106 protein-coding genes (2 of these 106 running past the window's edge) are annotated in these 111,123 nt (G+C 72.2%); 50 read left to right on the forward strand and 56 right to left on the reverse strand.

Annotation, left to right across the window (positions count from 1 at the left end):
- Positions 1-388 carry the start of a Fe(3+) ABC transporter substrate-binding protein gene (locus ACLF3M_RS12900; RefSeq protein ID WP_430657338.1) on the reverse strand. The gene continues 647 nt to the left of window position 1, outside the view, so only the first 388 of its 1,035 coding nucleotides appear in the window; its start codon is at positions 386-388; its stop codon lies off the left edge, out of view.
- A gap of 158 nt (positions 389-546) precedes the next feature.
- On the opposite strand from ACLF3M_RS12900, the gene glsA reads away from it, so the two are divergent.
- Positions 547-1,521 (forward strand): glutaminase A, encoded by a 975-nt coding sequence (gene glsA, locus ACLF3M_RS12905; protein WP_430657339.1) that lies wholly within the window; start codon positions 547-549, stop codon positions 1,519-1,521.
- A gap of 34 nt (positions 1,522-1,555) precedes the next feature.
- On the opposite strand, the gene ACLF3M_RS12910 is transcribed toward glsA, so the two are convergent.
- The 5 genes from ACLF3M_RS12910 to ACLF3M_RS12930 all read right to left on the reverse strand — a co-directional run bounded on the left by ACLF3M_RS12910 (position 1,556) and on the right by ACLF3M_RS12930 (position 5,342).
- Entirely contained in the window at positions 1,556-3,124 is a 1,569-nt protein-coding gene (locus ACLF3M_RS12910) for a GMC family oxidoreductase (protein ID WP_430657340.1), read from the reverse strand.
- Between the two features lie 4 nt (positions 3,125-3,128).
- Positions 3,129-3,662 (reverse strand): gluconate 2-dehydrogenase subunit 3 family protein, encoded by a 534-nt coding sequence (locus ACLF3M_RS12915; RefSeq protein ID WP_430657341.1) that lies wholly within the window; start codon positions 3,660-3,662, stop codon positions 3,129-3,131.
- 28 nt (positions 3,663-3,690) lie between these two features.
- The gene (locus tag ACLF3M_RS12920) at positions 3,691-4,086 is read right to left on the reverse strand and encodes a VOC family protein (protein ID WP_430657342.1); all 396 of its coding nucleotides are present in this window, start codon (positions 4,084-4,086) and stop codon (positions 3,691-3,693) included.
- A 103-nt stretch (positions 4,087-4,189) separates the two neighbouring features.
- Complete coding sequence (locus ACLF3M_RS12925) at positions 4,190-4,486, reverse strand: ribbon-helix-helix domain-containing protein (RefSeq protein WP_430657343.1); 297 nt, start codon at positions 4,484-4,486, stop codon at positions 4,190-4,192.
- Positions 4,487-4,547: 61 nt separating this feature from the next.
- Complete coding sequence (locus ACLF3M_RS12930) at positions 4,548-5,342, reverse strand: HpcH/HpaI aldolase family protein (protein ID WP_430657344.1); 795 nt, start codon at positions 5,340-5,342, stop codon at positions 4,548-4,550.
- Between the two features lie 100 nt (positions 5,343-5,442).
- Between ACLF3M_RS12930 and ACLF3M_RS12935 the strand changes: the two genes are divergently transcribed.
- Genes ACLF3M_RS12935 through ACLF3M_RS12945 form a run of 3 tightly spaced genes read left to right on the forward strand, consistent with a single transcriptional unit; the run spans position 5,443 to position 8,619 of the window.
- Positions 5,443-7,494 carry a DUF4139 domain-containing protein gene (locus ACLF3M_RS12935; protein ID WP_430657345.1) on the forward strand — a complete coding sequence of 684 codons (2,052 nt, stop codon included), beginning with the start codon at positions 5,443-5,445 and terminating at the stop codon, positions 7,492-7,494.
- A 10-nt stretch (positions 7,495-7,504) separates the two neighbouring features.
- Positions 7,505-7,801 (forward strand): hypothetical protein, encoded by a 297-nt coding sequence (locus ACLF3M_RS12940; RefSeq protein WP_430657346.1) that lies wholly within the window; start codon positions 7,505-7,507, stop codon positions 7,799-7,801.
- Positions 7,798-8,619 carry a DUF2272 domain-containing protein gene (locus tag ACLF3M_RS12945; protein WP_430657347.1) on the forward strand — a complete coding sequence of 274 codons (822 nt, stop codon included), beginning with the start codon at positions 7,798-7,800 and terminating at the stop codon, positions 8,617-8,619. Before ACLF3M_RS12940 ends, ACLF3M_RS12945 begins: the two co-directional genes overlap by 4 nt.
- A gap of 7 nt (positions 8,620-8,626) precedes the next feature.
- Here ACLF3M_RS12945 and ACLF3M_RS12950 read toward each other — a convergent pair whose 3' ends face one another.
- From ACLF3M_RS12950 to ACLF3M_RS12965, 4 genes are all read right to left on the reverse strand, one after another.
- Complete coding sequence (locus ACLF3M_RS12950) at positions 8,627-9,421, reverse strand: M15 family metallopeptidase (RefSeq protein ID WP_430657348.1); 795 nt, start codon at positions 9,419-9,421, stop codon at positions 8,627-8,629.
- 4 nt (positions 9,422-9,425) lie between these two features.
- On the reverse strand, positions 9,426-9,995 hold the full coding sequence (locus ACLF3M_RS12955; protein ID WP_430657349.1) for a hypothetical protein: 570 nt from the start codon (positions 9,993-9,995) through the stop codon (positions 9,426-9,428).
- 64 nt (positions 9,996-10,059) lie between these two features.
- Positions 10,060-11,658 (reverse strand): cisplatin damage response ATP-dependent DNA ligase, encoded by a 1,599-nt coding sequence (locus ACLF3M_RS12960; protein WP_430657450.1) that lies wholly within the window; start codon positions 11,656-11,658, stop codon positions 10,060-10,062.
- A gap of 2 nt (positions 11,659-11,660) precedes the next feature.
- Positions 11,661-12,692: a ligase-associated DNA damage response exonuclease gene (locus ACLF3M_RS12965; protein ID WP_430657350.1), complete on the reverse strand. Its 1,032-nt coding sequence runs from the start codon at positions 12,690-12,692 to the stop codon at positions 11,661-11,663.
- A 170-nt stretch (positions 12,693-12,862) separates the two neighbouring features.
- Between ACLF3M_RS12965 and ACLF3M_RS12970 the strand changes: the two genes are divergently transcribed.
- From ACLF3M_RS12970 to ACLF3M_RS13000, 7 genes are all read left to right on the forward strand, one after another.
- Entirely contained in the window at positions 12,863-13,822 is a 960-nt protein-coding gene (locus ACLF3M_RS12970) for a beta-1,6-N-acetylglucosaminyltransferase (protein ID WP_430657351.1), read from the forward strand.
- A gap of 98 nt (positions 13,823-13,920) precedes the next feature.
- The gene (locus tag ACLF3M_RS12975; protein WP_430657352.1) at positions 13,921-14,592 is read left to right on the forward strand and encodes a sulfotransferase family 2 domain-containing protein; all 672 of its coding nucleotides are present in this window, start codon (positions 13,921-13,923) and stop codon (positions 14,590-14,592) included.
- Positions 14,593-14,638: 46 nt separating this feature from the next.
- Positions 14,639-15,556: a beta-1,6-N-acetylglucosaminyltransferase gene (locus tag ACLF3M_RS12980; RefSeq protein WP_430657353.1), complete on the forward strand. Its 918-nt coding sequence runs from the start codon at positions 14,639-14,641 to the stop codon at positions 15,554-15,556.
- A gap of 47 nt (positions 15,557-15,603) precedes the next feature.
- Positions 15,604-18,153: a ligase-associated DNA damage response DEXH box helicase gene (locus ACLF3M_RS12985; protein WP_430657354.1), complete on the forward strand. Its 2,550-nt coding sequence runs from the start codon at positions 15,604-15,606 to the stop codon at positions 18,151-18,153.
- Entirely contained in the window at positions 18,150-18,899 is a 750-nt protein-coding gene (pdeM, locus tag ACLF3M_RS12990; protein ID WP_430657355.1) for a ligase-associated DNA damage response endonuclease PdeM, read from the forward strand. Before ACLF3M_RS12985 ends, pdeM begins: the two co-directional genes overlap by 4 nt.
- Positions 18,900-18,948: 49 nt before the next feature.
- The gene (locus ACLF3M_RS12995) at positions 18,949-20,388 is read left to right on the forward strand and encodes a cryptochrome/photolyase family protein (protein WP_430657356.1); all 1,440 of its coding nucleotides are present in this window, start codon (positions 18,949-18,951) and stop codon (positions 20,386-20,388) included.
- Entirely contained in the window at positions 20,385-21,116 is a 732-nt protein-coding gene (locus tag ACLF3M_RS13000; RefSeq protein ID WP_430657357.1) for a metallophosphoesterase, read from the forward strand. The genes ACLF3M_RS12995 and ACLF3M_RS13000 overlap by 4 nt, the downstream gene beginning before the upstream one ends.
- Before the next feature lie 6 nt (positions 21,117-21,122).
- Here the strand turns inward: ACLF3M_RS13000 and ACLF3M_RS13005 are convergent, their stop codons facing one another.
- The 4 genes from ACLF3M_RS13005 to ACLF3M_RS13020 all read right to left on the reverse strand — a co-directional run bounded on the left by ACLF3M_RS13005 (position 21,123) and on the right by ACLF3M_RS13020 (position 24,623).
- Positions 21,123-21,611, reverse strand: coding sequence for a hypothetical protein (locus ACLF3M_RS13005; protein WP_430657358.1), 489 nt, complete (start codon positions 21,609-21,611; stop codon positions 21,123-21,125).
- A gap of 37 nt (positions 21,612-21,648) precedes the next feature.
- Positions 21,649-23,208 (reverse strand): cryptochrome/photolyase family protein, encoded by a 1,560-nt coding sequence (locus tag ACLF3M_RS13010; protein ID WP_430657359.1) that lies wholly within the window; start codon positions 23,206-23,208, stop codon positions 21,649-21,651.
- An 82-nt stretch (positions 23,209-23,290) separates the two neighbouring features.
- Positions 23,291-23,902 carry a DUF6134 family protein gene (locus ACLF3M_RS13015; protein WP_430657360.1) on the reverse strand — a complete coding sequence of 204 codons (612 nt, stop codon included), beginning with the start codon at positions 23,900-23,902 and terminating at the stop codon, positions 23,291-23,293.
- A gap of 1 nt (position 23,903) precedes the next feature.
- Complete coding sequence (locus tag ACLF3M_RS13020; protein WP_430657361.1) at positions 23,904-24,623, reverse strand: SDR family NAD(P)-dependent oxidoreductase; 720 nt, start codon at positions 24,621-24,623, stop codon at positions 23,904-23,906.
- A gap of 99 nt (positions 24,624-24,722) precedes the next feature.
- Between ACLF3M_RS13020 and ACLF3M_RS13025 the strand changes: the two genes are divergently transcribed.
- From ACLF3M_RS13025 to ACLF3M_RS13055, 7 genes are all read left to right on the forward strand, one after another.
- On the forward strand, positions 24,723-25,277 hold the full coding sequence (locus ACLF3M_RS13025) for a SixA phosphatase family protein (RefSeq protein WP_430657362.1): 555 nt from the start codon (positions 24,723-24,725) through the stop codon (positions 25,275-25,277).
- A gap of 35 nt (positions 25,278-25,312) precedes the next feature.
- Entirely contained in the window at positions 25,313-26,779 is a 1,467-nt protein-coding gene (locus ACLF3M_RS13030) for a CHAD domain-containing protein (RefSeq protein ID WP_430657363.1), read from the forward strand.
- 171 nt (positions 26,780-26,950) lie between these two features.
- A complete protein-coding gene (locus ACLF3M_RS13035; protein WP_430657364.1) occupies positions 26,951-27,445 on the forward strand; it encodes a thermonuclease family protein in 495 nt (164 codons plus the stop codon).
- Between the two features lie 149 nt (positions 27,446-27,594).
- Positions 27,595-28,902, forward strand: a complete 1,308-nt coding sequence (gene gltA, locus ACLF3M_RS13040; protein ID WP_430657365.1) for a citrate synthase — start codon at positions 27,595-27,597, stop codon at positions 28,900-28,902.
- Positions 28,903-29,249: 347 nt separating this feature from the next.
- Positions 29,250-29,876 carry a hypothetical protein gene (locus tag ACLF3M_RS13045; protein ID WP_430657366.1) on the forward strand — a complete coding sequence of 209 codons (627 nt, stop codon included), beginning with the start codon at positions 29,250-29,252 and terminating at the stop codon, positions 29,874-29,876.
- 185 nt (positions 29,877-30,061) lie between these two features.
- Positions 30,062-31,066: an ABC transporter substrate-binding protein gene (locus tag ACLF3M_RS13050; RefSeq protein WP_430657367.1), complete on the forward strand. Its 1,005-nt coding sequence runs from the start codon at positions 30,062-30,064 to the stop codon at positions 31,064-31,066.
- 101 nt (positions 31,067-31,167) lie between these two features.
- Positions 31,168-32,805: an ABC transporter permease gene (locus tag ACLF3M_RS13055; RefSeq protein WP_430657368.1), complete on the forward strand. Its 1,638-nt coding sequence runs from the start codon at positions 31,168-31,170 to the stop codon at positions 32,803-32,805.
- A gap of 48 nt (positions 32,806-32,853) precedes the next feature.
- Here ACLF3M_RS13055 and ACLF3M_RS13060 read toward each other — a convergent pair whose 3' ends face one another.
- Complete coding sequence (locus ACLF3M_RS13060) at positions 32,854-33,279, reverse strand: hypothetical protein (protein WP_430657369.1); 426 nt, start codon at positions 33,277-33,279, stop codon at positions 32,854-32,856.
- 122 nt (positions 33,280-33,401) lie between these two features.
- On the opposite strand from ACLF3M_RS13060, the gene ACLF3M_RS13065 reads away from it, so the two are divergent.
- The gene (locus ACLF3M_RS13065) at positions 33,402-34,103 is read left to right on the forward strand and encodes an aspartate/glutamate racemase family protein (RefSeq protein ID WP_430657370.1); all 702 of its coding nucleotides are present in this window, start codon (positions 33,402-33,404) and stop codon (positions 34,101-34,103) included.
- Positions 34,104-34,115: 12 nt separating this feature from the next.
- On the opposite strand, the gene ACLF3M_RS13070 is transcribed toward ACLF3M_RS13065, so the two are convergent.
- The 3 genes from ACLF3M_RS13070 to ACLF3M_RS13080 all read right to left on the reverse strand — a co-directional run bounded on the left by ACLF3M_RS13070 (position 34,116) and on the right by ACLF3M_RS13080 (position 37,010).
- Entirely contained in the window at positions 34,116-35,789 is a 1,674-nt protein-coding gene (locus tag ACLF3M_RS13070) for an amidohydrolase (protein ID WP_430657371.1), read from the reverse strand.
- A 4-nt stretch (positions 35,790-35,793) separates the two neighbouring features.
- A complete protein-coding gene (locus tag ACLF3M_RS13075; RefSeq protein WP_430657372.1) occupies positions 35,794-36,198 on the reverse strand; it encodes a hypothetical protein in 405 nt (134 codons plus the stop codon).
- A gap of 68 nt (positions 36,199-36,266) precedes the next feature.
- Positions 36,267-37,010 (reverse strand): response regulator, encoded by a 744-nt coding sequence (locus ACLF3M_RS13080; protein ID WP_430657373.1) that lies wholly within the window; start codon positions 37,008-37,010, stop codon positions 36,267-36,269.
- A gap of 133 nt (positions 37,011-37,143) precedes the next feature.
- Between ACLF3M_RS13080 and ACLF3M_RS13085 the strand changes: the two genes are divergently transcribed.
- Entirely contained in the window at positions 37,144-41,076 is a 3,933-nt protein-coding gene (locus ACLF3M_RS13085) for a PAS-domain containing protein (protein ID WP_430657374.1), read from the forward strand.
- A gap of 18 nt (positions 41,077-41,094) precedes the next feature.
- Here ACLF3M_RS13085 and ACLF3M_RS13090 read toward each other — a convergent pair whose 3' ends face one another.
- The 4 genes from ACLF3M_RS13090 to ACLF3M_RS13105 form a co-directional block, all read right to left on the reverse strand.
- Positions 41,095-41,334: a hypothetical protein gene (locus ACLF3M_RS13090; RefSeq protein ID WP_430657375.1), complete on the reverse strand. Its 240-nt coding sequence runs from the start codon at positions 41,332-41,334 to the stop codon at positions 41,095-41,097.
- Between the two features lie 172 nt (positions 41,335-41,506).
- Positions 41,507-42,580: a tartrate dehydrogenase gene (locus ACLF3M_RS13095; protein WP_430657376.1), complete on the reverse strand. Its 1,074-nt coding sequence runs from the start codon at positions 42,578-42,580 to the stop codon at positions 41,507-41,509.
- A 107-nt stretch (positions 42,581-42,687) separates the two neighbouring features.
- The gene (locus tag ACLF3M_RS13100) at positions 42,688-43,185 is read right to left on the reverse strand and encodes a thermonuclease family protein (RefSeq protein WP_430657377.1); all 498 of its coding nucleotides are present in this window, start codon (positions 43,183-43,185) and stop codon (positions 42,688-42,690) included.
- 134 nt (positions 43,186-43,319) lie between these two features.
- Positions 43,320-44,192, reverse strand: a complete 873-nt coding sequence (locus tag ACLF3M_RS13105) for a sulfite oxidase heme-binding subunit YedZ (protein ID WP_430657378.1) — start codon at positions 44,190-44,192, stop codon at positions 43,320-43,322.
- A 169-nt stretch (positions 44,193-44,361) separates the two neighbouring features.
- Here ACLF3M_RS13105 and ACLF3M_RS13110 point away from each other — a divergent pair, with 169 nt between their 5' ends.
- From ACLF3M_RS13110 to ACLF3M_RS13150, 9 genes are all read left to right on the forward strand, one after another.
- Positions 44,362-45,075, forward strand: coding sequence for an orotate phosphoribosyltransferase (locus ACLF3M_RS13110; protein WP_430657379.1), 714 nt, complete (start codon positions 44,362-44,364; stop codon positions 45,073-45,075).
- 22 nt (positions 45,076-45,097) lie between these two features.
- Complete coding sequence (locus ACLF3M_RS13115; RefSeq protein WP_430657380.1) at positions 45,098-45,352, forward strand: hypothetical protein; 255 nt, start codon at positions 45,098-45,100, stop codon at positions 45,350-45,352.
- Entirely contained in the window at positions 45,349-45,633 is a 285-nt protein-coding gene (locus ACLF3M_RS13120) for a type II toxin-antitoxin system RelE/ParE family toxin (protein ID WP_430657381.1), read from the forward strand. Before ACLF3M_RS13115 ends, ACLF3M_RS13120 begins: the two co-directional genes overlap by 4 nt.
- On the forward strand, positions 45,612-47,270 hold the full coding sequence (locus tag ACLF3M_RS13125; protein WP_430657382.1) for a peptide ABC transporter substrate-binding protein: 1,659 nt from the start codon (positions 45,612-45,614) through the stop codon (positions 47,268-47,270). The genes ACLF3M_RS13120 and ACLF3M_RS13125 overlap by 22 nt, the downstream gene beginning before the upstream one ends.
- Positions 47,270-47,662, forward strand: a complete 393-nt coding sequence (locus tag ACLF3M_RS13130; RefSeq protein ID WP_430657383.1) for a VOC family protein — start codon at positions 47,270-47,272, stop codon at positions 47,660-47,662. Before ACLF3M_RS13125 ends, ACLF3M_RS13130 begins: the two co-directional genes overlap by 1 nt.
- Positions 47,659-48,597: an ABC transporter permease gene (locus ACLF3M_RS13135; RefSeq protein WP_430657384.1), complete on the forward strand. Its 939-nt coding sequence runs from the start codon at positions 47,659-47,661 to the stop codon at positions 48,595-48,597. The genes ACLF3M_RS13130 and ACLF3M_RS13135 overlap by 4 nt, the downstream gene beginning before the upstream one ends.
- Before the next feature lie 132 nt (positions 48,598-48,729).
- On the forward strand, positions 48,730-49,551 hold the full coding sequence (locus tag ACLF3M_RS13140; RefSeq protein ID WP_430657385.1) for an ABC transporter permease: 822 nt from the start codon (positions 48,730-48,732) through the stop codon (positions 49,549-49,551).
- 30 nt (positions 49,552-49,581) lie between these two features.
- A complete protein-coding gene (locus ACLF3M_RS13145) occupies positions 49,582-50,778 on the forward strand; it encodes a hypothetical protein (RefSeq protein WP_430657386.1) in 1,197 nt (398 codons plus the stop codon).
- Between the two features lie 56 nt (positions 50,779-50,834).
- Positions 50,835-51,812 (forward strand): Bug family tripartite tricarboxylate transporter substrate binding protein, encoded by a 978-nt coding sequence (locus tag ACLF3M_RS13150; RefSeq protein ID WP_430657387.1) that lies wholly within the window; start codon positions 50,835-50,837, stop codon positions 51,810-51,812.
- A 36-nt stretch (positions 51,813-51,848) separates the two neighbouring features.
- Here the strand turns inward: ACLF3M_RS13150 and ACLF3M_RS13155 are convergent, their stop codons facing one another.
- From ACLF3M_RS13155 to ACLF3M_RS13165, 3 genes are all read right to left on the reverse strand, one after another.
- The gene (locus tag ACLF3M_RS13155) at positions 51,849-53,810 is read right to left on the reverse strand and encodes a PhoX family protein (RefSeq protein WP_430657388.1); all 1,962 of its coding nucleotides are present in this window, start codon (positions 53,808-53,810) and stop codon (positions 51,849-51,851) included.
- Between the two features lie 101 nt (positions 53,811-53,911).
- The gene (locus tag ACLF3M_RS13160) at positions 53,912-55,432 is read right to left on the reverse strand and encodes a PhoX family protein (protein ID WP_430657389.1); all 1,521 of its coding nucleotides are present in this window, start codon (positions 55,430-55,432) and stop codon (positions 53,912-53,914) included.
- Complete coding sequence (locus ACLF3M_RS13165) at positions 55,429-57,735, reverse strand: molybdopterin-dependent oxidoreductase (RefSeq protein ID WP_430657390.1); 2,307 nt, start codon at positions 57,733-57,735, stop codon at positions 55,429-55,431. Before ACLF3M_RS13165 ends, ACLF3M_RS13160 begins: the two co-directional genes overlap by 4 nt.
- 128 nt (positions 57,736-57,863) lie before the next feature.
- Here ACLF3M_RS13165 and ACLF3M_RS13170 point away from each other — a divergent pair, with 128 nt between their 5' ends.
- Genes ACLF3M_RS13170 through ACLF3M_RS13180 form a run of 3 tightly spaced genes read left to right on the forward strand, consistent with a single transcriptional unit; the run spans position 57,864 to position 61,649 of the window.
- The gene (locus ACLF3M_RS13170; protein ID WP_430657391.1) at positions 57,864-59,261 is read left to right on the forward strand and encodes an aspartate aminotransferase family protein; all 1,398 of its coding nucleotides are present in this window, start codon (positions 57,864-57,866) and stop codon (positions 59,259-59,261) included.
- Between the two features lie 58 nt (positions 59,262-59,319).
- A complete protein-coding gene (locus ACLF3M_RS13175) occupies positions 59,320-60,447 on the forward strand; it encodes a glycosyltransferase 61 family protein (protein WP_430657392.1) in 1,128 nt (375 codons plus the stop codon).
- Between the two features lie 56 nt (positions 60,448-60,503).
- Positions 60,504-61,649 carry a glycosyltransferase 61 family protein gene (locus ACLF3M_RS13180; RefSeq protein WP_430657393.1) on the forward strand — a complete coding sequence of 382 codons (1,146 nt, stop codon included), beginning with the start codon at positions 60,504-60,506 and terminating at the stop codon, positions 61,647-61,649.
- A 16-nt stretch (positions 61,650-61,665) separates the two neighbouring features.
- Here the strand turns inward: ACLF3M_RS13180 and ACLF3M_RS13185 are convergent, their stop codons facing one another.
- Positions 61,666-62,622 carry a polyprenyl synthetase family protein gene (locus ACLF3M_RS13185; protein ID WP_430657451.1) on the reverse strand — a complete coding sequence of 319 codons (957 nt, stop codon included), beginning with the start codon at positions 62,620-62,622 and terminating at the stop codon, positions 61,666-61,668.
- A 159-nt stretch (positions 62,623-62,781) separates the two neighbouring features.
- Here ACLF3M_RS13185 and ACLF3M_RS13190 point away from each other — a divergent pair, with 159 nt between their 5' ends.
- Positions 62,782-63,015 (forward strand): DUF2007 domain-containing protein, encoded by a 234-nt coding sequence (locus ACLF3M_RS13190; protein ID WP_430657394.1) that lies wholly within the window; start codon positions 62,782-62,784, stop codon positions 63,013-63,015.
- Positions 63,012-63,743, forward strand: a complete 732-nt coding sequence (locus ACLF3M_RS13195; RefSeq protein ID WP_430657395.1) for a tRNA1(Val) (adenine(37)-N6)-methyltransferase — start codon at positions 63,012-63,014, stop codon at positions 63,741-63,743. The genes ACLF3M_RS13190 and ACLF3M_RS13195 overlap by 4 nt, the downstream gene beginning before the upstream one ends.
- 4 nt (positions 63,744-63,747) lie before the next feature.
- On the opposite strand, the gene ACLF3M_RS13200 is transcribed toward ACLF3M_RS13195, so the two are convergent.
- On the reverse strand, positions 63,748-64,029 hold the full coding sequence (locus tag ACLF3M_RS13200) for a hypothetical protein (RefSeq protein ID WP_430657396.1): 282 nt from the start codon (positions 64,027-64,029) through the stop codon (positions 63,748-63,750).
- Between the two features lie 109 nt (positions 64,030-64,138).
- Positions 64,139-64,852, reverse strand: a complete 714-nt coding sequence (locus ACLF3M_RS13205; protein ID WP_430657397.1) for an SCO family protein — start codon at positions 64,850-64,852, stop codon at positions 64,139-64,141.
- A 64-nt stretch (positions 64,853-64,916) separates the two neighbouring features.
- On the opposite strand from ACLF3M_RS13205, the gene ACLF3M_RS13210 reads away from it, so the two are divergent.
- Together ACLF3M_RS13210 and ACLF3M_RS13215 are read left to right on the forward strand one after the other, a co-directional pair.
- Positions 64,917-66,356: an amidohydrolase family protein gene (locus tag ACLF3M_RS13210; RefSeq protein WP_430657398.1), complete on the forward strand. Its 1,440-nt coding sequence runs from the start codon at positions 64,917-64,919 to the stop codon at positions 66,354-66,356.
- 60 nt (positions 66,357-66,416) lie between these two features.
- A complete protein-coding gene (locus ACLF3M_RS13215; protein ID WP_430657399.1) occupies positions 66,417-66,818 on the forward strand; it encodes a cupin domain-containing protein in 402 nt (133 codons plus the stop codon).
- 55 nt (positions 66,819-66,873) lie between these two features.
- Here ACLF3M_RS13215 and ACLF3M_RS13220 read toward each other — a convergent pair whose 3' ends face one another.
- From ACLF3M_RS13220 to ACLF3M_RS13230, 3 genes are read right to left on the reverse strand one after another with little or no spacing between them, the layout of a single operon-like run.
- Complete coding sequence (locus ACLF3M_RS13220) at positions 66,874-68,787, reverse strand: hypothetical protein (RefSeq protein WP_430657452.1); 1,914 nt, start codon at positions 68,785-68,787, stop codon at positions 66,874-66,876.
- A 2-nt stretch (positions 68,788-68,789) separates the two neighbouring features.
- The gene (locus tag ACLF3M_RS13225) at positions 68,790-69,734 is read right to left on the reverse strand and encodes a mitochondrial fission ELM1 family protein (RefSeq protein ID WP_430657400.1); all 945 of its coding nucleotides are present in this window, start codon (positions 69,732-69,734) and stop codon (positions 68,790-68,792) included.
- A 58-nt stretch (positions 69,735-69,792) separates the two neighbouring features.
- Positions 69,793-71,115: a malonyl-CoA decarboxylase domain-containing protein gene (locus tag ACLF3M_RS13230; RefSeq protein WP_430657401.1), complete on the reverse strand. Its 1,323-nt coding sequence runs from the start codon at positions 71,113-71,115 to the stop codon at positions 69,793-69,795.
- Positions 71,116-71,209: 94 nt separating this feature from the next.
- Between ACLF3M_RS13230 and ACLF3M_RS13235 the strand changes: the two genes are divergently transcribed.
- Entirely contained in the window at positions 71,210-72,526 is a 1,317-nt protein-coding gene (locus ACLF3M_RS13235) for an MFS transporter (RefSeq protein WP_430657402.1), read from the forward strand.
- Positions 72,527-72,559: 33 nt separating this feature from the next.
- On the opposite strand, the gene ACLF3M_RS13240 is transcribed toward ACLF3M_RS13235, so the two are convergent.
- The 6 genes from ACLF3M_RS13240 to ACLF3M_RS13265 all read right to left on the reverse strand — a co-directional run bounded on the left by ACLF3M_RS13240 (position 72,560) and on the right by ACLF3M_RS13265 (position 79,651).
- Positions 72,560-73,471, reverse strand: a complete 912-nt coding sequence (locus ACLF3M_RS13240) for an amino acid ABC transporter substrate-binding protein (protein WP_430657403.1) — start codon at positions 73,469-73,471, stop codon at positions 72,560-72,562.
- Positions 73,468-74,787 carry a dicarboxylate/amino acid:cation symporter gene (locus tag ACLF3M_RS13245; protein WP_430657404.1) on the reverse strand — a complete coding sequence of 440 codons (1,320 nt, stop codon included), beginning with the start codon at positions 74,785-74,787 and terminating at the stop codon, positions 73,468-73,470. The genes ACLF3M_RS13240 and ACLF3M_RS13245 overlap by 4 nt, the downstream gene beginning before the upstream one ends.
- A gap of 192 nt (positions 74,788-74,979) precedes the next feature.
- A complete protein-coding gene (locus tag ACLF3M_RS13250; protein ID WP_430657405.1) occupies positions 74,980-76,191 on the reverse strand; it encodes an MFS transporter in 1,212 nt (403 codons plus the stop codon).
- A gap of 320 nt (positions 76,192-76,511) precedes the next feature.
- The gene (locus ACLF3M_RS13255; RefSeq protein WP_430657406.1) at positions 76,512-77,564 is read right to left on the reverse strand and encodes a ribonucleotide-diphosphate reductase subunit beta; all 1,053 of its coding nucleotides are present in this window, start codon (positions 77,562-77,564) and stop codon (positions 76,512-76,514) included.
- A 39-nt stretch (positions 77,565-77,603) separates the two neighbouring features.
- Positions 77,604-77,804 (reverse strand): hypothetical protein, encoded by a 201-nt coding sequence (locus ACLF3M_RS13260; RefSeq protein ID WP_430657407.1) that lies wholly within the window; start codon positions 77,802-77,804, stop codon positions 77,604-77,606.
- Positions 77,795-79,651, reverse strand: a complete 1,857-nt coding sequence (locus ACLF3M_RS13265) for a ribonucleoside-diphosphate reductase subunit alpha (RefSeq protein ID WP_430657408.1) — start codon at positions 79,649-79,651, stop codon at positions 77,795-77,797. The genes ACLF3M_RS13260 and ACLF3M_RS13265 overlap by 10 nt, the downstream gene beginning before the upstream one ends.
- Positions 79,652-80,002: 351 nt before the next feature.
- Between ACLF3M_RS13265 and ACLF3M_RS13270 the strand changes: the two genes are divergently transcribed.
- From ACLF3M_RS13270 to ACLF3M_RS13280, 3 genes are all read left to right on the forward strand, one after another.
- Positions 80,003-80,983, forward strand: a complete 981-nt coding sequence (locus ACLF3M_RS13270; RefSeq protein ID WP_430657409.1) for a Bug family tripartite tricarboxylate transporter substrate binding protein — start codon at positions 80,003-80,005, stop codon at positions 80,981-80,983.
- A gap of 111 nt (positions 80,984-81,094) precedes the next feature.
- Complete coding sequence (locus tag ACLF3M_RS13275) at positions 81,095-81,460, forward strand: hypothetical protein (RefSeq protein WP_430657410.1); 366 nt, start codon at positions 81,095-81,097, stop codon at positions 81,458-81,460.
- Positions 81,461-81,522: 62 nt separating this feature from the next.
- Positions 81,523-82,500 carry a Bug family tripartite tricarboxylate transporter substrate binding protein gene (locus tag ACLF3M_RS13280; RefSeq protein ID WP_430657411.1) on the forward strand — a complete coding sequence of 326 codons (978 nt, stop codon included), beginning with the start codon at positions 81,523-81,525 and terminating at the stop codon, positions 82,498-82,500.
- A gap of 109 nt (positions 82,501-82,609) precedes the next feature.
- Here the strand turns inward: ACLF3M_RS13280 and ACLF3M_RS13285 are convergent, their stop codons facing one another.
- From ACLF3M_RS13285 to ACLF3M_RS13320, 8 genes are all read right to left on the reverse strand, one after another.
- Positions 82,610-84,082 (reverse strand): mannitol dehydrogenase family protein, encoded by a 1,473-nt coding sequence (locus tag ACLF3M_RS13285; RefSeq protein ID WP_430657412.1) that lies wholly within the window; start codon positions 84,080-84,082, stop codon positions 82,610-82,612.
- A complete protein-coding gene (gene uxuA / locus ACLF3M_RS13290) occupies positions 84,069-85,232 on the reverse strand; it encodes a mannonate dehydratase (protein ID WP_430657413.1) in 1,164 nt (387 codons plus the stop codon). Before uxuA ends, ACLF3M_RS13285 begins: the two co-directional genes overlap by 14 nt.
- Positions 85,233-85,245: 13 nt before the next feature.
- Entirely contained in the window at positions 85,246-86,286 is a 1,041-nt protein-coding gene (locus ACLF3M_RS13295; protein WP_430657414.1) for an L-idonate 5-dehydrogenase, read from the reverse strand.
- 12 nt (positions 86,287-86,298) lie between these two features.
- Positions 86,299-87,576, reverse strand: coding sequence for a TRAP transporter large permease (locus ACLF3M_RS13300; RefSeq protein ID WP_430657415.1), 1,278 nt, complete (start codon positions 87,574-87,576; stop codon positions 86,299-86,301).
- Positions 87,576-88,046, reverse strand: a complete 471-nt coding sequence (locus tag ACLF3M_RS13305) for a TRAP transporter small permease (RefSeq protein ID WP_430657416.1) — start codon at positions 88,044-88,046, stop codon at positions 87,576-87,578. The genes ACLF3M_RS13300 and ACLF3M_RS13305 overlap by 1 nt, the downstream gene beginning before the upstream one ends.
- Before the next feature lie 52 nt (positions 88,047-88,098).
- A complete protein-coding gene (locus tag ACLF3M_RS13310) occupies positions 88,099-89,079 on the reverse strand; it encodes a TRAP transporter substrate-binding protein (protein ID WP_430657417.1) in 981 nt (326 codons plus the stop codon).
- Positions 89,076-89,840, reverse strand: a complete 765-nt coding sequence (locus ACLF3M_RS13315; RefSeq protein WP_430657418.1) for a GntR family transcriptional regulator — start codon at positions 89,838-89,840, stop codon at positions 89,076-89,078. The genes ACLF3M_RS13310 and ACLF3M_RS13315 overlap by 4 nt, the downstream gene beginning before the upstream one ends.
- Positions 89,841-89,922: 82 nt before the next feature.
- Complete coding sequence (locus tag ACLF3M_RS13320; RefSeq protein ID WP_430657419.1) at positions 89,923-91,209, reverse strand: ArgE/DapE family deacylase; 1,287 nt, start codon at positions 91,207-91,209, stop codon at positions 89,923-89,925.
- A gap of 120 nt (positions 91,210-91,329) precedes the next feature.
- Between ACLF3M_RS13320 and ACLF3M_RS13325 the strand changes: the two genes are divergently transcribed.
- The gene (locus ACLF3M_RS13325; RefSeq protein WP_430657420.1) at positions 91,330-92,361 is read left to right on the forward strand and encodes an LLM class flavin-dependent oxidoreductase; all 1,032 of its coding nucleotides are present in this window, start codon (positions 91,330-91,332) and stop codon (positions 92,359-92,361) included.
- Positions 92,362-92,494: 133 nt separating this feature from the next.
- Here the strand turns inward: ACLF3M_RS13325 and ACLF3M_RS13330 are convergent, their stop codons facing one another.
- Entirely contained in the window at positions 92,495-93,511 is a 1,017-nt protein-coding gene (locus ACLF3M_RS13330) for an amino acid ABC transporter substrate-binding protein (RefSeq protein WP_430657421.1), read from the reverse strand.
- Positions 93,512-93,585: 74 nt separating this feature from the next.
- Complete coding sequence (locus ACLF3M_RS13335; RefSeq protein WP_430657422.1) at positions 93,586-94,614, reverse strand: amino acid ABC transporter substrate-binding protein; 1,029 nt, start codon at positions 94,612-94,614, stop codon at positions 93,586-93,588.
- Positions 94,615-94,782: 168 nt separating this feature from the next.
- Here ACLF3M_RS13335 and ACLF3M_RS13340 point away from each other — a divergent pair, with 168 nt between their 5' ends.
- From ACLF3M_RS13340 to ACLF3M_RS13350, 3 genes are all read left to right on the forward strand, one after another.
- A complete protein-coding gene (locus tag ACLF3M_RS13340) occupies positions 94,783-95,844 on the forward strand; it encodes an alpha/beta hydrolase (protein WP_430657423.1) in 1,062 nt (353 codons plus the stop codon).
- Positions 95,845-95,849: 5 nt separating this feature from the next.
- Positions 95,850-96,557 (forward strand): DUF2461 domain-containing protein, encoded by a 708-nt coding sequence (locus ACLF3M_RS13345; protein ID WP_430657424.1) that lies wholly within the window; start codon positions 95,850-95,852, stop codon positions 96,555-96,557.
- Between the two features lie 72 nt (positions 96,558-96,629).
- On the forward strand, positions 96,630-97,316 hold the full coding sequence (locus ACLF3M_RS13350; RefSeq protein WP_430657425.1) for a 2OG-Fe(II) oxygenase: 687 nt from the start codon (positions 96,630-96,632) through the stop codon (positions 97,314-97,316).
- Between the two features lie 55 nt (positions 97,317-97,371).
- Here the strand turns inward: ACLF3M_RS13350 and ACLF3M_RS13355 are convergent, their stop codons facing one another.
- The 9 genes from ACLF3M_RS13355 to ACLF3M_RS13395 form a co-directional block, all read right to left on the reverse strand.
- Positions 97,372-97,722 carry an arsenate reductase gene (locus ACLF3M_RS13355; RefSeq protein ID WP_430657426.1) on the reverse strand — a complete coding sequence of 117 codons (351 nt, stop codon included), beginning with the start codon at positions 97,720-97,722 and terminating at the stop codon, positions 97,372-97,374.
- Positions 97,719-99,167, reverse strand: coding sequence for an NAD(P)-binding domain-containing protein (locus ACLF3M_RS13360; protein WP_430657427.1), 1,449 nt, complete (start codon positions 99,165-99,167; stop codon positions 97,719-97,721). The genes ACLF3M_RS13355 and ACLF3M_RS13360 overlap by 4 nt, the downstream gene beginning before the upstream one ends.
- Complete coding sequence (gene vapC, locus ACLF3M_RS13365; RefSeq protein WP_430657428.1) at positions 99,157-99,564, reverse strand: type II toxin-antitoxin system tRNA(fMet)-specific endonuclease VapC; 408 nt, start codon at positions 99,562-99,564, stop codon at positions 99,157-99,159. Before vapC ends, ACLF3M_RS13360 begins: the two co-directional genes overlap by 11 nt.
- Positions 99,564-99,785, reverse strand: coding sequence for a type II toxin-antitoxin system VapB family antitoxin (gene vapB / locus ACLF3M_RS13370; protein ID WP_430657429.1), 222 nt, complete (start codon positions 99,783-99,785; stop codon positions 99,564-99,566). Before vapB ends, vapC begins: the two co-directional genes overlap by 1 nt.
- Before the next feature lie 62 nt (positions 99,786-99,847).
- On the reverse strand, positions 99,848-100,405 hold the full coding sequence (locus tag ACLF3M_RS13375) for a DNA-3-methyladenine glycosylase I (RefSeq protein ID WP_430657430.1): 558 nt from the start codon (positions 100,403-100,405) through the stop codon (positions 99,848-99,850).
- 28 nt (positions 100,406-100,433) lie between these two features.
- A complete protein-coding gene (ybaK, locus tag ACLF3M_RS13380) occupies positions 100,434-100,907 on the reverse strand; it encodes a Cys-tRNA(Pro) deacylase (RefSeq protein WP_430657431.1) in 474 nt (157 codons plus the stop codon).
- Between the two features lie 191 nt (positions 100,908-101,098).
- Positions 101,099-101,788 (reverse strand): isochorismatase family protein, encoded by a 690-nt coding sequence (locus tag ACLF3M_RS13385; protein ID WP_430657432.1) that lies wholly within the window; start codon positions 101,786-101,788, stop codon positions 101,099-101,101.
- 101 nt (positions 101,789-101,889) lie between these two features.
- Positions 101,890-102,771 carry a helix-turn-helix transcriptional regulator gene (locus tag ACLF3M_RS13390; RefSeq protein WP_430657433.1) on the reverse strand — a complete coding sequence of 294 codons (882 nt, stop codon included), beginning with the start codon at positions 102,769-102,771 and terminating at the stop codon, positions 101,890-101,892.
- Between the two features lie 55 nt (positions 102,772-102,826).
- Positions 102,827-103,690: an MBL fold metallo-hydrolase gene (locus ACLF3M_RS13395; protein WP_430657434.1), complete on the reverse strand. Its 864-nt coding sequence runs from the start codon at positions 103,688-103,690 to the stop codon at positions 102,827-102,829.
- 82 nt (positions 103,691-103,772) lie between these two features.
- Between ACLF3M_RS13395 and ACLF3M_RS13400 the strand changes: the two genes are divergently transcribed.
- The 6 genes from ACLF3M_RS13400 to ACLF3M_RS13425 form a co-directional block, all read left to right on the forward strand.
- Complete coding sequence (locus tag ACLF3M_RS13400) at positions 103,773-104,393, forward strand: TetR/AcrR family transcriptional regulator (RefSeq protein ID WP_430657435.1); 621 nt, start codon at positions 103,773-103,775, stop codon at positions 104,391-104,393.
- Between the two features lie 64 nt (positions 104,394-104,457).
- Positions 104,458-105,579 (forward strand): acyltransferase family protein, encoded by a 1,122-nt coding sequence (locus tag ACLF3M_RS13405; RefSeq protein WP_430657436.1) that lies wholly within the window; start codon positions 104,458-104,460, stop codon positions 105,577-105,579.
- On the forward strand, positions 105,579-106,823 hold the full coding sequence (locus ACLF3M_RS13410; protein WP_430657437.1) for an Hsp70 family protein: 1,245 nt from the start codon (positions 105,579-105,581) through the stop codon (positions 106,821-106,823). Before ACLF3M_RS13405 ends, ACLF3M_RS13410 begins: the two co-directional genes overlap by 1 nt.
- 168 nt (positions 106,824-106,991) lie before the next feature.
- On the forward strand, positions 106,992-109,277 hold the full coding sequence (locus ACLF3M_RS13415) for a mechanosensitive ion channel family protein (RefSeq protein ID WP_430657438.1): 2,286 nt from the start codon (positions 106,992-106,994) through the stop codon (positions 109,275-109,277).
- A gap of 7 nt (positions 109,278-109,284) precedes the next feature.
- Positions 109,285-110,034, forward strand: coding sequence for an SH3 domain-containing protein (locus ACLF3M_RS13420; RefSeq protein WP_430657439.1), 750 nt, complete (start codon positions 109,285-109,287; stop codon positions 110,032-110,034).
- A gap of 244 nt (positions 110,035-110,278) precedes the next feature.
- A protein-coding gene (locus tag ACLF3M_RS13425) for an HWE histidine kinase domain-containing protein (protein ID WP_430657440.1) crosses the window boundary here: on the forward strand, positions 110,279-111,123 show its 5' end (the start). 1,582 nt of this gene lie beyond the right edge of the window; only the first 845 of its 2,427 coding nucleotides appear in the window; it begins with the start codon at positions 110,279-110,281; the stop codon falls past the right edge of the window.

Raw genomic sequence — 111,123 nt, forward strand, 5'->3', positions numbered from 1 at the left:
CGCGAGCGCGCTGCGATACTGCGAACCACTGCCCGTCCGCGTCGCGCAGCCCCGCCGGCACGCGCTGGTCGATCACGGCGGAGCCATGCGGCTGCGTCACGCCGGCATCCTTGGCGCGCGCGAGCCGCGCCGCGTCCACCGTGATGAGGACGTCGGCCGGGCTGTTCGCGCCCTCGGTGCGGATCCGCTCGACCAGCTGGTCGGCATCGCCCTCGATCAGGCGGACGCGGATGCCTGTCGCGCGGGTGAAGGCGTCGTAGAGCTGCCGGTCGGTATCGTAGTGCCGCGCGGAATACACCGCGACCTCGCCGCGGTTGGGCTGGGCGTGCAGGCCGGCCGGGGCGAGGAGCAGGACGGCGAGGCCGGGCAGCAGGACGCGACGCAACATGGGGAGGTCTCTCCGTGACGATGGCGCCTAATTATCGCAATTGAGAACCATTCGCAAGTCAGCCCGCACGGAGGGACATTGCCCCGGCCCCCACTCGTCCGCTACAGCGCGCCGACGGGAGAACGCACACGCGGCTCTGGAGGGAGAGCTGCGACCGAATGAATTCAGCCGATGGGGGGCACCTCGCGCGCATCGTCGCGGAGGTGCATGCACGCCTCGCCGTCGTGACCGACGGCGAGGTCGCCGACTACATTCCCGCGCTGGCGCTGATGCCGCCGGACCTGTTCGGCATCGCGGTGGCAACGATGCAGGGCGAGGTGATCGAGGCCGGCGACACGCGCCGGCCCTTCACCATCCAGTCCGTGTCCAAGCCCTTCGCCTATGCGGTCGCGCTCGAGGTGCTGGGCCGCGAGCGGGTTCGCCAGGCCGTCGGCGTGCAGCCCATGGCGGAGGCCTTCAATGCCCTGGTGCTGGAGCCCCGGCGCAACCGCCCCTACAACGCCATGGTCAATGCCGGCGCGATCGCGGTGGCGGGCCTGCTCCGCCAGCATTTCGGGCCCGCCGCCTTCGACGAACTCACGGCCAGGCTGTCCGACGCCGCCGGCCGGCCGCTGGCGGTGGACCAGGCAGTCTACGAATCCGAGGCCGCAACCGGGCACCGCAACCGCGCGCTGGCGCATCTGCTCCATGCCGCCGGCATCTTCACCGTGCCAGCGGACGAGGCGGCCGACCTCTACTTCCGCCAATGCTCACTCAGCGTGACCGCGCGCGACGTCGCGATGATGGGCGCGACGCTCGCCCATATCGGCGCCAACCCGCGGACCGGGCAGGCGGTCTTCGGCCTGGACGCGGTGCGCGACACGCTGTCCGTGATGTTCTCCTGCGGGCTCTATGACGGCGCGGGCGAGTGGATCTGCCGCGTCGGCGTGCCAGCGAAGAGCGGCGTGGGCGGCGGCCTGGTCGCGGTGGTCAACCGCCTGCTCGGCATCGGCGTGTTCAGCCCGCGCGTGGACGGCGCGGGGAATCCGGTGCGCGGCCTGCTGGCCTGCGAGCACCTGTCGGAGGATCTCGGCCTGCACCTCTTCGAAAGCTCGAACCCGGGCTCGCGCCTGCTGCCCCTGCTGGCGCGGTAGGGGCGCGCCGCATCGGCGCGCCCTGCCCGGCGGGTCACACCTCGCCGCGCGCCATCCGGCCCGCGATGTGCTCGGCCTGGCGGATCGCCAGCGCCACGATGGTCAGCGTCGGGTTGCAGGCCGCGCCGGACGTGAACTGGCTGCCGTCGGACACATAGAGGTTTGGCAGGTCATGCGCCTTGCCCCACTTGTCCACCACGCCGTCGCGCGGGTTCTCGCTCATCCGGTTGGTGCCGAGGTTGTGCGTGCTGGGATAGGGCGTGGTCTGGAAGGTGCGCGTCGCGCCCACCGCCTCGTACAGCGCCTTGCCGCGGGCATAGGCGTGGTCGCGCATCGCGATGTCGTTGGGGTGGTCGTTGAAGGTGACATGCGCGACAGGCAGGCCGTGCCGGTCCCTGGCCGTCGGATCCAGCGTGATCCGGTTGCCCTCCTGCGGCATGTCCTCGCCGACGATCCAGAGGCCCGCCATGCGGTCGTAGCCGTCCATCGCGGCGGTGAAGCCGCGGCCCCAGGCGCCGGGCTCAAGGAAGGCCGCCATGAAGGGCACACCGAGCGAGAGCGTCTCGAGCTCGTAGCCGCCCACGAAGCCGCGGCGCGGGTCGTTGTGCGATTCGTCGCGCACGATGCCGGCCATGGTGGTGCCGCGGTACATGTGCACCTTGCGCTCGAACGTCGCGTAGACGCTGCCGGTGGTGTGGCGCATGTAGTTCCGGCCGACCTGGCCGGAGCTGTTGGCCATGCCGTCCGGGAACATGCTCGACGCGCTGTTCAGGAGCAGGCGCGGGCTCTCGATCGAGTTGCCGGCCACCGCCACGACGCGCGCGCGCTGGCGATGCTGTGCGCCTTGCGCATCGGCATAGACGACGCCCGTCGCGCGGCCGCGCGCGTCATGCTCGATCCTGAGCACCATGGCATCGGCCCGGACCTCGAGCCGTCCCGTCTCCTCGCCGCGCGGGATCTCGGTGTAGAGCGTCGACCACTTCGCCCCCATCTTGCAGCCCTGGAAGCAGAAGCCGAGCTGGCGGCAGCTCGTGCGGTCGTCGCGCGGCTGGCTGTTGATCGCCATGTTGCCGGTATGGACCTCGGTGTAGCCGAGCTTCTTCGCGCCGGCGGCGAAGACCCTGAAGTTGTTGTTGCCGGGCAGCCGCGGGATGCCGTTGGTCCCGGTCACGCCCATCTTGTCCTCGGCCTTCGCGTAGTACGGGTCGAGCTCCTCCTTCGTGATCGGCCAGTCCAGCAGATTGGCGCCCGCGACCTCGCCATAGGTGGTGCGCGCCTTGAACTCATGCGCCTCGAAGCGCAGCGACGCGCCGGCCCAGTGCGTGGTGGTGCCGCCGACGGCCTTCACGATCCAGGCCGGGAGGTTCGGGAAGTCCTTCGCGACGCGCCAGGACCCGCCCGTCATGCGCATGTCCGTCCAGGCGAGCTGCGTGAAGGACGCCCATTCGTCGTTGATGAAATCGGTGAACTCGTGCCGCTTGCCGGCTTCCAGGATCACCACCTTGGCGCCGCGCTGCGCCAGCTCGTTGCCGAGCGTGCCGCCGCCCGCGCCGGAGCCGATGATGACGACGACGCTGTCGTCGTTGAGGTCGAACGTCGCCATGGGATCAGGCCTCCGGCAGCCAGTCGATGTCGTTGAATCCGCGCTCGAGATAGCCGCCGTGTTCCCAGCTCGGGCCCTCGTAGCCGAGCTTCGCCCACACGTCGGGCTGGTTGTAGAGCGCGACCACGAGGTCGCCGCGGAGCTTGCGGAAGAATGCCCCGTCCTGCTGCGCCTTCAGCACCTCGACGCGCTGGTCCTCGGTGGCGACCGCGACGTAGTCGCGGCCGTGGCGGCGGCGGGCTTCGGCGTTCAGCGCGGCGACCCCTTCCTCCAGCAGCTGCTTCAGCTGCGCATTCGCGCCGGCCTGGTCGTCATAGGGCGCGACGGCGGCGACATAGAAGCGGTCGGGGAAGCTGTCATGGGGGAAGATGTCGCGCGCCGCCTTGACGATGGTCGTCATCGTCGCGGGCTGCAGGTTACGCGTGTCCGCCACCGCCGTTCCGCCGGTGGCGGCGACCGCGATCGCCGCCGGCGCCGCGGCGCCGCCGCGCAGCAGGACGCGCCGGCGCACCGTCGTCCGCTTGTCCACTTCCCTCATCGTCTCCAACTCCTCCCTGGGTCGTCGGTCAGGCATAGCGGCCGCGACGCTGCAGCACTTCCGTGCGGTAGCCGTCGGGGTCGGTGATGAAGAAGAAGCGCGCCAGCGGCTCGCCTTTGTGCTGCATGTCGCGGATCGGGCCGGGATGGATCCCCGCCGCGGCCAGCCGCGCATGCTCGGCCTCGAGGTCCGCGACCGCGACCGCAAGGTGCCCGTAGCCGTCGCCGAGCTGATACGGCTCGGTACGGCCGTGGTTGACGGTGAGCTCGAGCTCGAAAGGCCCGTCCGGCGCGCGGAGATAGAGCAGCGTGAAGCCGTCGAAGACGAGCCTGTCCGCGACCTCGAGCCCGAGGGCGGTCCCGTAGAACGCCACCGAGCGCGCCTCGTCGAGCACGCGGATCATCGAATGGATCGGCTTCGCCATGGTCGGTTCCCGGCAGGCATCGGGGCCGTCTGGCCCGTGTCGCGAGGGACGCTAGGCGAGCGTGGAAACCACGAGGTAGTAGCCGGCTATGACGACGAGGGAATCATGCGGCCCGGGCCGTGGCATCCTCGCGAGGAACCCGCTGGGTCGCGAGCCAGGCGAGGCAGGTCACCCGTAGCAGCGAAGCGAAGTTGCCGAGATCGCCCCGCAGCGCCAGCACCTCGTCATGCAGGGTGGCGCAGAAGCGCGGGACGGTGCTGCCTTCCTCGGCCGCGATGCGTTCCAGCACCTCCCAGAAGGCGCGTTCAAGGCGGATGCTGGTGACGTGGCCGTGCAGCCGGATCGCCCGCGTTTCGCACGCGTAGCGGCTCGGATCCTGCGATGCATAGATGTGGCACATGCGTTCCTCCCCGCGCGTTCCCCGGGTCCTTGCTGCAGCCCCGGCGGCGCCCGCAGGGAAATTAGCCGCCCCGCGGGTCGAGCCCCCGCAGGAACTTCGCCCGCGCACCGGCGGCGGCCATCACGAAACCGTGGTCGCCGCCGCCGAGGACGAAGCGGGCGCCGAGCCGGATGTACTCGGCCGCCGCCGTCTCGTCGTAGACGCCGCCCATGCCCATGACCTTGCCGTGCCGCGCGCAGGCCGCGCCGACGCGCTCATAGGCCAGCCGGACCTGCGGATGCCCGACCTCGCCAGGGATGCCCATCATCGCCGTCAGGTCGGAGGTGCCGAAGAACAGGATGTCCACGCCGGGCTCGCGGGCGATCTCCTCGGCGTTCTCGACGGCCTCCGGCGTCTCGATCATGCAGATGACCAGGATCTCGCGGTTCATCTCGGCCTGCGCCTCGGCGTGCCCGACGGCCTGCAGGCGATGCGCGAAGGGCGGCGCGCCCCGGCTGCGCCGGCCGAAGGGCGGGAAGCGGTAGGCGGCGGCGACGGCGCGCGCGTCGTCCGCGGTATTCACATGCGGGACCACGATGCCCATCGCCCCGTTGTCGAGGCAGCGCGTGCCCTCGTGCAGCGCATCCCGGCAGACGCGGACGAGGGGCGTGATGCCCTGCGACAGCGCGGCGATGCAGATCTGGCTCGCCTGCTCCACGCCCATGGCGCCGTGTTCCATGTCGGTGAAGAGCCAGTCGTAGCCGGTCGCCGCGGCGATCATGCCGACCGCGCCGCCGCGGAGGTGATGCACGCCGAAGCCGAGAGCGAGCCCGCCCTCGGCCAGGCGCAGGCGAACCTTGTTGGGGGTTACCGGCATGGCAGCGTCCTCCGTGAGGGGTCAGCGCATCATGCGGCCTGGTGGTGGTCAATCGGCACGCGGCGTTGCTAGCCTCCCCTCTCAACCGGGAGTGATCGCCATGCGCCTGCGCCACCTCCTTCCCCTGCTCTGCGTCGCCCTGCCCGCGGCGGCGCAGGACCTGCCGGTGCGCGCCGTCACGCTGTCCAACGCCGGCCTCGCGCAGGTCGAGCGCGCCGGCACCCTCGCGCCCGACGCCGCCATCGCCTTCCGCGTCCCGGTCGAGGATGTGGACGACGTGCTGAAGTCGCTCCTCGTCCGCGATCCCCTCGGCACGGTGCAGGGCGTCCGCCTGCCCGCGCGCGACCTGGCCGCCGAGGCCTTTCGCGGCCTGCCGCTGCGGCCCGACGATTTCGCGAACCGCCTGTCCCTGCTGCGCGGCCTGCGCGGGCAGTCCGTCGCGGCGGGCGGCGTGACCGGCCGCCTGGTGGACGCCGACGAGGCCATGGTCAACGACGCGCCGAGGCTGCGCCTGACGCTGGTCACGGCCGAGGGCCTGCGCGGCATCACGCTGCAGGAAGCCGACACGGTCCGCCTGACCGATCCCGAACTCGCCGCGCGCGTCCAGCGCGCCGCGGAGGCGCTGGCCGCCGCCGCCAGCGCCGACACCCGCGGCGTGGAGATCCGGCTGTCCGGCGCGGCCGCGCCGCGCGACGTCTCGGTCGCCTATGTCGCCGCGGCGCCGCTGTGGAAGCCGTCCTGGCGCCTGGTCGTGCCCGCCGGCGCCGGCGAGGCACGGCTGCAGGGCTGGGCGGTGGTGGAGAACCGCACCGGCGCGGACTGGGACGGCGTGCGGCTATCGCTGGTCTCCGGCAACCCGGCGGCCTTCGCGCAGTCGCTCTATTCGCCGATCCGGGTGCAGCGGCCGACCCTGCCGGTGCGCGTGGCGGAGAACGTGCAGGTCCGCCCCGACACGGGCGCCGTGCCGCCGCCCCCGCCGGCGCCGGCGCCGGCCTTCGGCCCGGCAGCGCGCGGCGGTGTCGCATTGGCCGCGCCGGCTCCCGCCCCGGCCACGCAGGCCGCCGAGATGGCGGACCGCGCGCCGGACACCGTCGCCGCCCTGCCCGCCGCGCTCTCCGCCTCCGCCGCCGGGCGCGTCGCCTTCACCCTGCCCTCGCCGGTGACCGTGCGTGGCGGCGAGACCGCGAACCTGCCCTTCCTCGACGCGACGCTGCCGGCGGAGCGGCTGTGGTGGGTGCAGGACCTGACTGCGCGCAACCCGCTCTCGGCCGTCAGGCTGCGCAACACCACGGGCCACACCCTCCCCGACGGGCTGGCGACGGTCTACGGCGCGGCGGGCGCGGAGGCCGGGCAGTTCCTCGGCGACGCCGAGGTCCGGGCCGTGGCGCCGGAGGAGACGCGCCTGATCGCCTTCGCCCGCGACCGCGACGTGCGGCTGAGCAGCGCATCCAGCGCCGCCGAGCGCCCGGTCGGGATCGAAACCCGCCGCGGCGTCGTCGCCGTGCGCGTGCTACGGCGGGAGGAAAGCGCGCTCGCCCTCGATCCCCGCGCGGCGGCCGACCAGGGCCGCGGTGCGCGGGTGGTGGTGGACCTGCCGCGTCGCGCCAATTTCGCGCCGCGCTTCGATGTCGCGGCCGAGGGCGATTTCGGCCTCCGGACCGAGACGGTGCTGGCCGGCGGCGAGGCCACTCTGCGCTTCGCCTGGGAGAGGGAGCTGCGCAACGAGCTCGCGGTCTGGGATGCCGGCCTCGGCGATCCGCTGCTGCTGCGCTGGCGCGAATTCGACGTCGAGCAGAGCCTGCGCCGCCTGCCCGGCGGACCCGGCACGCTCGAGAACCTCCGCATCGTGCTGGACCGCCTGTCCGCCGACGCGCCAGGGCGAGAGAAGCTGGCCACGGTCGTGGAGCGCCTGGCGGCGCTGCGCGGCTGGCTCGATGCCGCGCGGAACGCGATCCGCCAGGCCAAGATCGCCGACGGCGCACTGCAGCGCGCCCGCGCCGCGGCCGAGGACCGCACCGGCGCCGAGCGCGAGGAAGCCCGCCGCCGCCTGACCGCGGCGAGCATCGTGGCCGAGCAGATGGCGGCGACCGCCGACACGGCCTGGGACGCCTGGGCCCGCGGCGTGCAGCAATTGCTGGCGGGGATGGAGTGACCGGGGGGTGATGGCCTATCGCCTGCTGCAGGCCGTCGCGTTCCTTTCCGTCGGCTGCGTCGGGCTGGTCCTCCTCGCCTCCCTCGCCGGCACGATGGCGGATGGCGATCCCGGGCTCCCCGGGCTGGCGGCATGGGCGTTCGTCCTCCTTGCCGGCATCTTGGTGCTGCGCCAGGCGGCGTCGCTGCGCGACGATGGCAGGCCCGGCGCTGCCTCGACGCTGCTCTGCCTCGTCGCCGTGCCGGGCCTGCTGGGCATCTCGGCCTTCGTGGCGCTCGGCCTGCTCTTCACGGCCGGCACGCAGTGACGCGACGTCACCCCGTGCATCCCGCCTTGCTCGCGCTGCTGCTCGCCCTCGCGGCCTGCGCCACCGCCCCGCCGCGCGCGCCCGAGGAGCCGCCGCCCGCCAACCCCCTGGCCCGAGCGGCCTGGGAGGAATGGACGGCCTGGGGACGCCTCACCGTGGACGGCTTCACCGACGCAAGCCCCGCCGACACCGCCGCGACGCCCGAGCGCTTCGACCGCCTGGTCGGCTACTGGGACGCGCTGCCCGGCGGCTGGCCCGTCGCGGCGCGCCACCGGCAATTGCGCCAGGTGATGCAGCCCGGTGCGGTCTACACCATGGCGCCGCGCTACGAGGACATCGACTACTACGGCAGCCCTGCCTGGTCGGCCGCCTTCATCTCCGCCGTCGCACGGCGGGCGGGGATCCCGGAGGGCGACCTGCCTTCCGCCTCGCGGCATGCGCGCTACGTGGACGCGGCACTGCTGCGCTGGCGCGCCGCGCCCGAGGCCGCGACCTTCCAGCCGCATGCGCCGGAGGATCATGCGCCCGCCGTCGGCGACCTGCTCTGTGCGGATCGCGCGCCGTCGCCACTGGTGCATTGGACGCAGCGCTACGCCTCGATCAACCGGCCGCGGCCGCTCCATTGCGACGTGGTGGTCGCCACGGCGCCGGGAAGGGTGGACGTCATCGGCGGCAACGTCATGGCCATGGTCACGCGCCGCCGCCTGCCTGCCGACGCGCAAGGCCGCGTGCTGCCGGCGCCGGACGGTTATCCCCCAGTCTTCCTGGTGCTCGCCGCGCGCGACGTGACGCCCGTCGCGCCCCCCACGGCGCCGTAGCGGAAGGCTAGCCGATCAGCTCCGGGCGGTACTCGAAATGCATGGTGTCGTAGTGCCACCACTTGCCGCCCCAGATGAAGCGCTCGGCCTCGAACGCCTCGACGATCTCCCCGGGGATCCGGTTGCGGTGCGCCATGGCGCCGCGCGGGCGTGACCACGCCCAGTAGTCCGAGCCCCGCGTGCCGATGTCGATCGCGGCGCCGGAGGCATGCATGCTCGGCAGCCCGGTATCCGCGACGTCGCGGCAGTTGAAGGTCCCGGCCGAGGGCACGAGGAAGGCCTTCGCCGCGTCCGGCAGCGCCTCTAGCGCCTCGATGACGCGGGCCAGGCGCAGATGGACGTCGTTGACCGTCGTGACGGAGATGGCCTGCGGGCGCGTGCGCGGCATCCAGGTGATCCGCGTCAGGGGCGGCGCGGTGCGCGGGTCCCGGCAGTCGCCGTAGAGCTTTCGGAAGAAGCTGGCGTGGCGGATGCGCCCGGGGCTGTGGTCGGGGGGCGGCGTCTCGCGCAGCGGCCCGGGCGCGTAGTCCTGACGGAGCTGGTCCGCGATGGTGGCGTCGCGCAGCATGGCCTCGAAGGGCCGCGCGGGCAGGCCTGCGCCGCTCGGCATGCGCGTCCCGTCCGCCCAGACCAGCTCGCCGCCTTCCATGCCGCGGAGATGCGCGGGATAGGCCGCGACCAGGCGGGCGAGGCGGGCGGCGTCTTCGTCGCGCGGCGCGGCAGCGGATGCGCGGATCGCCGGGGCCGCGCAGCCCGCCAGGGCCGGCAGCGCGGCGGCGATCAGCGCGCGGCGCGACGCCAAGGCCTCAGCCCGCCATCCGCCGCCTGACCAGCAGCACGCCGGCCGCGACCACCGCCAGGGTCAGCACCACGGCCACGACCAGCAGCATGTTCGCATCCACCCAGGCGATCGCGGGCACGGCCAGCGCCAGGATCACGCCGGTCGCGCAGACCGGCGCCGACCAGGCATGCACGCCGGCGACGAAGGTGCCCATCGCCAGCAGCGTCAGCAGCGCGAGCCCGACCGCGTTGTCGTTCATCACGCCGCGCGCTTCCGGCGTCAGCAGCATGTACATCGCGACCAGGAAGGCCGCCCAGTGCAGCAGCTGCGTCACCACCAGCCGCGTGCGCAGCCGCGACGCCGTGGCATAGGCCCAGCCTTCCCAGATGCAGGCGACGCAATAGGCCGGCACCAGCGCCAGCCATATCCAGACCACGGCGCTGCGGGTGCCGATGGCGGGCGGGCCGGCAAGGCTGGTGACCCCGATGCCGACCAGTGCCGCGACGACCATCGCCAGGTGCACCAGCGACAGCCCGATCCAGCGCCGCGATCCCGGCGCCGCCGGCGGTGCGGCCTGCTGCATCGTCTCGCCCATCCCGGCCTCCTCGCGACTGTTGTGGCCAAGGCTAGGCCGGGGCGCCGCCCGCCGGAAGGGCGCGCTAGGCGGCCTCGACGCCGACGATCATCCTTTCCAGCGTGTCGAGCCTGTCAGCCTCCTCCGCCGGCTTGTCGCGGCGGATGCGCGCGATGCGCGGGAAGCGCAGCGCGACGCCGGATTTGTGCCGCGTGCTGCGCTGCGCCGCGTCGAACTCGACCTCCAGCACCAGGCGCTTCTCGACCTCCCGCACCGGGCCGAAGCGCTGCGTCGTGTTGTTCCGAATCCAGCGGTCCAGCCAGAGCAATTCCTGGTCGGTGTAGCCGGAATAGGCCTTGCCGATCGGCACCAGCTCCTCGCCCCCCTGCCCGTCCGGCCGCCACAGGCCGAAGGTGTAGTCGGAGTAGTAGGAGCTGCGCTTGCCGTGGCCGCGCTGCGCGTACATCAGCACGGCATCCACGCTGAGCGGCGCGCGCTTCCACTTCCACCACAACCCCTTCACCCGCCCCGCGACATAGGGCGCGTCGGCGCGCTTGATCATCAGCCCTTCGATCGCGGCGTCCCGCGCGCCGGTGCGGATCGCCGCGAGTTCCTCCATCGAGCCGAAGGAGAGCATCGCCGACAGGTCCATCCGCGCGGGCTGCACGCGCGCGAACCACGCTTCCAGCCGCGCCCGCCGCGCATCGAAGGGCAGCGCGCGGAAGTCCTCACCCGCCTCGAACAGGATGTCGTAGAGCCTGACCGCCACGGGGTACCGCGCCATCATCCCCGGCGTGACGAGCTTGCGGTTCAGCCGCTGCTGCAGATCGGCGAAGGGGGCGACGGCACCGTCGCGCATCACCAGCAACTCGCCATCCAGCACGGCGTCGAAATCCATGGCTTCCACGATCTCGGGGAAGGCGGCCGAGATGTCCTCCGCGCCCCGCGACCACACGCGCCGCCCGCCGGACGTCGCGGCGAGCTGGACGCGGATGCCGTCCCATTTCCACTCCGCGCGATGCGTCTCCGCGGCGATCGCCGGGTAGTCCGGCTCCTCCAGCGGATGGGCCAGCATCAGCGGGCGGAAGACCGGCGCGTCGCGCGGATCCGGCCGCGGGCCATGCCCTTCCAGCCAGGCGAAGAGCGGGCGGTAGGGCGCCTCCACCCCATGCCAGACCTCCTCCACCGCATCCACCTCGACGCCGGCCCACTCCGCCAGCGCCGTCTTCGCCAGCCGCGCGGAGACGCCGACCCGCAGCCCCCCCGTGACCAGCTTGATCAGCGCGAAGCGCCCGTTCGCATCGAGCGTATCCAGCCAGCCCGCAATCATTCCGGGCAGCTCGACCTTGGGCGTGACCTCCATCGCCTCCACCACCTCCGCCAGGCCAGGCGGCGGCGCGTTCACCCCCTCCCGCACCGGCCAGATCAGCGCGACGGTCTCCGCGAAGTCGCCGACATAGTCGTGGCTGAGCGCGAGCAGCGTGGGATCCGTCCGCTCCGACACGAGGTCGCGCACCAGGGCGGGCTTCGCCGCGCGCAGCGACAGCTCGCCGGTCAGCGCGGCGAGGCCCACCCCGCGGTCGGGATCGGGCTGCGCCGCGAACCACTGGCGCAGCAGCGCGAGCTTGGCGTTGCGGCCGGGGGTGAAGACGAGCCGCTCGAGCAGCTCCGCAAAGGCCGGCAGGCTCACTCGCCCGCCTCCTCGGCCGGTGGCGCTTCGGCCTCGTCTTCCTCCCCGCGCCCGATCAGGTGCAGCGCTCGCCCGCGAATGCCGCGCAGGCCCAGCGCATGGATCAGCGCATCCTCCCGCCCATGCGTCACCCAGATCTCCGGCGCCTGGACCTGATCGGCCGTCAGCAGCAGCTCGTCCCAATCCGCGTGGTCCGAGACGATCAGCGGCAGTTCCACCCCCTTCGCCTTGGCGCGCTGCCGCACCCGCATCCAGCCCGAGGCCGCGCAGACCACGGGCTCGGCGAGCCGCCGCACCCAGGGCGTGGCCTCGGCGCCCGAGGGCGCCAGCACGATCTCCCCCGCCAGCTGCGGCGCACCGCGCTTCACCACCGCCGGCACCGGCCGCAGTTCGCCGAGCGGGACGCCGAGCTCCTCATAAAGGCCGCACAGGGTCGTCAGCCCGCCATGCAGCCAGACCGGCCGGTCCCAGCCGGCCTGGCGCAGCAGCGCGATCAGCCGCTGGCACTTGCCCAGCGCATAGACGCCGACGAGGTGCGCGCGCTCCGGGAACAGCCGCACGCTCTCCAGAAGGCGGGCGACCTCGCGCTCCGCCGGCGGGTGGTGGAAGACCGGCAGGCCGAAGGTTGCCTCGGTGACGAAGGCGTCGCAGGGCACGGGCTCGAAGGCCGCGCAGGTCGGGTCCGCCCGCCGCTTGTAGTCGCCGGAGACCACGACCCGGCTGCCCTGCCAGTCCAGCACCACCTGAGCCGAGCCCAGCACATGCCCCGCCGGGACCAGCCGGATGCCGACCCCGTTCACCGTCAGGCTCTCGCCCGGCCGCAGCGCCTGCTGGACGCGGCCCGCGCGCTCCACCCCCATCCGGGCGCGCATGATCGTCAGCGTCTCCGGCGTGGCCAGCACGGCGTCGTGGTCGGGCCGGGCGTGGTCGGAATGGCCGTGCGTGATCACCGCGCGCCCGACAGGCCGCGGCGGATCAACGAAGAAGTCACCCGGGACGCAGTACAGCCCCTTCGGGGTCGCCTGCATCCAGCTGTCGGGAGATCGGATGGCACACCTCCTGCCGCCACCGCGCCTGGCCGCCGGCCTTACGGCCTCGCCATGGTTTCATGTCGTGCCGGCGCGGGTTTGCACAACGCGGCGAAGCCGCCTAAAGAAACCGCAAGTGGTTGCGACCAGCTCGACGGGCCTCCCGTAAGATGACCTCGGACGATACTGCGGAGCCCAGGATCGCAGTCCTGGTCATAGCGCACGCCAACCCCGCCAGCTTCGCGAATCTGGTCCGCGCCCTGAGTCATCCCCGCATCCAGGTCGTTGCCCATGTGGATGTGCGCGTGGACCAGCGGGCGTTCCAGACCGACGCGACGTCCGACGTGGTCTTCGTCACGGACCGCATCGCCAATTTCTGGGCGGACTGGTCGCAGATCGAGGTCGCGCTGCGCCTGATGCGCACCGCCCGCTCGATCGGGCGCTTCGCGTCCCATGCGCTGATCTCCGGCGACACGCTGCCCCTCGTCACCACGGACGCGCTGGTCCGGACCTTGGCGGCGACGCCCACCATGACGATGCTGCAGCGGATCGGGCCGGACACGCCCTACCACAAGCGCGTCAGCGGCATCTTCCTGCCGCGCACCAACTACGGCCGCGTGCGCGACGGCGTGCACTTCCTCGACCGCTGCATCCTGCCGGAGGAATTCGACGACTACCTCGCCGCGATGCGCACGGCGAAGGCCAAGCGCGAGTTCACCTTCACGGTCTGGCGGGGACGGCAATGGATCGCGCTGTCCGACCGACACGTCACCGAGATCGAGGACCTGATGGACCGCGACCCGGCCTTCGTGGACATCTTCCGCTATTCGCTGATCCCCGACGCGCTCTTCTTCCAGACCGCGCTCAAGCTCGTGGCGCCGAAGGTGCCGCCCCGGCCCGGCTTCATGGGCTGGGACTGGCCGACCGGCCCGAGCCCGAAGACACTCACCGACCCTGCCGAGCTCGACACGATCTTGAGCACCCGCGCGCTGTTCTTCCGGAAATTCTCCGATTCGGGCCCCGCCCTGGCCGAGGCCGTGCTCGCCGGGCGGCGCGATCTCGAGGCCGCGCGGGCCGAGGGCTGGCCGGTGCCGCCGGCGAAGGCGCGGGCCGCCCCCGCGCATGCGTGATGCCGCCGCGCCGACCGTTGCTTGAAGGGCCGAGCATGCCACGTCGCTGCGCGCCGCCGCGCGGCGCGGCTGCGCCGCGGCCGAGAACCGGGTGACCCATGGCCGCCATCAGCCACCGCCTCCGCGTCGTCTACCTGCCGGTCCCGAAGAATGCCTGCACCAGCATCAAGAGCATGCTCTTCGAGGTCGAGAGCGGCCGCAGCGTGTCCTCGCTCCGCAACCGCGAGGGCAAGCCCGTGCATGTGCACGCCGTCTATCCCTCCATGCCCGACGGCGGCGTGATCCCGGACGGCATCTTCGACTACGACGTGGTCGCGGTGCTGCGCGACCCCGTGAAGCGCTTCGTCAGCGGCTACCGCAACCGCATCCAGCAGATCCGGGACATCGAACGCGCGGTCGCGCGCGACCCGCGCATCGCGGCGGCCGTGGAAGCCAAGGGCCTCGTGACGGTGCCCGACATCGACAGCTTCGCCGAGAGGCTGGCGGACTACATGGACGCCGTGCCCGTGGTGAAGCACCATTTCCTGTCGCAGATGGCCTATGTCGGGAAGGCGGTGGGACGCCTGTCGCTCGTCGTCGGAATGGACGGGCTGCACCGCATCGCCGTCCTGCTGGCCGAGCGGGCCGGCCAGGACGTCCGGATGCCGCACAAGCAGATCAGCCGCGTCGCGGGCGAGGTCGCCCCCTGCCCCGCCACGGTCGACCGCCTGCGCGCCTTCTATGCGGAGGATTATGCGCTGCTGGACCGTTTCGGCATTGCCGCGGGCTGATCCGCGCGACGCAACGCGTTGGCCGGGCGGCGCGCCGGCGCTGGCCGTGCTCGTCATCGCCCACGCCAATCCGGGCGTGTTCCGCCGCCTCGCGGAGGCGCTGCGCCATCCCGCCATCCGGCTCTTCGTGCATCTCGACGCGCGCGTGGACGAGCAGCCCTTCCGCGGCCCGGGCCAGGACCACGTCACCTTCCTCACCGACCGCCAGGCGAACCACTGGGCGTCCTTCACCCAGGTGGAGGTGGCGCTGCGCCTGTTCCGCGCCGCGCGCGCGGCCGGGCTCTTCCGTTCCTTCGCGCTGATCTCGGGCGACTCGCTGCCGCTGGTCGCGAACGAGGTGCTGCTCGCCGCGCTCGGCGCGACGCCGACGGTGATGCAGCGCAGCCTCCTGCAGCCCGGGCACCGCTTCTTCCGCCGCCTGCGCGACGTCTACATCCCGCACACGACCATCGGCCTGCTGCGCGGCCACCAGACCTTCCTGGACCGGACGCTGGAGGATCAGGACGTGGAGGAGGCGATCCGCGCCATCCGCACCCGCCCGCTGAAGCAGGCCTTCCCCTATCCCTTCTACAAGGGAAGCCAGTGGATGGCGCTGTCGGACGCCGATCTCGGCGCGATCCTCGGCTTCCTCGACGCCCATCCCGACTACGTCGAGGTCTTCCGCTACTCCCTCATGCCCGACGAGCATTTCTTCCAGACCGCGCAGATGCACCTGCAGCCCGGCTTCAGGGGGCCCGACGGCATCATGGGCGCGGACTGGTCGCGCCAGCCCCTGCCCTTTGTCTTCACAGACCCCGCCGAGCTGCCCAGGGTCACGCAGAGCGGCTGGCTGTTCTATCGCAAGTTCAGCGACGCCGGCCTGGCGATGGTGGACGCCGTGCTCGCCGCCCGGCGGGACGCGGCGGCGGTGCGGGACAGCGGCGCCGGCATCGCGCGGGAACTGCTCGAGCGGGCCGTGAAGTAGCGCGGGCGCCATTGCGCCGGGGCCGGCAGGCTTTATCTTCCGCCCCGGTGGGAACATTGCCGGAACTCTTCGCGGAATGGTTCGCCGGGCGCGGCTGGGCGCCGCGGCCGCACCAGCTCGCCCTGCTCGACGCCGCCGGCGCGGGCGACAGCGCGCTGCTGGTGGCGCCGACCGGCGGCGGCAAGACGCTGGCGGGCTTCCTGCCGAGCCTAGTGGACCTGCACTGGGCACCGCGGGAGGGGCTGCACACGATCTACGTCTCGCCGCTGAAGGCGCTGGCGGTGGACATCGCGCGCAACCTGACAGCGCCGGTCGAGGAGATGGGGCTGCCCATCCGCATCGAGACCCGCACCGGCGACACGCCCGCCAACCGCCGAGCCCGGCAGAAGGCGGCGCCGCCGCAACTACTGCTGACCACGCCGGAATCGCTCGCCCTGCTGCTGACGCTGGACGAAGCGCCAGCGATGTTCGGCGGCCTGTCGGCGATCGTCGTGGACGAGATCCACGCGATCGCCGGCACCAAGCGGGGCGACCAATTGGCGCTCGGCATGGCGCGGCTGTCGAGGCTCGCGCCCGCGGCGCGGCGCGTGGGATTGTCGGCCACCGTCGCGCATCCCGACGACCTCCGCGCGTATCTCTCGCCGACCGCGCGGCCCGGCGACGTGCGGCTCGTGCTCGGGGCCGGCGGCGCCGAGCCCGTGATCGACCTCCAGCTCCCCGACGGCCGCCTGCCCTGGGGAGGCGAGATGGGGCTCGCCTCGATGCCGGAGGTCTATCGGCGCATCCGCGAGGCCGGCGTGACCATCGTCTTCGTCAACACCCGCGCCCAGGCCGAGCTCTGCTTCCAGGCGCTGTGGAAGCTGAACGACGACAACCTCCCCATCGGCCTGCACCACGGCAGCCTGACCGTCGAGCAGCGCCGCAAGGTGGAGGCCGCGATGGCCGCGGGCAGGCTGCGCGCTGTGGTCGCGACGGCCTCGCTCGATCTCGGCATCGACTGGGGGGCGGTGGACCAGGTCGTGCAGGTCGGCGCGCCCAAGGGCATCGCGCGGCTGCTGCAGCGCATCGGCCGCGCCAACCACCGCATGGACGAGCCGTCCCGCGCCGTGCTCGTTCCCGCCAACCGGTTCGAGGTCGTGGAATGTCTCGCCGCCCGCCAGGCGATCGCGGCGCATGAGCTGGATGGCGACCCGCCGCGGCCCGGCGGGCTCGACGTGCTCTGCCAGCACATCCTGGCCTGCGCCGTCGCTGGGCCGTTCTTCCCGGACGAGCTGTTTGAGGAGGTCACGAAGGCCCAGCCCTACGCCACGCTGACGCGGCGCGACTTCGACGACGCGCTTCGCTTCGTGGAAGACGGCGGCTACGCCCTTCGCACCTATGACCGCTTCCGCCGCCTGTTCCGCGACGCCGAGGGGCGCGTGCATGTCCGCTCCAACGCCGTCGCGCGGCAGCTCCGGATGAACCTCGGCACCATCGTGGACCTGCCGATGCTGAAGGTCAGGCTGCGCGGCGGGCCGGTGCTGGGCGAGGTCGAGGAATGGTTCGTCGCCTCCCTCGTCCCCGGAGACGCCTTCATCTTCGCGGGACAGCTGCTGCGCTTCGAAGGGCTCGACGGCCTGATTGCGCTGGCCACCCGCGCCTCGGGCCAGGTGCCGCGCGTGCCGGTCTATGGCGGCAGCCGCATGCCGCTCTCGACCTCGCTCGCCGCCCGCGTGCGCGCCGTGATTGCCGACCCCGGGGCGTGGAAGCACCTGCCGCCGCCGGTGCAGGAATGGCTGCGCCTGCAGCGCCACGCCTCCGCCCTGCCGCCCGGCGACGGGCTGCTGGTCGAGACCTTCCCGCGCGGCGAGAAGTGGTTCCTCGTGGCCTATGGCTTCGAAGGCAAGCTCGCGCACCAGACGCTCGGGATGCTCGTCACCAAGCGCATGGAGCGCCTCGGCATGGCGCCGCTCGGCTATCTCGCCACCGACTACGTCCTGGCCTGCTGGTCGGCCTTCGAGCCCACCGGCGTCGAGCGGCTCTTCGAGCAGGACATCCTGGGCGAGGAGCTCGAGGAATGGATGGCGGAAAGCTCGATGCTCCGCCGCAGCTTCCGCAACATCGCGATCGTCGCGGGTCTCATCGAGAAGAACCACCCGGACCAGGAAAAGTCCCGCCGCAGCATGACCATGTCCGCCGACCTGATCTACGACGTGCTGCGCAAGCACGAACCCGACCACATCCTGCTGCGCGCCACGCGGCAGGAAGCCGCGGCCGGCCTGACCGACGTCGCGCGCATCGGGCTGATGCTGGACCGCGCGCAGCGCGGCGGGATCGTCCATCGCGCGCTCGACCGCGTCTCGCCGCTCGCCGTGCCATCGCTGATCGAGAAGGGCCGGGAATGGGTCGCCGGCGGCGCCGAGAACGCGCTGCTCGCCGAGGCCGCCGCGATGGTGGACGAGGCCACCGACGGCGCCGAGCGCTTCGGGGAGCTGCTGGCGGAGTTCACCGACGCCATCCCCGCCCGCGGCGACCGCGACCGCCCGCGGCGCCCGCGCCAGGCGCCGCACCGGCCGCGCTTCGGCATGCGGCTGAACCGCCGGGCCGACGCGTCGTGACCGCGCCGGCGCCCCTGCATATCGGCGGCGAGCGGCTGATGCTCGACCCCTGCGGCGTCGTCGCCTGGCCCGCGCAGAAGCTGGTCGCGGTCGCGGACCTGCACCTCGAGAAGGGCAGCGCGCTCGCGTCGCGCGGCCGCATGGTCCCGCCCTACGACACGAAGGAGACGCTGGAGCGGCTGTCCCGGGCGCTGCGCCGCTGGAACCCCGCGCGCCTGGTGCTGCTCGGCGACAGCTTCCACGACGCCGCGGGCTGTTCGCGCCTGGCCGCGCCGGATCACGCCGCGCTGCTCACGCTGCTGGCGGGGGTCGAGGTGACCTGGGTCCTCGGGAACCACGACCCCGTGCCGCCCGCCGGCCTGCCCGGCGCGGCGGTCGAGGAGATCCGCCTGGCGCCCTTCACCTTCCGCCACATCGGCAGACCCGGCGCAGTCGCGGAACTCTCCGGGCATTTCCATCCCAAGGCCACGGCGCCGACCCGCGGCGTCGGCGTCACGCGGCCCTGCTTCCTGTCGGACGGGCGCAAGCTGCTGCTGCCGGCCTTCGGTGCCTATACCGGCGGGCTCGACGTCGCCGATCCCGCCATCGCCGCGCTGTTTCCCCGCGGCGGCCGCGCCTTCCTGCTGGGGACCGAGCGGCTCTACAGCTTCCCCACGGGCCCGCTGCGCGGCCGCGGCGCGGTCGTGGCCGAGGAACCGGCCCGCCCGCAACTCACGGCCTTCGGCGATGAGGGCCGCGCCCGCTGACCACGCTGGCTCGGCTCGCCTATCGCCCCGGGCTTCCTACATAGGGGGAATGACCGCCCCCGCTCTGATCTGGTTCCGTCACGACCTCCGCCTGGCCGACCACCCCGCGCTGACCGCCGCCATCGCCGCCGGCGCCGTCCTGCCGGCCTTCGTGCTCGACGACGAGGCCGCCGGCGCGCATCGCCTTGGCGGCGCCTCGCGCTGGTGGCTGAAGGGGAGCCTGGCCAGCCTCTCCGCCGACCTTGCCGCCCGGGGCGCGACGCTGCTGCTCGCCCGGGGCCGCGCCGAGACGATCATCCCCGCGCTCGCCGCCGCCGTCGGCGCGAAGGACGTCCATGCCGGCCGCGCCATGGAGCCCTGGGCGCGCGAGCAGTCCCGCCGCGTGCACGAGGCGCTGACGGCGTCCGGCCGCGCGCTCCACCTGTACACCACCGTCGTCCTGCGGGAGCCGCACGGCTTCGGCTCCGGCAGCGGCAAGCCCTATGCCGTCTACACCCCGTTTGCCAAAGCGATGCTCGCCGCTGGCGAGCCCGGCGATCCCCTGCCCGCGCCGGCCGCCATCCCCGCGGTGGCGCCGCCGGCCGGGGGCGAGACGCTGGACAGCTTCGGCCTTTATCCCGTCCGCGGCGAACCCGACTGGGCCGCCGGGTTCGGCGCGAGCTGGCAGCCCGGCGAGGCCGGGGCCGCCGCCCGCCTGGCCCGCTTCGTGGCCGGCCCGCTCGGCGCCTATGCCGATGCCCGCAACATACCGGGGATCGAGGGATCCTCCGGCCTCTCGCCGCATCTGCGCTTCGGCGAGGTCTCGCCCCGCCAGGTCTGGCACGCCGCCCGCGCGGCGGCGAAGGGGGCCGGCATGGAGACCTGGCTGAAGGAGATCCTCTGGCGCGAATTCTCCTATCACCTGCTCTGGCACCGGCCGGAGATGCCGGACCGCAACCTGCGACCGGAGTTCGATGCCTTTCCCTGGTCGCCCGACCCCGCGCTGCTGCGGGCCTGGCAGCGCGGCGAGACGGGCTATCCGATCGTGGATGCCGGCATGCGCCAGCTCTGGCGGACGGGCTGGATGCACAACCGCGTGCGCATGGTCGCGGGCAGCCTGCTTGTGAAGCACCTGCTGCAGCCCTGGCGCGACGGCGCGGCCTGGTTCCACGACACGCTGGTGGATGCCGACCTCGCCTCCAACAGCGCGTCCTGGCAGTGGGTGGCGGGCTGCGGGACCGACGCCGCGCCCTATTTCCGCGTCTTCAACCCCGTGCTGCAGGGCGAGAAGTTCGATCCCGACGGCGCCTATGTCCGGCGCTGGGTGCCGGAGCTCGCAAAGCTCCCCAAGGCCTTCCTCCACAAGCCCTGGGAGGCGCCGCCCGATGTGCTGGCGGCGAGCGGCGTCACGCTCGGCCGCGACTATCCGCGCCCCGTGGTCGGTCCGGCCGAGGGCCGCGCCCGCGCCCTGGCGGCCTTCGCCGCGCTGAAACGGCCAGCGGCGGCGTGAGCGAGCATCCGTCCAACCTCTGGCGTGGCTTCGCGGGGCTCCGCGTCGTCGCCGATGTCCATGGCGAGGCCGAGCAGTTCATCGCGGCGATCGAGGGCGCGCTGGCCGAGGACATGTTCATCCTCCAGCTCGGCGACCTCACGGACCACGGGCCGGACAGCCCCGAGGTGCTGCGGCGGATGTTCACGCTGATCGACGAGGGGCGGGGCCTCTTCCTGCTCGGCAACCACGACCACAAGCTGCGCCGCGCGCTGACCGGGATGCAGCTCCGCATCCAGCCCGAGGGCCTCGGCCGCACGCTCGAGCAGCTCGAGGAGGCGCCGGACGGGCCGGCGCTGAAGGCCCGCGCGATCGAGGAGATCGCCCGCGCCCCGGCCTGGATCCGCGACGGCGGGCGCGTCTTCGTCCATGGCGGCTTCCATCCCGGCATGCTGCATGCCTCGCCGCCGCCGGACGCCGGCGCTGGCAAGGCGACGGGCCTGGTCACGCGGGCGATCTACGGCCAGGTCACGGGGCGCATGCGCAGCGACGGCTTTCCCGACCGCGTGCATGACTGGGTGGACCGCATCCCGCGCGACATGCTGGTGGTCTGCGGGCATGACCGCCGCTCCACCGACGGCCGCCCCTATGTCGCGGAGGGGCTTCTGGGCGGCCGCTGCGTGTTCCTGGACTGCGGCGCCGGCAAGGGTGGCCATCTCGCCTGGGTGGACCTGCCGAGCTGGGCCTGATCCTCCCTATCCCTCGCCGAACACCAGCCGCACCCTCTCGTTCAGCCCCAGCGGATCCCATAGCCCCGCCGGGTCCGACGACACGCCGCGTCGCGCCAGCGCGCGCCGCACGCGGCCCTGCTGCTCCGCGTTCAGCTCCGCCCAGAACCGCGTGAGCCATGGATAGTCCCGGATCAGCGCCGCCCGCCGCCGCGCGGGATCGGCGGCGGCCGGCGCCTGCGCCGCCACCGCAGGTGCCGGCGCCACCACTGCCGGCGCCGGCTCGACATCCACGGTCGGCACGTTCATCGGCTCGGTGAGCGGCTCGGCCTCCGCGGCCTTGGGCGGGCCGGGATCGGGCGGCGGTGCGGGCGCGGGCGGGGGCGGGGGCGGGGGCGCGCCGAAGACGCGGTCCAGCACATCGACCCGCCGCATCGCCGCGTCGATCTCGCCGATGGTCGAACAGCCCATGAGCGCGGGCAGCAGCAGCAACGGAAGGAAGGCGAGACGAGCCATGCCCCGCCAACGCATCGCGCCGACGCGGGATGCGCCCTCAGACCAGCCGCGCCTGGCCCGCCGGCGCCTCGCCGCGATCGAGCCCGTCGAGGAAGGCCTTCGCCGCCGCCCGCATCGCGTGCAGCTTCTTCGGATCCATCCTCGACAGCGTGCGCAGCGGCATCGCCATGCGCGGGTTGCGCGACAGCCGCTCCGCGTGGCGCGCGATGAAATCCCAGTAGAGATAGTTGAACGGACAGGCACGCGCGCCCGTGGATTGCCTCACCTCGAAGGCACAGCCTCGGCAATGGTCCGACATGCGGTTGATGTAGGCGCCGCTCGCGGCATAGGGCTTGGACGCCATCACCCCGCCATCGGCGAAGAGCGCCATGCCATGCGTGTTCGGCAGTTCCACCCATTCATAGGCGTCGGCATAGACGACGAGGTACCACTCGTTCACCGCGCGCGGATCGAGGCCGGCCAGCAGCGCGAAGTTCCCCGTCACCATCAGCCGCTGGATGTGATGCGCATAGGCGAGATCCCGCGTCTGCGCGATCGCGGCGCGCAGGCACGCCATCTCCGTCTCGCCGGACCAGTAGAACCAGGGCAGCGGACGCGTCGCCTCCAGCGCATTGGTGTCGCGATAGGCGGGCATGCGCAGCCAGTAGAGCCCGCGCACGTATTCCCGCCAGCCCAGGATCTGGCGGATGAAGCCCTCCGCAGCATTGAGCGGCGCGTCGCCGCGGCGATACGCGGCCTCCGCCGCGTCGCAGGCCGCGCGGGGGTCGAGGATGCCGACATTCAGCGCCGCGGCGATCAGGGCGTGGAACAGCGTCGCCTCGCCTTCCGCCATCGCATCCTGGAAGCGGCCGAAATCGGGTAGGCGATGCTCGATGAAGTCCTCCAGCGCGTCCTGCGCCTGCTCCGGCGTCACCGGCCAGGCGAAGCCGTCGAGCGTGCCGAAATGGCCGGCGAATTCGCGCGCGACCAGGGCCATGACGTCCTTCGTGATCGCGTCGGGCGGAAAGCGCCGCGGCGCGGGCGGGCGGATGTCGCGCGGCAGCGCCTGGCGGTTGTCGTGGTCGAAGTTCCACTGTCCGCCCGTGGGCTCGTCCGGGGCTTCCATCAGGATGCCGGTCTCGCGCCGCATCTCGCGGTAGAAGAACTCCATGCGGAGCTGCCTGCGCGTGCCGGCCCAGGCGCGGAAGCGGTCGAGCGTGCAGAGGAAGCGCGTGTCGTCGCGGATCTCGACGGGCAGGCCGGTCGCGTCCTGCCACGCCTTGATGTCCTGCAGCACGCGCCATTCGCCGGGATGCGTGGCCACGATGCGCGTCGCCTTCACCTGCTTCGCGACGCGCGCGACCTCGCCCGCGAGCGTCTGCGTGTTGGCGGGATCGTCGAGCCGCGAATAGGCGACCGTCACTCCGCGCGCGCGCAGCCTTTCCGCGAAGTGGCGCATCGCCGAGAGCACCAGCACGATCTTCTGCTGGTGATGCCGGACATAGGTGCATTCCGCGCGCACCTCCGCCATCAGCACGACGTCGCCAGGGGCGATGTCGCTGAGGGAGGACAAGGTGTCGCTGCACTGGTCGCCCAGGACGACCCGAAGTGTCGTCACGCGAGCAACCTATCCCGCGCCGTACATGCCCTCTCCTCCCACAGGGGGGAGAGGGCCGGAACGACTTGCCGGTCTCTGCACCTCAGCTCCGCTCGTAGGTTACGCTCGACCCGTCCTCGCCCGTCGTCGCGAAGAAGGTCCAGTTGCCGCGCGCGTCATAGGCAACCTCCGCGCCCTCGCCGCCGATCACCCTGATGCGCTGGCCTCCGGCCTGCGGCATCCGCTCCAGCCGCGGCTGGACCGCGCGGCCTTCCCGCACGTCGAAGAGCGGCACGTTCGCGCTCAGCAGCGTCGCCGCGCGCCACCAGGTCAGCGGCGCGGCGTTCGGCGGCAGCAACGCCTCACCCGCCGTGCCGCGCAGCCGCAGCCCGTTCAACTCGCCGACCGCCGAGCAGAACCCCGGCGTGCCGTTGCGGTCCGCCCGGCTTTCCAGCGCGACCAGGCGCTCGCCCCGCCAGGCTTCCTCGGTGTCCTGCGTGAAGCGGAACACCGTGAAGCCGGCCAGTGTCACGCGGATGCGCATCTCCGTCCGCGCGCGCAGCAGGTCGCCCTCGTCGCGGAATCGCACGCCATGCGTGCCGACCTGCGAGCCGCCCCGCATGATGCGGAAATTGATGTCGGCGGGCGCCGCCATCGCGCCGCGTCCGGCGAAAGGCAGCAGCGCCGTACCAAGGACCAGCCGACGTCCGATCATCTCATCCCTTCCCGGCGAGCGTCCCGCGCCCGCCATCCACGCCGATCACCTGGCCGGTGATCCAACCCGACGCCGGGGAGAGCAGGAAGTCCGCCAGCGCCGCCGCGTCGTCCGCCTCGCCCAACCGGGCCAGCGGATGCTGCCGCGCGATGGCCTCGGCCATCTGCGGGCTGCGCGTCAAGGGCTCGGCGATGCGCGTCCGCGTCAGGCTCGGCGCGATCGCGTTGACACGGATGGAAGGCGCGAGTTCCGCGGCGAGAGACAGCGCGAGCCCTTCCACCGCCGCCTTGGCCGCGCCGATCGCGGCGTGGTTCGGAAATCCCTTCCGCGCCGCCACGGAGGAGAACAGCACGATGCTTCCCTTCCCCGCCGCCAGCGCCTGCAGCGCCGCCTGCACCGCCATCGCCGGCGCCAGCGCGTTCAGTCGGTAGGCGTCGAGGAACTCCGCCTCGCTCAGCCGCGGCGCCGGCTTCAGCAGGATGGATCCCACGCAGAAGGCGAGCCCCGCCAGCACCGGCCCGGCCTCCGCCACCGCCGCCTTCAGCGCCGCCGTATCCAGCACGTCAGCCGCCCGCCACGGCGCGCGAAGCTCCTCCGCCAGCGCCGCCAGCCGGCCGGCGTCGCGCGCCACGAGGAAGGGCTCCTCGCCGCGTGCGGCCAGGCGCCGCGCGAGCGCGCCGCCGATCCCGCCCGTCGCCCCGATCACCACGATCCGCGCCATCTCCAATCCTCTGCGGCCGAGCACGCAGATGGCCCGGCTTGCAAAACCGGGAAGATGGGCGAGGCAGACAGCAGGCGCCCGGCGTGCTTAGGATGCCGCATGCGCCAGTTGCTGCTGCTGCGGCATGCGAAATCCTCCTGGGACGACCCGCGCCTCGCCGACCACGCCAGGCCGCTGAACGCGCGGGGGCGGCGCAACGCCGCGGCGATGGCCGACGCCATGCGCGAGCTCGGTCTCGCTCCCGATGTCGTCCTCGTCTCCTCCGCCCGTCGCACCCTGCAGACGCTCGAGGCGCTGCTGCCGATCGAGGGTTCCCCGCTGATCGAGCCGATGGACGCGCTCTACCTGGCCCCCTGGCCCTCCCTGCTCGACGTGCTGCGCGACATCAGGGAGACCGCTCGCAGCGTGCTGCTGATCGGCCACAACCCCGGCCTGCACGAACTGGCGCTGGCGCTGGCCGGCCCCGCCGCCATGGCGGGCGGCGGCCCGGTCGCCGGGCGCCTCGCCCATTCCTATCCCACCGCCGCCCTGACGGAGTTCAGCGTCGCGCTGCCCTGGCGCGCGCTGGAGCCCGGCGGCGGCCGCCTGCTGCGCTTCCTGGTCCCCGCCGACCTGCCCGCCGGCGAGGCCGATGCGGCGGAGGCGACGGCCTGAGCGACGACCCCCACCCGGCGCCTGGCACGGCTGGGTTGCTGGAGCTCGAGGCCGCCCTGCCCCCCGCCGCCGCCGACGCGCTGCTGCGGAGCGCGCCCTTCGCCGACCGCCGGGAAGGCCGGTCGCGCCGCGGCGCCGCGGTCGGCCTGACCTGGCTCGATACCGCGGACGGCGCGCTCGCCGCCCGGGGCCTCGCGCTCGAACAGCCGCGTCGCGGCCCGCGCCGCCTGCTGCGCACCCACCCCGAGCCCGGCCGGCCCTGGTGCCCGGGCACGCCCGCCGCATGCCTTGCCACCCTCGGCGCCCATGACGTGCCGGAAGCCGCCGGCGAGGCGCCGCTGCTGCCGCTGGCGGGCTTCGCGGGCAGCCTGACCCGCCTGGCGCTCGGCGACGGCGTGGAGGCCACGCTGCTGCGCGGCAAGCTCCGCGCCGTTACGCGGGAATCGCCGGCCGCCCGGCTGACCCTGCGCGGCCCGCCCGGGGCCGTGCTGGCGACGATCGAGGCGCTGGCGGAGACCGCGCCGCTGCTGCCGCCCCGGATGGCGCTGCCCGAGGAGGCGCGCGCCCTGGCGCGCGACGAGGCCGCTGTCCCTCGCCGGCAGGGCCCGCCGCATCTCGATCCCGGTCTCGACGTGGAGCAGGCGCTGCTGCTGGCGATCGGGCACCTGACGGAGGTGATGCTCTGGCAGGCCCCCATCGCCCATGCCGGGGCGCGTACCGAGGGCGTGCACCAGATGCGCGTCGCGATCCGCCGGCTGCGATCCGTTCTGCGCGTCTTCCGCCCGGCCTGCGACGGCGACGCGCTGCGCGCGCTGGACGCCGCCGCGAAGGGGGTCGCCGATGCGCTGGGGCCGGCGCGGGACTGGGATGTCTTCCTCGGCGGCCTCGGCGCCGAGACCGCCGCCGCGCTGCCGGAGGAACCCCGGCTGCTGGCCCTGCTGCGCGCCGCCCGCCGCCGGCGCGAGTCCGCCTATGCCGCGCTGCGCCCGGTGCTGGACGGCCCGCTGCTCCGCCGGGTCGCCTGGCAGGCGGCCGCGCTGGGCGAGGCCCGGCCCTGGCGCGACGGCGAGGAGGACGCCGCCGCCCTGCGTGCCGCGCCGCTGCCCGACTTCGCCGCCGGCGTGCTCGACAAGCGCTGGAAACGGGTCACCGGCCATGGCGTGGCGATCGCCGGCCTGCCCGACGAGGAGTTCCACCAGCTCCGCATCGAGGCCAAGCGCCTCCGCTACGCCGCCGAGCTTTTCGCGCCGCTCTGGCCGCGCCGGCGGACCAAGCGGTTCCTGAAGCGGCTGGGCGCGGTGCAGGACGCCTTCGGCCTGGCGAACGATGCGGTGGTGGCGCGCGCGCTGATGGCGACGCTGGCCGACGGGCAGCCCGCCCTGGCCTGGGCCGGCGGCCTGGCTGAGGGCTGGTCGCTTGCTCGCGCGCGCCGGGCGCGCCGCAAGGCCGCCTCGGCCTGGGAAGAGCTGATTGCCGAGGGAATCTTCTGGAATCAAGGTTGAAGAGGTGTTCTTTCACCTAAAGCATAAGTTGAAGAAGGGGTTGCGCGCTCGCGCCTTCGTGGGGTAATCGTCGGCCCTCATCCAGGGCTTTGCCGGTCCCTTACCTTGCAGCCTCCTCGCCGTATCTTCCGACCTGCCCCGTCGCAGCGCCGCTGGCGGACTTCCCTGCTCGTGCTGGCCGCGACGGCCCTCGTCATCCTCGTCAGCGGCATCGGCCTGCCGCCCGACCTGTTCGGTTCCGCCCCGCGGGAACAGGACTGGTCCGCGCTCGCTGCCGAGGTGCGCATTGTGGACGGCGACACCATCCGTCTCGGCGACCGCACCGTCCGCCTGGCCAGGGTGGACGCGCCGGAACGCGGCCAGGGCTGCTCCGACGCCGCGGGGCGATGGTTCGATTGCGGCGCCGCCGCGGCCGAGGCGTTGTCCCGCCTGGTCAACGGCCGCAGCGTTGTCTGCATCGTCGCCGGCCGCGACCGCTTCGGGCGGGGCCTCGGCCAATGCAGCGCCGGCGGCGTGGATCTCAATGCCGGCATGATCGGCGCGGGATGGGCGCTGGCCGAGGACGACACGGCCATGGCCGCGCTGGAGGTCGAGGCCCGGCGCGGCGCGCGCGGCCTATGGGCCGGCGGCTTCACGAGGCCGGAGGAGTGGCGCCGCCGGAACTGATCGGCGCCGCGACGCTTTCACAGCCGTCCTTCATTTTTCCGAAGCCGCCGCCCCGCCACGTTGCCAATCCCGCGGGGTGCGACCTATCTTGCACCGCACCATAACGACGCCGCGAGCATCGGCGCCTTGGCGCTTGAGGAAGCACAGCGATGAGCACCACCCCCAACGGCTCCGTCACCTTCACGCTCGACGGCACCAACCGAAGCATGAAGCTGCCGGTCCTCAAGGGCAGCGTCGGCCCCGATGTGGTGGACATCCGCAAGCTCTACAGCGACCTCGGCGTCTTCACCTATGACCCGGGCTACGGCGAGACCGCGAGCTGCGAGAGCCAGATCACCTACATCGACGGCGACGAGGGCGTGCTGCTCTACCGCGGCTACCCCATCGACCAGCTCGCCGAGAAGTCCGACTTCGTCGAGGTCTGCTACCTCCTGATGAACGGCGACCTTCCGACCGAGGCGCAACTCAAGGAGTTCCGCAAGGGCGTCACCTACCACACCATGGTGCACGAGCAGATCCGTCGCTTCTTCGACGGCTTCCGCCGCGACGCGCACCCCATGGCCGTGATGTGCGGCGTGGTCGGCGCGCTGGCGGCCTTCTATCACGACAATCTCGATATCAACGACGCCAAGCAGCGCGAGATCGCGGCCTTCCGCCTGATCGCCAAAGTCCCGACGATCGCGGCCATGGCCTACAAGTATGCGCTCGGCCAGCCTTTCGTGTATCCGCGCAACGACCTCGACTACGCCGCCAACTTCCTGCACATGCTCAATGCCGTGCCGGCCGAGCCCTACCAGGTCTCGCCCGTCCTGGCCCGCGCGATGGACCGCATCCTGGTCCTGCATGCCGACCACGAGCAGAACGCCTCGACCTCGACCGTGCGGCTTGCGGGCTCGACCGGCGCCAACCCCTTCGCCTGTATCGCCGCCGGCATCGCCGCGCTGTGGGGGCCTGCGCATGGCGGCGCGAACGAGGCCGTGCTGAAGATGCTGGGCGAGATCGGCCATGCCAGGAACATCCCGTCCTTCATCGAGAAGGTGAAGGACAAGAACTCCGGCGTGAAGCTCATGGGCTTCGGCCATCGGGTGTACAAGAACTTCGACCCTCGCGCGAAGATCATGCAGAAGACCTGCCATGAGGTCCTGGGCGAGCTCGGCATCAAGGATGAGCCGCTGCTCGACCTGGCGATGGAGCTGGAGCGGATCGCGCTGCACGACGACTACTTCGTCAGCCGCAAGCTCTACCCGAACGTGGATTTCTATTCGGGCATCATCCTGAAGGCGATGGGCATCCCGACGTCGATGTTCACCGTGATCTTCGCGGTGGCCCGGACGGTCGGCTGGGTCAGCCAGTGGAAGGAGATGATCGAGGATCCGACGCAGCGCATCGGACGCCCGCGCCAGATCTACACCGGCGCGCCCCGCCGCGATTACGTGGACCTCGTCAAGCGCGGCTGATGCCGGGGCCAGACGGCCCCTGACACCCCGTTCCGTCCCGGAAAGGCCCCGTTCGCGCGCGCGAACGGGGCCTTTTGCCGTCTCTCGGTTTCAAGATCGCGCTCCAAGGATTTGAATCGACTCCGTTCCATGAGTCGGCGTTGCGGGTTTTGAGTCGTCTCCCGCCTCCGGGATCGAGTCCCAATCTGCGCCTGAATCTCGAATCCTGTATGCGAATTGCAACCGCTGCGCGTGAAAATTGACACTACGCGTTAGAAAACGCTTGATGGTCGTTAACGTTTTTGGAAAATCTCTATCTACGGTTGTGTTTCCAGGAAGGATCAGTATCAATGCGAGATAATTGGCCGGTGCATAAACCGCTGGACGACCTCGTCCGGCGCCGGCTGCGTCAATGGCCGCAGAGCCCGCCCGGCGCGGTGCGCTCGACGCGTCAGTCCGGCACATGGCTACGGGCACGCCCGGGCGACGAGAAAATGCTGGGCCAGCCCTTCCTCAAGCTGCCGGGCTGCCAGACCTTCAAGACCATCCCGGACGGGCTCTGGCTGCATTTCTCCCCCGACCCCTATGAGCGCTGGGCCGACATCCTCTGCATCGAGGCCTGCGGCTCGGTCGCCAACATGCAGGACAAGCGCGCGCGCTTCGCGCCCTCCACCTCCTCGCTGCTGGTGGTCTGCCCGCTGCGCTGGCTGCTCGACCCCGCCGAGCCCGGCGACCCGACCCCGCGCTGGCACGCCATCGGCATGCTGCGCGCGGAACCGGCGGAGCCGCTGGTCCTGCCGATCCGCGACATGCGCGTGCTGTACGGGCTGAAGCGCCATCACTACCAGTCCGTCGCCGCCGGCCACCTGCCGCACAGCCACGAGTATTTCTGCCCGATGGACGTGCTGACCGCCGAGCGGGGGTTCGAGAACCCCGCGCTCACCGCGCTGATCGCGCGCGCCTCGGCGACCGCGAACTTCATCTTCCCGGCCTGACGCCCGGGGCCGCTCCGGGCGACCCGTCGGTGCTCCGCTGCGGCCTTCGCGGCGTGCGCCGCGGGCCGGATGCGCCGGCATGCGCCGCGACCCGGTCCGCATGAAACCGGCTCTTCACATTACCCCCCTGCCCGGAAGGCTTCGCTGCCGCTAGATCGGCAGCACGGTACAAGGGGGACACCGCGATGATGAGGCGCCGCGACCTCGCCTTCGGCATGTCGGCACTGGCCATGGCGGCGATCCGCCGGGCCGCCGCCCAGGGGACGAACGCGGAGCCCTCCGGCCCGCTTGTCCTCTACACCTCCCAGCTCGAGCCCGACGCCGCCGGCACGGTGGAGGCCTTCCGCCGCCGCCATCCCGCCGTGCAGGTCGAATGGATCCGCGGCGGCACCGGCCAGATCATGACCCGGCTGCGCGCCGAGATCGCCGCCGGCGCCCCGCGCCCCGACATCCTGCTGCTGGCCGACAGCCTGACCTTCGAGGCGCTGAAGGCCGAGGGCCGGCTGCGACCGAGCCCCGAGGTCCAGTCATCCGGCATCCCGCCCGAGCATCTCGACGCCGGCCGCGCCTACTTCGGCACCAAGCTCATCACCACGGGGATCATGCACCACCTCCGCGCGCCCTTCGCGCCGCGGCGGTGGGACGACCTGCTGCAGCCCCGCGCGCGCAACCAGGTCGCGATGCCCTCGCCCGCCGTCTCCGGCGCCGCGGCGATCCATGTCACGGCGCTGGTGCAGAACCCCGCCTTCGGCTGGTCCTATGTCGAGCGGCTCGTGCAGAACGGCGTTCAGGCGCGCGGCGGCAACGGCCCCGTCATGCAGGCCGTCGCCGGGGCGGAGCGCGCCTTCGGCATCGCGATCGACTACCTGCCCATCCGGGAATCCCGCAACGGCTCGCCCGTCCGCTTCGTCTTCCCCGAGGACGGCGTCAGCGCCATCACCGAGCCCGCCGCGATCCTGTCCACCGCGCGCAACGTCCCGGCCGCCATCGCCTTCATGAACTTCCTGCTCTCGCGCGAGGGCCAGCAGCTCGCGTCGAGCCAGGGCTTCCTGCCCGCCGACCCCGAGGCGACGGCGCCCGCCGGCTTCCCGGACCCGAGGACCGTCAGGATCATGCCCTTCGATGCCGCCCGCGCCGCGCGCGAGCAGGAGGAGATCCTCCGCCGCTTCGCGCAGCTGACGGGGGGGTGACGCGGGATGGGTGATCGCGGCGGCCCCCTCCCCATCCCTCCCCCGCAACAGCGGGGGAGGGGGTAAGAAGGATTGCCCGGGACACCGTCCTTTCCCATCGCGTGACCACTCCCCTCCTCCCCCTCCTCGCCGCCGCCTGGCTGCTCGCGCTCGGCGCGATCCCGCTTCTCCGTCTCCTCGCGGAGGCGATGGCCGGCACGGCGCTCGCTGCCGCCTTCGCCGATCCCGCGGTCTGGCGCGCGGCGTCTCATTCGCTCGCCGTCTCGCTGGCCGCCGCCGCGCTCGCGACCGTCATCGGCGCGGGCCTCGCCTGGGCCCTGCTGCTGCGCGGCCTGCCCGGACGCCGCGTGCTGCTCTTCCTCGCGGTCATGCCGGCGCTGATCCCAGCCCAGGTCATGGCGCTGGGCTGGATCCAGGCCTCCGGCCCCGCCTCGCCCCTGCTCCTAGCGCTGGATCTCGCCCCGCCCCTCGGCACGCCCAACCCCGTCTATGGTCCGGCCGGCATGACCGTCCTGCTCGCCGCCCAGGCCGCGCCGCTGGTGATGCTGGCGATCGCCGCCCTGCTCCGCCGCGTGCCCGGCGAGGTCGTGCTCGCCGCGCGGGGCCTCGGCGCGACGCCGGAAACCGCGCTGCGCCGCGCGGTCTGGCCGCTGCTGCGGCCCGGCCTGCTGGCCGGGGCGGGGCTCGCCTATGTCGCGGCGCTGGGGAATTTCGGCGTCGGCGCGCTGCTCGGCATCCCCGCGCGCTTCACCGTGCTCCCGGTGCTGATCTGGCAGCGCCTGTCCTCGGGCGGCGCGGCGTCGCTGGCGCAGGCGGCGGCGTTGGCCGTGCTGCTCGCCGCGATGGCGCTGCCCGCCCTGCTGCTGCAGGCCCGCGCGGCGCGGCGCGCCCCGGCGGCCGGCCGCATGGCCTTCGCGCCCCTGACGCTGGCGCCTACCGCGCGGGCGGCCGCGCTCCTGCTCGTGCTGCTTTACCTCGCCGCCGTGCTGCTCGTGCCCCTCGCCGCGCTCGCCGCCGCCGCGCTGGTCCCCGCCTTGGGCGTCGAGCTCTCCGCCGAGACCCTGACCTGGCGCCACTTCGCCGCCGCGCTGTCGCCGGGCGCGCATACCGGCCGCGCCTTTGGCAATTCCCTGATGCTCTCGGCCGGCGCGGCGCTGGTGCTGGCCGCGGCCGCGCTGCCGATCGCGCTCGCCATGCGCGCCCGCCTGGTGCGTGCGGCGAGCGGCGCGACCGACCTGCCATATGCGCTGCCAGGCGCCTGCACCGGCGTGGCGGCGATCCTGGTGGTGCTGTCGCTGCCCGGCGGCGGCGCGCTCTATGGCACGCTCGGGCTGATCGGGCTCGCCTATCTCACGCGCTTCCAGGCGCTGGCGCTCCGCCCGGTCGCCGCCGCCGCCGCCAGGCTCGATCCTACGCTGGACGAGGCCGCGCGCGGCATGGGCGCGGGGCCGCTTCGGCGCCTGTTCTCGGTCCACCTGCCCCCGCTCGCCCCGGCGCTGGCCGCCGGCGCGATCCTGGTGGCCATCACGGCGGTGAACGAGGTCACGGTCTCCTCCCTGCTCTACGGGCCGGGCAGCCAGACCCTCGGCGTGCTGGTCTTCGGCCTGCAGGAGAGCGGGCAATCCCCGCTCGCCGCCGCCGTCTCCTGCCTGGCGCTGCTGTTGATGGCGGCCCTGATGGCCGCCGCGACGCTCGCCGCGCGCCGCCTGCCGGCCGGCACCCTGCCCTGGCGGCCCTGATGCGATCTTTGCGTCTATACCCGGCGGCGCATGAAAGAGCCCGCGGCTCTACACTCCGGGGAACAGCCGCGGCACCGCCGCCGCCACCGCGACCAGCTGCAACCCGTTCCAGGCGATGCCGCCGAGATGCACGCGCCGCATCCGCCGCGGCGCCAGGGCGTCGCCGGCGTCGCGCACCCGGATCTCCTCGTCCATCCGCCGCAGGAACCAGGCCCGCGCCGCGACATCGGCCGCCAGCAGCGCCGCCAGCCCCGCCGCCACCGCCGGCCGCCCGGCGGCGGCGAAGGCGATCACCGCCAGCACGCAGCCCGCGATCACCGCCTTGAAATAGACGCTGAACAGCCCGCGCAGCATCCAGCCCACCACGGGATCGTCCAGCCGCTTGAGGAAGAAGGTCAGGGACGAGATGGTGAAATAGACCATCGGCAGGATCAGCAGCACGGTCGCGCCGAGCGAAATTCCCTGGGCGGTCACGCGGTCCTCCCCGGCTGGCCCGGGGCGATCACGCGCGGCGCGGCGGGTCCTGTCAACCGGAACGGGACTGTCCGGCCTCGCCCCGGGCTGGCAGGCTGCGCCCGCGTGACGGAGGAGCGGGGATGGCGGGGCGCATGCTCGGCGTGCTGGGGGGCATGGGGCCGCTGGCCTCGGCGGAGTTCATGCGGCGGCTCACGCTGCTGACGCCGGCCGCGCGCGACCAGGACCACATCCCCGCCGTGCTCTGGTCCGACCCGCGGGTCCCCGACCGCAGCGCCGCCCGCCTCGCCGGCGGCGAAGACCCGCTGCCCGCCCTGTTGCGCGGAATCCACGGCCTGCAACAGGCGGGCTGCGGCGCGATCGCCATCCCCTGCAACACCGCGCATGGATGGTTCGACGCGATGCAGGCGGCGACGCCGCTGCCCATCCTGCACATCGTGGACGCCGCGGCGGCGGAACTCGCGCGGCTCGGCGTGCCGCAGGGGCGCATCGGCGTCATGGGCACGGCCGGCACGCTGGCGATGCGGCTCTATCAGCAACGCCTCGACGCGCGCGGCTACGACTGCCTGGTGCCGACGGAGCAGGAGATGGCGTCCCTCGTCACGCCCGCCATCGCGCGGGTGAAGGCGAATGAGGTCGCGGAAGCCTACGAAGCGCTGGCCGAGGCCGCGCGGCGCCTGGCCGGGCGCGGCGCTCGTGCGGTGGTGCTGGGCTGCACCGAGATCCCCCTCGGCATCGCCGCCGGGCCCGCCTTGCCCTTCCCGGTCTGCGACACGATCGATGCCCTGGCCCGCGCGGCGATCGCCTGGGCGCGCGGCGGATGACCGATGCCGCCGTCACATCCCGTCGCGGTGCACCACCCGCCCGCCGACCAGCGTCATCACCGCCCGCGTCTCGCGGATCTTCTCGGGCTCGACGGCCAGGATGTCCTGCGACAGCACGACCAGGTCGGCCAGCTTCCCAGGCTCCACCGAGCCCATCTCCGCCTCCGCCCCCATCAGCACCGCGTTGTTCCGGGTGTAGAGCGTCAGCGCCTCGCGCGGCGTGATCCCCCATTCCGGGCCCAGGCGATACCCTGCCAGCGTGCCGCGCGTGACCATCCACCACATCGACTGGAAGGGATCGCCGGGCACCACGGGCGCGTCGGTCCCGCCGCCGACATGCACCCCGGCGTCGATGATGCGCCGGATCGGGATGGAATAGGCCGCGCGCTCGTCGCCCCACCAGCGCCGCTGGTTGTGGCCGAGCAGCACGGGATGGTTCTGCGCCGTCGCCATCACGCCGAGCGTCGCCATCCGCGCCAAGGCATCCGGCGTCGGCAGGAAGATGTGCATCACCGTCCAGCGCAGCGGGCGGATCGGGCCGAGCTCGTCATTCACCTGGCCGTAGAGCCGCGTGATGAGGTCGATGGTGTAGTCGCCGACCGCATGGGTCTGCATCTGCAGCCCCGCGCGGTGCACCAGGCGCAGCCCGTCCAGCATCTCGGCCTCACCTCCCGCCGGCAGCAGCAGGATGCCGCGGTACTCCGGGTTGGTCTGCTCGCCCGGCACGATTCGGTAGGGCTCGGTCATCCGGCCGCCCTCGACGCCGCCGTCGAGCAGCCACTTGATCCCCGCCGTGCGCAGCATCGGGTGCTGCGGCCAGCCCTGCTGCGCCGCGATGCCGCGCGCGACCTGCTCCCGGTTCGCCGCGAGCCAGAGCAGCCAGGTCCGCACCGTCATGAGGTCGGCATCGCGCAGCTCGCGGTAGATCGCGGCCTCGGCGTCGGTGATGCCGGGCTCCACCACCGCGGTGACGCCGAGGGCATTGAGCTCCCGGATCGCCTCCGTCACCAGCCGCCCCTGCTCGGGCGCGGGCGGCGGGGGCGACAGGACGCGGCGGGCGAGGACGGTCGCGCCGGCGATCAGCAGCACGCCGGTGGGCTCGCCGTCCTCGCGCTTCACGATCACGCCGCCGGCGGGCTGGGGCGTGTCGCGCGTGACGCCGGCACGCTGCAGGCCGAGGCTGTTGACGGTGACGACATGCCCGCCGCGCGGGATGAAGACCGGGTTGTCCGGCGCGACGCCGTCGAGCTCCCAGCGCGTCGGCAGCCGCCCTTCCGCCAGCAGGCTCTCATGCCAGAGCGAGGAGGCGATAACCCACTCCCCGGGCGGCGTGCGGCGCGCGCGCTCCCCGATCGCGGCCAGCATGTCGGCGATGGAGCGCGCCTGCAGCAGGGGGACCGCGAGCAGGTTCATGCCCCATTGGTGCTGGTGCACATGGGTGTCGATCAGCCCGGGGATGGCGGTGCGGCCGCCGAGGTCCACGACCTGCGTGCCGGGCCCAGCCATCGCCTCGGCCGCCGCGCCGGTCGCGACGAAGCGCCCGCCGCGGATCGCAACGGCGTCCGTGGTCGAGAAGGCCGCATCCACAGTGTGGATGCGCCCGTTGCGCAGCACCATCTCGGCGGGCTGCGCCTGCGCGAGACCGGCGGCGCAGGCGAGCGCCACGGCGAGCAGGAGCCTGCGCATGGGATCAGGCGCTGGCCAGGCCGGCGTCGCGCAGCACCAGGCGCTCGGGCAGCCCCGTGCCCTCCCGCGCCGCGGGATCCAGCACCAGCACGCCCTCGATCGTCACGCGGGAATAGGGATCAGCGATGTGCGGCAGCTCGCCCCGCACCGAGACCACGCCCGTCGGCCAGTCATGCGCCCCCCCGCAGAGCTGGCAGGGCACCAGCGCGGTCTCACCGAGCGCGAGCCAGCCCGCCGCGCCGGACGGCACCGGCGCGACCAGCCCTTCCAGCGCGACCCGCTTCCCGTCCAGCCTGCGCGCGAGCGCCGAGGGCGCCTCGCCGGTCTCGTCGTAGAGATCGCGGAGCGCGACGCGTCCCTGCGCGGCGGCTGGCTTCAGGGCGGCAGCGAGGCCGACACAGGCCAGCATCGCGGCCCGGCGGCCGCGCGGACCGATTCAGACCTCCGGGCCTATCGGCCCTGCGGTCATCGGGCCGCTCAGACCGCCTCGGGATCGAAGAGGTAGCCGACCCCGCGCACCGTCCGCAGCGCCATCGGACGCGAGGGATACCGCTCCACCTTGCGCCGCAGCCGCATGATCCGCAGGTCGATGGCGCGGTCGAAGGCCTCGGGCTCCTCGTCGCCCGAGATCCGCTCCAGCAGCCAGTCCCGGTGCAGCGCCTTGTTCGGGTTGTCGAGGAACAGCTTGATCAGCGCGAGCTCGCTTTCGGTCAGCTGGTCCTCGGACCCGTCGGCGCAGCGCAGGATGCCGCTGCGGGGATTGAGCTGGGCGGCGCCGAAGCGGACCATGTTGGCGGCCAGCGGCTCGTTCGCGACGGGCGCCGGTGCCGCGGGCTTCCCGTCCACGCCGACACGGCGCATCACGGCGCGCAGCCGGGCCAGCAGCTCGCGCGGCTCGAAGGGCTTGGTGATGTAGTCGTCGGCGCCGGATTCCAGCCCGACCACCCGGTCAACCAGCTCGTTCGCCGCCGTCAGCATGATGATGCCGACGGTCGGCGACTGGCCGCGCAGCCAGCGCGCCAGGCTGAACCCGTCCTCGCCGGGCAGGCCGATATCCACCAGCGCGGCGTCCGGCATCGCCGCCTCGACCGCTGCGCGGAAGGCCGGGCCGTCCGCCACCCCTTCCACCGCGAACCCCTGCCCCGTGAGATAGGCGCAGACAGTCTCCCGCTGGAACGGGTCGTCCTCGACGACAAGAAGGGAGGTATTGCCCCCGGTCATGACCCTCGATCCCCCATGGGGCGCATCTTTCGCAGGGAGCGGCCGGGCCGTCAAACGACCCTCGTGAAACACGCGAAACAAGGTTTCAGTCCCGTGAAACACAGCGACGTCGGGAAAGGGGCATGATGCAGGCATGCTCGCTATTTCCGACCCCGCGGGGAGCACCGCGGAATCGGCTGCCCTGCAAGCCGAGGCCCTGGCCAGCCTGCCCGGCCCCTTCGCGCTCTTCGCCGCCGATGGCCGCCTGGTCTCCGCCAATGCCGGCCTCGACGCCCTGATCCCTCCCGGCGATGCCGCCCGCGGCCCCGGCGCGACGCTGGATCGCGTGCTGGCCGCCATCGGGGCGCGCGGGGCGACCTCGAACCCGGGCGGCTGGCTCGACGCGCCGGAAGACCCGGCCTCCTGGCTGCCGCTGCCCGGCGCGGCGGAGCGGCTGCGCGACTGGCGGACGGAGGACGGGCGCTGGTTCCGCGTCGCGCTGCGCCGGATGCCGAGCGGCTTCGTCCTCTCGGCGACCGACGTCACCGACTTCAAGCGCCAGGAAAGCGACCTGGCGGAGGCGCGGGCGCGGCTGCAGACCGTGCTCGACCACATGACCGACGGCGTCCTGATGTGGGACGAGCGGCTGCGCATCACCTTCGCCAACAACGGCGCGATGCGCATCGGCGACTTCCCCGAGGGCTCCCTCTACCACGGCGCCGACGTCGTGGAGCTCATCCGCATGCGGGAACGCCGCGGTGACTACGGCCCGCCCCCGGAGACGGAGGAGGAGCTGGAGCGGCGCGTGGCGGAGCGGAAGCGGCTGCTGACCTCCGGCGCGACCTATGTGCGGCGCACCCTGGACGAGGGCTTCGTCGAGGTCACCACCATCCCCCTGCCGCAGGGCGGGGCGATCCTCACCTACCGCGACGTCACGCGCTACAAGCGGCAGGAACAGCAGCTGTCGGAGGCGCGGGCGCAGCTCCAGACCGTGCTCGACCACATGACCGACGGCGTGACCATGTGGGACAAGGACTACACCGTCCTCTTCTTCAACAAGGAGACGCTTCGCATCGGCGAGTTCCCGCCGGAGATGGCGTATCCCGGCGTGAACGTGCTCGACATCATGCGCCTGCAGGACCAGCGCGGCGAGTTCGGGCCGCCGCCCAAGGATGCGGCCGAGCTCGAGGCGCGCGTGCAGGGCCGCGCCGCGCTGCTCTCCCGCCCCGGCGGCGTGAGCTACATGCGCAAGACGCCCTCGGGCAAGTGGCTCGAGGTGAAGTCCATCCCGATCGCGACGGGCGGCTGCGTCCTGATGTACCGCGACATCACCACGCTGAAGCAGCGCGAGGAGGAGCTGCAGCGCGCGCGGGAGACGCAGCAGCTCATCCTCGATCACATGGGCGACGGCGTGCTGCTGCTGGACGACCAGCTGCGCGTGAAGCTCGCCAACCGCGCCGTGGCGCGCTTCCACGACCTGCCGGAGGAGATGGCGCGGCCCGGCACCTCCGCGATCGAGGCGATGCGCTACCGCGTGCTGCGCGGCGATTTCGGCCCGCCGCCCGCCGATCCCGCCGCGGTGGACGCGGCGGTGGAGAAGCGCATCTACATGGCCCGCTTCCCCGGCGGCCCGGCGGAGCAGCGCCGCGCCATGAACGGGAACTGGGTGGAGATCTCCTCGATCTCCACGCCCGATGGCGGCGTCCTGGTGATCTACCGCGACATCACCGGCCTGAAGCAGCGCGAGGAGGAGCTGGCGGAAGCCCGCGACGCCGCGGCCGACGCCTCGCTCGTGCTGGGCGCGACGATCGAGAGCATGGCGCAGGGCCTGGTGCTGGTCGCGCCCGACGGCACGCTGAAGCTGGTGAGCCGCCGCGCGCGCGAATTGCTGCAGATCCCCGACGACATGCCCGCAATGGGCCGCCCCTTCGCCGAGATCGTCGCCTTCCAGAAGGCCCGCGGCGACTACGACCTGTCGCCCGAGGCCGCCGAGCAGGCCCGCCGCGCCATGGAGGGCGGGGAGCTGCAGGAGCGCCGCTACGAGCGCGAGCGTGCCGACGGCACGGTGATCGAGGTGCATGCCCGCCGCATGGAGGATGGCGGCTTCGTGCGCACCTACACCGACGTGACGGAAAGGAAGCGCAGCCAGCAGGCGCTGGCCGAGGCGCGCGACGCGGCGGAGGCGGCGCGCGCCATCCTCGCCGCCGCGATGGACCACGTCCCCGTCGGGATCGTGCTGACCGGGCCCAAGGATGAGATCCAGGTCATCAACCACCGCGCCGTCGAGCTGCTCGGCCTGCCGGAGGAGCTTGCGCGCCCGGGCGAGGATGCCCGCGAGCTGCAGCGCTGGCAGATCGAGAACGACCGCTTCGCCGGCGACCCCGAGGCACTGGAGCGGGCGCAGTGGGGTGCGAAGAACTACGGCGTCCTCAACGGCGTCTTCGAGCGCAAGATGCCGGAGGGCCACACGCTCGAGATCCGCTCGGTCACGCTGCCGGACGGGCGCTCGATCAGCAGCTATGCCGACATCACCGAGCGCCGCCGGCAGGCCGAGGCACTGGCCGCCGCGCGCGACGCGGCGGAGGCGGCGAACCGCGCCAAATCCGCCTTCCTCGCCGCGATGAGCCACGAGATCCGCACGCCAATGAACGGCGTGCTCGGCATGATAGAGGTGCTGGAACGCACGCCGCCCGGCCCCGCGCAGCAGCGCTGCATCGCGGTGATGCGGGACAGCGCGGGGCAGCTCCTGCGGATCATCGACGACCTCCTCGACTTCTCGAAGATCGAGGCGGGGCGGATGGAGCTGGAAGCGCTCCCCTTCTCGCTGCGCGGCCTGGTGGAGGGCGCGGTGGACACGCTGGCCGTGCAGGCCCGCAACAAGCAGCTGCACCTCTTCGCCGATCCGGCGGGACCCGGGCCCGACATGGTCACCGGCGATCCCGTGCGCGTGCGCCAGATCCTGTTCAACCTCGTCAGCAACGCCATCAAGTTCACCGACCGCGGCTTCGTGCGCATCCAGGCCACGACGGAGGCGGTGGGCGAGGATGTCGCCGTCAGGCTCGCGGTCGAGGACAGCGGCGTCGGCATGACGGAGGAGCAGATCGCCCGGCTCTTCCAGCCCTTCGCCCAGGCCGACAGCTCCACAACGCGCCGCTTCGGCGGCACCGGGCTCGGCCTGTCGATCGTGCGCCGCCTCGCGCGGATCATGGGCGGCGACGTGACGGTGGAAAGCACGCCCGGGCGCGGCAGCCGCTTCAGCGTGACGCTGAAGCTCGGCGCCGCAGCGGCGGCGCTGCCGGGCGAGGCGGTGTCCGTGCCTGCCGCGGCCACTGGCCCGCGCGGCGATGCGCCGCGGCTGCTGGTGGTGGACGACCATCCCGTGAACCGCGAGGTGCTGGCGCGACAGCTCGAGATCCTGGGCTGCGTCGCCGACATGGCGGAGGACGGGCAGCAGGCGCTCGAGATGTGGCGGCTCGCGCGGCATCGCGTCGCACTGGTGGACCTGCATATGCCGGTGATGGACGGGCTCGACCTGGCGCGCGCGATCAGGCGCGAGGAAGCCGAGCGGCCCGGCCTGCCGCGCACCGCGATCATCGCGGTCACCGCCAACGCGCTGAAGGGCGAGGACGAGCGCTGCTACGCCGCGGGGATGGACGCCTTCCTGCCGAAGCCGCTGGCGCTCGACCAGCTCGCCCGCGCGCTCGGCCGGCATCTCCCGCAGGAGGAAGCGCCCGGCGCACCGGCGGACGAGCCCGGGCTCGCGATGCTCTGGGACCCCGAGGCGCTGCGGCAGCTCTTCGGCGACGACCAGGCCAGGCTGTCGAAGCTGCTCGGCACCTTCCGCGAAGGCGTGCAGCGCGACGGGGAGGCGGTGATGGCCGCGCTCGCCGCCGGCGACCTGCCGGGCGCGGCGGGGGCGGCACATCGGCTCAAGGGCGCGGCACGCATGGCCGGCGCGCGGCGCCTGGCGGAGCTGGTCGCGGAGATCGAGGCGGCCGCCAAGGCCGGAGAGGAAGCGGCCGCGCGCCGTGCGGCGGAGGGGCTGACGACGCTATCGGAAAGGACCTTGGCCGCGAGCACGGGCTGACGGCCCGCGGCCCCGCGCTCAGTCGCAGTCGCAGCCTTCGGTTGGCGTCTGCGCCCCGCGCACGACGTGGTGGTCGATCCATTCGGAGACCAGCCGCCGCGCCTCCTCCAGCGAGGATTCGGGATGGTGGATGCGGTAGAGCGTCGTGCAGGCCGTGAAGGCCGGCATGTCGGCGCTGCCGGTCTCGCGCAGCTCGCGATAGGCCGTGACGACGGCGCGCTCGCAGCGGCGGGCGATGTGGCTGAAGTCGCGACCCATCGGCGTCCGGTATCCCTTCCCCAATCCGGGCGCGCCAAGGAGCGAGGCCGGCGGATGCGAGCCAATTGAGAATCGTTCTCAGTTGACGGCCTGTTTATACGCCGCCATCCGCGCCGGGTTCAAGTGACGGCGCGGTCAGGCTGGCCGGGCCGCCGCCCGCGCCCTCGGGCGATCAGACCCTGCCCACGGCCTCGGCCAGCGCGCGGCCGACATCGATCGTGCCGGCATTGCCGCCCATGTCGCGGGTACGCGGGCCGCCCTCGGCCAGGTGCCTTTCGATGGCGTCCACGATGGCGTCCGCGGCTTCCCTCTCGCCGAGATGCTCCAGCATCATCGCCCCCGACCAGATCTGCCCGATCGGGTTGCAGATCCACTTGCCCGCGATGTCGGGCGCCGAGCCGTGCACCGGCTCGAACATCGAGGGATGCGCCTTCTCCGGGTTGATGTTGGCGCTCGGCGCGATGCCGATCGAGCCCGCCACCGCCGGGCCGAGGTCGGACAGGATGTCGCCGAAGAGGTTCGATCCCACGACGACGTCGAACCAGTCGGGATGCTGCACGAAATGCGCGCAGAGGATGTCGATGTGGAACTGGTCGGTCTGCACCTGAGGGTAGTGCTTCGCCATCTCGGCGAAGCGCTCGTCCCAATAGGGCATGGTGAAGGTGATGCCGTTGGACTTGGTGGCCGAGGTCAGCTTCCTCCGCGGCCGCGTCATCGCGAGGTCGAAGGCGTAGCGCAGGATGCGGTCGGTGCCTGTGCGGGTCAGAATGGATTGCTGGCTGACGAATTCGCGGTCGGTGCCGGCGAACATCCGCCCGCCGACCGAGCTGTACTCGCCCTCCGTGTTCTCGCGCACGACGTAGAAGTCGATGTCCTCCGGCGCGCGGTCCGCCAGCGGCGTCTTCGCGCCGGGCATCAGCCTGCAGGGGCGGAGGTTCACGTACTGGTCGAAGCCACGCCGGATCGGGATCAGCAGGCCCCAGAGCGAGACATGGTCCGGCACGCCGGGCCAGCCGACGGCGCCGAGGAAGATCGAATCGCTCTCCCGCAGGCGTTCGAGCCCGTCATCGGGCATCATCCTGCCGGTCTCGGCGTAGGTCTCGCAGGACCAGTCGTAGTGCGTGAGCTCGAGCTCGAAGCCGAAGCGCCGGGCGGCGGCGTCCAGCACGCGCAGCCCCTCGGGCACCGTTTCCTTGCCGATCCCGTCGCCGGGGATCACGGCGATGCGATGCCTGCGGGTTGCCATGGCGCCCTCCTCCGAAGGCGGGCGTCATGCCCGCGCGCGGGGGCGCGGGCAAGGGCGCCGACGCTGCCGCAGGCGCTTCGTGACGACGGCCGGCTGCACCGGACCCCTCAGCGGGAATGCGCGCGCCGCCAGTCCTCCGGCGTCTCGAACCGCCCGGCCCAGAGCCCGACGCCCCGCCAGCGCGCCTGCCACTCCTGCGGGATGTAGCGCCAGGAGTAGCGCGCATAGGCAACCGCCCAACCCAGTCGGACCATGGCGGCGCCGAGATCCTCGCCGGCGGCCTCGCATCGCGCGAGCGCGCGGCCGTAGCGGTCCTCGCCGGACTGGCTGCAGGTGACGACTCGCCCTTGCACCATCCCGGCCAGGGCCTGGGCGGCCAGCGCGCCGCAGGGCCAGGCGCTACCGTCGCGCTCGCAGATCTGCGCCGACTCCGGCGCGTCGATCCCGGCAAGCCGGATCCGCCGCGCCCCGATCGCCAGCGTGTCGCCGTCCACGGCGCGGGCGAAGCCGGAAAGGGACGGCTCCCTCGCCGGAGACAGGGCGTCCGGTCGCGCCAGAAGCCAGGCTGCGCCGGCGACAATCACCAGCAGGACCAGCGGCCGCACCGGATTTACCCCCCATCGCCGGACGCGATGCAGGAAAGGCAGACGCGCTCCTGGTCCCGGCCACCAGCCCCCCATGATTCCAGGCTGCCACGCCGATGGCGGCGCGGGAACCGCGGGGATGCCGCCCCTGCGGATCAGGCCGGCCGCGGCGACCTTCGCGCGAGCCGCCGCAGCCAGGGGATCATCGCCACTGAGAGCCCCGCGAGCAGCACCCATTGCGCGGGGCGGATGCCGGCGTCGAAGCCGAGATTCGCCTCGGCGATGCGCGCCGCCGGCAGGCGGGACGCGGTGGCGTACCACACGAATTCCAGCCCGACCGTGGCGGCGAAGACGGCGACCGACAGGGCCAGCAGCGCCCAGGGATCGGCCCGCCACCGGCCGGACAGCAACCGCCAGCCCATCAGCCAGAGGTAGAAGCCGGCCGCCAGCACCGCGTCGTCGGCGCGTGACTTGGACTGCAGGAAGGCGTGCAGCACCGCGAGCGCAGCCAGCACATAGACCCAGCGATGGATCTTCTTCCACTTCGGCCCGAGCCGCCGCTGCGACCCGTCGGTCGAGGTCCAGCCCAGCACCGACAGTCCCACCAGCACCCCGAAGCCGAGCGTGAGATAGACCCGCGTCGCGATCTCGCTGACCACCGCCAGCAGGTTCCAGGCGAGGTCGCCGGAGTAGATCGTGAGGTGCAGCAGGACGTAGGCCAGGGCCGCGAGCCCGACCATCCGGCGGAAGGTCAGCGCCTTCGGCCAGTCCGCGATCCAGCGCAGCGGCGTGACGAAAAGGCTCAGCAGCAGGACGTGGATGGCATGCGCGCCGGCGTCGCGCGTCGCCTCCTTCCAGGGCTCGGCGCCCATCTGGCCGGTCGCGAGCAGCCAGACCAGCACCAGCGCCGGGCAGCAGAGCCCGATCAGGACGGACAGGCGAAAGGGCGAGAATCGCCCGCCGCGGTCCAGCCAGGGCCATGGCGTGGTCGGGCGCGCGGGCGGGGCGGCGGCGGTGCGGCGGCTCATCTCCCTTCTTCGCGCGGGCGGCGCGGATGTTTCACCCATGGGGGAGGACGCCTCTCATCGCGCGACAGATGGCCCCGAGGGCGACCCCGGCAAGCCGCTCATGGACGCGCCCGCGCGGGGGCGTTACCAACGGCCATTCCGCACGCTCAACCCCGGGGACTCCGCTGCAATGGCCGTCACGCATGCCTCCGACTGGGACCGGGACGCCGCGCTGACCACCGCGCGCATCCTGCTCGAGATCAAGGCCGTGAACTTCCGCCCGGAGGAGCCCTACACCTTCACCTCGGGCTGGAAGTCGCCGGTCTATATCGACTGCCGCAAGATCATCTCCTTCCCCCGCGCGCGCAACCGCATCTGCGACCTCGGCGTCGAGAAGATCGGCCGGCATGTCGGCTATGAGACGATCGAGGCCGTGGTCGGCGGCGAGACCGCCGGCATCCCCTTCGGCGCCTGGATTGCCGACCGGATGCTCGCGCCGATGGCCTATGTCCGGAAGAAGCCGAAGGGCTTCGGCCGCAATGCGCAGATCGAGGGCGAGGTGCCGATCGGCAAGCAGACCCTGCTGGTCGAGGACCTCACGACAGACGGCGCGTCCAAGATCAAGTTCGCCCAGGCGCTCAGGGACGCGGGTGCCATCTGCGACCATACCTTCGTCGTCTTCTACTACGGCGTCTTCCCCGGCAGCTTCGAGCAGATGAAGGCGATGGGGCTCAACCTGCATCACCTCTGCACCTGGTGGGACGTGCTGGAGGTCTGCCGCGAGCGTCCCTATTTCAGCGACAGCGCGCTGTCGGCGGTGCGGAAGTTCCTCGAGGATCCCGTGGGCTGGTCCAAGGCCCATGGCGGCATCGGCAGCCTCGAGGAGGCGAAGCCGAAGGAGTAGGAGAGGCGGCGAAGGAGGCCTGATGACCACGCTCAACATCGACCTGCCGGACGGCGCGATGCGCGACCTGCGCCGTCTCGCAAAGGAGACCTCGACGACGGTCGAGGCGCTGGCCACCCACGCGATCCTTGGCCTGGTGGAACCCGACCCCGCGCTCGATGCGGCCATTGCCGAGGCCGAGGCCGAGGTTGCGGCCGGCCATGTCATCCCGGCCGAGGAGGTCTTCGCCGAACTCGACGCCATCGTAGCGGCGGCCCTGGCGCGGAAGGCACGTTGAGGCTGGTCTTCGCGCCATCGGCGCGGCGCGAGCTGGCGGACGCCTTGACCTACGTCGCGGCGGAGAACCCGGTCGCCGCGCAGAAGCTGAACAGCACCATCCAGGCGGCGATCGCCCGCATCCTCGCCTTTCCGAGCCTCGGCCCGCGGTTCGGTCGCGGCCAGCGCCGCGTCCCGGTCGGCGGCACGCCCTACCTGATCGTCTACCGCGCCACGCGCGAAACCGTGGTCATCCTCCGCGTCTGGCATGGAGCCCGCCAATGGCCGCCCGCTTCCTCCTGACGGCCTGCTCCCTCCTCGCCGCCACCCCCGCCCTCGCGCAGGCCCCCGCGCGCGAGCAGCTGACCGTCGGCATCACGCAATACCCCGCGACCTTCCACCCCAACATCGAATCCATGGCCGCCAAATCCTACGTGCTGGGTTTCGCGCGCCGGCCGCTGACGACCTACGACCCGGACTGGCAGCTCACCTGCATGGGCTGCGAGACGCTGCCCTCGCTCGACAACGGGCTCGCGCGGCTTGAGACGACGCCGGAGGGGCGCCCGGGCATCCGCGTGACCTGGCGCCTGCGCGAGGGCTGGCGCTGGGCCGACGGCACGCCCGTCTCCGCCGACGATATGCTCTTCGCCTGGCAGGCCGGGCGCGACTTCTCCACGGGCTTCGCCGGCACCGAGTTCTACCGCCAGGCCTATGAGGCCATCGTCGAGGACCCCCGCACCATCACGCTGCGCTTCGACCGCGTCACCTTCGAATATGCCTCCACCGGCGACTGGCAGCCCCTGCCCGCCCATATCGAGCGCCGCCGGTGGGAGGATGACCCGCGCGCCTATCGCAGCCGCAGCGCCTACGAGACCGAGCCGACCAACCCCGGCCTTTGGAACGGCCCTTACCGCATCGCCGCCGTGCAGCCCGGCGCCGGCGTCACGCTGGACCGCAACGCCGCCTGGAACGGCGCGGCACCCGCCTTCCGCCGCATCGCGATCCGCACCGTGGAGAACACCACCGCGCTGGAAGCGCAGCTTCTCGCGGGGCAGGTGGACATGATCGCGGGCGAGCTCGGCCTGCCGCTCGACCAGGCGAGCGCGCTTGAACGACGCGTCGGCAACCGCTTCCGCGTGGGCTATCGGCCCGGCCTGATCTACGAGCATCTCGACGTCAATCTCGATGTCGCGCCCTGGGGCGAGCTGAGCATGCGCCAGGCGCTGATCCTCTCGCTCGACCGCGCGCAGATCGTGCAGCGCCTGTTTGAAGGCCGGCAGCCCGTCGCGCATACCGGGATCAACCCGCTGGACTGGGTGAACGACCCCGCCGTGCGGCAATGGCCCTTCGACCTCGCCCGCGCCCGCGCCCTGCTGGAGGAGGCGGGCTGGCGCCCGGGCCCCGACGGCATCCGTCGCAACGCCGCCGGCGAGAGGCTTTCCATCGAGCTGATGACCACCGCCGGCAACCGCTCGCGCGAGGCGGTGCAGCAGGTCATCCAGGGCATGTGGCGCCAGGCCGGCATCGACACGCGGATAAGGAACGAGCCGCCGCGCGTGCTGTTCGGCGAGACGCTGCGCCGCCGCCGTTTCACGGCCGCGATGTATGCCTGGATCAGCGCACCGGAGAACGTGCCGCGCAGCACGCTGCATTCCGACGAGATCCCGCGCGCCGAGCGCAACTGGTCCGGCCAGAACGCGGTCGGCTTCCGCAACGCGGAGATGGACGCGCTGCTCGACGCCATCCCGGTCGAGCTCGACCGGGAGAAGCGCCGCCTGCTCTGGCACCGGCTGCAGGCGATCTATGCGGAGGAGCTGCCCTCCATCCCGCTCTGGTTCCGTTCCGACGCGCATGTATGGCCGGCCTGGCTCGACAATGTGCGCCCGACCGGCCACCTCGCGCCGAGCTCGCTCTGGGTGGAGGAGTGGCGGGTGCGCTGATGCTCGACCACGTCTCCATCGCGGTCACGGACATCCCGCGCGCGGCACGCTTCTACGACGCGGTGATGGCCGCGCTCGGCGTTCCCTGCGTCTGGCGCGAGGAGCGGGCGATCGGCTACGGGCGGCGCAACGGCGCGGCCGATGACGGCAACACCTATCTCACGATCCGCCACGGCGCCGCGCCGGCGGACGCGGCCTGTCACTGGTGCTTCCGCGCGCCGTCCCGCGCCGCGGTGCGCGCCTTCCACCAGGCAGGGCTGGAAAGCGGCGGGATCGATGACGGCGCGCCGGGCCTCAGGCCGCACTTCCACGCCGACTACTTCGCGGCCTTCCTGCGCGATCCCGACGGCAACCGGGTCGAGGCCGTCTGCCACCGCGCCGGCGAAGCATGATCCGGCTGGTCGGCGCGCGGCTGGTGCAGATCGCGGTCACCATGGCCGTGCTGTCCTTCCTGATGTTCCTGCTGATCGGGCTGATGCCGGGCGATCCGATCGACCTCGCCATCGCCGGCGATCCGAGGCTGACGGCGGCCGACGCGGCGCGGCTGCGCGCGCTGCATGGCCTCGACCAGCCGCTTCTCTCGCGCTACCTCGCCTGGGTCGCCGCGCTGCTGCAGGGCAGCTTCGGCTATTCGCGGCTCTTCGCGCAGCCGGTCGCCCAGGTCATCGCGCCGGCGCTGGCCTCGACGCTGGTGCTGCTCGGCGCGGCGCTGGTGCTGGCGGCCCTGCTCGGCATCGGCCTCGGCCTGCTGGCCGCGGCGCGGCCTCGCTACGCGCCGGCGGTGGATGCGATCGCGATCCTCGGCCAGTCCGCGCCGTCCTTCTGGCTCGGCATCCTGTTGATCATCCTGTTTGCCGTGACACTGGGCTGGCTGCCCGCGGGCGGCGCGGCGGAGGGCGGCTGGCTCGACGCGGCGCGGCACCTCGTGCTGCCCGTCGCGACGCTCGCCATCGCCAATCTCGCGGCCTATGCGCGGCACAGCGCCGCGGCGACGGCCACGGCGCTGCGCGAGCCCTGGATCACCGCCGCGCGCGCCCGCGGCAACGGCGAGGCGCGGCTGCTGCTGCGCCACGCCTTCCCCAACGCCGCCGTGCCGGTGCTGCAGGTCGCGGCGCTGGATGCCGGCGCGCTGGTCGGTGGCGCGGTCATCACCGAGACGCTCTTCGCGCGCCCCGGCATGGGCAAGCTGATCTACGACGCGGTGATGGGCAACGACACCAACCTGGCGCTCATCGCGCTGCTGCTGGTCGCGCTGGTGACGATGCTGGCAACGCTGGCGGCCGACGTTGCGCAGCGCGCGATCGATCCGCGGATGGGGGATGGATGAGGTGGTGAAGAAGCCCCCTCCCCACCCCTGCCCCGCAACAGCGCGGGAGGGAGCGTTCCCCGCAACGCGCCTGCTTCTCCCTCCTCCGCAGTTGCGGGGGAGGGCGGGGAGGGCGCCAGCGCGCCAGCCACCATGCGACTGACGCTCGGCCTCCTCATCCTCGCGACACTTGCGTTGGGCGCCCTCCTCGCGCCCTTCGCGCAGGCCTGGCTCGGCCACGACCCCTTCTCCCCCGACCTGTTCAGCCGCCACGAGGCGATGAGCGCCGCGCATCCCCTCGGCACGGACGAGCTCGGCCGCGACCTGCTGCTGCGGCTGCTCTACGGCGCGCGAGTCTCGCTCGCCGTCGGGCTTGCGACGGCGCTCGCGGCGGCGGTGCTGGGGACAGCGATCGGGCTGCTCGCGGCCTGGCGCGGTGGCGTGCCGGACGCGGCGCTGATGCGGCTGGCCGACGGCATGCTCGCGCTGCCGGCACTGCCTGTGCTGATCATCCTCGCCGCCGCGGACACCGGCCGCATCGGCCTGCCCCGGGGCGAGCCGCTGTCGGACGTGGTGCGGATCGTCGCCATCCTCACGGTCTTCGGCTGGGTCGGCGTCGCGCGCCTGGCGCGCGCCGCGGCGCTGTCGGTCCTCGCGCGCGAGTATGTCCGTGCCGCGCGGGCGCTCGGCGCCTCCGAAACCCGCGTGCTGCTGCGCCATGTCGCGCCGAACGTCGCGGCCCCCGTCGCGGTCGCGACCGCGCTCGCCGTCGCCGGCGCGATCCTGGCGGAGAGTACGCTGTCCTTCCTCGGCCTCGGCATCGCGCCGCCCATGGCGAGCTGGGGCAACATGCTGTCCAACGCGCAGGAGCTGGTGTTCAGCGCGCCGCTCGCCGCGATCTGGCCGGGGTTCGCGATCCTGTTGGCCGTCGCGGGCTGTACCCTGGTCGCGGACGGGCTGCGCGCGCATCGCTGACGCGCTACAGTCCGTGCGGGAGAAAACGCGATGAAGCGAATCGGGACCCATGAAGTCGGACGCATCCGCACGACCCACACCGGCAGCCTGCCGCGCCCGCGCGCGCTGACGCGCCTCTACGCCCGCCGCCAGCGCGGGGAGGCGGTGGACGGGGGGGAGCTGCACGCCGCTGCCCGCGCCGCCGTCCAGGCCATCGTGCCGAAGCAGTGCGAGGCCGGCATCGACATCCCGAACGACGGCGAGCAGGGCCGCGAATCCTTCGTGCTCTATCTCCGCGACCGCCTGACCGGCCTCGGCGGCAGCCGCCAGCGCGGGCTGTTCCAGGACGTCGCGCGCTATCCCGAGTTCCAGGAAGACCTCCGCGCGAGCTTCGCAGGCAAGGAGACCGCGACCGTCACCGCGCATCTCCCCTCCGCGGTCGCGGAGGTCCGCTACATCGGCCAGGCCGCGATGGCAGCGGAATGCGCTGAATTCCGCGCCGCGCTCGACGCCGCCGGCGCGACCGGCGAGGCCTTCCTGGCAGCGCCCTCGCCGGGCATCGTCGCCGCGGTGGTGCGGAACGAGCACTACGACAGCGACGACGCCTATCTCGACGCGCTCGCCGCCGCGCTGCGCCATGAATACCGCGCCATCGTCGAGGCCGGCTTCACCCTGCAGCTCGATTGCCCCGACCTGGCGCTGGAGCGCCACGGCGCCTGGCAGGACCGGCCGCTGTCGGACTTCCTGGATTTCTGCGGGCGCGTGGTCGCCGCCATCAACCGCGCGATCGAGGGCCTGCCGAAGCACCGCATCCGCCTGCATGTCTGCTGGGGCAACTACGAGGCGCCACATGACTGCGACGTGCCCTTCGAGGATATCTGGCCGGTGATCCGCGCTGCCCGCGTCGGTGCCTTCGTCCTGCCGTTCGCCAATCCGCGCCATGCGCATGAGCATCGGGTGTTCCAGCGGATGCCGCTGGCTGACGACCAGTCCCTCGTCGCCGGCGTCATCGACACCACGACCAACTACGTCGAGCACCCCGAGGTGGTCGCGGAACGGCTGGAACGAATCGCGCAGTCCATCGGTGGCGCGTCTCGCCTTCTCGCCGGCACGGATTGCGGCTTCGACACCTCCGCCGGGCGCGGGCGCGTCTCCTCCGACGTGGTCTGGGCCAAGCTGCGCAGCCTGGCGGAAGGCGCGCGGCTTGCTTCCGACAGGCTTGCAGCATCCCGGCTTTCCGGGGCCTGATCGCGATGTGCTGGCTGTGCTCTCTGCCGGGACGACAACGACACGGGAGGAAATCCATGAAGCGCCGCACGCTGCTCGCAGCCTCTGCCACGCTGGCCGCGCCGGGGATCGCGCGGGCCCAGGCACCGTCCTGGCCTGGCAACCGGCAGGTGCGCATCCTCATTACCTATCCCCCCGGCGGGACCAGCGACTTCGTCGCGCGGGTCTACGCCACGCAGCTCGCGCAGCAGACCGGCGGCAGCTTCGTCGTGGACAACCGATCGGGCGGCGGCGGCGTGGTCGGCTGGACCAACGTCGTGCGGTCGGCGAATGACGGCACGACGCTGCTGCTGACGGACAACTCGCTGGCGACCGCGCCGCCGCTCTACCCCAGTCTCGGCTTCGACATCCGCACGGATTTCACGCCGATCTCGCTGCTGGTTGACTACCCCACGGTCTTCGTCGTGCCGGCGGCAAGCCCCGCGCGGAGCCTGCGCGATTATGTCGAGATGGTGCGCGGCAAGCCCGCGGATGCGAATTTCTACGGCTCGATGGGCGCGGGATCCTCGCCGCATCTCTACACGGAATATCTCCAGGACATCGCGGGCATCCGCATGACGCACGTCCCCTATCGCGGCATGGGGCCGGCCTTCGCCGACCTGCTGGCGGGGCGCGTCGGGCTGCTGATCGCCGCACCCGCGACCGTGATGGGCGCCGTGCAGGATGGCCGCGCGCGCGCCATCGCGATCGGCACCACCGGCGGGCGCATCCCGCTGCTGCCCGACGTGCCGACCGCGAAGGAGCAGGGCTTCGATTTCGCCTATTCCTTCTGGTACGGCATGCTCGGCCCGCGCGGCATGGACGCCGGCCTGGTCGCGCGCATCAAGGAGGAATGCGACAAGGTCCTCGCCACGCCGGAGGTGCGCGACCGCTTCGTGCAACAGGGCGCAACACCGGTCGCCGGCGACGCCGCCGCGCTGCGGGCCGTGATGGACAGCGACCTCGACCGCTGGAGCGAGGTGATCCGCGCCAAGGGGATCACCATCCAGAACTGAGGCGAAGGGCGCCGCGACGCGGCGGCGCCCACCAACTCAGGTCCCGATCGTGCCGCCGTCGCGCTTGACGATGGCGATCACCGAAGGTCGCGGCGGCTCACCATCCTTGAAATCCGGCCAGCGCGTGGACGGCCGCTCGAAGGTGGATCCGTCATCCTCGCCGGGATGCTGGATGGCGAGGAACAGCGTGCGGTCGTCCGGCGTGAAGCGCGGGCCGCACACCTCTGCCCCGGTCGGCGCCTGGAAGAAGCGGCGGGTCAGCGCGCGCCCATGGCCCGAGGTGTCGGCCGCCCAGATGCCGTCGGCAACGCCTGCATTGTCGGGCGCGCCGTCCGTCGCGATCCAGATCCGGCCCTTGCTGTCGAAGGCGACGTTGTCGGGGCAGGACAGCCAGCCATTGTCGCTGGTCGCTCGGTGATAGCGCGCGCCGGCATCCTGGCCGGGCTTGCCCGCGAGCAGGAAGACGTCCCACCGCGCTTCCGTCGCGGCGTGATCCACGCGGTCCGTCCCGGCGCCGGGCGGAATCACCTCCACGATATGGCCATGGACGTTGTTGGCGCGCGGATTGGCGGGGCCGACCTGTTGCGCGGTGCGCCGGTTGTTGTTGGTCAGCATGACATAGACGCGGCCGTTCACCGGGTTCGTCTCGACATCCTCGGGCCGATCCATCGGCGTCGCGCCCAGCAGGTCGGCGGCGCGACGCGCCTCGATCACCACGTCGCCCTGGCTGCGGAAGCCGTTGGCCTCGGTCAGCGGGCCCTGGCCATGCACCAGCGGCAGCCAGTGCATGCGGCCCTGCTCCTCGAATTTGGCGACATACAGCGTACCCTCGTCCAGCAGGTCGCGGTCCGCCGCGCGGTCGTTCGGGTTCCAGGGGCGCGCGGTGACGAACTTGTAGAGATACTCGAAGCGCTCGTCGTCGCCGGAATAGAAGGCGACGCGGCCATCCGCGCTGACGGCATGCGTCGCGCCCTCATGCTTGAAGCGGCCGAGGGCGGTGCGCTTCACCGGCACGGAGTTCGGGTCGTAGGGATCGTACTCGACGATCCAGCCGAAGCGATTCGGCTCGTTCGGTTCGCGGTCCAGGTTGAAGCGGTCGAAGTAGCGGCCCCAGGCATAGGTCGCGTCGCGCACCACGCCGTAGCGGCGGTAGGAAGCGGCCTGCGTCCCGCTCTCGGCCGCGGCGCCGCCGAAGTAGTTGTTGAAGTTCTCCTCCGCCGTGATGACGGTGCCCCATGGCGTGTTGCCGCCGGCGCAATTGTTGAGCGTGCCGAGCACGCGGGTCCCCGTGGGATCGGCATTGGTCTTCAGCCGGTCATGGCCCGCGGCAGGACCGCTGACGCGCATCGGCGTGTTCATCGTGATGCGCCGGTTCATCGCGCCGTCTGGCACGGCGCGCCAGGTGTTGCCTTCCTTGCGCACCTCGACCACCGACATGCCATGCGCCTCGATCTCGACCGCCGCCTGGTCGCGCGTGGTGCGGCCGCGCGCGGCGCGGCCCTCGCCGATGCCGGCGAACATCAGGTTGGTGTTGGTGTATTCGTGATTCACGCAGAGCAGCCCGTGTTCGCTGCTGGTGCTGCCGGCCGGCAGCGGGAAATAGTCGAGGTAGTCGCAATTGTAGCCGAATTGCCGTGCCTGCGCCGCCGCGGTCTGGTTGAGCGGGTCAAAGGCCGGCGCCTCGGCCAGCACCGGATCGCCCCAGCGGATCACCATCTGCACGTCGTAGCCCTCCGCCACCCCATGCGTCTGGCTGAGGCCCTGCGGCACCTCCTGGAAGGTCAGGGTGGAGGGCCCGCCCTGGGCCGGCACGGCGAGCTGCGCCGCCGCCTCTCCGACCAGCGCCTCGCTGAGGGCCGCGGCGGCGCCGACGCCGGCAATGCCGCGCAACGCGGCGCGGCGCGTCAGGCGTGCTTCGATCAGTTCGCCGATCGGGCGGTCGGGCGCAGGATTGCTGCCGATGTCCTCGAGCTCGATCTCTTCAGGCACTGACGTCATTGCAACCGTCCCGGCGACACTATGTTCGACGGGTCCCAGCAGACAATCGCGCCGGCGCTGCGTCAACGCACACTGTGCTACAGGTGCATGTCGAAAGCACGTCAGCCCCCGACCGGCGCCCCGCCGCGCGACAGCGCGACCAGCGTCGTGCGCGGCGGCAGCGCGGCGTCGAAGGCCGGCCAGCGCGTGGCGGGGTTGGCGTAGCTCGCCCCCGGCGCCGCGCCGGGATGGCGCACCATCGCCAGCACCGTCTCGGCGCCCGGTGTCGGCACCGCGCCGCCGATCGCGGCCGCGCGCGGCGCCGCATAGGCCGGCAGCACCACGCCGCGCCCCGGCCCATCCAGGTCGCAGGCGAAGACCGCATCGGCCTGCTGCCCGACCTGCCCGCCCTGGTCCGTCCCGATCCAGGCCCGCCCGCGCGCATCCACCGCGACGGTCGCGGGGTTGCGCGGCAGCGCGCCCGGCGGCTGGTCGCGGCCGTATCGGCCGCCCTGCGCGACCTCGCCCGCGACGAACAGCACGCGCGATTCCCATTGCGCCGCCGCGGGATCGCCCTGCAGGTCGAGCACCTGGCCCGCGACGCGCGCATCGCCGCGGCAGGCCAGCAGCACGCGCGCGCTGCGCGGATCGCGCGCCAGGCCGAAGGGCGCATCCAGCCGCGACGCGCCGAGCGCCTGCGCCGCCGAAGCGGGGTCCGTCGCGGCGCCCGCGGGCAGCGCCTCCCAGCGCAGCGTCTCGCCGCCGAGGCGCGCGACCGAGAGCCTGCCGTCGTCCAGCGCGTCCGGCTCACTCGCCGGCTTCGCGCTGACGAAGCGGTAGAGGAAGCCGCCCGGCCGCCCATCCGCCATCAGCACCACCGCACGCCCTTCGCTGGCCTGCAGCGCCAGCGTGGCGACGGCGCCGATGCGCCCGAGCGCGCTTCGCTTCACCGGCACCGAGCCCGGGTCCAGCGGGTCGAACTCCACCGCCCAGCCGTAGCCCGCGGCTTCCGTCCAGCGCGGATCGAGGCCGCGCAGTCGGTCCAGCCAGACCGTCGGATCGCCCTCGCTCAGCAGCAGGCTGCCCCAGGGCGTCGCGCAGCCGCCCTGTGGCGCGAGGATGCCCTGCACCGCCGGGGCCGTCGCCGCCGGCCCCTGCCAGCGGCAGAGCGTGTCGGCATCGAGCCGCCGGCTCTGGAAGCCGCCATCCACGATGACCCAGCGCTCGCCGGTCTTCTCGAGGTTCAGGATGGACGCGCCCTGCATCGCCGCGGCGACGGCCGGCCGGTCGCGCACGCCGGGCCAGGCCATGGCGGGATCCACCGTGGGGTGCACGACCGCCAGCACCAGGCGCGGCACGCCGTCGGCGGCGGGCGGCGGTTCGACCAGGCCGGCGATGCGCGCATCCCAGCCGAACTGCGCGCCGGCGGCCTGCGGGTTGGGCTCGCGCGGGGTCCATTCCGGCGCATCGGGCAGCACGCGGTCGCCCCAGCGGATCAGCACCTCGCGCCGCAGCCCCGGCGCGATCCAGTCGTCAGGCCTGACCGGCAGCGGCGTCGGGCGCAGGTCGAGCGTCGTGATCTGCGCGCGCGCCGGCGCTGCGGCCAGCGCGGCCGCGGCCAGCACGGCGCGGCGGCGGATCACGGCGCGGCGGCGCCGGGCGGCGGCGCGTGCACGGTCACCGGCGGCGGCTCGCCCGGCCAGCGCTCGATCTCGACCAGGCAGGATTGCGCCGCCGATCCCTGGCCAAGCCGCGAGGTCCCGACATCCTGCGTCAGCACATTCGCATTGCCATGCGCGCAGGGTGCGTCGGTCGCCCCGGGCACGGTCGGGTTCCACCAGGCGCCGGTCGCCATGGCGACGACGCCGCGGCGCAGCCCGTCGGTCACGCGCAGCCCCGCGCAGACCGCGCCACGGTCGTTGAAGATGCGGACAAGGTCGCCGTCCCGCAGCCCGCGCGAAGCGGCGTCGTCGGGGTGCATCAGGACGGGCTCGCGCCCCTGGACACGGTTTGCCGCGGCGACGCGCCCGGTGTCGAGCTGGCTGTGCAGCCGCGTCGCGGGCTGGAAGGACAGCAGGTGCAGGGGGAAGCGCTTCGCCAGCTCGCCGCCCAGCCATTCGCGCGGCTCGCGCCAGGCGGGATGGCCGGCGACCTCCTCATAGCCGAAGCGGGCGATGGTCTCGGAGAAGATCTCGACCTTGCCCGAGGGCGTGTTGAGCGGGTTGGCCCGCGGGTCGGCGCGGAAATCCGCGAACTGGGTGTAGGGCACGGCGGGAGCCCGGATCTCGACATATCCCTGGTCCCAGAACTCGGCGAAATCCGGCACCTCGATGCCCTGCGCGGCGCAGGCCTGGCGCCAGCGGCCAAAGAGGTGTTGCAGCCAGGCCATCTCGTCTCGCTGTTCGGTGAAGGCGGCACGGTAGCCCAGCGCGTCGGCGATGTCGGCGAGGATGTCGGCGTCGTTGCGGGCCTGGCCGACCGGCGCGATGGCCTGGTGCATGGCGCGCACGAAGCGGTCGCGCGAGCTGCTGGCGATGTCGTTGCGCTCCAGCGTCGTCGTCGCGGGCAGCACGATGTCGGCATGGCGGGCGACGGCGGTCCACCAGGGCTCGGACACCACGATGGTCTCCGCGCGGTTCCAGGCGCGCAGCAGGCGGTTGAGATCCTGGTGGTGGTGGAAGGGATTGCCGCCGGCCCACCAGATCATCCGGATATCGGGCAGCGTCAGGTCGCGGCCGTTGTACTGCAGCATCCCGCCGGGCCGCTCGAAGAGTTCCGTCACGCGCGCGACAGGGATGTAGGCGCCGACCGGATTCCTCACCGGCACGCCGCCGACGCTCGGGACATCCTGCCGCGGCGTGCCCATGCCGTTCTGCGATCCGTAGCCGAAGCCCACACCCTGCCCCGGCTTGCCGATGGTGCCGAGCATCGCGGCAAGCGCCACCAGCGCCCACCAGGGCTGCTCGCCATGCTCGGCGCGCTGGAGTGACCAGGTCGCGGTCATCATCGTCGGCACGGACGCGGCTTCCAGCGCCAGCCGACGGATGGTCGCGGCGGGCACGTCGGTCAGCGCCTCGGCCCATTCGGGGGTCTTGGCGACGCCGTCGAACTGGCCACGGAGGTAGTCCGCGAAGGGCTCGAACCCGACGGCGCAGCGCGCGAGGAAGTCGCGATCCTCCCTGCCCGATTCCAGGATCACGAAGGCCATCGCGAGCATCATCGCAGCGTCGCTGTTCGGGCGGATCGGCACCCATTCCGCGCCGAGGAATTCCGCCGTGTCGCCGCGGAAGGGCGAGACGTTGACGAAACGCAGCCCCGCCGCGACGGCGGCCTTCATCTGCGGCACGTATTCATGCGCGCCGGCGCCGCCGCTCGTCACCAGCCCGTTCTTCAGCGGCAGCCCGCCGAAGCAGATCATCAGCTTCGCATGCGCCCGGATCGCCGCCCAATCCGTCACCGCTCCCGCCACCACGTCGTTGGTGCCGAGGACATGCGGCATCAGCGTCATGCCCGCGCCGAAGGAGTAGTTCGTCACCTGCGCCGTGAAGCCGCCGCCGAGGCCGAGGAACCGGTGCAGCTGGGTCCGCGCGTGGTGATAGCGTCCGGCGGAGGACCAGCCATAGCTGCCGCCGAAGACCGAGGGGTGCCCGTGTTCCCCGCGGATGCGCGCCGTCTCCTCGGCCACCATGCGGACCGCCTGGTCCCAAGATACCGGCACGAAAGGGTCGCCGCCGCGCGAAGACCCGCGCCGCCCGCCCTTCAGCCAGCCCTCGCGCACATAGGGCCGGTCGATCCGCGCCGCGCTGTGCACGGCGTCGGGGATGGAGGCGAGCAGCGTCCCCGGGAAGGGGTCGCGCGCGAAGGGCCGCACGGCGGTCAGGCGCCCGCCTTCCACCACGGCCTCGAAGGGGCCGAAATGCGATCCGTGCGGCTTGATCTCGGTCATCGGGGTCTCCTCGGCCGGCGCAATCTGGCCTCGGCGGGGCGGCGGGGCAACCTTCGCGCGAGCCGGATGACGCGGGCTCGCGGTCGTTCTAGCATCGCGCCGCGACCCGCCGAGGAAGAGCCAACGACATGACCCCGCCCCGCAATTCGAACGCCGCCCGCGACATCGCCAACGTCCTGCACCCCTACACCGACTTCCGCGCCCACATGAAGAACGGCCCGCTGGTCATCACCCGCGGCGAGGGCGTGAAGGTCTGGGACGACCAGGGCAAGGAATACATCGAGGCCGTGGCGGGCCTCTGGTGCGCCTCGCTCGGCTTCGACAGCAAGCGCCTGGCGGAAGCGGCCTATGAGCAGATGAAGAAGCTGCCCTTCTACCACGCCTTCACCGCCAAGTCGCATGAGCCGCTGATCGACCTGTCGGAAATGCTGATCGAGCGCGCACCGGTGCCGATGTCGAAGGTCTTCTATGCCAATAGCGGGTCGGAGGCGAACGACACCGCGATCAAGATGATCTGGTACGTCAACAACGCGCTCGGCCGGCCGAACAAGAAGAAGATCATCAGCCGCCTGAAGGCCTATCACGGCATCACGATCGCGTCGGGCTCGCTGACCGGCCTGCCGGCGAACCACCGCATGTTCGACCTGCCTGTCTCCGACCGCTTCATCCATGTCTCGACGCCGCACCACTACCACGGCGCCAATCCCGGCGAGTCCGAGGAAGCCTTCGCCGCGCGGCTCGCCGAGGAACTCGACCAGGTCATCCAGCGCGAGGGGCCCGAGACCGTCGCCGCCTTCTTCGCCGAGCCCGTGATGGGCGCGGGCGGCGTGATGGTCCCGCCCGCCACCTATTTCGAGAAGATCCAGGCGGTGCTGAAGAAGCACGACGTGATGTTCGTCGCGGACGAGGTGATCTGCGGCTTCGGGCGCACCGGCAACTACTGGGGCAGCCAGACCTATTCGATCACGCCCGACATCATCACCTGCGCCAAGGCGCTCTCGGCCTCCTTCCTGCCGATCAGCGCCATCATCATCAACGAGCGTGTCTTCGAAGGGCTCGCGGAAGGCGCGTCCACCATCGGCACCTGGGGCCACGGCTTCACCTATTCCGGCCATCCCGTACCGGCAGCCGTCGCGGTGGAGACGCTGAAGATCTACGACGAGATCGACATCACCGGCCATGTCCGCAAGACGGGCCCGCATCTGCAGAAGCGCCTGCGCGAGCGTTTCGCCGACCACCCGCTGGTCGGCGAGGTCCGCGGCGTCGGCCTGGTCGGGGCGATCGAACTCGTCGCGGACAAGAAGACGCACAAGAACTTCGACCCGTCGCTCAAGATCGGCCCGCGCCTGACCAAGCTCGGCGAGGCCGAGGGCGTGATCCTGCGCGGGCTCGCCAACGACACCGTCGCCTTCTCGCCGCCGCTGATCATGAAGACGGACGAGATCGACGAGATGGTGGAGCGCACGGGCCGCGCGCTGGACGCACTCGCGGTCCAGCTCCGGCGCGAGAGCATTGCCGTCGTCTGACCCGGCGCCGGGGCGGCCGGGCGCCCGCGCGCGGGCCCGGCTCCCCACCCTGGTCGGGTTGCGCAACGCGCTCGTCCTGCCCTCCTCCGGACGCGGCCGCGGGCCGGAGGGGTGGCTGGTGGATGGCGGCGTCTATGGCCCCCGCGGCCGGGAGATCCGCATCGCCCGCCCCGCCTTCGAGAAGGCGGCATGCAGCCAGCCGCCGGCGCTGCGCCGGGACGATCTCCGGCCCCGCCGCGGCCGCTGGCTCTTCGGTGGCTGGCTGCAGCCGATTTTCGGCCATTACCTCGTCTTCTCCATGGGCCATCTCTGGCCGCTCGCCGCGCCGGGCGCCAACTACACCGGCGTGGTGTTCCAGGGCCTGACCGGCCCCGACCTGCTGGAACGCGATCACGCGCTGCGCGCGCTGCTCGCCTGCCTCGGCATTGGCACGCGCATCCCCGCGATCGTCGCGAAGGAGCCGATGCGCTTCGCCCACCTCACCATCGGGGAGCCCATGCGGCTCGGCCGGCCCGCCGCGCCGGCCCGGGACGCGGCTTTCATGGCGCTGATGCGCGCACTCGCGGCCTCCGCGCCGGCCGATGATGGCCTCGTGCTGCGCGGCGTCTACGTCTCGCGCAGCCGGCTCTCGAACAAGGGCGGCTTCGTGCTGGAGAGCGTGCTGGAGGAGAACCTGGCCGCCGAGGGCTACGCGATCCTGCACCCCGAGCGCCTTTCCATCCCCGACCAGTTCGCGGTCTACCGCGCCGCGCGCCGCGTGATCTTCGCCGAGGGCACGGCGCTGCACCTCGCGATCGGGGCGCTCGATCCCGACATCCCGGTCGGGGTGATCGCGCGGCGCCGGCCGATGATCCCGGCGATGCGCTACTACCTCGAAGGCGCGGGCATGCGCCGGGCCGCCTGCGTGGACGCGATCCGCAGCGTCGTCACCTATGGCGACGGCGACCGCAGCGTCGGCGGCGCGCTCGCCAACGGCCTCGCCGTGCTGGACTTCGAGGCGCTGCGCGACGGGCTCGTCGCGGCGGGGCTGTGCCGCGGCACGGGCTGGCGCATCCCGACGCCAGCGGAGGTCGAGGCCGAAATCGCCCGGGCGGTCGAGGAACGCCAAAAGGTCTGGCGGAAGCAGCGCGTGGCGGAGATCGCGATCAACGACTTCTTCCCGCCCCCGACTGCCGCCCCGGGATGACGGCGCCCGCCTCGCGTTGATATAGCCCGCGGGACCGAGGGGGGCAGGCGCGTCCGATGCCGTCGCTGCGCTGGATCGAGAACGCGCTGGTGCAGCCCTGCTCCGGCACCGGGCCGCGCGGCCAGGGCTGGGTGCAGGATGGCGGCATCTACGACGCGGAAGGCCGCTACGTCCCGGAAGCCGCCCATGCCGGCGAGCGCATCCTGGCGCTCGCGCCCGCGCTGCTGCGGCGCGACGACCTGGCCCCGCGCCCCGGGCGCTTCCTGTTCGGGGGATGGGTGCACGCGCATTTCGGCCACCACCTCGTCAACTGCATGGGCCGGCTCTGGCCGCTGCCCGACCTTGCGGACGGGCTCGACGGCGTCGTCTTCCAGCTGCTGCGCGCCACGCCCGGGCGCGGCAATCCGCTCCGCAGCAGGCCCTTCCTGGCCGGCATCCTGCAGAGCCTCGGCATCGGGCCGCGCCTGAAGCCGGTCTTCGTGCAGGCGCCCGCGCGCTTCGCCGCGCTCGCCGTGCCCGATCACCTCCAGCTCGGCATGCCGGGCGCGCCGCCCGGGGACGACGCCGCCTTCCTGCGCCTGATGCGCGGCATGCGCCGCTCGCCGGCCGTCGGCGACGGCCTCTCCTGCCCCGGCCTCTATGTCTCGCGCCGGCGGCTCGAGCCGTTCCGCGGCGGCATCCTGTTCGAGGAGGTGCTGGAGGAGAACCTGGCCGCCGAGGGCTACGCCGTCATGTACCCCGAGCGCCTGACGGTGCCGCAGCAGCTCATGCTGTACGCCGGCGCGCGGCGCCTGGTCTTCGCGGAGGGCTCAGCGCTGCACCTCGCGATCGGCTGCCTGGAGGAGGACGACCGCGTCGCCGTCATCGCGCGGCGCCGCCCGCTCACCACGCCCGCGCGCCGCTACCTCGACGCGTCGGGCGTGCGGCATGTGGCCGTCGTGCAGGCGATCCGCGGCGCAGTGACCTTCACGGAGCGGGGCCGCCTGGTCACCGGCTCGACCTATCGCGGGCTGGCCGTGCCGGACCTTGCCGCCGTGCGCGACCAGCTCGTCGCGGCGGGGATGTGTCGCGGCCTGGACTGGCGCATTCCGGCGGAGGCGGAGGTCAATGCGCGCATCTCGGCGACGATCTCGGACCGCCAGGCACAATGGCCGGGCCGCGAGATCGGCTTCGTCGCCTACCGCGACGAGGCCGCGGGCTGAGCCCGCGGCGCGCGCCTCAGCGCGCCCGGCTGATGCAGAACTCCACGGTCCCCGCGAGCGCGCGCTTCTCCGCCCCGTCCGGGAAGGCGTCGAGCGCCGCCAGCGCCTTCGCGCCGTAGTCGCGCGCGCGGGCGACGGTGTCGGCGAAGGCGCGGTGCTTCTGCATCAGCGCGATCGCGGTGCCGAGGTCGGCCCCTTCCTGGTCCTTGTCCTCGATCGTGCGGCGCCAGAAGCCGCGCTCCGCCTCGTCGCCGCGGGCGAAGGCCAGCAGCACGGGCAGCGTGATCTTGCCCTCGCGGAAATCGTCGCCGACGGTCTTGCCGAGCCGCTCCTGCTCCGCCGAGTAGTCCAGCGCGTCGTCCACCAGCTGGAAGGCGACGCCGAGGTTGTGGCCATAGGCGCGCAGCGCGGCCTGGCGCGCGGCGTCGCAGCCCGCGACCACCGCGCCGACCTCGGTCGCCGCGGCGAACAGCGCGGCGGTCTTGCCCTCGATCACCTGCAGATAGGCTTCCTCGGTGGACGACGTGTCGTTCTGGATCACGAGTTGCAGGACCTCGCCCTCCGCGATCACCGCGGAAGCCTGCGACAGGATCCGCAGCACCTCGAGCGAGCCGTCCCTGACCATCAGCAGGAAGGCGCGGGCGAACAGGAAGTCGCCGACGAGGACCGAGGGCTTGTTGCCGAACAGCGCATTCGCGCTGGCCTGGCCGCGGCGCAGCGCGCTCTCGTCCACGACGTCGTCATGCAGCAGCGTCGCGGTGTGGATGAACTCGACGCAGGCGGCCAGCCCGACATGACGATCCCCGCGGTATCCCGCCATGCGCGCGGCGGCGAGCGTCAGCAGCGGCCGCAGCCGCTTGCCGCCGGCGGCGACGATATGCGCGGCGAGCTGGGGGATCAGCGCCACCTCGCTCTGCATGTTCTCGACGATCAGGCGGTTGCAGGCCTCGAGGTCGTCGCGCACCAGCGCCATCAGCGCGGCCAGCGCGTCCTCACCCGTGTCCGTCCCCTTCTGGGCTTCGCTCGACGGCACGGGCAGATCCACGCTCTCTTGACCTCGGTCTTTGCGGCGGCAACCTAGCCCCCGCCCCAAGGGGGGGCAAGCACGCGGGCGGCGCCGCCGCCCCCGCAGATGGGACGTTTGCCAGGCCTGTCCATGCGCGTCCTGCTGACCACCACCGACCCGGTCCGGCTGAGCTTCCTGGTGGCGCTGCTGCGCGACGGCGGCTGCGCGCCGGTGGTCCTCGACTCTGCGATCAGCGCGCTGGAAGGCGGGATCGGCGCCTTCCCCCGCCGCCTGGCCGTGCCGGAGGAGGAGGCCGGACAGGCGCTGCGCGTGCTGCGCGAGGCCGGCGAGACGTGGTGACGGAAGACACGCTGCTCGGCGGGCGGGTGCGGCTGCGCCAGCCCGCGCGGGGGCTGCGCGCCGGCCACGACGCCGTGCTGCTCGCGGCCGCGGTGCCGGCCAGGCCGGGCGAGCGCGTGCTGGAACTCGGCTGCGGCACCGGCGCGGCCTTCCTGTGCCTGGCTGCCCGCGTGCCCGGGGTCAGCGTGGTCGCGGTGGAGCGCGAGCCCGCTCTGGCCGCTCTCGCGCGGGAGAATGCAGCGCTGAACGGGCTCGCCGATCGCGTCGAGGTCATCGAGGGCGACGTCGCCGACCCCGCGCTGCACCGCGCACTGCCGCGCTGCGCCCACGGCTTCGCCAACCCGCCCTTCTGGGATGGAGGCACGCCGCCGCCCGAGGCGATCCGCCGCGCCGCCACGCACGGCGAGGGCACGCAGGGCGAGGCCACGCTGGCGGATTGGGCTTCCTGCCTCGCCGCGATCGCGCATCGCGGCAGCGCGACGCTGGTCCTTCCCGCCGCGCGCTTTGCCGATGGGCTCGCCGCGCTCGCCGGCGCGGGCTTCGGCAGCCCGGCGCTGCTGCCGCTCTGGCCGCGGGCTGGTGTCGCGGCGAAGCGCGTGCTGCTGGCGGCGCGGCGGGGCGGCAAGGGGCCGGGGCGGGTGCTGCCCGGCCTGACGCTGCACGAGGGCGACGGCCCCGGCACCGCGGCCGAGGCGATCCTGCGGGACGGCGCGGCCCTCCCGGTTTGAGAAGCTACCGCTCGTTCGCCTCGGGGTGGCGCAGCAGCCACAGCCGCTCATGCGCGGCGACCAGGCTCTCCATGTTCTTCCGGCGGTTCACGTCGGGCGAGACGGGGCGGCGCGTCAGCATCATCTCGAGGATGCGCAGCAGTTCCTCCGCCACCTCGTAGTCGCCCTGGTCGCAGGCGTGGTGAAAGGCAATCAGGATCTTGTCGGAGAGCCGGCGCGTGTGCCGCGGCGGTGGCGCGGACGAGCGCGAGTCACGCCCGGGCAGGTCCGCATCCTCTTCGGCCATCGATCTCGCGACTCCCCTCGGCCCCGCCGAACCGGCGGGCACGCTCCCACACGCCAAGCTTACCCGTCCGGGACGGGTTCCGGAACCCTTCACCGCAGCACGGGGCCGATCAGCCCCCGCGAAGCTGCCCGCGGACCGCCTGCGCGATCGCCTCCGGCGGGGTTTCCGGGCGGAACAGGGCCCGCACCCGGCCATCCGGCCCGACGAGGTAGATGAACGAAGAGTGATCCATGAGGTACTGGCTCATGTCCGGCCGATTCACCTTGGCGTAGTAGACGCGATAGGCGCGCGCCGCCGCCGCGACCTGCTCCGGCGTGCCGGTCAGCCCGACCAGGGCGGGGTGGAAGCGCGAGACATAGTCCGCAAGCTGCGCCGGCGTGTCGCGCTCCGGGTCCACCGAGACGAAGACCGGCGTGACGCGGGCGGCCGCCGGCCCCAGCTCGTCCATCGCGGTCGCGATGACGCCGAGCTCCGTCGGGCAGACATCGGGGCAGTAGGAATAGCCGAAGAAGAGCAGCAGGAAGCGGCCGGCGAAGCTCTGCTCCGTCACCGGCCGGCCTTCGTGGTTCACCAGGCTGAACGGCCCGCCGAGCACCATGCCCTGCGGCAGCTGCACGCCGCCCGCCGAGGGCAGCGCGCCGTCCTGGCCCGTCACGGCGGCCAGGCGCCGGGCGAAGGAATCGGCCAGCGTCTCGCCGGCGTCCCGGCCGAGCCAGGCCCAGCTCCAGATCCCGCCGAGGACCAGGATCAGCAGCAGCGAGAGGAGGCGGATGGCCTTGAGCATGGTGCGCTGCCCATAGACCCCGGTGCGGGCCGCGTCCATCGCGCGGGCCTTGACCCTGCAACCGTTTGCACCGACAAGCCGGAAACCCCGGAGGAGAACGACCATGACGGACCGCTCCGCACGCCGCGACCTGCTCGCGGGCTCGGCGCTCGCCGCGCTGGCCACCGCCCTGCCCCGCCAGGCCGCCGCGCAGCCCGCCGCGCCGGGCCGGCCGATCCTGATCCGCGGCGCGCATGTGCTCTCCATGGATGGCGCCATCGGAGACCTGCCGCGCGGCGACGTGCTGATCGAGGGCGGCGCGATCCGCGCGGTGGCGCCCGGCATCCAGGCCGAGGGCGCGCTGGTGATCGACGGCACCGGCCGCATTGCCATGCCGGGTTTCGTCAACGGCCACATCCACCTCGCGCAGACCATGCAGCGCGGCCTGTCCGCGGACCATTCCTTCGTCACCTATTTCCAGCAGATCGTGCTGCGCCATTCCAACCGCATGACGGCGGCCGATGTGCGGCTCGCCGACGAGGCCGGCGCGCTCGAGCAGATCGCCGCCGGCACCACGACGCTGCTGGACTGGTCGCGCGAGACCGTCTCGCCCGAGCATGCCGACGCCGCGATCGAGGCGCTGGACGCGTCGGGCGTGCGCGCGATCCTGGCCTACACCACGCCGCCGGTTCCGCAGGGCGGGGATGCCCAGGCCATCAATGGCCGCATGACGGCGCATGCGCGCGCGCTGCTCGGCGGGCGGCTGCCGGCCCGCGTCGCGCTCTGGACCTGCCTGCAGGGGCCGGACTTCGTGCCGCTCGAGCCCGCCATCGCCGACATGCGGCGGCTCGCGGAGCTCGGCGTGCCCATCGCGATCCACACCGGCGCCTTCCACTACGCCAACCGCAAGCCGCGGCTTCTCGCGCAGCTCGATGCCGCGGGGCTGCTGACGGACCGCCTGCAGATCGTCCACGCCAACAACCACGAGGAGGACGAGTATCGCCTCGCCGCGGCGAAGGGCGTGATGATGTGCTCGACGCCGGAGGTGGAACTCCGCATGGGCCACGGCCAGCCCGCGGCCTTCAAGGCGGCGGCGGCGGGGATGCGGGTCAGCTTCGGCACCGACATCCCCTCCATGGTGGGCGGCGGCATGATCCCGCAGCTCCGCGTCGCGCATGCGGCCGAGCTGTTCCGCGCCAACATGGCCGGCGTCGCCGCGAACGGGCAGGTGCCGCCCGCGCCGGCGGTGACGGCGAAGCGCATGATCGAGCTCGGCACGATAGAGGGCGCGAAGGGCATCGGGCTCGACCGCGTCACCGGCAGCCTGACGCCGGGCAAGCGGGCCGACGTCATCCTGCTGCGCACGGACAGCCCGGCCACTGCGCCGCTGAGCGATCCCTATGGCCTGGTGCTGCTGCAGGCCGGCGCGGGCGACATAGACACCGTCATCGTGGACGGCGTGATCCGCAAGCAGGACGGGCGGCTGGCGGCGCCGAACGCCGCCCAGGTCTTCGCGCGGCTGCAGGCGCGGGCGGAGGAGATGGCGGCGGCGGCGCGCAACTGACGCTTTTCCCGGCGCCGCGGACTCCCTAGGCTTCGGCCGCCACTCGAAGGAGGAAATCTCTTGCTCTCACGCCGCAAGCTCTTCGCGGGCTGCGCCATCTGCGCCGCCACGGGCCTGGTGGCCACGGACGCCACGGCGCAGGCGCCGGCCGCCACGCGGACCATCCTGCAGAGCATCGACATGCCCGGCACCAACCTGGTCACGCACAACGTCATGCTGGAGATGGCGCCCGGCGCGATGAACCCGCGCCACACCCATCCCGGCGTGACGCTCGCCTACATCATCGCAGGCGACCTCGAGCTCACCTTGCCGACGGGGAAGGTGCCGGCGCGTCCCGGCGAGAGCTTCCAGATCGCGCCTGACGTGCCGCACACCGAACTCGCCGGCCCGAACGGCGCGCGCGTGCTGGTCACCTTCACGATCGAGAAGGGCAAGCCGCTGGTGGTGCCGGCGCCGGGCTGACGGCGGGCAGACCCCCACCCGGCCGCTGCGCGGGCGGGTGGGGGCATTCGCCCCCTCAGAACCCGAACATGTGGTCGAGCGAGAAGGCCCCGCCTTCTCCCATCAGCCCCTGATACCCGAACAGCCGGCACGTCGTGTCGCGCACCAGGACATACCCCGTCTCCCCGGCCTTGCGCAGCGAGGCCGCGTCGAACAGCAGGTGCGGCTGCACCAGCTTCGACCCGCAGGCCGCGATCGCGATCCACGTCTCCGCGATCACCTGCCCCGCGCCGTCATGCAGCAGCAGGCTCGTTGACGATCGCTGCACCGCCGCCGCCTCTGGCCGCGAGCTCGGGTGGATCAGCACGCAGAAGCTGGTGCGCCCCGCCCGCGGCAGGCCGAGGAAGAGCCGCGTGGACAGACCCGGTGCCGGCCCGGCATAGCTTTGCGGCTCCGACTTGTAGGTGACGATGGTGTTGTAGATGTGCGAGCCGAAGCTCGACTCCGCGACATGGCCGCTGCCCACGTCCTCGTAGCGGAACAGCCCGTGCAGCCAGCCATCCGCGCCGCCGCCGTCGCGGAAGTCGTAGACGAGCTCGGCATGTCCCGCTTCCGGCACCACGCCTTCCTCCGCCAGCATCTCCGCGACGTCCAGCGCGAGCGCGTGGTCGCGCGGCAGGCAGCCCAGGAAGCGGCGCGCGAGTGGCCGCCCGTCCTCCGCAAAGACCTCGAGCGCCAAGGGCAGGTCGCGCTGGCCCGTGGACATCGGCGTCGGCAGCACGATGGAGCGGAAGCGGCCGGGATCGAGCACCGGGAAGGGTAGCAGGAAGCCGCGTCCCATGAGCTCCGCGATGCCGGGAATACCGGGATCGGGCTCGAGGTCGCTGCGCTCGACATTGACATGCGCGATGCGCCGGCGCGGGCCGTGCAGCACCTCGTAGCGCGGGCGGATCAGGTGGCGGCCGGCATGCAGCTCCAGCTGGTCGGGCCAGGCATGGGCAGGCAGTGCCTTGCCGATGTCCACGGCGCGCACGCCGAAGGCGGGGATCGCCTCGACCGGCACGACGCTGTCCTCCCGGCCCATGCGGCCGAGGCCGATGGCGCCGGCGGGAATGGGCTGGGGATGCGGGTTCTCCAGCCAGACCAGCACCTGCTCGCCCGGCTTCGGCGCGGGCAGGCCGGCATAGCGGTCGGCGGGCCAGGGATTGGCGTCATGCGTGCCCGACAGCGTCGGCCCGCCGTCGGACGCGTAGGTGTCGAGCACGTATTTCATCACGTCATGCCCGGCGCAGCCGATGGCGTGGAGGTAGAGATGGCCTTCGAATTCCGGCAGGCCGAAGCGCGCGCGGATCTCCCGGCTGTCGAGGGCGATGCCGCCGGGGCCGTCGGGCAGCGTCTCCTCCCAGGTGAGGATGGGCCTGCCGTCCATGTCGTAGAGCCGCAGCCAGAGCCGCATGGCCTTCGCGCCATAGCCCGCCCAGTAGTTCGCGCTGACCAGCCGCGTGGACACGCCGCCGGCGTCGCGGAACAGCGCGAAGTTCGCGACGTAGTTCAGGGGATCGAGCACGCGCTTCACGTTGCTGCGCATGGCTTCGGGCAGCGCGGCTTCGTCGAGCGTCGCGACCAGCGCGGTTGGCGGCATCCAGGGCTTTGCCAACGCCGTCAGGCGCCCGGCATCGAAGGCCGCGACCAGCACCGCGCCGGCCTTGGACGCCTTCAGCTCCGTCACGGGCTTCGCGACGTGCCCAAGGCGTGTCGTGCCGACCGCGCGGACGTCCTGGACATAGACGCCCTCGACGGTCATCGCATCGAGCTTGTGGAGCTGCGCCAGCGCCGTCGCGGTATCGGCGGGATCGTAGATCGCGACGGGGCCGCGTTCCGCGAGCTTCGCGAAGAGCGCCTGCATGGCTTCGGCAGCCAGCGGATGCACCAGCGCCTTGTAGAGCACGTTGCCGCCGCGCACGGCGTCGAAGGTCGCGATGTCGAGCATCTTCACAAACCCAACCTGCGCTTCACCTCGGCCGCCGCCGCCGGCGTGTCGTCCAGCGGCGTCACGGGCCAGGTCTCAAGGCGCCCGTCGAAGCGGCGCACGCGGCCGTCGCGGACCAGCATGTCGATGAATTCGCCGATGCGGCGCGATTTCCCCGGCAGGTCCAGGATGAAGACCGGCACGGAAGACGCCACCGCTTCCGACATCATGGAGACGCTGTCGCAGGTCACGACGATCGCGTCCGCGCAGGCCAGCAGCCCGAAATAGGGGTTCTCGCCCTGCATGTCCCAGATTTCGGCGCCGAGCGGCACCAGCCTGTCGGCCAGCGCGCGCTTCGCGTCCTCGCCGGTGCGGCGCGACGGCGTGACATAGAGCCCGACCTTGTCGCGCTCCATCATTCCCGCGAGCCTCTCCGCCACATCCGCGCCGACTTCGCCGTCCAGCCGGAAGCGGCCATTGGTGCCGCCGACCAGCACCGCGACCAACGGCCGCGGCAGATGCGCGAAGCGCGGCATCCATTCCGCCCGCGCGGCCGCCAGGCGTTCCGGCGTCGCGCGGTGCAGCGCGTTGCGCGTGACGATCACGTTCGGCCCGGTGATGCCGTCATGCACCGCCGCGACCACGGCGTCGAAGGCGGCGGGATCCATCTTGGGGTGCTGCACATGCACCGCCTTGACGCCGCGCCTCCGCAGCGCGGCGCAGACCGGGGCCGAGACATTGCCGCAGCTGATCGCCACGCCAGGCCAGGGCGGCGCGAGCGGCCCCTGCTCCGTCGTCACCCCCATCAGCGGCACCGGCCACAGCCGCCCCGGCAGCCAGTCCCAGGGCAGCCTGGCGCGCAGCCTGCGGGGCTCCGGCGTCAGCCCGAGCGCCTCCGCAAGGCCGACGGCCTGGGATTCCATGCCGGCATGGCCCTCGGTGAGGACCCAGGCGTTGGGGGCGGGCAAGGCGGGCTCGGGCTCCGTGGATGGCGCGCGGGGATGTGCCACGGGAGGCCCGGGATGCCTAGGGCTGCGCCCCGCCGCGACGCCGGGGCCGGGCGAGCAGCGCCTCCACCGCCGCCGACCGCGCCACCGCCCCCGTCCGCACGAAGGCCTCGTGGTTCGCCTCGATCGCCGCGGCGTCGTAGAGGTAGCTCACCATGATCCCGAAGCTCTCCCGCATGCCGCGCGGCGAGAGGTTGGCAAGGAAGTGGATCGCCTCCAGCCGCGCCCCATTGCCGAGGTGGAAGCGCGCCACCGGGTCGATCCGCCCCTCCGTCGCCGGCCGCGTGAGATAGGCAGCGGCGAGCCGCAGCAGCACCGGCCGCAGCGCCTCGGCGCGCGCCGCGTCCTCCCACCAGGGATCGTCGGGTTCCGGCAGGCCGGGCGTGTCCTGGCCTTCGGCCCAGCGCCGCAGCCCCGGCACGGGCGAGAGCGTCGCGAAGCGCGTCAGCTGCGGCAGTTCCGCCTTCAGCTCCTCCACCACCTGCTTGATGAGGAGGTTCCCGAAGGAGATGCCGCGCAGCCCCTCCTGGCAGTTGGAGATGGAGTAGAAGATCGCGGTGTCGGCCCGCCGCGCACGCGCCGCCGCGGCGCCGTCGCCCTCCTCGTCGCGCGCCAGCAGCGGCGCGATGGCGGTGGCGAGCCCCTCGACCAGCGCGACCTCGACGAAGATCAGCGGCTCCTCCGGCAGGGCGGGGTGGAAGAAGCCGAAGCAGCGGCGGTCGGGGGCCAGGCGGCGGCGCAGGTCGTCCCAGCCATGGATCTCGTGCACGGCCTCATAGGCGATCAGCTTCTCCAGCACGATCGCCGGGGTGTGCCAGTCGATCCGGCGCAGCTCGAGGAAGCCGCGGTTGAACCAGGACGCCAGGAGGTGCCGCAGGTCGCCTTCCAGCAGGCCGAGCCGCGGCGCGTCCTTCATCCCGCCCAGCACCTCGCGCCGCATCGCGACCAGCGCCGCGGTCCCGCCCGGGGCCATGTTCATCCGGCGCAGCAATTCCTGCCGCCGCGGCTCCGCGGCCTCGGCGAGGCTCGCGGCGAGCTCGGGCGTCGGGGTCGCGAGCCAGGCCTCGGCCGCCCGGCGCAGCGCGTCGGCGTCGGCGTCGAAGCCCTCGGCGAGGAAGAGGTGGAAGCCCGCCCGGTCCGCGGGCGAGAGCTCGCCCACCACCCTCAGCAACTCCCGCGCGAGGGCCGCGCCGGAGGCCTCGCCGCGTTCCGACAGCAGCGCCTCGGCCAGGCGCCGCGCGCGCTCGGCCGGCGCCGCGGCAGCGGGGCGGCCGCGGTCGCCGATCCGCGACCAGAGGCGGTCGAGCCAGGAGGCGGCGTCGGTGTCCCTCGGGGCTGCCATGGCGCGGCCATACAGCGCGCCACACGGCGGGATGCAACCCCGCGCCCTGCATCCGGGTTCTCTGACCGCGAGACGCGTCGCCGGAGGACAGGGCATGGACATGCCAGCCAACGCCACGATGTCGGAAAGCGAGCACGCGACACAACTCCGCCGCGCGATCATCGCGAGCACGATCGGCACCACGATCGAGTGGTACGATTTCTTCCTCTACAGCATCGTCACGGGCCTGGTCTTCGCCAGGCTGTTCTTCCCGAATTCCGACCCGCTGACCGGCACGCTGGAAGCCTTCGGCGTCTATGCCGTGGGCTTCGTGGCGCGGCCCGTGGGTGCCGCGATCTTCGGCCATTGGGGCGACCGGCTCGGGCGGAAATCCGCGCTGATCGCGACGCTGGTCCTGATGGGGGTGGGCACCTTCCTGGTGGCCCTGGTGCCGACCTATGCGACCATCGGCATCTGGGGCGCGGTGCTGCTGACGATCCTGCGCTTCATCCAGGGGGTCGGCGTCGGCGGGGAATGGGGCGGCTCGGTGCTGCTCGCAATGGAATGGGCGCGCACCGACAAGCATCGCGGCTTCGTCGCGGCCTGGCCGCAATTCGGCGTGCCGGCGGGACTGTTCCTGGCGAACCTCGTCGTGCTGGCCTGCAGCGCCATCGCCGGCGACGCCTTCCTCACCTGGGGCTGGCGCGTGCCCTTCCTTATCAGCATCGTGCTGGTCGCGATCGGCCTCTGGATCCGCCTCGGCATCGAGGAGACGCCGACCTTCCGCCGCGTGGTGGCGGAGAACAAGGTCTCCAAGGCGCCAGCCATCGAGGTGATCCGCCGCCAGCCCAAGGAGATCATGCTGACCGCGCTGGCCCGCATGGGCGAGCAGGCGCCCTTCTACATCTTCACAGCCTTCATCTTCGCCTATGGCACGGGCACGCTGCATGTCTCGCGGGAGACGCTGCTTGCCGCGGTGCTCTGCGCCTCGCTGCTGTCCTTCTTCTTCATTCCCTACGCCGGGCATCTCTCCGACCGGTTCGGGCGCAAGCGCATCTACATGATCGGCGCGGCGGCGGTGACGGTCTACGGCTTCGTCTACTTCGCGCTGCTGAACAGCGGATCGATCCTGCTGATCTTCGCGGCGATCATGTTCTCGCTGGTGCCGCACAACATCATGTACGGTCCGCAGGCCGCGCTGATCGCCGAGAGCTTCACGGGAAGGCTACGCTATTCCGGCGCGTCGCTGGGCTACCAGCTGTCCTCCATCATCGCGGGCGGGCCGGCGCCGCTGATCGCGACCTGGCTCTATGGCCGCACCCATTCCGGCTATGCGGTCGCGGGCTTCATCGCCTTCTGCGGCCTGGTGAGCCTGGCCGCGACGTCCTTCCTGCGGGACTACACGAACCGGAGCATCAGCGAGGAATACTGAACGGCGGGACGCCCGCGGCACGCGCCAGCCATATCAATCCGGCGCGCCGAGCATCCGGAAGAACTCCGCGAGCTGCGGGCCGATCGGAACATCGAGCCGCTCCCCGCCCGGCAGGCGGCGCGTGAACCAGCGGTCGTAGAGCCCGCGCAGCTCGCCGCTCGCGGCGAGACGCCGGAAGGTCCGGTTGACGAGATCGGCGAAGGCCGGATCGTCGCGGCGGAACATCAGCCCGTAGGGCTCGTAGGACAGCAGCGGACCCGTCACCCGGAAGCGCTCCCCGCCCGGCTCCTTCGCGATCAGGCCATAGAGCAGCACGTCGTCGGTCGCGAAGGCATCGGCCTCGCCGGCCGCGAGCCGGGCGAAGCCCTGCTCGTGCTCCGGCACGCTGCGCAGCGTTATGGCCAGGCGCTGCCGGCGGATCAGCGCCTCGATCGCATCCGCGTTCGTCGTCCCCGCGGTCACCAGCACGGTGCGGCCGGCGAGGTCGGCGAGGCTGCGCACGCGGCTTTCGCGCGGCACCAGCAGCCGCGTACCTGCCACGAAGAAAACGGGCGAGAAGGCGACCTGGCGCTCGCGCTCCGCATTGCTGGTGGTCGATCCGCATTCGAGGTCGATGCGGCCGGCGAGCAGCTCGGGGATGCGCGTCTGCGGCGTGACCGGGCGCCACTCCACCGCGACGGCGCGGCCGAGCTGCTCGCGCACCTCCTCCACCACGGCGAGGCAGAGATCGACGCTGTAGCCCACGGGCTGGCGGCTGGCATCGAGCCAGGAGAAGGGCAGCGAACCCTCGCGGTAGCCGAGCGTGATGCGGCCGCCCTGCGCGACCTTGCCGAGCGTGCCGGTCAGCGCGCCGGCGGGCGGCGCGCCAGGCGCCTGCGCCACCGCCGGCCCGCCGAGACCGAGGGCGAGCGCGAGGCCGAGCGCCGCGGCGCGGATGCGCCTCATGCGGGCTGCCGCGCTGCGGCCGGCTCCTCGGCCTCCGCCTCGTCGAAGGTGCCGGGCGGCGGCTCCGGCAACACGGCGCTGCCGGGCTCCGCCGTGCGGTCGCCCTCCCACTTCCCGACCACCGCGGCGGCGAGCGAGTTGCCGATCACGTTCGTCGCCGAGCGCCCCATGTCGAGGAACTGGTCGATGCCGATGATCAGCAGCAGCCCGGCCTCGGGGATGTTGAAGGTCGAGAGGGTGGCCGCGATCACCACCAGCGAGGCGCGCGGCACGCCGGCCATGCCCTTGCTGGTCAGCATCAGCAGCAGCAGCATCGTCGCCTGCTGGCCCCAGCTCAGCTCGATGCCGTAGGCCTGCGCGATGAAGATCACCGCGAAGGTGCAGTACATCATCGAGCCGTCGAGGTTGAAGGAATAGCCGAGCGGCAGGACGAAGGAGATCACCTTCGGGCTGACCCCGAAGCGGGCGAGCTGCTCCATCAGGCGGGGATACGCGGCCTCGCTGCTGGCGGTGCTGAAGGCCAGGAGGAAGGGCTGGCGGACGAGCGAGACCAGCTCGATCACGCGGCGGCCGAAGAACAGGAACCCGACGCCGGTCAGGATGCACCAGAGGATCGCCAGCGCGAAGTAGAACTCCACGATGAACTTGCCGTAGGTCACCAGGATGCCGAGGCCCTGGGTGGTGACGATCGCTGCCATGGAGGCGAAGACGGCGATCGGCGCGAGCAGCATGACGTAGCCCGTCACCTTCAGGATGATGTGCGACAGCTCCTCGATCCATTGCACGACGTGCTGCGCCTTCCCCCCCATCGCCGCGGCCGCGACGCCGAAGAGCAGGGAGAAGACGACGATCTGCAGGATCTCGTTGCGCGCCATCGCGTCGAAGACCGAGGTCGGCACGAGATGCGCGACGAAGTCCTTGAGCGACAGCGAGGAGGAGCGGACGTTGGTCGCGGTGCCGGCCTGCGGCAGCGGCAGGTCGAGGCCGACGCCGGGCTGCATCAGGTTGACCAGGACGAGGCCGAGCAGCAGCGACACCAGCGAGGCCGTGACGAACCACAGCATCGCCTTGCCGCCGATCCTCCCGACTGCCCTGGTGTCGCCCATATGGGCCACGCCCACCACCAGGGTGGAGAAGACGAGCGGCGCGATGATCATCTTGATCAACCGCAGGAAGATGTCGGTGAAGAGCGAGATGTAGTCGGCGATAGCCCGCGCGGTGTTCGGGTCCGGCCAGACCTCGTGGCAGGCATAGCCGACGCCGATGCCGAGCAGCATGGCGATCAGGATGAAGGTGGTGAGGGATTGCCGGCGCATACGGGGACCTCGCCTTGGGTTGAAGGCGCCTGCGGCCGGTGCGCGCGCTGCCGACGGGCCCGGCCCCGAAGGCAACGCATGACTGCGGCGACGTTCCCACCGGCCTCAGCTTTCGGCAGCGTGGAAGCCTGTCCCGTTCCTGTCCAGAACTATTGGGGCCTGCTCGGGCTTCGTTGCGCCGCGAGCGCTGCGTCAGCCGCGCCCGAGCCTCGGCAGGAACGCGGTGGCGAGCCCGAGCGCGGGCAGGAAGCCGACGATGCGGTAGACCGTCTCGATGCTGGTGAGGTCGGCGAGCTCGCCCAGCGCTGCCGCGCCGAGCCCGCCGAGGCCGAATGAGAAGCCGAAGAAGATCCCCGCCACCAGCCCCACGCGGCCCGGCAGGAGCTCCTGCGCATAGACCAGGATCGCCGAGAAGGCGGAGGCCATGATGAAGCCGATCGCGACCGTGAAGGCCGCCGTCGCCACCAGCCCGACATGCGGCAGCGCCAGGCTGAAGGGCAGCGCGCCGAGGATCGAGAACCACATCACCGGCACGCGACCGACGCGGTCGCCGATCGCGCCGCCGGCCAGCGTGCCGACGACCACCGCGCCCATGTAGAGCACCAGCAGCAGCTGCGCGTCCTGCACGGAAAGCCCGAAGCGCGCGATGAGGTAGAAGGTGTAGTAGGAACCCAGCGCCGCGCTGTAGACGTTCTTGCTGAACAGCAGCGCCACCAGCACCGCGATGGCGATCGCGACCTTCGCGCGCGGCAGCGCGGCGCGCGGCACGCCATGGACCTTCGCAGCACCGCGCGGCGCCGGCCGCCGGGCCGCATACCAGCGCCCGACCTGGAACAGCACGAACATCCCGAGCAGCGCCGCGGCCGAGAACCACACGATGCTCCGCTGCCCCGCCGGCACCACGATGAAGGCCGCGAGCAGCGGGCCGGAGGCCGAGCCGACATTGCCGCCGACCTGGAAGAGCGACTGCGCGAGGCCATAACGGCCACCGGCGGCCATGCGCGCGACCCGCGACGCCTCGGGGTGGAAGACGGCGGAGCCGAGCCCGATCATCGCCGCGGCCAGCAGGATGAGGCCATAGCTCGCGGCCTGCGACATCAGCAGCAGGCCGAGCAGCGTCGAGCCCATGCCGACGGGCAGCGAGAAGGGCATCGGCCGCCGGTCCGTGACCATGCCGACGACGGGCTGGAACAGGGACGCCGTGCACTGGAAGGCCAGCGTGATCAGCCCGACCTGGCCGAAATCGAGCCCGTAGGACGCCTTCAGGATGGGATAGAGCGCCGGCACCAGCGACTGCATCATGTCATTGAGGAAGTGGCAGAAGCTGAGGGAGAGAATGACCGCGAAGGTCGTGCCCGAGGCGGCGGGCAGGGCGGCGGGCGACGCGACGCGTTCCGAACTCACGGCTGCAGCATTCCCCTACCCTCCGGGGCGAGTATGGGCGACAGGGGGCGGGGCCGTAAGGGGCGCGGGGGGATGGCGGGGTTGCGTAGGGTGGGAGGCGCGAAGGTGAGCTTCCCGGGGCGGGAGCCTCCCTACCCCGCTTTCCTCTTCCCCTCCCCCGCAAGTGGGGGAAGGTCAGGGTAAGGATGCTTCACTCAGTGCGCCCTCAATCTTCCGCATCCCCACCACTCCCCCGCTTGAGGGGGAGTGGGAGGCTCTTGAGCCGGAAGGGAAAACAAGGCGCGGCGGAGGCGAGCTCTGACCTGCGGGCGGTCTTCCCCTCAATGCCCCCGCAGCACCTCGCCCTCCGGCTGCGCGGTCGTGAAAGTGCTGTCCGCGAAGGCATCCTCCCACGACCCCGTCGTGGACGCCTTCGAATATTCCGTCGCGCGGTTTTCGAAGAAGTTGGTGTGCTCCACCGCGTTCAGCATCTCGTCGAGCCAGGGCAGCGGGTTCTTCTCGATCCGGTAGAGCGGCTCGAGGCCCAGCTGCTGCAGCCGGCGGTCGGCGATGAAGCGGATGTACTGCTTGGTCTGCGCGGCATCGAGGCCCTGCACGCCGCCGAGCTCGAAGGCCAGGTCGATGAAGGCGTCCTCGTGGTCCACGATGGTGGAGCAGATGAGGTAGAGGTCGCGCTTCAGCTCCTCCGTCCAGATCTCCGGGTTCTCCTGGATGAAGGTGCGGAAGAGCCGGATGATGGACAGGCAGTGCAGCGTCTCGTCGCGCACCGACCAGCTCACGATCTGGCCCATGCCCTTCATCTTGTTGAAGCGCGGGAAGTTCATGAGGATCGCGAAGGATGCAAACAGCTGCAGCCCCTCGGTGAAGGCGCCGAAGGCGGCGAGGGTCTTGGCGATCTCGGTCTTCGAGTCGACCGAGAAGTTCTGCATGTAGTCGTACTTGTCCTTCATCTCCTTGTACTTCAGGAAGGCCGTGTACTCGATCTCCGGCATCCCGATGGTATCAAGCAGGTGGGAATAGGCGGCGATGTGGATCGTCTCCGTCGAGGAGAAGGCCGACATCATCATCAGCACTTCGGTGGGTTTGAACACCTGGCTGTAATGCCGCATGTAGCAGTTGTTCACCTCGACATCCGCCTGGGTGAAGAAGCGGAAGATCTGGGTGAGCAGGTTCTTCTCGGACGCCGAGAGGTTCTTCTGCCAGTCCTTCACGTCGTCGGCGAGCGGCACCTCCTCCGGCAGCCAGTGAATGCGCTGCTGCTGCAGCCAAGCCTCATAGGCCCAGGGGTAGCGGAAGGGTTTGTAGACCGGGTTTGCGGTCAGCAGGTCGAAGCGGATCGGCAATTCGTCGCGCGAAGGCCCGTCGTCCGGCATGGATGCTCTCTTCGGGAAATCAGGTGTTGAGGGGGGAGGTCAGCGCCCGTCGGGCGTGCTCTCCGCGGGCTCGCGCAAGGCACGCGCGAGTTCGGCGGAGATGTCGTCGAGGTCGGCGATCAGCCGGCGCACCAGCTGCACGGGACCGCGTTCGTCCAGCACCAGGTCGAGCTGGCGCGAGACGCTGGCGCGGCGCGCGGCAAGCTCGGCGGCGTCCGTCGCCGCGTCGGTCACTGACACGCCAGGCACTCCTCGTAATTCGCGGCGTTCGCCGCGGGCTGCACCAGGTTCAGCGAGGGCTGCTGTTCGTCCGCGTGCTTCGTCATCACGTCGCCCTGGCCGACGACCTTCTCGCTGATGGCGTCGGCGCGCTGGATGGACAGGCTGCGGCAATAGTACAGCGACTTCACCCCCTTCTTCCACGCCATGACATGGATCTGGTGCAGGTCGCGCTTGTGCACGTTGGCCGGCAGGAAGAGGTTCACGGACTGCGACTGGCAGATGAAGGGCGCGCGGTCGGCCGCATGCTCCACCACCCAGCGCTGGTCGAGCTCGAAGGCGGTCTTGAAGGTCGCCTTCTCCTGCTCCGTCAGGAATTCCAGGTGCTGGACGCTGCCCTTGCGGACGGTGATCGCGGTCCAGACCTCGTCGGTGTCCTGCCCGTGCTGCGCCAGCACCTTCTTGAGGTACGGGTTGCGCACGATGTAGGAGCCCGAGAGCGTCTTGTGGTTGTAGACGTTCGCCGCGATCGGCTCGATGCCAGGGCTGGCGCCGCCGCAAATGATGCTGATGGACGCCGTCGGCGCGATCGCGATCTTGTTCGAGAAGCGCTCCATGAAGCCGTATTCCGCGGCATCCGGGCAGGGCCCGCGCTCCTCCGCCAGCATCCGCGACGCGCGGTCGGCGCCTTCGCGGATGTGCCGGAACATCTTCTTGTTCCAGACCTTCGCGACGACGCTCTCGAAGGGGACGTTCATCGCCTGCAGGAAGCTGTGGAAGCCCATCACGCCGAGGCCGACGGAGCGTTCGCGCATCGCGGAATAGCGGGCGCGGGCCATCGAATCCGGCGCGGTGTCAATGAAGTTCTGCAGCACGTTGTCGAGGAACCGCATCACGTCGGGGATGAAGTCGGGTTCCTTGTGCCACTCGAACCAGGTCTCGAGGTTGAGCGAGGACAGGCAGCACACCGCCGTCCTCTCCTGCCCGTGCTGGTCGATGCCGGTCGGCAGCGTGATCTCAGAGCAGAGGTTGGAGGTCTTCACCTCGAGCCCCGCCAACTTGTGGTGCTCCGGCCGGTTCCGGTTCACGTGATCGGAATAGATGATGTAGGGCTCGCCCGTCTCGATCCGCGCGGTGAGGATGCGGATCCAGATGGACCGCGCCGAAACCTTCTTCACCAGGCTGCCGTCCTTCGGCGAGACCAGCGCCCAATCCTCGTCGGCCTCGACGGCACGCATGAAGGCGTCGGGGATCAGGATGCCGTGGTGCAGGTTCAGCGCCTTGCGGTTGGGGTCGCCGCCGGTCGGGCGCCGCATCTCGAGGAATTCCTCGATCTCGGGGTGGTTGACCGGGATGTAGCAGGCCGCCGAGCCGCGCCGCAGCGAGCCCTGGCTGATCGCGAGCGTCAGGCTGTCCATCACCCGGATGAAGGGAATGACGCCGGAGGTCTTGCCGTTCTTGCCGACCTTCTCGCCGATGCCGCGCAGATTGCCCCAATAGGAGCCGATGCCGCCGCCCTTCGCCGCCAGCCAGACATTCTCGTTCCAGAGCCCGACGATGCCTTCCAGGCTGTCCGACGCCTCGTTCAGGAAGCAGGAGATCGGCAGCCCGCGCGTCGTGCCGCCATTGGACAGCACCGGCGTCGCCGGCATGAACCACAGCTTCGAGATGTAGTCGTAGATCCGCTGCGCATGCGCGGCGTCGTCGCCATAGGCCGAGGCCACGCGCGCGAACAGGTCCTGGTACGACTCGCCCGGCATCAGGTAACGATCGTCGAGCGTCGCCTTCCCGAAATCGGTCAGCAGCGCATCGCGCGACCGATCGATGCGGACTTGGCTGTGACCCTCAAGCTGAACTGCATCGAACACGACTTAACCCCCCAATCAGCCCCGGTGACCCGGGGCGACTCCCCCATCACGCGGAGCATGCGACGGCTGGGCCCACCGCAACAAGATGTAGTGTTGCCACACTCCGCCAAACACCACAGATGCCCAATTGGTTCCCCGTTGCATTTTGTCGAGGAGCGCATCTAGCACGCGATTGTTCCCGTTTCGTTCAGTGATGCAAGCCAAAACCACGCCTCAATCCTTGGACCACGGAGACGCGCCGACGCGCTACCGGGATCGCGTTACGATCCCCGATGTCCTCGTGATCCACAGGGCTTGCGGCGCGGGCGGGCCTCGGCAACATCGCGACGCGACACCCGGGGGACCGACGCCATGACCATCACCACCATCGGCCGCCGCGGGCTGCTCGCGGCCGGCGCCGGGCTGCTCGCCAGGCCGGCGCTCGCGCAAGGCTGGCCGACCCGGCCACTCCGTATCGTGGTGCCCTTCGGCGGCGGCGGCGGGACCGACGTCACCACCCGCATCCTGGCGCCGCGGCTGCAGGACATCCTCGGCCAGCCCGTCGTGATCGAGAACCGCGCCGGCGCCGGCGGCGTGGTCGGCACGGACTACGTCGCGAAGCTGCCGCCGAGCGGCGAGGTGCTGGTGCTGACCACCCTTTCGCCGATCGGCCTGGCGCCGGGGCTGTCGGCGCCGATGCCCTTCGATCCCGTGCGCGACCTCACGCCCATCGCGCCGACGGTCTTCGTGCCGATCTGCATGGGCGTCACGACGCGCGGCGTGAATGCCCGCAACGCGACGGAATTCGCCGCTGCCATGCGCGCCCGGCCCGGCTTCTTCCAGTTCGGTTCCTCGGGTGTCGGCTCCTCCGGCCACATCGCGGCCGCGACCTATGCCATCAAGGTGGGCGCCGAGGCCGTGCACGTCCCCTATCGCGGCGGCGGCCAGGTCTTCGCGGCACTCCAGGCCGGGGAGATCCACTACTGCATGGACATCCCCTCCCTGCTGAAGCCGTTCCACGACGCCGGGACGGCGCGGATTCTCTTCACCGCGACGGATGAGCGCTCCTCCATCATCCCCGACATCCCGACGGCGAGGGAGGCCGGGGTGCCGGACTACAAGGCCTATTCCTGGTACGGCTTCTTCGGCCCCGCCGGCCTGCCGCGCCCGATCGTGGACCGCATGGCCGCCGCGGTGGAGCAGGTGCTCTCCGACCCCACCATCGCCCGCCGCTTCGAGGAGATGGGGACGCCCGCCATGCGCGGCTGGACCCCGGACCGCTTCGCCGCCTTCGTGCGGGACGAGAACGCGACCTGGGTCCCGCTGGTCCGCAGCCTGAACATCCGCGAATAGGCCTGCCGGCAGGGCGCGCAGGAAACAGTCGAAACAAAGAAGCGCGCCGCGCGAAGTCCGGGCGAAACGCGACCGGCGCAGGATGGGCTCACCGACACAAGGAGCTCACCGATGCCCATCGCCATCACCCGCCGCTTGGCCGCCGCCGCGCTCGCCCTGCCGATCGCCGCCCAGGCCCAGACCCAGCCGGGCGCCCCCATCCGCCTCTTCCGCGTCGTCACCACGCGCGGCGAGGTCACGATGGGCTTCACCCCGGCCGAACTCGCCGCCATGGGCCCAGGCAGCGAGGTCGAGCGCCTGGCCCGCGCGCTGGCCGCCAATGGCCAGATCACGGGCTGGCGCTACGCCGTCACCCGCGTTGCCGACGGCTCCACCCAGTTCGCGACGCGCGAGAGGGTCGCGGTGATGCGGCAGGAAGGCGTGATGATCGAGCCCTACGCCGCCGCGCTCCCCGTCGCCCCGCCGCCTGCGGGCTGACGCAGCCCGGCCTCTCCGCAAGTCAGCGGTTTCGTGTCTTCATGGCGGTCGGAGGTTCCGCCATGCCCGCTTTACGCCGTCGCGCCGCCCTTGCCCTCGCGGCTTCGCCGCTCGCCCTGCCGGCCCATGCCCAGACCTGGCCGACGCGCCCGATCCGGATCGTGGTCGCCTTCGGCACGGGGGGCGGCACCGACATCACGACGCGGCTGATCGCGCCGAAGCTGTCGGAGATCCTCGGCCAGCCCGTCGTCATCGAGAACCGCGTCGGCGCCGGCGGCACCGTGGGTGCCGACTACGTCGCGAAGTCGCCGCCGAACGGCGAGGTCTTCCTGCTCGCCACCGTCTCCAACATGGCGCTCGCCATCCCGCTCTACGGTTCGCGCCTGCCCTATGATCCCGTGAAGGACCTGGTCGGCGTCGCGCCGACCGTCTTCATCCCGATCGGCATGATCGCCTCGTCGAAGCTCGGCGTGACCAACGCGCAGGAGTTCATCGCGCTGCTGCGCGCCAATCCCGGCCGATACAGCTACGGCAGCGCCGGCGCGGGCACCTCGGGCCACATCGCCTCCTCCTCCTTCCTCAGCCGCATCGGCGCGACGGCGGAGCACGTGACCTACCGCAACCCCGGCCAGACCTTCCTGGCGGTGAACCAGGGCGAGATCGCCTTCACCTCCGACATCCCGGCCCTGCTCGCGCCCTTCCACCGCGCGGGCACCGCCCGGATGATGTTCGTCGCGACGGACGATCGCAGCCCGGCCGTGCCGGACGTGCCGACCGCGCGCGAGGTGGGCCTGGGCGACTACAAGGCCTATTCCTGGTACGGGATCTATGCGCCGGCGGGCACGCCATCGCCGATCGTCACCCGCATGGCGCAGGCGATCGACCAGGCGCTGAGCGATCCCGCCATCAACGCCCGCTTCGACGAGATGGGCACGCCCGCGATGCGCGGCTGGACGCCGCAGCGCTTCCACGACTTCCTGCTCAGCGAGATCGACCTCTGGGTCCCGCTGGTCCGCGCCAGCGGCGCCCGCGCGGATTGAAAACCCTCTCCCGCGAGCGGGGGAGGGTGCCGAGCGCAGCGAGGCGGGTCGGGGTGAGCGCAACCGGCCAAGCACCTCGACGCCTGCGCACGTCGAACGCGCCGGCGCCTCACCCCGTCGTCAAACGCTCCACCGCGCGTCGCGCGCCGACCCGCAGGATTGCCGCATAGGCCTCCGTCACCGCCGCGCCGAAGCGTACGTCTCGCGACAGGTCCGCGCCGAACACCGCCTCCACACCCAGCACCGCCGCGACGCGCCCCGCGGGATCCTCGCCCGCCGCGTCCAGCTTCGCCTTCAGCACGCTGGCCAGCGGATCGCGCACATCGATCGCCGCACCGGCCTCGTCCACGCCGCCGACGTAGCGCACCCACGCCGCCACCGCGAGCGCGAGATGCGGGATCGCGGCCCCCTGCCCCAGCCTGTCGCGCACCGGCCCGAGCAGCCGCTGCGGCACCTTCTGCGACCCGTCCATCGCGATCTGCCACGTCCGGTGCTGCAGCGCACGGTTGCGGAAGCGCGCGAGCAGGCCGGCGGCATAGTCCCGCAGATCCACACCCGGCGGCGCCGGCACCGTCGGCGCGACCTCCGCCCAGAAGCCGCGGAGGTACGCCGCCAGCACGGGATCGTTCGACGCCTCGGCCACCGTCTCATGCCCCGCGAGATAACCGAGATAGGCCAGCGCGGAATGCGCGCCGTTCAGCATGCGGAGCTTCATCAGCTCGAAGGGCGCGACATCCGAGGCAAAGGTCGCGCCGCCGAGCGCCCAGTCAGGGCGGCCCGACGGGAAGCGGTCCTCGATCACCCACTGGCTGAACCGCTCGCCCACGACCGGCCAGGCATCGTCCATGCCCAGGGCGGCGGCGATGCGCGCGCGGTCCTCCTCCGTCGTCGCGGGGACGATGCGGTCCACCATGGTGCAGGGGAAGGCGACCTCGTTCGCGATCCAGTCGGACAGCCCGCGGTCGCGCAGCGCCGCCATCCCCGTCACCACGCCGCGCACCGTCGCGCCGTTATGCGGGAGGTTGTCGCAGCATAGCACGGTGAAGGGTGCCAGGCCGGCCGCGCGCCGCCGCGCCAGCGCTTCCACGAGAAAGCCGGGCGCGGAACGCGGTGCCGCCGGCGTCGCGAGGTCGTGGCGGATGTCGGGATGCGTCTCATCCAGCGTGCCGGTCGCGGGGTCGTGGCAATAGCCCTTCTCCGTCACGGTCAGTGACGCGACGCGGATGCGCGGATCGGCCATGGCGTCGAGCAGCGCGGCCGGATCCTCCGGCGCGACATGCAGGCCGCGCAGGGCACCGATCACGCGGAGAGATTCATCGTCGCTCTCGCGCGCCGCGACGGCGTAGAGCCCGTCCTGCGGCGCGAGCGCATCGCGCGTGTCGGGGCTGCGCAGGCTCGCCGCGACGATGCCCCAGTCCCGCGCGCCGTCGTTCAGCACGGCTTCCGTCATCACGGCCTGGTGCGCGCGATGGAAGGCGCCGAGGCCGAGATGCAGGATCCCCGGCGTCACCGCCGCCCGGTCGTAGCGCGGCCGCGCGACGCCGCCCGGCAGCGCCGAAAGCGTCGCGTCAGACAGGCGCACGATGGCGCAGCCCCGCGATGACGCCGCGCAGTTCCGCCAGGCCCCGCAGCCGCCCGACTAGCGTATAGCCCGGATGCGTCTTCCGCCCGGCGTCGGACAGCAGGACATGGCCGTGGTCCGGCCGGAACGGGATCTCCTCGCCCCTCCGCTTCTCCTCGTCCAGGAAGGCCGCGATCACCGCCGGCATGTCCACGTCGCCGCCGAGATGATCGGCCTCATGGAAGGACCCGTCCGGTTCCTTCGTCACGTTGCGCAGGTGCAGGAAGGCGACATGCGGCGCGAACTCCCGCGCCATTGCCGGCAGGTCGTTCGCCACGCCGGCGCCGAGAGACCCCGTGCAGAAGGTGATCCCGTTCGACCGCGAGGGCACCATCGCGACGAGGTCCGCCAGGTCCTGCCGGTTCGACACGATGCGCGGCAGGCCGAGGATCGGCCGCGGCGGATCGTCGGGATGCATGCACATCGCGATCCCGGCTTCCTCGGCCGCCGGCACGACCTCGCGCAGGAAGCGCGCGAGGTTCGCCTTCAGCGCCGCCGCGTCGATGCCGGCATAGCTCTCCAGCATCTGCCGCAAGCCCGGCACGTCATAGCGGTCGAAGGCGCCTGGCAGCCCCGCCATGATCGAGGACAGCAGCGTGTCGCGATCCGTCTCCGTCGATTGCGCGAACCACTCCCGCGCCGCCGCCAGCACGTCGGGGCGGTGGTCGGCCTCGGCGCCGAGCCGCTGCAGCATCAGCACGTCGAAGGCGGCCTGGCGCACCGCGTCGAAGCGCAGCGCCAGCGCGCCGGTCTTCATCCGGTACGCGAGATCCGTGCGCGTCCAGTCCAGCACCGGCATGAAGTTGTAGCAGACCGTCGAGATGCCGCAGCGCCCGAGGTTGCGGAGCGACTCCCGGTAGTTCGCGAAGATGCGCGGCAGGTCGCCGGTGCCGCGCTTCACGTCCTCATGCACTGGCAGGCTTTCCACCACCGACCAGCGCAGGCCCGCCGCCTCGATCATGGCCTGGCGGGCGCGGATCGCGTCCTCGGGCCAGGCCTCGCCATAGGGGATCTCGTGCAGGGCGGTGACGATGCCCGTGGCACCGGTCTGGCGGATCTCCTCCAGACGGATGTCGTCGAGCGGGCCGAACCAGCGCCAGGTCTCTTCCATCTCGCGAGCCCCTTCAGAAGGAAAGCTGGACCTTCATCGCCGCGCGCCGGTCCGACGCCAGGTCGAAGGCGGCGACGGCATCGGCCATCGGCCGCGTCGCGGTGATCAAAGGGCGGACATCGATGGCGCGCGTCGCGATCAGCCCGGCCGCAACCTCGAATTCCGGGTGGAAGCGGAAGGTGCCGACCAGGCGGAGCTCCTTCGCGACGACGGTGTTCATCGGCACGTCGAAGGCGCCGCCCACGCCGACCTGCACGATGGTGCCGCGCGGGCGGACGCCGGCGATGGCCTGGGCCAGCGCGCGCGGGTTGCCGCTGCATTCGAAGGCGATGTCGAACCGGCCCTTGTCCTTCTCCTCCGCCGCCAGCGCGTCCCTGTCCGTCGCGACGTTGACCGCCGCCGCCGCGCCGATCCGCCGCGCGAGCGCCAGCGGCTCCTCCACGAGGTCGGTGACGGTGATCTCCCCCGCCCCGGCGTGGCGCAGCGCGAGCAGCACGACGCCGCCGATCGGCCCGAAGCCCGTCACCAGCACCCGCCTGCCCCTGACGTCGCCGGCCTGGCCCACGGCGTGCAGCGCGACCGAGAGCGGCTCGCTCATCGCGGCCTCGCCGATCGAGACGAGGTCGCCCACCCCGACGCACTGACGCGCCTGCGCGACCAGGTGCCGGCGGAAACCGCCCTGGACATGCGGGAAGCGCATCGCGCTGCCGTAGAAGCGCATCTCGAGGCAATGCTGCGGCTCGCCCCGCGCGCAGTACTCGCACTCGCCGCAGGGGTTGGACGGATTCACCGCGACGCGGTCGCCGGGCTTCAGCGCCGTCACGCCGTCGCCGAGCGCGGCGATCGTCCCCGCGACCTCATGGCCAAGGATCATGGGCTGGCGCACCCGCACCGCGCCGAAGCCGCCATCGAGGTAGTAGTGCAGGTCGGACCCGCAGATCCCGCCCGCGCCGATCTCGACCAGCACCTCGCCCGGCCCGGGCTCGCCCACCTCCACGCTCTCCACGCGCAGGTCGCGCTGGGCATGCAGCACGCAGGCTTCGGTCGTGGCCATGGCGTTACTCCCTCAACGGTAGAAGATAGTGGGCAGCGTCAGCGACAATGCCGGGATGAAGCTCACCAGCGCCAGCACGATGAAGTTGCAGACCAGGAAGGGCCAGATGGCACGGCTGATCTCGGCCAGCGACACCTTGGCGATGTTGGCGCAGATGAAGAGGCAGACGCCCACCGGCGGCGTGGTCAGCCCGATCATCAGGTTCAGGATCACGAAGGTCGCGAAATGCACGGGATCGATCCCGACGCCCGACGCGACCGCCAGCAGCGGCGGCGTCAGGATGATCAGCGCGGCGATCGTCTCCATGAACATGCCGACGACGATGAGCAGCAGGTTGATCAGGATGATGATGGCGAAGGGATTTCGCGTCGCGCCCAGCAGCCATTCCGCGATGGCCTGCGGCACGCGCTCCGCCGTCAGGATCCAGCCGAAGACGTTGGCGAAGCCGACCAGCAGCATGATCGCCGCGCCGGCGATCGCGCTTTCCGCGATCAGGCGGGGAATGTCGCGCCAGGCCAGCCCCTTGTAGACGAAGAGGCCCACGACCGCGGCATAGAGCACCGCGATCACCGCGGCCTCGGTCGGCGTGAAGTAGCCGGACACGATGCCGAACAGGATCAGGAAGGTCATGCCCAGCGCCCAGATCGCGCCGCGGAAGGCCTGCCAGAGTTCGCCCCAGCCCTTCCAGCTCTCCCGCGGGAAGTTCCGCCGGATCGACAGGATGTAGACCGTGATCATCATCCCGACGCCGAGCATCACGCCCGGGACGGCGCCCGCCAGGAACATCTGCCCGACCGAGATCCCGGTCAGCGACCCCACGATGATCATCGGCACGGAAGGCGGGATGATCGGCCCGACGGTGGACGCCGCCGCCGTCAGCGCCGCGGCGAAGGACACGGGGTAGCCCGCGCGCTGCATCCCCGGGATCAGCACCGCGCCGAGCGAGGCCGCATCCGCCGCCGCCGTGCCCGAGATGCCCGCGAAGACCATGGACCCCGCGACATTGGTCTGCGCAAGACCGCCGCGGACATGGCCGACCACCGCGTTGGCGAAGCGGATGATGCGGTCGGTGATCCCGCCGCCATTCATCAGGTTGCCCGCCAGGATGAAGGCCGGGATGGACAGCAGCACGAAGCTGTCCATGCCGGAGAACATCTTCTGCGGAATGATCGCGAGCGGCAGGCCCGCGGCCAGCAGGTAGACCGCCGAGGACAGCCCCAGCACCACCGCGACGGGAAAGCCCGCGAGCAGCGTGACGACGAAGACGACGGCCAGCAGGGTGAGGAGCATCAGCGGACCCCCGCCAGGATTCGAAGCAGCCGCTCGACGCAGGCGAGCCCGAGGGTGACGGGCGCGAGCAGCATCGAGGCATGCACCCAGAACATGTTCCACCCCAGCGCCGGGCTGTCCTGCAGGCTGCCGATGTCGGTGAAGTCCCAGGACGGCTCGATCAGCGCGGCGCAGAAGACGAGCATCGCGACCATCACGACCGCCTCCAGCCCGCGCCTGGCACGTTCCGGCAGGGCGGAGGTCACGACATCCACGTTGACGAGGTCGCCGGTGCGCAGCGACAGCCCCGCGCCGACGGCCGCGCTGAACAGCAGCGCGAAGCGCGACAGCTCCTCCGTCCAGACCGGCGGGCGCGGCAGCGTCAGGCGGGAGACCACCTGCACCACCACGGCCGCGAGCAGGACGCAGAACACCGCGCTGAGCAATACGCGCAGCACCACATGGATGCCGTCCAGGAGTCGCAGGACCATCGTCGCACTCCGTCTCGGGCCGCGCCTCGCTCGCGCGGCCCGGTTCAGCCCGTCAGGCCCGGGTCGCCAGCATCTGCTCGAGCAGCGGCTTCGCCTCGGCCCGCACGCCGGCGATGGAGGCCGGCCGCGCCTTCGCCGCAAAGGCCTGCTGGTCGGACGGCACGAAGGTCATGCCCTTGGCCTTCAGCTCGGCCTCCAGGTTGCGCTCATCCTCGGTGAAGAGCCCCCGCTCATAGGCCTGGGTGCGGCGCATGGCTTCCGTCAGCGCCTCGCGGTCCGCGGCGGACATCGCCTGCCAGCGGCGCTCGCTGATCGCGACGTAGATCCAGCTCCAGACATGCTCGGTGACGTTCACGAAGCGCTGGACCTCGTTGAAGTTGGCGCTGCGGATCAGCGCGAGCGGGTTCTCCTGCCCGTCGATCGTGCCGTTCTGGAGCGAGGTGAAGACCTCGCCGAAGGCCATCGGCGTCGGCCGCGCCCCCAGCGCCTGCCAGACCGAGACGAAGAGCGGCACGTTCGGCACGCGCAGGCGCAGCCCGTTCAGCTCGTCCGGAGTGCGGATGGCGCGGTTGGCCGTGAGGTTGCGCGGGCCCCGCGCGAAATAGCCGAGCGGGCGGACGCGCGCGCGCGTCACGATCTCGGCCGCGATCTGCTGGCCGATCGGCCCGCCCGCGACGGCGTCCATCTGCTGGATCGAGGTCACGGCGTAGGGCACCGCCAGCAGGGACGCCAGCGGCGCCCAGTTCTGCAGCGTCTCGCCGGTGATGGTCATGTCGGCGGTGCCGAGCTGCATGCCGTTGATCAGGTCCATCTCGCGGCCCAGCGTGTCGTTCGGGAAGACCTGCACCTCGATCCGGCCGTTCGACAGCGCGGCGGCTTCCTCGGCGAGCTTGAGGCAGGCGCGGTGCCAGACATTCTGCTCGTTCGCGAGGTGGCCGAGCTTCAGCGTCACGCGCCCCTGCCCCCAAGCGGTCTTCACGGTCGGCGCGGCGAGTGCGGCCGCGAGCAGCAGGGTGCGACGGTTGGTGGTCATGACGCTTCCTCCTTGCGTTGGGGCGACCGGCCGTTCCGGGCCGGCTCGAAGTAGTCGGGATGCGCGCGGGCGATGCGCGGCAGGCTGGCGAGGATCTCGCGGAGATGCGCGCGCATCGCGGCCTCCGCCTGGTCGGGCTGGCCCCTGACGACGGCGCGGGCGATGGCGCGGTGCTGGCGGATCAGCTCGGGCAGCGGCGTCGCGCCTTCGAAGGACAGGAAGCGCACGCGGTCCATCTGCGCCTTGATCGGCTCCAGCGCGGTCCAGGCGAAGGCGCGGCCGATGCCTTCGGCCAGCGCGCGGTGGAAGGCCTCGTCGAGGACGAGGAAGCCCGGCGCGTCGCCGGCTTCCGCGCAGCGTTCCTGCCCCGCGATCAGCTCGGCGAGCCGCGCGTCGAGCCCCGGCGCGCGCGCCTCGGCCGCGGCGCGGGCGACCGCGGCCTCCACGGCCTCGCGCACGAAGCGCGCGTCGTGCACGGCATCCACGGAGATGCGCTGCACCACCGTGCCGCGCTGCGGGCGGATGGAGAGCAGCCCGGCCTCGGCGAGCTTGATGAAGGCTTCGCGCACGGGCTGTCGGCTGACGCCGAGCTGGCGGGCGATCTCGGCTTCGGACAGGGCGCGGCCCGGCAGCAGCTCGCAACGCACGATCGCCTCGCGCAGGCGCTGCAGGACCTGGGGCGCGACCGGGCCTTCGGCGTCGGCCAGCACGGGCAGCGCGGGCGCGCGGGCGGGCTCGGCCGGTCGCTCCAGGCTGTCCACGCGCCTTCCTTCCCCGCCGCTTTATGCCGTCTAGTATGGTAGTAGCCCGAAGGCCAAGGCCGGCGCAAGGCTTCTCTTCGCCTCAGCCCGCCTCCCTCACCCCGCACCAATCCGCGATGAAGGCGGCGATGGTCAGCGTGCAGGTCTTGAGGTCGGCCAGCGAGGTCCGCTCGTCGAAGCCATGCGCACCCTCGCCCTTCGGCCCGTAGCAGAGCCCGGGGACGCCCATATAGAGTCCGTAGTAGCGCGTGTCGTTCACCGCGGTGCTGAGCCGCGCCGGCATCTCCCCGCCATGCACGGCGGCATGCGCGGCGGCCAGCACCGCCTCGGCCTCGCTGCCGGGCTCCAGCACATAGGGATCGGTCTGAAAGCCGTGGAAGACGACCTCCGGCGGGTTGTTGGCGAGGAAGGCGTCGCCCCTGGCCGCGTCCTTCACGACCTGCTCGACGGCGCGCATCGCTTCCTCCGGCGTCGTGCCCGGCACCAGGCCGATGCGGCAATCCACCTCGCACCAGGCGGGCGTCGAGGAAGCCCAGTCGCCGCCGCGGATGATGCCGGGGTTGAACTTGATGGGATCCTGCATCGCGCCATACCAGGCATTCGCGCGCGCCGCCTGGTTCAGCGTCTTGGTGTGCGCGTAGAGCGCCTGGATCAGCGCATAGGCCGACATGATGGCGTTCGTGCCATCCTGCGCGACCATGACGTGCACGGGCACGCCGCGCACCTTCAGGCGGAACCATACCGTGCCGGTCTGGGCGCGGGTGATGGTGTGGCCAGTGGGCTCCGGGATCAGCGCGGCCTCCGCGCGGTAGCCCCGCAGCAGCGTCGCCAGCGCGCCGTTGCCGGTGCTCTCCTCCTCCGTCACGGTTTGCAGGTAGACATCGGCCGCGGGTTCCAGCCCCGCCGCGCGGATCGCGTCCATCGCGAAGACCATGGCGGCGACGCCGGCCTTCATGTCATGCGCGCCGCGCCCGTAGAGCCAACCGTCGCGCACGACGCCGGCATAGGGCGGATGCGTCCACATCGCGGCCGGCCCTTCCGGCACCACGTCGATATGCCCCTGCAGGATCAGGCTGCGGCCCGTGGGGTTTGCGGCGCGATGCGCGGCGACGACCTGCACGCTTCGCGCCGGATCGGCATCCACCATCGGCGCGGCCTTCGGGTGCGAGGCCAGCGGCACATCGGCCAGGCTGAACCGGTCCATCGCATAGCCCCACGCGCCGAGCTGGCGGTGCATCCAGTCCTGCAGCGGCGCCTCCGCTCCGCGCAGCGAGGGAAAGCGCACCAGCTCCTGCAGGAAGCGCACCTCCTCGTCGAAGGCGGCGTCCACCGCGGCGCGGAGACGATCGAGCAGGATGGCGTCGGGCATGCAGGTGCTCCGGAAAGTGGCCTGGCGGCCTCCTGCGGCCGAGCTTGCCGCGCCGCGTGCGGGTCCGTAAATCCTCCGCGGCGGCGCCCCTGCCAGCATCGCGCCCGCGCCGGAGCCCGCATGCCCCACGCCCTCGAATTCGGCCTCGACACCTTCGGCGATGTCACCGCCGCGCCCGACGGCACGCCGAAGACCCACGCGCAGGTGATCCGCGACCTCGTCGAGGAGGCCGTTCTCGCCGACCGGCTCGGCGTCGATTTCATCGGCGTCGGCGAGCATCATCGCGCGGATTTCGCGGTCTCCGCGCCGGAGGTGGTGCTGGGCGCCATCGCCGCACGCACCACGCGCATTCGGCTCGGCTCCGCCGTGACTGTCCTCAGCTCCGACGACCCCGTCCGCGTCTACCAGCGCTTCGCGACGGTGGACGCGGTTTCCGGCGGGCGCGCGGAAGTGATCCTCGGCCGCGGCTCCTTCACCGAATCCTTCCCGCTCTTCGGCCTGCCGCTCGAAAAATACGAGCTCCTGTTCGAGGACCGGCTCGACCTCTTCGCGCGCCTGCTTCCGCAGGAGCCCGTGACCTGGCAGGGCCGCACGCGTGCGCCGCTCGATGGCCAGCGCATCTTCCCGCTCGTGGAGAATCCGCCGCTGCGGACATGGATCGGCGTCGGCGGCAGCCCGCAATCCGTGATCCGTGCGGCCCGATACGGCCTGCCGCTGATGCTCGCGATCATCGGCGGCGAGCCCGCGCGCTTCGCGCCCTATGCCGATCTCTACCGCCAGGCCTGCGGGCAGCTCGGCATCGCCGTGCCGCCGATCGGCGTCCATTCGCCCGGCCATGTCGCGGAGACCGACGAGGCGGCGCGCGAGGCGATGTGGCCGGCCTATCGCGTCATGCGCGACCGCATCGGCGCGGAGCGCGGCTGGCCACCCATGGACCGCGCGGAGTTCGACCGCGAGGTCGAGACGGGCTCGCTCTATGTCGGATCGCCGGAGACGGTCGCGCGCAGGATCGCGGCGACGATCCGCGTGCTCGGCATCCAGCGCTTCCAGCTGAAATACAGCGCCGGCGCGCTGAGCCACGACCACCTGATGGGCTGCATCGGGCTCTACGCGACGCGGGTGATCCCGCTCGTGCGGGAGATGCTGGGCTAGGCCCCAATAGCCCTCTCCCCCACTCATGGGGGAAAGGGTTGGGTGACGGGGCCGTCGAGGAAAAGGAAGGCGCCCTCATCGGCGCGCGCCCCTCGCCCTGCCCTCTCCCCCCTGCGGGTGGAGAGGGTTCACCTCACCGCATCGGCGGCGCGTACATCAGGCCGCCGCGCGTCCAGAGCTCGTTGATCCCCCGCGGCGTACCGAGCGGCGTCACGCTGCGCGCCCAGAGCTCCCCGAAGTTCCCGACCGCGCGCACGATCCGCACCGCGAAGTCGTTCTCCGCGCCCATCATGCGGCCGAGGTCGCCGGTGCGGCCCATGAAGCGCTGGACGTCGGGGTTGGTGCTGCCGGCGAAGCCGTCGATGTTGGCCTGGGTGATGCCGAGCTCCTCCGCCGTGATCAGCGCGAAATGCGTCCAGCGCACCATGTCGAAGAAGCGCAGGTCTCCCTTGCGCACGACCGGGCCGAGCGGCTCCTTCGAGATGATCTCCGGCAGCAGCACGAAGTCGTTGCCGCGCTCGCCGAGTCCGGCGCGGAAGGCCGCGAGCGTCGAGGTGTCGGAGGCATAGGCGTCGCAGCGCCCGGCGGCGAAGGCGGTGCGCAGCTCGTCCAGGTTCTCGATCAGAACGGGGTTGAGGCGCATGTTGTTGGACCGGAAGTAGTCCGCGACGTTCAGCTCCGTCGTCGAGCCCGGCTGCAGGCAGACGCTGGCGCCGTCCAGCTCCCGCGCGGAGCGCAGGTTCATCCGCCGGTGCACCATGAAGCCGTTGCCGTCGTGGTAGTTGATGCCCGCGAAGAGGAAGCCGAGCTGCGCCTCCCGCGACAGCGTCCAGGTGGTCGCGCGGACCAGCAGGTCCACCTCGCCCGACTGCAGCGCGGTGAAGCGGTTCTGCGCGGTGGTGGGCACGAAGCGGACCTTCGTCGCGTCGCCCAGCACCGTCGCCGCGACCGCGCGGCAGTAATCGGCGTCGAGCCCGCGCCATTCGCCGCGGCTGTCGGGGCTGGCGAACCCGATCGTGTTGGGCGTGACGCCGCAGAGCAGCGCGCCCCGCGCGCGGATGGCCGCGACGGTGTCCGGCGCGGGCGACTGCGCGGCCGCCGGCGTCGAAAGGGCCAGCGCGCAGAGCGCGGCGGCCAGGAGCTTCCTCATCGCTCTTCCTCCCTCCTTCAAAGACGAAGGGCGGCCGTTGCCGGCCGCCCCTGTTCCCTTCCTTGTCGTGCCGCTCAGCGCATCGGCGGCGCGTACTGGAGCCCGCCGCGGGTCCAGAGGTTGTTGATGCCGCGCGGGAAGCCGATCGGCGTCATGTTGCGCTCCCACACCTCGCCGTAGTTGCCGACGGTCTTGATGACGTTGACCGCCCAGTTGTTCTCGAGCCCCAGCATGCGGCCGAGGTCGCCGGTGCGGCCCATGAAGCGCTGCACGTCGGGGTTGGTGCTGCTCGCGAAGCTGTCGATGTTCGCCGCGGTGATGCCGAGCTCCTCGGCCGTGATCAGCGCGAAATGGGTCCAGCGCACGATGTCGAAGAAGCGGGTGTCGCCCTTGCGCACCGCCGGGCCCAGCGGCTCCTTCGAGATGATCTCGGGCAGCAGGAGGTAGCGGTTCATGTTGGCGCCCTGGCCGGCCGCGAAGCTCGCCAGCGACGACGCGTCGTTGGTGTAGGCGTCGCAGCGGCGGCTGATGAAGGCGTTGCGGATCTCCTCGATGTTCTCGATGACCACCGGCGTGTAGCGGAGGTTGTTGGTGCGGAAGAAGTCCGCCATGTTCAGCTCGGTCGTCGTGCCGGGCTGCACGCAGACCGTCGCGCCGTCCAGCTGCCGGGCGGAGGTCACGCCGCTGTCGCGGTGCACCATGAAGCCCTGCCCGTCATAGACGCTGATGCCGGCGAAGAGCATGCCGAGCGACGCCTCTCGCGCCATCGTCCAGGTCGTGCTGCGCACGATCAAGTCCACTTCGCCGGATTGCAGCATGGTGAAGCGCTGCTGGGTCGAGGAAGGGACGATGCGGATGCGGTTGCCGTCGCCGAAGATCGCCGCGGCGACCGCGCGGCAATAGTCGACGTCGATGCCGCGCCAGACGCCCTGGCTGTCCGGCAGCGAGAAGCCGACCGTGGACGGCGCGGAGGTGCAGACCAGCTGGCCCCGCTGGCGGATCGCGCCGACCGTGTCGGCCGCGGGCTGCGCGACGGCGGAACCCGCCGTGACCGCGCCGAGGAGCGCGGCGCCGAGCGCGGCGCCGATTTTGGCAAGACGCATGCTTGAAGCTCTCCCGTAGACGTCCGGCGCCCCCCTGGGCGGCCCGTCCGCCAACTCTCGCTTCGGGCGGGGAAGAGGACAAGGGGGCCCGCCGCAACGGCGGGCTTTCATGCCGGGACCGGGCCGGCCATGCTGCCGGCCGCGCCACAGCAGCGGGGGAATGCCGTCATGCCGGCTCGCCAGGTCTTCTTCGCCACCAACCGCGCGGTCGACGGGCAGACGCGGCGCTTCGGCGGCCTGTGTTGCCAGCCACCGGACGCGCTGCGCACGGGCTTCGTGAGCTGCACCGGCCTCGCCGACCCCGTGCCCGAGGGCGAGTGCGACTTCGCCACCCTCCAGCTCGCCCCAGACACCGCCGACGCGCTCGCCGACAGCGTCGCCAAGTGGCTGCTGACGGCCGAGCACGAGGGCGCGGTGCCGCTGCTCTTCACCCATGGCTTCAACCACACCTATGCCGATGCGATGAGCCGCACGGCCAAGCTCTGCGCCTGGCTCGAGGCTGGCTGGGACCGGAGCTTCCTACCCTTCGCCTTCACCTGGCCGAGCCAGGGCCGGGGCCCCGTCAGCTACGACGACGACGCCCAGCAGGTCGGCCAGTCCGGGCCGGCGCTGGCGAAGCTGATCGCCGCCGTCGCGGCCGCGCGCCGGCCCGGCCAGAAGGTCGTCTACCTCGCCCATTCCATGGGCGTGCAGGCGACGCGCTGGGGCATGAAGGCGATCGAGCCGATGCTGCCGGCGCTGAAGGCGCGGCCCGTCTTCGCCCAGGCCTTCCTGATGGCCGGCGACGACGTGCGGGACGTGCTGGACCGGCCCGGCGCCAGCCCCACCGCCGGCGCGTTGCGCGCCATCGCCGAGGTCGCGGCCTTCACGACGATCGGCGTCAACCGTGACGACGGCGTGGTCTGGCTGGTGTCGGGCGTCGCCAACGGCAAGGACAGGCTCGGCGCCGCCGGTCCGTCCCGGCCGCAGGACCTGCCGGCGAATGTCGCGGTGGTGGACTATTCCCGCGTGGTGCTGGATTTCGGGCCGGACATCCTGGTGCCGCAGACCGAGGTGACCGCCAACTGGGTCGGCCACCAGTACTACCGGAACGCGCCGCTGGTGCGCGCCGACCTGCTGGCCACGATCGCCGCCGACGGCCCGCCCGCGGCCGTGCCCGGCCGCCGCCCCGCCAGGCCGGCGGGCAGCGGCGTGGACGAGATCCCGGGCCGGCTCTACGTCGGGCCGTGACGCGCATGCCCCGCAGGCCCGCGCTTGCGCCCGAGCCCCTGCCCCTGCCGCCCTTCGCGGGTTTTCCGACGGAGGGCCTGGCCTTCCTGCGCGACCTCGCGACACACCAGGACCGCGCCTGGTTCGAGGCGAACAAGGCGACCTACGCGACGGCGTTGCGCGCGCCCATGGAAGCGCTGATGGCGGAGCTCGGCGCGGCGATGGCCAGGCGGCGCATCCCGCTCGGCGGCGATCCCCGCAAGGCGGTCTTCCGCATCCACCGCGACGTCCGCTTCTCCCGCGACAAGAGCCCGTACAAGACGCATGTCGGCGCGATCCTGAGCCATTCGGGCGGCGGGCCGCATGGCGGGGTGCTCTATGTGCATGTCGCGCCGGAAGGCTGCTTCGCCGCTGCCGGCTTCTGGCAGCCCGAGCCGAAGGCGCTGGACGCGCTCCGCCGCGCCATCGCCGAGGAGCCCGCGGCCTGGAGGCGCGTGACCACGGCGCTGGCGAAGTCGGGCCTCGCGCTGGACGAGGACGAGGGCGCGCTGAAGCGCAACCCCAGGGGCTACGAGGCGGTGATCGAGGACGCGATCCGACGCCGCTCCTTCACCACGCGCCGCGCGCTGTCCGTGGCCTCGGTCGCGACATCAGCGCTGGCCGGGGAGATCGCGGATTTCGCGGCCGAAGCGGCGCCGCTGCTGCGCTGGGGCTGGGCCGCCCTGGGGCGCTGATGCCGCCGCAACCGGCGGAGGGCGCGGCGCGGCGCGGCGGGCTATCCGGCGCTCGACATCGGGGAGAGCGGCATGACGGCGATCGATGGCTCGGCACTGGCGACCGCGCTGGACGCACAGGGCTGGGCGCTGCTGCCGCGGCTGCTGGACGAGGACGCCTGCGACGCGCTCGCCGCGCGCTACGACGGCGAGGGCTTCCGCAGCCGCGTGGTGATGCAGCGCCACGGCTTCGGCCAGGGCGAGTACAAGTACTTCGCCCACCCGCTGCCGCCGCCCATCCCGGCGCTGCGGGAGGATCTCTATGCCGCGCTCGCCCCGCTTGCGAATGCCTGGCACGAGCGCCTCGGCCTCGCGGCGCGGTTTCCCCCGGACCATGCCGGGTTCCTGGCGCGCTGCCACGCCGCCGGGCAGTCGAAGCCGACCCCGCTGCTGCTGCGCTACGGGCCGGGCGACCACAACTGCCTGCACCAGGACGTCTATGGCGACCTCGTCTTCCCGATGCAGGCGACGGTGCTGCTGTCGCGCCCCGGCGAGGATTTCTCGGGCGGCGAGTTCGTGCTGACGGAGCAGCGCCCGCGCCTGCAGTCGCGCGCGGAGGTCGTGCCGCTCGGCAAGGGCGATGCGGTCGTCTTCGCGGTGCGGCTGCGTCCCCGCCGCGGCACGCGGGGCGACTATCGCGTCGCAATGCGCCATGGCGTCAGCACCGTGCGCGCCGGAAGCCGCCACACGCTCGGCATCATCCTGCACGACGCCGCCTGATGGCCGCCGCGCGCGCCCTCTCCCCTGCTCATGGGGGAGAGGGCTTCTGCGCGGCCTATTCGAAGAGCCGCGCGTAGCTCTCCGGCGAGAAGCCGACCGTGACCTTGCCGCCGGACTCCAGCACCGGCCGCTTCACCATGGACGGATTGGACAGCATCAGCGCGATCGCCTTCTCCCGGTCCAGGCCCTCCTTCCGCGCATCGGGCAGCTTGCGGAAGGTCGGGCCGGCGCGGTTGAGCAGCCTCTCCCACGGCACCTGGTCCAGCCAGCGCTCCAGCATCGCGCGATCCAGCCCCGCGACCTTGTAGTCGTGGAAGCCATGCGCGACGCCCCGCGCCTCGAGCCAGGCGCGCGCCTTCTTCATGGTGTCGCAGTTCCTGATCCCGTGGATCGTCACGGCGCTCATCCGTCGTTCCCCATGGTGTCGAAAGGCGTGCCGGCCAGGCCGGGCACGTCGAAGGCCTCGATGACGCCGCGCAGATGCGCCATGTCCTCCCGCGACAGCGTCTCCGCCATGTGCCGCGCCAGCCGCAGCGCGCCGGTGACGACGCCCGGCAGTTCCGTCGCGACGTAGCCGAGCGAGGCGTTGCTCGCCGTGGTGAAGAGCCTGACGCGCGCCGCGTCGGGGCAGGCGCCGGGCGCGCTCTCCGTCAGCTCGAAGCCCGGGCCGAGCAGGGGAAAGCGCAGGAAGGGCGGATGCGCGAGTGCCGGCGGCGGCGCGTAGGCGTCGCGCCACAGCGCGATGCCGCCGCGGAAATCCGCGATCTCCGCCATGCCGTCGAGATCCACCTCGAACCCGGTGCCGAGCACGAGGAAGCCGGCCTCCATCCCGCGCGGCCGCGCGCCACCGATCGCGACGCGCACGCCATCCCCCTGCCGCGCGGCGCCGACCAGCGGCGAGGACGGGTGCAGCGTGAATCGGTCGGCGAAGCGCTCCGTCACGCGCAGCACGGACTCCGCCGGCGGCGGCGGGCGGTGGTCGCGGAAGAGGTACAGCAGCATCCGCCAGCGATCCTCGAGCGGCCAGGTCGCCCAGCCCTCGAAGACCGGCGGCGAGAACGCCGGGATCGCCTTGTTGACCTGCGGCAGCGCCGCGCGGCGGATCAGCATGTCCACCCGCGCCGCGCCGTTCTCCAGCGCCACCGCCGCATGGTCCCAGGCCGAGGCCGAGCCGCCCGCGACCACCACGCGCCGTCCCGCGAAGCGCGTGACGTCGATCGGATCCGCCGAATGCATCGCCAGGTCCGGCCAGAGGTCGCGCGGGACGCCGTCCGGGATGTGCCGGTTCTCCGGCCGCGAGCGTCCCGTCGCGAAGACGACGTGGCGCGCGAAGCGCGCGCCGTGGCTCGTCTCGACCTCCAGGAACCCGCCGCGCGGGCGCACCGCCAGCATCTCAACGCCGTTCTCCACGGGCAGGCGGAGCACGCGCCGGATCCAGGAGAGGTAGTCCTGCCAGTCCCGGTTCGGGAACTTGCCGAGTGCCTGCCACGCCGCCTCGTCTTGCCGTGCGGCGTACCAGGCGCCGAAGGTGAGCGAGGGGATATTGAAGGCAAGCCCCGCCAGCGACTTCGGGGAGCGCAGCGTGCGCATCCGCGCGATGGTGGTCCAGATGCCCTCCTCGCCTTCCGGTGCGCGGTCCAGCACGGCGATGTTGCGGATGCCCTGCAGCGTCAGCGCGGCGGCGGCCGCCAGGCCCGACACGCCGGCGCCGACGATCAGCACGTCGGCCATCGGCCTGCCATCCGGTCCCTCCACGCTCGCCGGCCAGTTGGCCGGCGGCAGGCCGAGCGCGGCGAGGTCGCGCGCAACGCGGGTTTCGTGGTCGGCGAGGCCCGCAGCGTCAGGCCGCACCGAGCCAATCCTCGCAACGCAGGCCGGGCACGCGCGAGAACTCCCGCAGATTGCCCGTCACGACGATCAGGCCCCGGCTGCGGGCGTGCCCCGCGATCAGCATGTCGTAGCCGCCGATGGCCGGGCCGCGCTGCTCGAGCTCTGCCCGGATCTCCGCGGCGTGACCTGCCGCGGCCTCGTCGAAGCCCAGCACCTGCAGCCGCGCAGCGAACCGTCCGACCTCGTGCCTGTTGTGCTCGGGCCGCTGCGACTTCGCGGCACCGTGCAGCAGTTCCGTCAACACGATCGTCGAGATGCAGAGTTCTTGGGCGTTCAGGTTGAAGCGCTCGCGCAGCGCCGGCGGACGATCGCGCAGCACGCGGATGCAGAGATTCGTGTCGAGCGCGTAGCGCAGCATCACAGGGCTTCGCGCGTCTCCGCCGCGGGCTGGTCGCGCTCAGGCAGATCGATACCGGGCGCTGCAAAGAAGTCGTCCCAGAGCGCTTCCGCCGGCACGATCACGCGCCGCGCCCCGTCGCGGATGACCGCGACCTCCTTTACGTCGTCCGGGAAGGCGACGGCCTTAGGCAGGCGCACCGCCTGCGAACGGTTGGAACGGAAGAGCATGGTGCGGGTCATGCCGTCGATCCTCGGCGACCAAGCTGGGATGCGGCATGGGATATGTCAATGGTATATCCACGTCACGCCGCCCGGTGCCGGAAGCAGCCCGGGGCGTGGTCGTCCACGATGCCGACGGCCTGCATCCACGCATACACGATCGTCGGGCCGACGAACTTGAAGCCGCGCCGCTTGAGTTCCTTCGAGATCGCCTCGGCCAGCGGCGTCGTGGTCGCCTTGCCGTCGCCGCGGATCGGCTTGCCCTCCGTGAAGGACCAGCAGAACCCTGAAAAGTCCTCGCCGCGCGCCTGCATCGTGTTAAAGATTTGCGCGCCCGCGATCGTCGCCTCGATCTTCGCGCGCGACCGGACGATGCCGGCATCCGCCAGCAGGCGTTGGATGTCCTTCTCCGTGAAGGCGGCGACGGCCACGGGATCGAAGCCCGCGAAGGCCGCGCGGAAGGCCTCGCGCTTGCGCAGGATCACCTGCCAGGAGAGGCCTGCCTGGAAGCCCTCCAGCATCAGCGTCTCCCACAGCATCCGCGCATCGCGCACCGGCACGCCCCATTCGGTGTCGTGGTATGCTTCCATCAGGGGATCGCTGCTCGCCCAGGCGCAGCGGGTCACGGTCTTCGCGGTCATGCGCGCAGCGTCGCACGCAACCCGCGCGTCACGCCACCACCGGCGCGGCGATCGCCTTCAGGAAGGCCGCCGCGTCGCGCGGCGAGAGCCTCACCTGAAGCCCGCGCCGGCCGCCATTGACGTAGACGAGGTCGTGGACCAGCGCGCCTTCCTCGATCGCGGTCCGGACGGGCCGCATCTGCCCGAAGGGGCTGATGCCGCCGACCTTGTAGCCCGCGATCCGCTCGGCCTCGGCCGGCTTCATCATCTGCGCGGCCTTCGCCCCGAAGACCGCCGCCAGGCGCTTCATCGAGACCTCGCGGTCGGACGGGACGATGACGCAGGCGGGCCTGCCGTCCACCAGCGCCATCAGCGTCTTCAGCACCCGCCCGGGGTCCTCGCCCAGCGCCGCGGCGGCGGCCAGGCCGATGCTGTCGGCCTCCGGGTCGTAGTCGTATTCGTGCACGGTGAAGGCGATGCCCGCCTTCGCCAGCGCCGTCGTCGCGCGCGTCGCCCTGGACATGCCGCCATGACTAGACCCGGATCCGGCTGGTTGTCGTCAGCCCGATGGCCCGGCGCTTCACGCCCTGGCGCGCCCACCTTCGGTGCGCACACCCAGGCTGATCGCGGGCCGGCGCCTGATCCGCGAAGGCGACATCGCCGCCGCGGCGAATCCGGCCGCTCGAATGACGGCGTGCCGGGGCGCGCGGAACGCTACCGCCCGTGATAGGCGCCCTCGCGCGCCGCGTTGTCGCCGGCGCCGAGCGCGCTCCGCGCCGCCGCGGTCGCGACGTTGAACGCGTCCTCCACCATGCGCAGCGAGCCCTGGTGCTCGGAGTAGATGCGGATCAGCCCCATCGCCTCGGGCCGCGCGAAGTCGCCGAGCAGTTCGGCCGCCAGCGGCGACCAGGTCGTCACCGTCGCGCCCATCGCCGTCAGCCGCGCCACCGCGGCCATTTCCGACCGCTCGTCGAGCGAGGCGGAGGCGTCGAGCACCACATGGACCTGGTAGCCCTCGGCCAGCGCGGATTGCGCGGTGAAGGCGACGCATTGCTCCGTCGTGATCCCCGCCATGATCAGCTGGCGGCGCCCGGTCGCGCGCACGGCGTCGGCGTAGCCCGGCGCCTCCCACGCGCCGACGGAGGAGCGGTTGATGAAGCGCATCTCCGGGATGATCGCCTCGATTTCCGTCATCTCCGCGCCGAGATAGGTGCGCCCCGAGCGGTCGCCCGTGCCGAAGGTCGGCAGGCCGAAGAGCTTCGCGACCTTCGCCAGCGCGATGGCGTTGTTGCGCAGGATCCCGGGCTCGATGGAGCGGCAGGCCGACATCAGCCCGTGCATGTAGTCGATCGGCAGGAAGACCGCGTTGGCGGGGTCGAGCCGCGGCGGGACGGTCGTGGTCATGGGTGGTGGGTTCCTTTCCGGCGGTTGCACCGCCCGCCGCCTAGCCCCGCCCCGCCCCGCGCGTCGTGCCCGATCCTGCGCCGAGGTGACCGATCCTGCGGTCATGCCATCCGGGCGCGCCGCCAGTCGCGCGGCGCGACGCCGGTCTCCTGCCGGAAGGCGCGCGCCAGCGCCTGGCCGGAATCGTAGCCGACCGCCATCGCGACCTCGGTCACGGAGAGCCTGCCCTGCTCCAGCAGCGCCGCCGCGCGCCGGATGCGCAGCTGCTTCTGGTAGCGGTGCGGCGGCACGCCGAGCGAGGCGGCGAAGGCCCGCGCGAAATGCTGCGGCGAGAGGCGCACCAGCGCGGCAAGCGCCGCGAGCGAGAGCGTCGCCGCCGGCTGCTCCGCGATGGCCTCGGTCGCGACCCGCACCTGCCACGGCGCCAGCCCGCCGCGGCGCGGCGGCGGCTTCTCGCCCGCCAGCCGCGCCAGCTCGTCCAGCAGCAGGTGCAGCGCGCCGTCCACGCGCAGCCGGCTGTCCTCGCCCGCCGCCGCCGCATGCCACAGCGCCTGCACGAGGTGATCGGCCAGCGGGCTGAAGAAGGGGGCGGCCGCCAGCGCGCCGAGGTCGCCCGGCCGCGCGCGGTCCGGCAGGGAATCGCCCAGGCTGGCCGCGCCGATGGAGAGCGTGCGGATGACGTGCCGCGTGCGCACGGTCAGCGCCGTCGCGGTGCGCGGCGGCACCAGCCACAGCGAGCGCACCGGCGCCACGCCGTCGAAGCGCCCGGCGCCCCAGACCTTGCGCAGCCCGATCCCCGCGACCTGCGGCTGCACCAGCAGCAGCTCGTCAGCCGGCGCGCTGCCGTACTCGCCGGGCGGCTGCGCGATCTCCATGAGGTGCCCGGCCCGGCCCAGCAGCGCCTGGTGGCGGACATAGTCCCGCAGCGCAGGCGCGCGGTACTGCGCGGCGATGCCGGCTGAGAGCGGCGCGGGGTCGGTCATGACGGGCCTTCGTCGTTCCGCCGCGATATGGGATCGGGCACGGCCGGCAGAAGCCTCAGCCCGGCGGCAGGCGCCCGAGGCTCAGCGCCAGCAACTCCGGCGAGGCGAAGTCGGGGAAGCGGCGCACCATCTCCGCGACCACCGCGCGCTGGTCCACCGGGCCCGTCGCGACCATCGGCTGCACCGCCTCGAGATACGACACCAGGCGCGGGATCTCGCGCGCCGTCGCGGGCTCGCCATGGCCGACCAGGAAGGTCACGTCGCCCCGCGACTCCAGCCCGCGCAGCGCGGCGATCCAGGCCTCGAGCCGGCGCGACACATAGGCATGCACGCCGTTGTAGAAGATGTCCTGCACAACGACGGCCGACGCGCCCGGGATCTCCACCACCATGATCTCCGGCGCCTCGGTGTCGCGGACATAGGAGACCGCCATCTCCACCCCGCCGAGCCTGAGCGCGCCCGGCGCCTGCACCCCGACGCGCGGCACCGCCGGCGCGAAAGGCAGCGAGGCCGCGATGGAAGGCCCCGCGGCGCGCATCAGCTCCGCCGTCGCCGGGCCGGCCAGAACCTCGGGCAGGCCGGCCGCCGTCAGCCCCGCCCAGTGGTCGGGATGGAAGTGGCTGAGCAGCACCGCCTGCAGCGGCTTGCCGAGCCCGTCGAGCAGCGCGCGGATCTCCCCGCCCGCCGCCGGCGTCAGTCCGCCATCCACCAGCACCAGCCCCGACGGACCCTCGATCACATGCGCCGCCACATGGAAGCCGTCCGCGGCCGAGACATAGCTGTGGATCGTCGCGGCGGGATGCGCCGCGGTCACCACCCGCGCGCCGGCGGCGGTGGCGCGCCGCAGCGGCGCCTGCGCCCAGGCCGAGGGCGCCAGCAGCGGCAGCGCGGCGAGCGAGAGAAGGGAACGACGCTTCATCGGATCGGGCTCCGTTTTCTTGAACAGACATTCAACAAATGCGGTTATTGAACGTGCAGTCAAGATATCTTATCGCCTCCGCATGACCCGAACCGGCCGGCCGCGCGAATTCGACGAGGCCGCGGTCCTCGACACCGCCATGCGGCTCTTCTGGCGCCACGGCTACGAACGCACCGCGATCGGCGACCTCGTCGAGGCGACGGGCGTGCTGCGCGGCAGCCTCTACGCCGCCTTCGGCGACAAGCGCGGGCTCTTCCTCGCCGCGCTCGCGCATTACCGCCAGGGCTGGCTCGGCCTGCTGGCGCCGCTGGCCGAGGGCCCCGTGCTGCCCGGGCTGAAGGCGATGATCCTGCAAGCCGTCCACGCCGCGGCGACGCCCGGCGGCTGCGGCTGCCTCGTCGGCAACACGATCGGCGAGGGCCTGGTGGAGGACCCGGAGATCCAGCGCGCCGTCGCCGGCACGATCGAGGCCGTGCTCGGCACGCTCGCCGCCGCGCTCGGCCGCGGCCAGGCCGGCGGCGAGGTCGCCGCGACCCGCCGGCCGGAGGCGCAGGCGGTGATGGTGCTGGCTGCACTGCAGGGCGCGCTGCTGCTGGCCCGCGCCGGCCAGGCGGAGACGGCGCTGGCCGCCGCGGTGGACGCCGCCCTGGACGGGCTGCGCGCCGCGCCCGCGCATGGACCCGCCGCGCCGGGCGAGGCATAAGGCCCGCGCCTCCGGAAGCCCGACCTGCCGGACCCGACGCCGGCACCAGGATCCGACACCGCCCATGACCGACCTCGCCCCGCGCCCGGGCTCGCGCCGGACCGATCTCGACCTGCTGCGGGTCGTCGCCTGCTTCGCGATCATCGTGGCGCATGCGACCCTGATCTTCACGAGTGAGCCGCGCTACCACGTCAAGAGCGCGAGCCCCCACCTCCTCCCCACGGTGATCTACGAGGCGTTCCGGATCGGCACCATCCCGCTGTTCTTCGCGCTGGCGGGCTGGGGTTCCGTGGTCGCGCTGCGCCGGCGCAGCGGCGCGCGGTTCCTGCGCGACCGGGCGGAGCGCATCCTGCTGCCGCTCGTCGCGGGCATCCTGCTGCTCGGCCCGATCATCCGCTTCATCGAGCTGCAGCAGGGCCGCAACATCGGGCTGGGCGGCTGGCGCCTGGTGGACCCGCTGACGACCGGGCTGCTGGAATTCCTGCCGCGCTACTGGGGACGGCTGAACCTGCTGACCTGGTCGCATCTTTGGTTCCTCGCCTACCTCTTCATCATCTCGGTCGTGCTGCTGCCGCTGCTGCAGCACCTGGCGCGCCAGGTCGTCTCGATGCGGATGCCCGGGCGGATGCTCGCCTTCCTGCCGGCGCCGGCGCTGGCCGTCGTCGCCGTCGCGGGCGACGCCTACTGGCCGAACCTGTCGAACCTGGTGCAGGACTGGGGCAGCCTGGTGTTCTACGCGGCCTGCGTGGCGCTCGGCGCCTGGCTCGCGGCCTGGCCCGGCCTGGAGGGGCGGCTGCGCCAGGACGCCCCGCTGTTCCTGGCACTCGCCGCCCTGGGCTTCGCGCTGATGGTCGCCGCGCCGGACAGCGTGACGGGGCGCATCGGCGTCGGGCTCTGCGCCTGGGGCGCGATCGGCGCGTCCTTCGGCTATGCCGGGCGCCACCCGCCCGCGGCGAGCCGCGCGCTGTCCTGGCTCGGCGGGTCCACCATGGCGGTCTATGTGCTGCACCACGTCCCGCTGCTGCTGATCGCTGCGGCGCTGCTGCCGCTCGCGATGCCCGGCGCCGCGGCCTGGGCGATCATCGTGGTCGCGACGACGGCGATCACGCTCGCCGCCTATCGCTGGCTGGTCGAGCCCTTCGCCGCGCCGCGGCTACTGGTCGGGATGCCGCGTAGGAAAGCGTGATGCGCCCCGCGATCGGCATCGATTTCGGCACGACCAACAGCGTCGTCGCCCTGCTGCGCCCCGATGGCAGTGTCGAGACGCTGCGCCACCCCACCGGCGAGGTATTCCGCTCCGTCCTCTGCTTCCTCTCCGGAGCCGGGGGCCGCACGCGGCACTTCGCCGGCCCCGCCGCGATCGAGGCCTATCTCGAGGATCCGCTGGAAAGCCGGCTGATCATGTCGCTGAAGAGCTACCTCGCGCAGCGCAGCTTCACCGAGACGCAGATCGCCGGCCGCGCCTGGCGGCTGGAACAGCTGGTCGCGCTGTTCCTGCGCGAGCTCCTCGCCCCCTTCCGCGCCGAGATCGAGGGCGCACGCATCGTCATCGGCCGCCCCGTCCGCTTCGTCGGCCAGACGCAGGAGGAGGGCCTGGGCGAGCAGCGCCTGCGCGCCGCCTTCGCCGCCGCTGGCATGGAGCAGGTGCAGGTCGCGCTGGAGCCGGCCGGCGCCGGCCATCGCTTCGCCGCGGGGCTGGATGGCGCGGCGACGGTGCTGGTCGCGGATTTCGGCGGCGGCACCAGCGACTTTTCCGTCCTGCGCTTCGATCCCGGCCCGCCGCGGCGCGTCACCGCGCTCGGCCATGCCGGCGTCGGCATCGCCGGCGACGCCTTCGACTACCGCATCATGGACCGCGTGGTCTCGCCCGCGCTCGGCAAGGGCAGCGACTATGCCGTGATGGGCAAGATGCTGCCGGTGCCGATCGGCTGGTATGTCAGCTTCGCGCGCTGGCACCAGCTGTCGCTGATGCGCGCCCCGCGCACGCTGCGCGACATCGCGAGCGTCGCGCGCACCGCGGCGCATCCCGAACGCCTGCACCGGCTGATCCGGCTGATCGAGGACGAGGCGGGCTATGCGCTCTATCGCGCCGTCTCCGCGGCCAAGGCCGAGCTGTCGCGGCAGGCCGCGACGGTGCTGCGCTTCACCCACACCGACTTCGTGCTGGAGGCGCCGATCGCCCGCGCCGAGTTCGAGGACTGGATCGCGCCGGAGCTCGCGCGCATCGCCGGCGCGCTCGACGCCGCGCTGGCCGATGCGGGGCTTGCCGCGGGCCAGGTGGACCGTGTCTTCCTCACCGGCGGCACCTCGCTGGTGCCGGCGGTGCGGCAGCTGTTCGAGGAGCGCTTCGGCTCGGATCGCGTGGCCACGGGCGGGGAGTTCGTGTCGGTCGCCGAAGGGCTGGCGTTGATCGCAGGCGAGGCCGTGTAGCCTGCGCGCGCGGCGCCAGCTTCAAGCCGCTCACCCGTTGGTGATCCCTGGTGCCGGCCCGTCGACGACGTCGCGAACTTGTCACCGGCCGAAACGCCACAAGCTCGCCTCTTCCAGAGTTTTTTCGGCCTGGCCCGCTGATCCGGCAGGAGGAGGAGGCCTCTGGCGATGCGGACCATCCTTGTCGCGCGGCTTGCGGCGCTTGTCCTGGGCGTCCTGCTCGCGCTGGCAGCCGATGCGGCACGCGCGGCCGACTGGACCGGCACCTGGGACACGCGCTGGCGTGGCGGGGGCGCGGTGCTCGACCTGCGGCAGGAGGGCGCGCGCGTCACCGGCGCCTACCCCCTCTACAACGGCCGGATCGAGGCCGAGGTCCGCGGCCGGGAACTCGAGGGCCGCTGGGTCGAGGGAGACCGCTTCGGCCGCTTCCTCTTCGTCCTCTCCGATGACGGGCAGTCCTTCATGGGCCGCTTCGACAGCGGGGAGTGGTGGACCGGCGGCCGCGTCGCCCCTGCCGATGCGCGGCTTCCGGTTGACCAGGCGACGCCGCGGCGCGCGATGCGCACCTTCCTCGCCGCCGCCAACCGCGCCAGGGCCGGCGACGTCGAGGCCTGGGGCGGGGCCGTCGCGGTGCTCGACTTCGCCGAGGCCGCCGCGCCGATGCGGCCGGGCCAGCTCATCGGGGCGGCACAAGCGCTCTCGGACGCGGTCGACCTCGCGACCTTCCGTCTCTGGTCCATACCGGGCCGCTCCGCGGAAGGGGACGAGCTCGCGGTCCATCTCGGCCAGGCGGGCACGGACCAGTCGCTGCCGCTGACGTTCCGCCGCCGCGACGGGCGCTGGTTCATCGTGGCGCCCGAGGCCGGCGTGCTGGCCGAGCGGACCCGCGCCATGCAGGCGGCGCGCGGCGGGACGCCGGCGGCCGATGCGCATCTCGGCCTGCGCAGCCCGCGCGACGTGTTCCTCACCCTCCTCGACCCGCGCGCGCCGGAGGCGGCGCGGCTTGCCGCCTTCGATTTCTCCGGCATCACCGAGCCGGTGCGCGCGCATGAGGGGCGGCTCGCCGCGGAGTATCTGCGCCAGATCCTCGCCCGCATCGGGCCCGTCCTGCCGCAGGAGGTGCCGGACGATCCCGCATCTCCCCGGCCCTATGTGCATTTCGAGCATCCGCTCGGCCGCGTCGTGGTGGCGCGCGACACCGAAGCCGCGGCCGCCGAGGCGCCGGCCCAGTGGCGCGTCGCGCGTGAGACGGTGGAGGCGCTGCGTCCGCTCTACGCCGCCTTCGAGACGATGCCGCCCGACCCCGAGGCCGCCGCCACAGCGCCGCCGCCTTCCGGCTTCTTCGCGCTGCGGCAGTGGATCGGCAGCCATGCGCCGGCGCTGCTCTCGCGGCTCGGGCCGGTGGAGGCGTGGCAGGTCCTTGGAATCGCGCTCGTGCTGCTCGGCGGCTGGCTCGTCGGGTTGCTCGCGGGCTGGCCCTCCGCCGCCATCCTGCGCTGGACCTCGGGCGCGCAGCCCGCGGAGGCGGCGCGGATCCGCTGGCCCGCACGGATCGCGGCGGCGAGCGCGCTCTGGCTCGTCGGCAGCAGCGAGCTCGGCCTGCCGGACGTGGTGCAGACCGCGATGCACCTCCTCTGCACCACGACGCTCGCCCTCGCCGCGGCCTGGGCGGGCTGGCACCTGGTGGACGCCGTCGCGCGCCGCCTGGCTGGCGTCGCGCAGGGCACGCCGAGCCAGCTGGACGAGATCATGGTCTCGCTCGTCGCCGGCGCGGCCAAGCTGCTGCTCGTGGTGGGCGCGCTGCTCTGGGTGGCGACCGCGCTCTCGATCCCGGTGGCCGGCATCATCGCGGGCCTCGGCGTCGGCGGCATCGCCTTCGCCTTCGCCTCGCGCGAGACTCTGCAGAACGTCTTCGGCGCCGGCATCCTGCTCACCGACCGGCCCTTCAGGCGCGGCGACTGGATCGCGGCGGGCGAGGTCAAGGGCACGGTCGAGAAGGTCGGCATCCGCTCCACCCGCATCCGCACGGCCGAGGACAGCCTGGTGATCGTGCCGAACGGCAAGCTGGCCGATGCCACGATCAACAACCTCGGCACGCGGCGGCACCGGCTGGCCGCCGGCAAGCTCGTCATTGGCTGGGGCGCGGGCGCCGAGCAGGTGGACGCGCTGCTGCAGGGCATCGGCGACATCCTCGCCGCGCGGCCCGAGGTGGTGCCGGAGCGGAGCCTGGTCGGCGCGACGGGCATCGGGCTCGAGGGGATCGAGGTCGAGTTCAGCGCCTATCTCGCCGCCTCGAGCGCGGCGGCGGAGCGCGCGGCGAAGCACGCGATCCTGCGCGAGGTGCTGGCGCTGGCCCATCGGCTCGGCCTTGCGGGGCTTGCGGTCGCGGGCAGCGGGCTGGGCGCCCCGGCGGGTGCCGCGCCCGGGGCGGCACCGCGCGTGGCGGCGGCATAACGCGGTCATGCGCCGCCTCTGCACCGCCTGGATGATCGTGGCGTCGCTCGCGGCCTGCCGCGAGGAGCCGGAAGCACCGTCGCGGGCGGCGACGCCCGAGCCGCGCCACGCCGCCGCCCTGGAGGCCGCACATGCCGCGGTGCGCGCGCGCCTGCGCGCCGCGAGCGAGTTGCGCCAGCGCGGCGTGCAGGTCTTCCCGCAGGCGATGAAGCCCGGCGTCGCAGTCTGTGGGCGCGCCGCCCTGCCCGGCGCCGCCGAGGCGTTCCTGCCCTATGTCGCGGTGGTGACCTTCGAGGGCGACGCGCCGCGCGTGAGCGACTTCGCGATCGCCGCCAGCGGGCCAGAAGCGACGCGCGTCTTCCTCCTGCTGTCGGAGCGCTGCTTCGAGGGCGGCGGCCCGCCGAGCCTGCGCGCCGTCGCGGGCGCCTTGCCGCCGTTGCCGGACTGGAACTCGTGGGATGCCGAGAGCGGCGCGACGACGCTGCCGGCCGCGGCGTCCGGCCCGACGATGCTGCCGGCGGCGTCCGGCCCGACGGCGCCGCCATCGCTCGTCGCGCTGCGGCGGATCGTCACGACGTCACGCAGCGGCGCCAACATACGCAGCGCACCGCGTGACGGCGAGGTGCTGCGGGTCGCGCCGCGCTCCACGCCGCTCGAGGTCTATGGCGAGGCGCCGGGGGGCTGGCTCCAGGTGGGGACCGATGGCGTCGCCTGGGGCTGGATGCACAACTCGCTGCTTGATGCGGCGCCGCGCTGAGGCGCGGCGACGGCGTCCAGCCCCCTGGACAACGAAAGCGTGACCGCCCGGCGGGCTGCGCGGGCGATCAGGGGCCGCTCACCCCTTCGGCTTTCCACCGTTGGCCGCGATATCTCGGCGTCTTGATGACCAGTGGTTGATTCGCCCGCGTCTTTGTTTGTTGGGATGTCCCCTTTGCGATGTAGCCTCCAGAGCTGATTGGCGGGCGCGGGATCCGAGCCGCCCGAGGCGGTCGGAGGCGTGCGTGAACCTTTCGCTCAGGCTGGTGGTGCTGTGCGTGGCTGCCGTGCTGCCCGCCGCGTCCATCCAGGTCGCGAGCGAACTCGGGTTGCGTCGCCAGCGCACCGCGGAAGTGAACGCCGAGGCGACGCGCGCGGCGATGCACGCCGCCTCCGAGATCGATCGCATCATCGCGGGAACACGACAGCTCCTCGGCGCCGTTGCCTTCGCGCCCTCGGTCGTCGCGCGAGAGGACGAGCGCTGCGCCGTCTACATCGCCGATCTGGAGCGGCAATTCACGGAATACGCCAGGCTGGTCGTGGCTGATCGGCAGGGCCGGCTGTTCTGCGTTTCCGCCGAGGTGCCGCCGGGGTTTGGCCTGGCGGACCTGCCCTATTTCCAGGAGGCCGTCCGGTCCGGCCGCTTCGCCGTCGGCGACTACGCGGTGGGACGGCTCACCGGGCGGCCAGTGCTGCCGCTGGCCGTGCCGATCCACGGCGCGGATGGAGAGGTGGACCGGGTTGCCATCGCTGCGCTCGATCTCCGCTGGCTGTCGGCGCATCTCGAGGAACGCGGGCTGCCGCCCGGGGGCTCCGTCACCGTGGCGGACCGCAGCGGCACGATAGTCGCGAGAGCCCCGCTGCCGGATCGCTTCGTCGGCACGCGCATCCCCGACGAGTTCCTCCCCCTCGTGCACGCGTCGCAACCAGGCTCGCTTCCACTCGTCAGCCAGGATGGCACGCGGCGCGTGCTGGGCTTCGTGCCGGTCGGACCCTCCTTGGGCCTCTACGTCAGTGCCGGCCTGTCCTTCGAGGAGAACTTCGCGATCGTGGACCGCGCCACCTGGAGCGGCTTCCTGCTGATCGGGAT

Origin of the sequence: Falsiroseomonas sp. HW251 (assembly GCF_050563545.1) — a bacterium.
GTDB lineage: Bacteria > Pseudomonadota > Alphaproteobacteria > Acetobacterales > Acetobacteraceae > Falsiroseomonas.

Excerpts from the sequence above, each read along its gene's own strand:
- ACLF3M_RS13065 (WP_430657370.1), top strand. The coding sequence starts at position 33,402 with ATGGCGGGGCGCATGCTCGGCGTGCTGGGGGGCATGGGGCCGCTGGCC.
- ACLF3M_RS12930 (WP_430657344.1), bottom strand. The coding sequence starts at position 5,342 with ATGCCGGTAACCCCCAACAAGGTTCGCCTGCGCCTGGCCGAGGGCGGG.
- ACLF3M_RS13115 (WP_430657380.1), top strand. The coding sequence starts at position 45,098 with ATGACCACGCTCAACATCGACCTGCCGGACGGCGCGATGCGCGACCTG.
- ACLF3M_RS13190 (WP_430657394.1), top strand. The coding sequence starts at position 62,782 with ATGGGACGTTTGCCAGGCCTGTCCATGCGCGTCCTGCTGACCACCACC.
- uxuA (WP_430657413.1), bottom strand. The coding sequence starts at position 85,232 with ATGGAAGAGACCTGGCGCTGGTTCGGCCCGCTCGACGACATCCGTCTG.
- ACLF3M_RS13220 (WP_430657452.1), bottom strand. The coding sequence starts at position 68,787 with ATGCTCGACATCGCGACCTTCGACGCCGTGCGCGGCGGCAACGTGCTC.
- ACLF3M_RS13410 (WP_430657437.1), top strand. The coding sequence starts at position 105,579 with ATGCGCCCCGCGATCGGCATCGATTTCGGCACGACCAACAGCGTCGTC.
- ybaK (WP_430657431.1), bottom strand. The coding sequence starts at position 100,907 with ATGTCCAGGGCGACGCGCGCGACGACGGCGCTGGCGAAGGCGGGCATC.
- vapB (WP_430657429.1), bottom strand. The coding sequence starts at position 99,785 with ATGACCCGCACCATGCTCTTCCGTTCCAACCGTTCGCAGGCGGTGCGC.
- ACLF3M_RS13355 (WP_430657426.1), bottom strand. The coding sequence starts at position 97,722 with ATGAGCGCCGTGACGATCCACGGGATCAGGAACTGCGACACCATGAAG.
- ACLF3M_RS13385 (WP_430657432.1), bottom strand. The coding sequence starts at position 101,788 with ATGACCACGACCGTCCCGCCGCGGCTCGACCCCGCCAACGCGGTCTTC.
- ACLF3M_RS13400 (WP_430657435.1), top strand. The coding sequence starts at position 103,773 with ATGACCCGAACCGGCCGGCCGCGCGAATTCGACGAGGCCGCGGTCCTC.
- ACLF3M_RS13405 (WP_430657436.1), top strand. The coding sequence starts at position 104,458 with ATGACCGACCTCGCCCCGCGCCCGGGCTCGCGCCGGACCGATCTCGAC.
- ACLF3M_RS13205 (WP_430657397.1), bottom strand. The coding sequence starts at position 64,852 with ATGGACGCGGCCCGCACCGGGGTCTATGGGCAGCGCACCATGCTCAAG.
- ACLF3M_RS13135 (WP_430657384.1), top strand. The coding sequence starts at position 47,659 with ATGATCCGGCTGGTCGGCGCGCGGCTGGTGCAGATCGCGGTCACCATG.
- ACLF3M_RS13110 (WP_430657379.1), top strand. The coding sequence starts at position 44,362 with ATGGCCGTCACGCATGCCTCCGACTGGGACCGGGACGCCGCGCTGACC.
- ACLF3M_RS13235 (WP_430657402.1), top strand. The coding sequence starts at position 71,210 with ATGGACATGCCAGCCAACGCCACGATGTCGGAAAGCGAGCACGCGACA.
- ACLF3M_RS13090 (WP_430657375.1), bottom strand. The coding sequence starts at position 41,334 with ATGGGTCGCGACTTCAGCCACATCGCCCGCCGCTGCGAGCGCGCCGTC.
- ACLF3M_RS13275 (WP_430657410.1), top strand. The coding sequence starts at position 81,095 with ATGCCCATCGCCATCACCCGCCGCTTGGCCGCCGCCGCGCTCGCCCTG.
- ACLF3M_RS12970 (WP_430657351.1), top strand. The coding sequence starts at position 12,863 with ATGACCTCGGACGATACTGCGGAGCCCAGGATCGCAGTCCTGGTCATA.
- ACLF3M_RS13395 (WP_430657434.1), bottom strand. The coding sequence starts at position 103,690 with ATGAAGCGTCGTTCCCTTCTCTCGCTCGCCGCGCTGCCGCTGCTGGCG.
- glsA (WP_430657339.1), top strand. The coding sequence starts at position 547 with ATGAATTCAGCCGATGGGGGGCACCTCGCGCGCATCGTCGCGGAGGTG.
- ACLF3M_RS13420 (WP_430657439.1), top strand. The coding sequence starts at position 109,285 with ATGCGCCGCCTCTGCACCGCCTGGATGATCGTGGCGTCGCTCGCGGCC.
- ACLF3M_RS13130 (WP_430657383.1), top strand. The coding sequence starts at position 47,270 with ATGCTCGACCACGTCTCCATCGCGGTCACGGACATCCCGCGCGCGGCA.
- ACLF3M_RS12935 (WP_430657345.1), top strand. The coding sequence starts at position 5,443 with ATGCGCCTGCGCCACCTCCTTCCCCTGCTCTGCGTCGCCCTGCCCGCG.
- ACLF3M_RS13005 (WP_430657358.1), bottom strand. The coding sequence starts at position 21,611 with ATGGCTCGTCTCGCCTTCCTTCCGTTGCTGCTGCTGCCCGCGCTCATG.
- ACLF3M_RS13170 (WP_430657391.1), top strand. The coding sequence starts at position 57,864 with ATGACCCCGCCCCGCAATTCGAACGCCGCCCGCGACATCGCCAACGTC.
- ACLF3M_RS13180 (WP_430657393.1), top strand. The coding sequence starts at position 60,504 with ATGCCGTCGCTGCGCTGGATCGAGAACGCGCTGGTGCAGCCCTGCTCC.
- ACLF3M_RS13070 (WP_430657371.1), bottom strand. The coding sequence starts at position 35,789 with ATGCGCAGGCTCCTGCTCGCCGTGGCGCTCGCCTGCGCCGCCGGTCTC.
- ACLF3M_RS12925 (WP_430657343.1), bottom strand. The coding sequence starts at position 4,486 with ATGTGCCACATCTATGCATCGCAGGATCCGAGCCGCTACGCGTGCGAA.
- ACLF3M_RS13125 (WP_430657382.1), top strand. The coding sequence starts at position 45,612 with ATGGCCGCCCGCTTCCTCCTGACGGCCTGCTCCCTCCTCGCCGCCACC.
- ACLF3M_RS12915 (WP_430657341.1), bottom strand. The coding sequence starts at position 3,662 with ATGAGGGAAGTGGACAAGCGGACGACGGTGCGCCGGCGCGTCCTGCTG.
- ACLF3M_RS13200 (WP_430657396.1), bottom strand. The coding sequence starts at position 64,029 with ATGGCCGAAGAGGATGCGGACCTGCCCGGGCGTGACTCGCGCTCGTCC.
- ACLF3M_RS13345 (WP_430657424.1), top strand. The coding sequence starts at position 95,850 with ATGCCCCGCAGGCCCGCGCTTGCGCCCGAGCCCCTGCCCCTGCCGCCC.
- ACLF3M_RS13050 (WP_430657367.1), top strand. The coding sequence starts at position 30,062 with ATGATGAGGCGCCGCGACCTCGCCTTCGGCATGTCGGCACTGGCCATG.
- ACLF3M_RS13085 (WP_430657374.1), top strand. The coding sequence starts at position 37,144 with ATGCTCGCTATTTCCGACCCCGCGGGGAGCACCGCGGAATCGGCTGCC.
- ACLF3M_RS12920 (WP_430657342.1), bottom strand. The coding sequence starts at position 4,086 with ATGGCGAAGCCGATCCATTCGATGATCCGCGTGCTCGACGAGGCGCGC.
- ACLF3M_RS13295 (WP_430657414.1), bottom strand. The coding sequence starts at position 86,286 with ATGGCCACGACCGAAGCCTGCGTGCTGCATGCCCAGCGCGACCTGCGC.
- ACLF3M_RS13300 (WP_430657415.1), bottom strand. The coding sequence starts at position 87,576 with ATGCTCCTCACCCTGCTGGCCGTCGTCTTCGTCGTCACGCTGCTCGCG.
- ACLF3M_RS13335 (WP_430657422.1), bottom strand. The coding sequence starts at position 94,614 with ATGCGTCTTGCCAAAATCGGCGCCGCGCTCGGCGCCGCGCTCCTCGGC.
- ACLF3M_RS13015 (WP_430657360.1), bottom strand. The coding sequence starts at position 23,902 with ATGATCGGACGTCGGCTGGTCCTTGGTACGGCGCTGCTGCCTTTCGCC.
- ACLF3M_RS13075 (WP_430657372.1), bottom strand. The coding sequence starts at position 36,198 with ATGCTGGCCTGTGTCGGCCTCGCTGCCGCCCTGAAGCCAGCCGCCGCG.
- ACLF3M_RS13270 (WP_430657409.1), top strand. The coding sequence starts at position 80,003 with ATGACCATCACCACCATCGGCCGCCGCGGGCTGCTCGCGGCCGGCGCC.
- ACLF3M_RS12940 (WP_430657346.1), top strand. The coding sequence starts at position 7,505 with ATGGCCTATCGCCTGCTGCAGGCCGTCGCGTTCCTTTCCGTCGGCTGC.
- ACLF3M_RS13155 (WP_430657388.1), bottom strand. The coding sequence starts at position 53,810 with ATGACGTCAGTGCCTGAAGAGATCGAGCTCGAGGACATCGGCAGCAAT.
- ACLF3M_RS13150 (WP_430657387.1), top strand. The coding sequence starts at position 50,835 with ATGAAGCGCCGCACGCTGCTCGCAGCCTCTGCCACGCTGGCCGCGCCG.
- ACLF3M_RS12965 (WP_430657350.1), bottom strand. The coding sequence starts at position 12,692 with ATGCAGGCGACCCCGAAGGGGCTGTACTGCGTCCCGGGTGACTTCTTC.
- ACLF3M_RS13140 (WP_430657385.1), top strand. The coding sequence starts at position 48,730 with ATGCGACTGACGCTCGGCCTCCTCATCCTCGCGACACTTGCGTTGGGC.
- ACLF3M_RS13245 (WP_430657404.1), bottom strand. The coding sequence starts at position 74,787 with ATGCGCCGGCAATCCCTCACCACCTTCATCCTGATCGCCATGCTGCTC.
- ACLF3M_RS13145 (WP_430657386.1), top strand. The coding sequence starts at position 49,582 with ATGAAGCGAATCGGGACCCATGAAGTCGGACGCATCCGCACGACCCAC.
- ACLF3M_RS12995 (WP_430657356.1), top strand. The coding sequence starts at position 18,949 with ATGACCGCCCCCGCTCTGATCTGGTTCCGTCACGACCTCCGCCTGGCC.
- ACLF3M_RS12910 (WP_430657340.1), bottom strand. The coding sequence starts at position 3,124 with ATGGCGACGTTCGACCTCAACGACGACAGCGTCGTCGTCATCATCGGC.
- ACLF3M_RS13255 (WP_430657406.1), bottom strand. The coding sequence starts at position 77,564 with ATGCCGGACGACGGGCCTTCGCGCGACGAATTGCCGATCCGCTTCGAC.
- ACLF3M_RS13310 (WP_430657417.1), bottom strand. The coding sequence starts at position 89,079 with ATGACCACCAACCGTCGCACCCTGCTGCTCGCGGCCGCACTCGCCGCG.
- ACLF3M_RS13375 (WP_430657430.1), bottom strand. The coding sequence starts at position 100,405 with ATGACCGCGAAGACCGTGACCCGCTGCGCCTGGGCGAGCAGCGATCCC.
- ACLF3M_RS13320 (WP_430657419.1), bottom strand. The coding sequence starts at position 91,209 with ATGCCCGACGCCATCCTGCTCGATCGTCTCCGCGCCGCGGTGGACGCC.
- ACLF3M_RS13105 (WP_430657378.1), bottom strand. The coding sequence starts at position 44,192 with ATGAGCCGCCGCACCGCCGCCGCCCCGCCCGCGCGCCCGACCACGCCA.
- ACLF3M_RS13340 (WP_430657423.1), top strand. The coding sequence starts at position 94,783 with ATGCCGGCTCGCCAGGTCTTCTTCGCCACCAACCGCGCGGTCGACGGG.
- ACLF3M_RS13330 (WP_430657421.1), bottom strand. The coding sequence starts at position 93,511 with ATGAGGAAGCTCCTGGCCGCCGCGCTCTGCGCGCTGGCCCTTTCGACG.
- ACLF3M_RS12975 (WP_430657352.1), top strand. The coding sequence starts at position 13,921 with ATGGCCGCCATCAGCCACCGCCTCCGCGTCGTCTACCTGCCGGTCCCG.
- ACLF3M_RS13165 (WP_430657390.1), bottom strand. The coding sequence starts at position 57,735 with ATGACCGAGATCAAGCCGCACGGATCGCATTTCGGCCCCTTCGAGGCC.
- ACLF3M_RS13080 (WP_430657373.1), bottom strand. The coding sequence starts at position 37,010 with ATGACCGGGGGCAATACCTCCCTTCTTGTCGTCGAGGACGACCCGTTC.
- ACLF3M_RS13185 (WP_430657451.1), bottom strand. The coding sequence starts at position 62,622 with ATGGCGCTGGTGCGCGACGACCTCGAGGCCTGCAACCGCCTGATCGTC.
- ACLF3M_RS13305 (WP_430657416.1), bottom strand. The coding sequence starts at position 88,046 with ATGGTCCTGCGACTCCTGGACGGCATCCATGTGGTGCTGCGCGTATTG.
- ACLF3M_RS13325 (WP_430657420.1), top strand. The coding sequence starts at position 91,330 with ATGCCCCACGCCCTCGAATTCGGCCTCGACACCTTCGGCGATGTCACC.
- ACLF3M_RS13095 (WP_430657376.1), bottom strand. The coding sequence starts at position 42,580 with ATGGCAACCCGCAGGCATCGCATCGCCGTGATCCCCGGCGACGGGATC.
- vapC (WP_430657428.1), bottom strand. The coding sequence starts at position 99,564 with ATGCTGCGCTACGCGCTCGACACGAATCTCTGCATCCGCGTGCTGCGC.
- gltA (WP_430657365.1), top strand. The coding sequence starts at position 27,595 with ATGAGCACCACCCCCAACGGCTCCGTCACCTTCACGCTCGACGGCACC.
- ACLF3M_RS13210 (WP_430657398.1), top strand. The coding sequence starts at position 64,917 with ATGACGGACCGCTCCGCACGCCGCGACCTGCTCGCGGGCTCGGCGCTC.
- ACLF3M_RS13390 (WP_430657433.1), bottom strand. The coding sequence starts at position 102,771 with ATGACCGACCCCGCGCCGCTCTCAGCCGGCATCGCCGCGCAGTACCGC.
- ACLF3M_RS13240 (WP_430657403.1), bottom strand. The coding sequence starts at position 73,471 with ATGAGGCGCATCCGCGCCGCGGCGCTCGGCCTCGCGCTCGCCCTCGGT.
- ACLF3M_RS13415 (WP_430657438.1), top strand. The coding sequence starts at position 106,992 with ATGCGGACCATCCTTGTCGCGCGGCTTGCGGCGCTTGTCCTGGGCGTC.
- ACLF3M_RS13025 (WP_430657362.1), top strand. The coding sequence starts at position 24,723 with ATGCGCCAGTTGCTGCTGCTGCGGCATGCGAAATCCTCCTGGGACGAC.
- ACLF3M_RS13020 (WP_430657361.1), bottom strand. The coding sequence starts at position 24,623 with ATGGCGCGGATCGTGGTGATCGGGGCGACGGGCGGGATCGGCGGCGCG.
- ACLF3M_RS13280 (WP_430657411.1), top strand. The coding sequence starts at position 81,523 with ATGCCCGCTTTACGCCGTCGCGCCGCCCTTGCCCTCGCGGCTTCGCCG.
- ACLF3M_RS12955 (WP_430657349.1), bottom strand. The coding sequence starts at position 9,995 with ATGGGCGAGACGATGCAGCAGGCCGCACCGCCGGCGGCGCCGGGATCG.
- ACLF3M_RS13230 (WP_430657401.1), bottom strand. The coding sequence starts at position 71,115 with ATGGCAGCCCCGAGGGACACCGACGCCGCCTCCTGGCTCGACCGCCTC.
- ACLF3M_RS13350 (WP_430657425.1), top strand. The coding sequence starts at position 96,630 with ATGACGGCGATCGATGGCTCGGCACTGGCGACCGCGCTGGACGCACAG.